Here is a 113501-nt window from a genome sequence, read left to right as displayed (position 1 = left end):
ACGCCGCCGAGCACCTCGAGATCCAGACCCGCGACGCCGCCGAAGTGGCGCACCGGATCCGTTCGGCGGGCGCGATTTTCGTCGGACCGTGGTCGCCGGTGAGCCTCGGCGACTACTGCGCGGGGTCCAACCACGTGCTGCCGACCGCGGGCTGCGCCCGGCACTCGAGCGGGCTGTCGGTGCAGACCTTCCTCAAGGGCATCCACGTCGTGGACTACACCGAGGCGGCGCTCAAGGACGTTTCCGGACACGTGATCACGCTGTCCAAGGCCGAGGACCTGCCCGCGCACGGCGAGGCGGTCCGACGGAGGTTCGAGCGATGATCGGCGACTCCGTGACCCTGGCCGACCTGCCGCTGCGCGAGAATCTGCGCGGCAAATCGCCCTACGGCGCACCGCAATTGGAAGTGCCGGTGCGGTTGAACACCAACGAGAACCCGCACCCGCCCACGCAGGCGTTGATCGACGACGTGGCCGAGTCGGTCCGGGTGGCCGCGGCGCAGTTGCACCGCTACCCGGACCGCGATGCGGTGGCGCTGCGCACCGATCTGGCGGCCTACCTCACCGCGGCGACCGGGGTCGAACTCGGGGCGCAGAACGTGTGGGCGGCCAACGGTTCCAACGAGATCCTGCAGCAGTTGCTGCAGGCGTTCGGCGGGCCGGGCCGCAGCGCGATCGGGTTCGTCCCGTCGTACTCGATGCACCCGATCATCGCCGACGGCACCCAGACCCGCTGGGTCACCGCGGCGCGCTCGGCGGACTTCGGCCTGGACACCGACGTCGCGGTCGCCGAGATCGAGCAGCACCGGCCCGATGTGGTGTTCGTGACGAGCCCGAACAACCCCTCGGGCCAGAGCGTTCCGCTCGACGACCTGCGTCGGCTGCTGGACGCCATGGACACCGGCGTGCTGATCCTCGACGAGGCCTACGGCGAGTTCTCCTCTCAGCCCAGCGCCGTCGCGTTGATCGACGAGTACCCCACCAAGCTGGTGGTCAGCCGCACCATGAGCAAGGCGTTCGCGTTCGCCGGCGGCCGGCTGGGCTACCTGATCTCCTCGCCCGCGGTCATCGACGCCATGCTGCTGGTCCGGCTGCCCTACCACCTCTCGGTGCTCACCCAGGAGGCCGCGCGGGCCGCGCTGCGGCACGCCGACGACACGCTGGGCAGCGTGGCGACCCTGATCGCCGAGCGCGACCGCGTGTCACAAGCGCTGCGGGACATGGGTTTCCGGGTGATCGACAGCGATGCGAACTTTGTGTTGTTCGGCGACTTCGCCGACGCGCCGGCCAGCTGGCAGCGCTACCTCGACGCGGGCGTGCTGATCCGGGACGTCGGGATCCCGGGCCACCTCCGGACCACCATCGGATTGGCCGCCGAGAACGACGCCTTTCTGGAGGCGAGCGCCCGTCTGGCCGCCACCGAACTAGAGCAGGAAAGCCGAGTAGGAGCACCGTGAACCGCCACGCGAAGGTCGAACGCAAGACCAGGGAATCCGACATCGTCGTCGAGATCGATCTCGACGGCACCGGAAAGGTGCACGTCGACACCGGAGTTCCGTTCTTCGACCACATGCTGACCGCGCTCGGCAGTCACGCCAGCTTCGATCTGACGGTGCGCGCCGAGGGCGACGTCGACATCGAGGCGCACCACACCGTCGAGGACACCGCCATCGTGCTGGGTACCGCCCTGGGACAGGCGTTGGGGGAGAAGAAGGGCATCCGTCGCTTCGGCGATGCGTTCATCCCGATGGACGAGACGTTGGCGCACGCCGCGGTGGACGTGTCGGGCCGCCCGTATTTCGTGCACACCGGGGAACCGGAGTACATGGTGGACTTCACCATCGCGGGTTCCTCGACGCCGTACCACACCGTGATCAACCGGCACGTCTTCGAGTCGCTGGCCTTCAACGCCCGGATCGCGCTGCACGTGCGCACGCTGTACGGCCGCGACCCGCACCACATCACCGAGGCCCAGTACAAGGCCGTGGCGCGGGCGCTGCGCCAGGCCGTCGAACCCGACCCCCGGGTCACCGGTGTGCCGTCCACCAAAGGCACCCTGTGAGTCCGACTTCGGCGAAGTCGGTCGTTGTCCTCGATTACGGGTCCGGCAACCTGCGCTCGGCGCAGCGCTCGCTGGAACGGGTCGGCGCGCGCGTCGAGGTGACCGCCGACGCGACCGCGGCCGCCAACGCCGACGGTCTGGTGGTGCCCGGGGTGGGCGCCTTCGAGTCGTGCATGACCGGCCTGCGTTCGATCGACGGCGAGAAGATCATCGCGGCGCGGGTGGCCGCCGGCCGCCCGGTGCTCGGGGTCTGCGTGGGCATGCAGATCCTGTTCGCCCGCGGTGTCGAGTTCGGCGTGGAGTCCACCGGCTGCGGTCAGTGGCCCGGGGCGGTCACCCGGCTCGACGCGCCGGTGATCCCGCACATGGGTTGGAATGTCGTGCAGGCCGCGCCGGGCAGCACGCTGTTTCGTGGACTCGATGCCGACACCCGGTTCTACTTCGTGCACTCCTATGCCGCCCAACGTTGGGAAGGCAGCCCCGAGGCGCTGCTGACCTGGGCCACGCACGAGGTGCCGTTTTTGGCCGCTGTCGAGGACGGCCCGTTGGCCGCCACACAATTTCATCCGGAGAAGAGCGGCGACGCCGGCGCGGAGCTGCTCGCGAATTGGGTTGAGGGACTGTGACTTCTAAACCGCCATTGATTCTGTTGCCCGCCGTCGACGTGGTCGAGGGCAAAGCCGTGCGCCTGGTGCAGGGCAAGGCCGGCAGCGAAACCGACTACGGCTCGGCGCTCGAGGCCGCCGAGACCTGGCAGCGCGACGGCGCCGAGTGGATCCACCTGGTGGACCTCGACGCGGCGTTCGGTCGCGGCTCCAACCGCGAACTGCTGGCCGAGGTCGTCGGCAAGCTCGATGTGGCCGTGGAACTGTCCGGCGGCATCCGCGACGACGAATCCCTGACCGCCGCGCTGGCGACCGGGTGCGCGCGGGTCAACCTCGGCACCGCGGCCCTGGAGAATCCGGCCTGGTGCGCGGCGGCCATCGCCGAACACGGTGACAAGGTGGCCGTGGGGCTTGACGTACAGATCCTGGGTGGCGATCATCGCCTGCGCGGTCGCGGCTGGGAGACCGACGGCGGCGATCTGTGGGAGGTGTTGGAACGCCTTGACGCCGAGGGCTGTTCGCGCTTCGTCGTCACCGACGTCACCAAGGACGGCATGCTGACCGGCCCCAACCTCGATTTGCTCGTCCAGGTCGCCCAGCGCACCGATGCCCCGGTCATCGCCTCCGGCGGGGTGTCCAGCCTCGACGATCTGCGGGCCATCGCCACGCTGACCGACCGCGGGGTCGAGGGCGCGATCGTGGGCAAGGCGCTGTACGCGGGGCGGTTCACGCTGCCGCAGGCGCTGGCCGCGGTCAGCGGCTGAGCCGCCGATGACGCCGCCACCCGACCTCGATCCCGCCAAGCTGGCGGATTGGCTGGCGGTGGCCGCCGAGATCCTCGACGGCGCCACCGAACAGTTCATCGCCGGACATCGCGCCGAGAGCGCGGTGATGAAGAAGGGCAACGACTTCGCCACCGAGGTCGACCTGGCCATCGAGCGCCGTGTGGTCGCCGAACTGCAGCGGTTGACCGGCATCGGGGTGCACGGCGAGGAGTTCGGCGGCGAACCGCTGGACTCCGAGCTGGTCTGGGTGCTCGATCCCATCGACGGCACGTTCAACTACGCGGCCGGTTCGCCGATGGCGGCGATCCTGCTGGGACTGTTGTACAACGGCCAACCGGTGCTGGGACTGACGTGGCTGCCGTTCGTCGGGCAGCGTTTCACCAGCCTGGTGGGCAGCCCGGTGCGCGCGGGCGGCGCAGAGCTCGAACCCCTGCGGCCGACCACCCTGGCGGACTCGATCGTCGGGATCGGCACCTACAACATCGATTCCCGCGGGCACTTCCCGGGCCGGTACCGCTCGGCGATCCTGGACAACCTCAGCCGGGTCTGCTCCCGGGTGCGTATGCACGGCGCCACGGGAATCGACCTGGCCTATGTGGCTGCTGGAATTCTGGGTGGGGCAATCAGTTTCGGACACCACGTGTGGGATCACGCGGCCGGCGTCGCGCTGATCCGGGCCGCCGGCGGGATCGTCACCGACCTCGACGGCCGGCCCTGGGTCCCCGAGTCCCGGTCGGCGCTGGCCGGCGCCCCGGGAGTACACGAGGAGATGTTGGAGATCGTGCGCACGGTCGGAGATCCGGAGGACTATCGGTGATGAGCGGCGATACGCGGCCCGACGTGGCGACCCGGGTGATCCCGTGCCTGGACGTGGATGCCGGCCGGGTGGTCAAGGGCGTCAACTTCGAGAACCTCCGCGATGCGGGCGATCCGGTGGAGTTGGCGGCACGCTATGACGCCGAGGGCGCCGACGAGCTGACCTTCCTCGACGTGACGGCGTCGTCGTCGGGGCGCGCCACCATGCTCGACGTGGTGCGCCGCACCGCCGAGCAGGTGTTCATCCCGCTGACGGTCGGCGGCGGCGTGCGTTCGGTCGAGGACGTCGACGTGCTGCTGCGCGCCGGGGCCGACAAGGCCTCGGTCAACACCGCGGCCATCGCGCGACCCGAACTGCTGGCAGAACTGGCGCGGCAGTTCGGCTCCCAGTGCATCGTCTTGTCGGTCGACGCCCGCAGTGTGCCCGAGGGCGCCGCGCCGACCCCGTCGGGATGGGAGGTCACCACCCACGGCGGGCGCAAGGGCACGGGCATCGACGCGATCGAATGGGCCACCCGCGGCGCCGAATTGGGGGTGGGGGAGATCCTGCTCAACTCGATGGACGCCGACGGCACCAAGGCCGGCTTCGATCTGGCGATGCTGCGGGCGGTGCGCGCCGCGGTGGGGGTGCCGGTGATCGCCAGCGGTGGCGCCGGTGCCGTCGAACACTTCGCACCCGCGGTGGCCGCAGGCGCCGACGCGGTGTTGGCGGCCAGTGTCTTCCACTTCGGCGAGCTGACCATCCGTCAGGTCAAGGACGCCATGGCGGCAGAGGGGATTTGCGTACGATGACGCTGGACCCGGCAATCGCGGCGCGCCTCAAGCGCAACGACGACGGTCTGTTCACCGCGGTGGTCCAGGAACGCGGTAGCGGCGACGTGCTGATGGTGGCCTGGATGGACGACGACGCCCTGGCCCGCACCCTGCAAACCCGTGAGGCCACCTACTATTCGCGCTCGCGCCAACAGCAGTGGATCAAGGGCGCGACGTCGGGGCACACCCAGCGGGTGCACTCCGTGCGGCTGGACTGCGACGGCGACGCCGTGCTGCTGGTGGTCGACCAGGTCGGCGGGGCATGTCACACCGGCGACCACAGCTGCTTCGACGCCGATCAGCTGCTCGGCCCCTGAGCCGTTGTCCTACAGGTCGATTCGGTTCGCCTTGGTGCGTGCCGACCAGCGGCCGTCCACATAGCCGACCTCGATCGGATGGTCGAACGCCGCGGTGACGTTGTCGGTGGTCACCGTCTGGCGCGCGGGGCCACTGGCCACGGTGCGCCCCTCGGCGATGAGCAGCGCGTGCGTGGTGGAGGTCGGCAGCTCCTCGAGGTGGTGGGTGACCAACACCGAGGCCATGTCGGGGTGCGTCTGATCGAGGGCGTCCACCGTCTCGAGCAACTGTTCGCGGGCCGCCACGTCGAGACCGGTGGTCGGCTCGTCGAGCAGCAGCAGCCGCGGGGAGGCGATCAGGGCCCGCGCGATCAGCGCCCGGCCGCGTTCGCCCTGCGACAGCGTGGGCCAGCTGCCGTCGGCCTTGGCGGACATGCCGACCGTCTCGATCATCGCGTCGGCACGCTGCACGTCCTCGGCGGTGGGTGACCAGTGCATCGGCAGGTCGATGGTCGCGGTGATGCCGGTGAGCACCACTTCGCGCACGGTCAGCGGGCTTTGGAGCCGGTGGCGCGGGTTGACGTGCCCGATCCAGTGCCGCAGCTTGGCCAGCTCGACCCGGCCGAGCTGTTGGCCGAGCACGTGCACGGCACCGGTGGTGGGGAAGGTGACGGCGGCGCAGAAACCCAGCAGCGTGCTCTTGCCGGCGCCATTGGGACCCAGCAGCGCCCAGTGCTCACCGGGCTGCACGGTCAGGGAAATGCCGTCGATGATCTGCTTGCCGTTGCGTCGGAAGGTGACGTCGGCAAGCTCGAGCACCGGCGTCATCCGCGCGCGGCCGGGCGTGCCCGCAACGTCTCGAGCGCCTTGTCGGCGTGGGTGTCCATGCTGAGTTCGCTGGCGATCACCTCGAGCACCCGCCGGTCGGTGTCGATGACAAAGGTGGTCCGCTTGACCGGCATGAATTTGCCGAGCAAACCACGCTTCACACCGAACGCCGCGGCCACCGCACCGTCGGAATCCGACAGCAGCGGATAGTCGAACTTCTCCTTGCCGGCGAACTGCGCCTGCTTGTCGACGCTGTCGGTGCTGATGCCCACCCGCTGGGCGCCCACCGCGGCGAATTCGGCCGCCAGATCCCGGAAGTGACAGGCCTCCTTGGTGCACCCCGGGGTCATGGCGGCGGGGTAGAAGAACAACACGACCGGGCCGTCGGCCAACAGTTCGCTGAGCCTGCGCTCGGCGCCGGTCTGATCGGGCAGTGCGAAGTCCTCGACGACATCACCGGGTTTCATGATCGTCACGCTACGCCGGAGGTCTCGGAAACGTCTGGGAGGATGTTCCCCGTGCACGCCGACGTCAACATCGCCGCCACCACCACCCGGGAGGATTTCCGGGTGCTCGCGGCCGAGCACCGCGTGGTTCCGGTGACCCGCAAGGTGCTCGCCGACAGCGAGACGCCGCTGTCGGCCTACCGCAAGCTCGCGGCCAACCGGCCCGGCACCTTCCTGCTGGAGTCCGCCGAGAACGGCCGATCCTGGTCGCGCTGGTCGTTCATCGGCGCCGGCGCGCCCTCGGCGCTGACCGTGCGCGACGGCGAGGCCGTGTGGCTGGGGGCCACCCCGCAGGACGCCCCCAGCGGCGGGGATCCGCTGCAGGCCCTGCAGGCCACCCTCGAGGTGCTGCGCACCGCGGCCATGCCGGACCTGCCGCCGCTGTCGGGCGGGATGGTCGGCTTCTTCGCCTACGACCTGGTGCGCCGGCTGGAACGGCTGCCCGAGACCACCGTCGACGACCTGGGCTTGCCCGATCTGGTGATGATGCTGGCCACCGACATCGCCGCGGTGGACCACCACGAGGGCACGATCACGCTGATCGCCAACGCGGTCAACTGGAACGGCACCGACGAGCGGGTGGACGAGGCCTACGACGACGCGGTGGCCCGCCTGGACGTGATGACCGAGGCGCTGGGTCAGCCGCTGCCCTCGACGGTGGCCGGCTTCAGCCGCCCGACACCGGCGCACCGTTCGCAACGGACGGTGGCCGAGTACAGCGCCATCGTCGACAAGCTCGTCGCCGACATCGAGGCCGGTGAGGCCTTCCAGGTGGTGCCGTCGCAACGCTTCGAGATGGACACCGCCGTCGACCCGATCGACGTGTACCGGATGCTGCGCGTGTCCAACCCGAGCCCTTACATGTACCTCGTGCACGTCCCGAACGAGACTGGCGGAACGGCCTTTTCGATCGTCGGGTCCAGCCCCGAGGCGCTGGTGACGGTGCAGGACGGGTGGGCCAAGACCCATCCCATCGCCGGGACCCGGTGGCGCGGCGCCACCGAGGAGGAAGACCAGCTGCTGGAGAAGGATCTGCTCGCCGACGAGAAGGAACGCGCCGAGCATCTGATGCTCGTCGACCTCGGCCGCAACGATCTGGGCCGGGTCTGCGTACCCGGCACGGTGCGCGTCGAGGACTACAGCCACATCGAGCGCTACAGCCACGTCATGCACCTGGTGTCCACGGTCACCGGTCTGCTGGCCGACGACCACACCGCCCTGGACGCGGTGACCGCGTGCTTCCCGGCCGGGACCCTGTCGGGGGCGCCCAAGGTGCGTGCCATGGAGCTCATCGAGGAGGTCGAGCTGACCCGGCGCGGCCTGTACGGCGGCGTCGTGGGTTACCTGGACTTCGCGGGCAACGCCGACTTCGCCATCGCCATCCGCACCGCGCTGATGCGCGACGGCACCGCCTACGTGCAGTCCGGCGGCGGAGTGGTCGCCGATTCCAACGGCCCCTACGAGTTCAACGAGGCCACCAACAAGGCCAAGGCGGTGCTGGCCGCGATCGCCGCGGCCGAGACCCTGGCGGCTCCGGGCGGCCATGACTGACACACCGCGTCGCGGGCTGACCCCGATCCGCATCGCCCAGCTACTGCTGCTGGTCGCGGCCGTCGTTCTGTACGTGGCCAGCCGACTGACCTGGGTGGAGGTGGAGTCCTTCGACGAGTTGGGCCCGCCGAAGACCATCGCACTGACCGGTTCGAGGTGGTCGACGGCGCTGGTGCCGGTCGCGCTGCTGCTGGGCGCGGCCGTGGTGGCGACGCTGGCCGTGCGCGGGTGGCCGCTGCGGGTGCTGGCGCTGCTGCTGGCGGTGGTCAGCGCCGCCCTCGGCTACCTGGCGATCAGTCAATGGGTGGTGCCCGATGTCGCCCTGCGGGCCACCGAACTCGCCGAGGTCCAGCTCATCACGTTGGTGGGCAGCGAGCGGCACTACGCCGGCGCGGTGCTCACGTTGTGCGCTGGTGTCGCGACACTGGTGGCCGCGGCCCTGCTGATGCGGGCGGCCGCCCGGGAGGGGGCCACCCAGGGGCGGTACACGACGCCGGGGGCGCGTCGCGCCGCGCTGCGCGAGCAGACGCAGACCCCCGCCGATGGGTCCTCACCAGTGCAGACTTCCGAACCGATGTCCGAGCGGACGATGTGGGACGCCCTGGATGAGGGGCAGGACCCCACCGACGGGGACACGGGGCCGGAACCGGGTCCGTCGTCGGAGGGTCGGTGAAACTCGCCGCTCGATGAACGGCTACCCTTTCGGCAATGCGGTGGGACGGTGCGAACCGTTCCGAACGCGGGGTTTGGGCTAGTGCAGGAAGGAACGACTGGCATGAGTGCGCCGAACGTCCTCGACTCCATCATCGACGGGGTTCGGGCTGATGTCGCCGCTCGAGAGGCCGTCGTCAGCCTGGAGCAGATCAAGGCCGCGGCCAACGCGGCCCCGCCACCCCTGGACGTGCTGGCGGCGCTGCGTGCCCCCGGCATCGGTGTGATCGCCGAGGTCAAGCGCGCCAGCCCGTCGCGGGGCGAGTTGGCCAACATTCCCGACCCGGCCGATTTGGCCCGCGCCTACGAGAGCGGCGGTGCGCGGATCGTCAGCGTGCTGACCGAGGAACGCAAGTTCCACGGGTCGCTCGCCGACCTCGACGCCGTGCGTGCCGCGGTGTCCATCCCGGTGCTGCGCAAGGACTTCATCGTGCGGCCCTACCAGATTCACGAGGCGCGGGCGCACGGCGCGGACATGCTGCTGCTGATCGTCGCGGCCCTCGAGCAACCGGCCCTGGTGTCGATGCTCGAGCGCACCGAATCGCTGGGGATGACCGCCCTGGTCGAGGTGCACACCGAGGAGGAGGCCGACCGCGCCCTGCAGGCCGGGGCCACCGTCATCGGCGTCAACGCACGCGACCTCAAGACGCTGAAGGTGGACCGCGACTGCTTCTCGCGGATCGCGCCCGGCCTGCCCAGCAATGTCATCCGGGTGGCCGAATCCGGGGTGCGCGACACGGCCGATCTGTTGGCCTACGCCGGTGCCGGCGCGGATGCCGTGCTGGTGGGGGAGGGCGTGGTGACCAGCGGTGACCCGCGCACCGCGGTGGCCGATCTGGTGACCGCCGGCGCGCACCCGTCCTGCCCCAAGCCGGCACGCTAGCACTCGATGTTCCCCGTGCGCGAAGGGTCTTGAGCCATGGCCGATTTCACACTTCCCGACCTTCCCCGCATGAGCGCCGCGGTCTCCGAGCACACCGCGCACGGCCCCGATGAGCGCGGCCACTTCGGCGTCTACGGTGGCCGTTATGTCGCCGAGGCGCTGATGGCGGTGATCGAAGAGGTCACCGCCGCCTACGACAAGGTGCGCATCGACCGGGAGTTCCTCGACGAACTCGACCGGTTGCAGACCCACTACACCGGCCGCCCCTCACCGCTCTACGAGGCGACGCGGCTCTCCGAGCACGCCGGCGGCGCGCGGCTGTTCCTCAAGCGCGAGGACCTCAACCACACCGGCTCGCACAAGATCAACAACGTCCTCGGCCAGGCCCTGCTGGCCCGGCACATGGGCAAGAAGCGGGTCATCGCCGAGACCGGCGCCGGCCAGCACGGGGTGGCGACGGCCACCGCGTGCGCACTGCTCGACCTCGAGTGCGTGATCTACATGGGGGCGGTCGACACCGCCCGGCAGGCCCTCAACGTCGCCCGGATGCGGCTGCTGGGCGCCGAGGTGATCTCGGTCGAATCGGGGTCCAAGACCCTCAAGGACGCCATCAACGACGCGTTCCGGGACTGGGTCACCAACGCCGACTCCACCTACTACTGCTTCGGCACCGCCGCGGGCCCCCACCCGTTCCCCGCGATGGTGCGCGACTTCCAGCGCATCATCGGACTCGAGGCGCGCCAACAGATCCAGGCCCAGGCCGGCCGGCTGCCCGATGCGGCCGTGGCCTGCGTGGGCGGCGGCTCGAACGCGATCGGACTCTTCCACGCGTTCCTCGACGATCCGGGCGTGCGCCTGGTGGGCTACGAGGCCGCCGGTGACGGCGTGGAGACCGGTCGTCACGCGGCGACGTTCACCGGCGGATCGCCGGGCGCGTTCCAGGGTTCGTACTCCTACCTACTGCAGGACGAGGACGGGCAGACCATCGAATCCCATTCCATCTCAGCGGGTTTGGACTACCCGGGGGTGGGCCCCGAGCATGCCCACCTGCGTGAGATCGGGCGGGCCGAGTATCGCCCGATCACCGACTCCGAGGCGATGGACGCCTTCCGGTTGCTGTGCCGCACCGAGGGAATCATCCCGGCGATCGAGTCCGCGCACGCTGTGGCGGGCGCGCTGAAACTGGGCGCCGAACTCGGCCCCGGCACCATCGTGGTGGTAAATCTGTCTGGCCGCGGCGACAAGGACGTCGCCACCGCAGCAAAGTGGTTCGATTTGCTGGACGAATCGGCGGTGCAGTCGTGAGCGCCGCGGGCCGGCTGGGGCCGCTGTTCGAGACCGCACGCAGCGAGCAGCGCGCGGCGCTGATCGGCTACCTGCCCGTCGGTTACCCCGACGTGCCCACCTCGATCGACGCGATGACCACCCTGATCGACGCGGGCTGCGACATCGTCGAGGTCGGCATTCCCTACTCCGACCCCGGGATGGACGGACCCACCATCGCCGCGGCCACCGAGGTCGCCCTGCGCAAGGGTGTGCGGGTGCGCGACAGCCTGCGTGCCGTCGAGGCGATCAGCAACGCCGGCGGGCATGCGGTGGTGATGGTGTACTGGAACCTGGTGCTGCGCTACGGAGTCGACGCTTTCGCCCGCGACCTCGCGGCCGCCGGTGGCCTCGGCCTGGTCACGCCGGATCTGATTCCGGACGAGGCCGACGACTGGTTCGCCGCCTCCGAAGCCCACGGCCTGGACCGCATCTTCCTGGTGGCGCCGTCGTCCACACCGGAACGGTTGGCGACCACCGTCGATGCCTGCCGCGGTTTCGTCTACGTCGCCTCGACGATGGGCGTGACCGGCGCGCGCGACGCGGTGTCCAACGCCGCCCCGGAGTTGGTGGCCCGGGTCCGCGGTGTCTCCGACATCCCGACCGGCGTCGGGCTGGGGGTGCGCTCCCGCGAGCAGGCCGCCGAGATCGGCGCCTACGCCGACGGGGTCATCGTCGGCTCGGCGCTGGTGTCGGCCTTGGGCGAGGATCTGAGCACAATGCGAACGCTCACCGAGGAATTGGTGGCGGGTGTACGACAGAAGGTGACTGGGGTTTCTGGGTGATCACCACAACGCTGGCCTATTTTCCGAGTCCCCCGCAGGGGGTGTGGTTCTTAGGTCCGTTCCCGATCCGGGCCTACGCGGTGTGCATCATCATCGGCATCGTCGCCGCATTGGTCATCGGGGACCGGCGCTGGGTGGCGCGCGGGGGCGAGCAGGGCGTCATCTACGACATCGCGTTGTGGGCGGTGCCGTTCGGGCTCATCGGTGGCCGGATCTATCACGTACTGACCGATTGGCAGACCTACTTCGGCAGCGGCGGCGCGGGTGCGCTGGCCGCCCTGCGGATCTGGGACGGCGGCCTGGGCATCTGGGGGGCCGTGGCGTTCGGCGGCCTGGGCGCCTGGATCGCCTGTCGTCGACGCGGAATTCCCTTGCCCGCCTTCGGCGACGCCATCGCCCCGGGAATCGTGCTGGCCCAGGCGATCGGGCGGCTGGGTAACTACTTCAACCAGGAACTCTACGGACGCGAGACCACCGTGCCCTGGGGCATGGAGGTGTTCTACCGCCGCGACCCGTCGGGCATCATCGACGTGCACTCGCTCAACGGCGTGTCCACCGGGCAGGTCGCCGCCGTCGTCCATCCGACGTTCCTCTACGAACTGCTGTGGAACCTGCTGGTTTTCGCGGCGCTGATCTATCTCGACCGTCGGTTCAAGATCGGCCACGGCCGGTTGTTCGCGCTGTATGTGGCGGGCTATTGCATCGGTCGGTTCTGCGTCGAACTGCTGCGCGACGACTACGCCACCGAGATCGCCGGCATCCGGATCAACTCGTTCACCGCGACATTCGTCTTCATCGGCGCCATCGTCTACTTCATCCTGGCCACCAAGGGCCGGGAGGATCCGGCGACCCTGCGCGGCAAGGACCGGGAAAGCCTCGCCGAGGAGATCGTCGAGGACCTGTCCGCCGTGGCGGCGACGTCCGGGGTGGTCGCCGCTGCCACCGTGGCCGGCCGCGAAGAGGACGAGGACACCGAGACGGCCAAACTCGACGACGACGAATTGGCCGCGATCATCGCCGAACTCGACACCGAGGCCGATACCGAAACCGGCGACGAAGCGGGTGAGGTGGTCGAGGACAGCGATGACACCGCTCCGGCAGTGGGCGAACTCGACACCGAAGCCGCAGAAGAAGCCGCCGAATCGGAGGACGAGTCTGACTCGAACGCCGAAGCCGACGAACAAGCAGACGAGGCCGCCGAGGACAGCGACGAGACCGCCCCGGCAGTCGGCGAACTCGACACCGAAGCCGCAGAAGAAGTCACCGACAGCGAGACCGAGGATGAACAGTCGGAAGCGCCCGCCGAACCTGCCGAGGCCAGTGCCGACGAGACCAGCGACGACGAGACCGACGCACCCGACGCCGTAGCCCCGGCAGACGAGGCCGCCGAGGACAGTGACGAAACCGCCCCGGCAGTCGGCGAACTCGACACCGAAGCGGCTGAAGAAGCCGCAGAAGAAGCCGCCGACAGCGAAACCGAGGATCAGCAGCCCGAATCCGCTGACGATTCTCGACGCGACACAGATACCGACACCGAACGTGCCGAGGTCGGCGACGACGAATCCCAGGCTTCGGACGCGGAGACGACCGAAGCCGCGGCCCAAGACGAACCCGATGCCGCTGACGTTGAGGAAGCCGCCGAATCGGAGGACGAGTCTGACTCGAACGCCGAAGCCGACGAACAAGCAGACGAGACCGCCGAGGACAGCGACGAAACCGCCCCGGCAGTCGGCGAACTCGACACCGAAGCCGCAGAAGAAGCCGCCGACGAAGTCACCGACAGCGAGACCGAGGACGAGGAGCCTGCGGAATCCGACGCAGAGGCGACCGAAGTCGCGGCCGACGACGAACCCGATGCCGCTGACGTTGAGGAAGCCGCCGAATCGGAGGACGAGTCTGACTCGAACGCCGAAGCCGGCGAACAAGCAGACGAGGCCGCCGAGGACAGCGACGAGACCGCCCCGGCAGTCGGCGAACTCGACACCGAGGCGGCCGAAGCAGCCGCGCAAGAGGCCAGTGACGGCGAGGCCGAGGAGGAGCAACCCGAATCCGCGGAAGGGGAATCTGAGGCCGCCGAGGAATCCGAACGCGGCACAGAACCAGACGCCGAAACGGCTGAGGCCAGCGCCGACGAGACCGAGGCACCCGACGCGGAGACAACTGACTCTGCGGCCGTGGACGAACTCGATTCCGAGGCTGCCGAAGAGAGTGCCGAACCGGCGGACGAAGCCCCCGAGGACGCCGCTGAGTCGCCTCCTGAGGCCACCGACGACGAATCCGCGACGGATGAGACCGACGAGGCCGAGGCGGAACCGGAGACCCCCGATGAGGGATCGGAGACCTCCGCGGAGTCCGAGGAACCACCTACCGACGAGAGCGCTTCGGAGCCGGCGCGCAAGCGTCGCTGGTGGCGCCGCCGCTGACCGTAGCCGGGTTCGGTCTGGCATCCTGAAGGCATGACTTCCACGCCCGGTCCTTCGGAAGGCGACGGCACCCCGCCGCAGCAACAGTCCTCCTACGAGTACCCGCCGCTGCACGGATTCGAGGATGTCTCCTCGCAGTCGCAGCAGTCGAGCTATCCGCCGCCGATGCCGCCGCAATACGGCGCGCAGCCGCAATACCCGCCGCCACCCGGGGGCTACTACGACCCCTCGGCCCCCTGGGGCCGCCACCCGGTGACCGGCGAACCGTTCTCCGACAAGTCCAAAGTCGTTGCGGGCCTTCTGCAACTCGTCGGCCTGGTCGGCATCTGCGGCATCGGCCGGTTCTATCTCGGCGACACCGGCCTGGGCATCACCCAGCTGATCGTCGGCATCGTCACCTGCGGCATCGGGGCGGTCATCTGGGGCATCATCGACGCCGTCCTGATCCTCACCGACCGCGTGCGCGACCCGCACGGTCGGCCGCTGCGCGATGGCACCTGACGGGTCTCAATCCACCCGCGTCGCCCGGTATTCGGCGTTGGGCGCCGGCGCCGCGGTGGCCGGCGGTCTGGCCTACGTCGGGCTCGTCGATCCGCATCGGCCGGGATCGGTGTTCCCGCCGTGTCCGTTCAAGATGATCACCGGCTGGGATTGCCCGGCCTGCGGCGGCCTTCGCATGACCCACGACCTGCTGCACGGCGACCTGGCGGGCGCCGTCGCCGACAACGTCTTCCTGCTGATCGGCCTACCGCTGCTGTTGGTGTGGGGGCTGTGGCGGTGGCGGACCGCCAAGCCGTTGTTCACCTGGTGGACCGGTGCGACCGTGCTGGTCGCGCTGGCCGCCTGGACGGTGGTCCGCAACCTGCCCGGTTTCCCGTTGGTGCCGACCGTCCTCGACACCTGATCCGGATTGCCGGCAGGTGGCTCAACAGCGAAATGTGGCCGCCGAAAACCGGCCGTCATCTGTATCGGTCGAGATGCCGTCTGACTGCGACTATGCTGGCTTCACGTGACCAGACGCGCCAAGATCGTATGCACCTTGGGACCAGCCACCGCGACCGACGACAAGACCCGAGCGCTTGTCGAGGCCGGTATGGATGTGGCCCGGCTGAACTTCAGCCACGGTGACTATCTCGACCACAAGGAAAACTACGAGCGGGTGCGGCAGGCGTCGGACGCCACCGGTCGCGCCGTGGGGATCCTCGCGGACCTGCAGGGCCCCAAGATCCGGCTGGGCCGCTTCGCCGAGGGGCCGGTCTACTGGGCCACCGGTGAGACCGTGCGCATCACCACCGAGGAGTGCACGGGCACCCATGAGCGCGTCTCCACCACCTACAAGCAGCTCGCCGCCGATGCGCAGCCGGGGGACCGGCTGCTCGTCGACGACGGCAAGGTGGGCCTGGTCGTCGAACACATCGACGGAAACGACGTCGTGTGCACCGTCACCGAGGGCGGACCGGTCAGCAACAACAAGGGGTTGTCGCTGCCGGGCATGAACGTCTCGGTGCCGGCGCTGACCGAGAAGGACATCGAGGACCTCGAGTTCGCCCTGCACCTGGGGGTCGACCTGATCGCGCTGTCCTTCGTCCGGTCGCCGGCCGACGTCGAGATCGTGCACGAGGTCATGGACCGGGTCGGTCGCCGGGTCCCGGTCATCGCGAAACTCGAAAAGCCCGAAGCCATCGACAATCTCGAGGCCATCGTGTTGGCCTTCGACGCGGTCATGGTGGCGCGTGGCGACCTCGGTGTCGAGCTCCCGCTCGAAGAGGTGCCGCTGGTGCAGAAGCGGGCCATCCAGATGGCCCGCGAGAACGCCAAGCCGGTGATCGTCGCCACCCAGATGCTCGAGTCGATGATCGAGAACTCCCGCCCCACCCGGGCGGAGGCCTCCGACGTCGCCAACGCGGTCCTCGACGGCGCCGACGCGGTGATGCTCTCCGGCGAGACGTCGGTGGGCAAGTACCCGCTGGAGGCGGTGCGGACGATGGCCCGCATCATCAGCGCGGTCGAGGAGAATTCCATTGCGGCACCGCCGTTGACGCACCTGCCGCGCACCAAGCGCGGGGTGATCTCGTATGCCGCCCGCGATATCGGCGAGCGCCTGGACGCCAAGGCGCTGGTGGCGTTCACCCAGTCCGGTGACACCGTCAAGCGGCTGGCCCGGCTGCACACCCACCTGCCGCTGTTGGCCTTCACCGCGTGGCCCGAGGTGCGCAGCCAGCTCGCATTGACCTGGGGCACCGAGACTTTCCTGGTCGACAAGATGGTCGCCACCGACGACATGATCCGCGAGGTGGACAGGTCGCTGCTCGAACTCGGCCGGTACAAGCGGGGTGACCTGGTGGTCATCGTCGCGGGTGCTCCGCCGGGCACAGTAGGCTCGACCAATCTGATCCACGTCCACCGCATCGGGGAGGACGACCACTAAGGCGGGAACGCCCGGCAGCCACCAGGAGGCTCGACGTCAGATGAGGACATCCGCCCACACTGATTTCGAGGAGTTGCTGGCGATACTCGACCTGCGCAAGGTCGACGGCGACGGCGGTACGGAGACCTTCTTCGGGGCACATCCGAGCAAGAACCCCATCCGCACGTTCGGGGGCCAGATGATGGCCCAGGCGTTCGTGGCCGGCAGCCGCACCGTCCCGGCGAATCTGCCGCCGAGTGCCCTCAACTTCCATTTCATCGCCGGCGGTGACCCGGCGCAGGATCTGGAGTTCACCGTCGTGCGGCTGCGCGACGAACGGCGCTTCGCCAACCGTCGCGTCGACGTCACCCAGAACGGTGTGCTGCTGGGCACCGCGCTCATCTCCTACCTGGCGGGGGGCCGCGGGCTGGAGCACAACATCAGCGCCCCCGAGGTGCCCGAGCCCGAGGGCCTGCCGAAGATCGATGAGCTGCTGGTCGGCTACGAGGAGACGGTGCCGCTGTTCGTGGAGGCGTCACGGCCCATCGAGTGGCGCTACACCAACGATCCGGCGTGGATCATGCGCGACAAGGGCGCCAAGCTCGACCACAACCGGGTGTGGATGACGACCGAGGGCCCCATGCCCGACGACCCGGTGCTGCACTGCGCCGCGATGGTGTACTCGTCGGACACCACCATCCTGGACTCGATCATCACCACGCACGGGTTGTCGTGGGGCCACGACCGCATCTTCGCCGTCTCCATCGACCACTCGGTGTGGTTCCACCGCCCGGTCCGGTTCGACGAGTGGGTGCTCTATTCGACGACGTCGCCAGTGGCCTCGGATTCAACAGGTCTGGGTACCGGGCACTTCTTCAACCGCGACGGTCAGATCGTGGCGACGGTCGTGCAAGAGGGGATCGTCAAGCACTTCCCGAGCCGCAAGTAGGGATTCTCACCCGCCCGGCAACGGGGTGGTCGTCATGCCGAACTTCTCCTCGAGCCTGCCGCGGAACTCGTCCTCGCACTGCGCCTGGGCCACCCGGTCGTTGCCGGCGTCCTGCATGCAGTCGAAATAGTCACGGCCACCCCAGTCCATGAACCAGCGGCCGAACACGACGGCGACCACGATCAGCACCAGACTCAGCAGCACGCCGAGGGCGCCCAGCACGATGCCGGCGACGGCCACCCCGCCGTTGTTCGCCTCGCCCCGCGAGACCCGGCCGCGCCCCATGAAGCCCAGCACGATGGCGGTGATGCCGAGGATGAGCCCGCCGATGATGGTGAGGGCCGCGGGCAGCGACAGCAGCGCCACCACCAGCGCGGCCACCCCGAGGCCGTTGCGCATCATCTGCGGCGGGGTGCCGTAGCCCGAGTACGGCTGCGGCGGGGGCGGCGGGTACGCGCCATAACCGCCGTAGCCGCCCGGCGGTGGGGGATACGACGGGGGTGTCGAGCTGGAACCGCTGGGGTTGTTCGGCTCGTCGGAGCTCCCGGTGGAACCCGGGGGCGGTGGCAGGGTCATTGAACGCGCTCCAGGTCAAGTGGCATGTGGACGACCGCCAGCCAGGGTACCCGCCGATGCCGACACCGCGCGGTGATGTAGACGCAGGACCGGGACCTGTTCGGTGAGGTCCGCCGGCAGGTGGTGGGTGGCCAGCACCACCGTGCGATCTGGGCCGAACAACCCGCCGCCGGGCGCCAGCAGGTCGCGCAACAACGCGTCGGAGGCCGCGGCGTCGAGGTGTTCGGTGGGTTCGTCGAGCAACAGGACCGGGGAGCGCGATAGCAGCACCCGGGCCAGCAGGAGGCGACGCCGCTGCCCCGCGGACACCGCGGCCGCGCCGCCGACCAGGATGGTGTCGAGTCCGTCGGGAAGTCCGTCGCGCCAGTGCCGCAGGCCCACCCGCGTCAACACGGCCTCGAGTTCGTCGTCGGTGCAGTCGCCGCGCACGACCAGCAGGTTGTCGCGCACGGTGGTGGCAAAGAGGTGCGCGTCCTCGGCGAAATAGGTGATCTTGCTGCGCAATTCGGCCTCGGCGAGCTGTGTGAGCGGATATCCGCCGAGGGTGACCGCGCCGTCGAGCGCCGGGATCAGCCCGGCCAGCGTCATCAGCACGGTGCTCTTTCCGCATCCGCTGGGCCCGGTGATGGCCAGGCGCGCACCCAGCGGTAGCTCGAGGTCGACCGGGACGGTGCGCGCCGCGGTGGGATGTCCCGCCACGGCGCGGGCCCGCACGACCAGATCGGTCGGTGCCGCCGAATGCGCCGGGGCCACGTCCGGTTCGTCGTCGACCAGGTCGAACAGCCGGCGGGCCGCGATGCGCGAGCGGGTCAGTTGCACCGCGGCGGCCGGCAACGCGGTGGTGGCCTCGAATGACGACAGCGGCAGCAGCATCAGGATGGCCAGCGTGGTCGGGGCCACCGAGGAGGCGATCCCGATCCCCACGACGACGGCACCCAGCACGCTGGCCCCGATCGCCGCGGTGGGCATCGCCGCGCCGAACGCCGCCGGGCGGGCGGCCTCATCCAGCGCGTCGCCCCAGTTGCGTTGGTGGTGTTCGGATTCGGCGATCACCGCGGGCAGCCGACCGCTGACCTTCAGCTCCGGGCCGTGATCCAGCGCCGTCATCGCGGCCACGTCGCGCTCGGCGTGGTGCAGGCGGGCGAGTTGCTCCTGGGCGGCCGCGCCGCGCGCGGACAGCCACGGCGCCACCACCCCGGCGAGCACCAGACAGGCGGCGAGGATGGCCGCGGCGGGCCAGGAGATGACCGCGATGACGCCGACGGCGGCGACCGACAGGATGACCGCGACGGCGATCGGCAGGACCGCGCGCACCAGCGCGTCGGAGAGTTCGTCGACGTCGTGGCCCACCCGGCTGACCAACTCGCCCTCGTGCAGGCGCGCGGTCAGCTCCGGGCGTCCGTGCGCCAGTCGGCGATAGATCTGCTCGCGCGCGGACCCGGCCGCCCGCAGGGCCGTGTCGTGGGAGGCCAACCGCTCGCAGTACTGCAGCACGCCGCGGGAGATGCCGAACGCGCGCACCGCCACCACCGCCACCGACAGATCGAGGATGGGCGGCATCTGCCACGCGCGGGTGATCAGCCACGCCGCCACCCCCGCTAGAGCCAGGGCGCTGCCCAGCGAGAGCACTCCACACACCACGGCCAGCGCGAGGCGGGGCAGCCGCGGCCGCAGCAGCACCAGGGCGCGGAACAACGGGTCACGCCGGAACATGGCTACCCACCTCGATGACGTGATCGGCGACGGCCAGCACCGGCCGGCGGTGTCCGACCAGCACCACCGTGTCGCCGCGATCCGCGCGGGCGCGCAGCGCCGCCAACACGCGGTCCTCGGTCGCCGGGTCGAGGTGCGCGGTGGGTTCGTCGAGCAGCAGCAGCGAGGCGTCCGACCCCAGGGCGCGGGCCAGGCCGAGACGCTGCCGCTGCCCCAGCGACAGCCCGAGCCCACCGCGGCCCACGACGGTGGCGTCGCCCTCGGGGAGCTCGTCGAGCACCGAGTCGAAACCCGCTGCGGCGCACGCGGTATCGGCGTCGGTGAGCGCTCCGAACAGGGCCAGGTTGGCCGCGACCGTGCCGGGCACCAGCACCGGGCGCTGCGGCAGCCAGACCAGTTGCGGCCACCACTGCCCGCGGTCCAGGTCCGCGATGTCGACGCCGTGGACGGTGACGCGGCCCGCCGTCGGCTCGGCCACCCCGGCGAGCACCTGCAGGGTGGTCGACTTGCCGGCGCCGTTGGGGCCGGTGAGCACGGTGATCCGGCCGGGTTCGATGCGCCCGGACAGCCCCGCCGGCCGGGGCCCGTCGCGCCCGGCGACGGTGAGGGACTCGAGGCGGATCGGCGCCCCGGCGGCGCGCACCGTGCGGGTTCCGGTGGCTTCCGGCGCAGCGGTGTCGATCAGCGCGAACGCCTTGCCGGCGGCGGTTTTCCCGTCCTCGGCGGCGTGGTAGGCCACCCCGACCCGGCGCAGCGGCCAGAACACGTCCGGGGCCAGCAGCAGCACGGTCAGGCCCGCGGCCAGTCCGACGTTGCCGTAGACCAACCGCAGACCGACGCTGACCGCGACCAGCGCCACCCCCAACGTGGCCAGCAGTTCCAGCACCAGGCTGGACATGAACGCGATGCGCAGCGTCGACATCGCCGAACGGCGGTGTGCGGCATTGAGTTCGGCGATGCGTTCACCCGGGCCCTCGGCGCGGCCCAGGGCGCGCAGCGTGGGGATCCCGGCGATCAGGTCCAACAGCCTGGCCTGCAACGTGGTCATGGCGGTCAGCGCGGCCGCCGAGCGGTCCGCGGTGACCAGACCGATGAGCACCATGAACAGCGGGATCAACGGCAGGGCGATCAGCACGATCGCGGCGGCCTGCAGGTCGTAGATCGCCATGGCCGCCAGGGCCGCCGGTGTCAGGAGCGCGGCGAGCAGCAGGGCGGGCAGGTAACCGGTGAAGTAGGGCCGCAGGTCGTCGAGTCCGCGCAGCACGACCACGGCGGCGTCGTCGCGGCGGGCGGCCAACTCGCGCGGGGATCCGGCGGTGACCGCGCGCAGCACCTGCCCGCTGAGGTCGGCGATCGCCGCGCTGGCCTCGCGCTGACTGATCCGGGCCTGCAGCCACTGCGCCGCGGTGCGCACGGTCCAGATCAGGGCCAGCCAGGCCAACGGCGGGAGCTGCTGCTCGAGGGTGCGACTGCCGGGGTCGGTGATGAGTTCGGCGACCAGGTGCGCGAGCACGATCGCCGAGGCGATGGCGCACGCGGCGGTGACCACACCGCAGCCCACGGTGCCGAGCAGGAATCGCCGCACCGACGCCGACGCCCGCACCAGGCGGGCCAATTCGGCCCGGCCGCGTCTGCCGGATTCCTCGGTACTCAGGACGTGCGCCCCGGTAGTCCGATGGAGGCGGGGATGCGCTCCGCCGAGATGCGTCTGCGGAAGACCCAGTACGTCCACGCCTGATAGCCGACCACCAGTGGCGCGAAAATGGCCGCGGCCCAGGTCATGACCTTCAGCGTGTACGGATTGGACGACGCGTTGTAGATGGTCAGGTTCCAGTCCGGATTCAGGGTGGACGGCAACAGGTTCGGATACAGGTCGATGAACAGCATGCCGACCACGCCGACGACCACCACAGTGGTCAGCGTGAACGCCCAGCCGTCGCGGGTGCCGGCCCGCAGCAAGGCGACGGCGCCCAGCAGCGCGAGCACCGCGATGCCGAACGCGACCCAGGAACCCGGCTTGCCATAGACCAGCTGCGTCCACAGTCCGAACAGCCCGGCGACGACCACCACGGGGGCCAACAGCCAGCGGCCGATGCGCAGCGCGTTGTCGCGGACCTCGCCCAGGGTTTTCAAGGCCAGGAAGGCCACGCCGTGCAGCAGGAAGATCCCGCAGGTGGCCAGCCCGCCCAGCAGCGTGTAGGGGTTGACGACGTCACTGAACGTCAGGCCGACCACCTGCTGGTCCTCGGCCACGGGCAGACCGCGCAGCATGATGGCGAAGGCCGTGCCCCACAGGATCGCCGGAATCCACGAGCCCACGGCGATGCCGATGTCGGCCCAGTGCCGCCATTTCGGGTCGTCGATCTTGCCGCGCCATTCGATCGCGACGACCCGCAGGATCATCGAGAACAGGATGATCAGCAGCGGGATGAACAGCCCGGAGAACACCGTGGCGTACCACCCGGGGAATGCGGCGAACATGGCGCCGCCCGCGGTGATCAGCCAGACCTCGTTGCCGTCCCAGACCGGTCCGATGGTGTTGAGCACGGCGCGACGATGATTGTCGTCGGCCTCCGGGCCACCCGACCGGCCGGCCATCTTGCCCAGCGGTGCCATCAGCATGCCGACGCCGAAGTCGAAGCCCTCCAGGACGAAGAACCCGAGGAAGAGCACCGCGACCAGAATGAACCAGAGTTCCTGTAAGCCCATCGTCGATCAGCTCCTTAATAGGCGAAGGACAGTGGAGCGACGTCGTCGTCGGCCGGCGGTTCGGGGGGCGCCGGTTCCGAGTCGTGCTCCTGCGGGCCCACGGCCACGTAGCGACGCAGCAGGTAGAACCAGATCACCGCGAGTACCGCGTAGGTCAGCGTCAGGGTGGTCAGCGAGATCCACACCATGCCCACCGAGTGGTTGGACACGCCGTCCTGCACGGTGAGTCGGATCAGTTGATCGCCGTCGGGGTTGGGCACCACCACCCAGGGTTGCCGACCCATCTCGGTGAAGATCCAGCCGGCGCTGTTGGCCAGGAACGGCGTCGGGATGGTCAGCAGCGCGAACCGGGAGAACCACCGCTGGTCCGGTATTCGCCCGCCGCGGGTCAGCCACAGTGCGGTCAGCGCGAAGAGCACGGGGACCAGCAGCAGCCCGATCATCGCCCGGAACGCCCAGTAGGTGACGAAGAGATTCGGGCGGTAGTTGCCCGGCCCGAATTTCTCCTCGGCCTGGGCCTGAAGATCCTCGACGCCCTCGAGGGTGACGCCGGAGACCCGGCCCTCGGCCAGCAGCGGCAGCACCCAGGGCACCTCGATGACGCGGACGATGCTGTCGCAGTTGTTGTGCGTGCCGACGGTCAGCACGGAGAACATCGGGTCGGTCTCGGTATGGCACAGCGACTCCGCCGACGCCATCTTCATGGGCTGCTGGTGGAACATCAGCTTGCCCTGGATGTCCCCGGTGAAGATCAGGGCGACGGCCGACACCAGCGCCACCCAGCAGCCGAGGACGGCCGCGGGCCGGTACATGCCGGCCGGCGCCGGCACCTTCTCGACGGCGGCGCCACCGTTGTCCGCCACGGCTCTTCGGCTCCGCACCATCCACCAGGCGCACACGGCGGCGACAAAGGTGCCGGCGGTCAGGAACGCACCGGCCACCGCGTGCAGGAACGCCCAGATGGCGGTGTTGTTGGTGAACAGTTCGAGGATGCTGTGCAATTCGGCGCGGCCGGTGTCCGGGTTGAAGGTGGCACCGACGGGATGCTGCATGAACGAGTTCGCGCTGATGATGAAGAACGCGGACATGTTGACCGCGATCGCGACGATCCAGATGCACGCCAGGTGCACGATCCGGGGGAGCCGGGTCCAGCCGAAGATCCACAGCCCGATGAAGGTGGATTCGAAGAAGAAGGCCGCCAGGCCCTCCATCGCCAGCGGGGCGCCGAAGACGTCACCGACGAACCGGGAGTACTCGCTCCAGTTCATGCCGAACTGGAATTCCTGCACGATGCCCGTGGCCACGCCGATGGCGAAGTTGATCAGGAACAGCTTGCCGAAGAACCGCGTCAGCCGATACCACTCCGAGCGTCCGGTGACGTGCCAGATGGTCTGCATCACGGCGATCAGGGGAGCCAGGCCGATCGTCAGGGGCACGAAGATGAAGTGGTAGACGGTCGTGATTCCGAACTGCCACCGCGAAACGTCCAAAGCATCCATGCGCACTACTCCCGGGGCTGCGAAGCGAGGTTCCTACTACGGACTGTAGTAGGCGTATTGGGTTACGGCCAGTGTGATTCCACCCGCACCCCTGACGGACCTACGAAGATGGACCTACGAAGACACCGCATTGGCGGCCTTCCGGATCCCCAACGCGGCGATCACCTCGAAGACGCCGAGCACGATCAGCCAGACGCCGACGACCAGCGTCAGCACACCGAGCGAACCGAACGGCGTCGCCAGCATCACCACACCGGCCAGCAGGCTCACCACACCGAAGAAGATCTCCCAGCCGCGGCCCGGCAGCGTGGGGTCGCTGATCGCCGAGACCGCGGTGGCCACACCGCGGAAGATGAAGCCGATGCCGATCCAGATCGCGAGCAACAGGATGGACTCCTGCAGGCTGCGGAAACACAGCACCGCCAACACCAGCGCGGCCGCGCCGCTGATGAACAACAGCACGCGGCCACCGGCCGAGACGTGCAAGGTGAAGGCGAAGACCACCTGCGCGATACCGCTCACGAGCAGATACACGCCGAAGATGATGGCGGCCACCAGGATTGTGGTGCCCGGCCAGGCGAGCACCAACACACCCAGGATGACCGCGGCGACCCCCGACAACAGGGTGGTCTTCCACAGGTGCGGCAACAACGCTGGGACGGTGGTGGATCCGGTGACGGTGCTGGATCCGGCCGTCGAACCCGGTCGAACTACGTCGGTTGAATCGCTGCTCTGTGCCATGGCCGAAGTGTGGCACACCGGCGGTTTTGTGGGTCGCATTTGCGAATCCGTCCACTGGGTGGTGAAGACACCCCTTAATGTTCGGGTTGGCCCGCCGACGCGCGCCAGGGCTTACCGTTGGGTACACCGTCGGGCGGCGACGGGTCGACGATCCGGATGGACGAGTAGGAGAAGGTGAAAACCGTGAGAACAGCACTACCGGCACATCCGCAACGGCCTCGCACGGGTGCGAGGTGGTGGCGTTGGACGACCATCCTCGTCGCCTCGGGCGCACTCGCGCTGTCCGGGTGTTCGAGCAGCACCGACTCCGCCTCGGAATCGCCCGAGTCCTCGCCCGTTTCGGCGAGCAAGGTCGAAGAGATCGCCGCCATGGTGCCCGAGGACATCAAGGCCTCCGGCAAGCTGATCATCGGCGTCAACATTCCATACGCGCCCAACGAGTTCAAAGACGCCGGCGGCGAGATCGTCGGGTTCGACGTCGACCTGATGAACGCGATCGCCGAGACCCTGGGGCTCACCCCGGAATACCGGGAATCCGACTTCGGCAAGATCATCCCGTCGATCCAGGGCGGCACCTACAACGTCGGCATGTCGTCGTTCACCGACACCAAGGAGCGCGAGCGCTCGGTGGACTTCGTCACCTACTTCTCGGCGGGCACGCTGTGGGCCCAGCGCCCCGGGGATTCCATCGATCCCGACAACGCCTGCGGCAAGAAGGTCGCGGTGCAGGCCACCACCCACCAGGAGACCGACGAACTGCCGACCAAGAACCAAGCGTGCCTCGACGCCGGCAAGCCCGCCATCGAGATCATGGCCTTCGACGGCCAGGATGCCGCCACCAACGCCGTCGTCCTCGGCCAGGCCGACGCGGTGTCCGCGGACTCACCGGTGGTGCTGTACGCCATCAAGCAGGCCGACGGCAAGCTCGAACAGATCGGTGAGGTCTTCAGCTCCGCGCCCTACGGCTGGCCCGTCGCCAAGGGGTCGGCGCTGGCCGCGGCACTGCAGAAGGCCCTCGAGCACCTGATCGAGACCGGTGACTACGAGACCATCGCCACCAACTGGGGCGTCGAGCAGGGAATGATCGACAAGCCCGTGATCAACGGCGCGGTCAACTAGTCGGTCCGGCGGATGAGTGACGACCGAGCGACGCCGGCGCCCATAGACGCTGTCCCGCTGCGCCACCCGTGGCGCTGGGTGACCGCGGCGGCGATCCTGGTGATCGTCGGATTGTTCCTGTGGGGCGCGGCCACCAACCCGGCCTACGGCTGGTCCACCTACCGCGAATACCTGTTCAACGAGCGCGTGCTGAAGGGCGTGTGGAACACCCTGCAGCTGACGGTGTATTCGATGGTGATCGCGATCATCCTCGGCGTGGTGCTGGCCGTCATGCGGCTGTCACCCAACCCGGTGTTCCGGTGGGTCGCGTGGGTGTACCTGTGGATCTTCCGCGGTACGCCGGTCTACGTGCAGCTGGTGTTCTGGGGACTGTTCCCGACGATCTACCAGAACATCCAGCTGGGCGTGCCGTTCGGGCCGTCGCTGTTGCACATCGATCTGCAGAACCTGTCGTTCCCGTTCCTGTTGGCGCTCATCGGCCTTGCCCTCAACGAGGCCGCCTACATGGCCGAGATCATCCGGGCGGGGATCAGCTCGGTCCCGGAGGGCCAGACCGAGGCGTCGATCGCGCTGGGCATGTCGTGGGCGATGACCATGCGCCGCACCGTGTTACCGCAGGCAATGCGCGTGATCATCCCGCCCACCGGCAACGAGGTCATCAGCATGCTGAAGACCACCTCGCTGGTGACGGCGGTGCCCTACACGATGGAGCTCTACGGCATCACCTCGCGGGAGATCGCCGCGCGCATCTTCGAACCCATCCCGCTGTTGTTGGTGGCCGCCACCTGGTACCTGGCCGCCACCAGCGTGCTGATGGTCGGCCAGTACTACCTCGAGCGGTACTTCTCCCGCGGGGCGTCGCGCAAGCTGACCGCCAAACAGCTCGAGGCGCTGGCCAAGGAACAGATCGGAGAGCCGCACCCATGACCGAATCCCCGATGGTCCGGGCAGAAGCCGTCTGCAAGGACTTCGGTGCGCTCAAGGTGCTCAAGGGGGTGACCCTGGAGGTGTCGAAGGGACAGGTGCTGGTCCTGGTCGGCCCGTCGGGCTCGGGCAAGTCCACCTTCCTGCGGTGCATCAACCACCTCGAGGAGGTCACCGCCGGGCGGCTGTTCGTCGACGGGCAGCTGGTCGGCTACCGGGAACGCGGCGGCAAGCTGCACGAGTTGCCGCCGCGCGAGGCGGCCAAGCAGCGCCGCGACGTCGGGATGGTGTTCCAGCACTTCAACCTGTTCCCGCACCGCACCGCCCTGCAGAACATCATCGAAGCGCCGATCCAGGTCAAGAAGGTCAAGAAGGACGTCGCGACCGCCCGGGCCAAGGATCTGCTCGATCAGGTGGGGTTGTCCGCCAAGGCCAACGCCTATCCGGCCCAGCTGTCCGGAGGCCAGCAGCAGCGGGTGGCCATCGCCCGGGCCCTGGCCATGAACCCCAAGCTGATGCTGTTCGACGAGCCCACCTCGGCGCTGGACCCGGAACTGGTCGGCGAGGTGCTCGCGGTGATGAAAAAGCTTGCGGCCGAGGGCATGACGATGGTGGTGGTCACCCACGAGATGGGCTTTGCCCGCGAGGTGGCCGATCAGCTGGTGTTCATGGACGGCGGCGTGATCGTCGAGCGCGGCGCCCCGCGCGAGGTACTGAGCAATCCGCAGCACGAACGCACCAAGGCATTCCTGTCGAAGGTGATGTAAATTCAGGCAACTTCGTCGGGGGGCGTTGGCGCCCAGGGATAAACGGTGGATACAACGTCTTCTGAGTGGTCTTCTGAGCGTGCTGAACAGTTCGGTCACTACGAGCTGCTGGACCTGCTGGGCCGCGGCGGCATGGGCGAGGTGTACCGCGCCCGTGACACCAAGACCGACCGCATCGTCGCGCTGAAGCTGCTGCCGCCGCACCTGGCCCGCGACGCCGTGTTCCAGCAGCGGTTCCGCCGCGAGGCGCACGCCGCCGCCGGGGTGAACGACCCGCACGTCGTGCCCATCCACGGCTACGGCGAGATCGGCGGGCGGCTGTACCTCGACATGCGGCTCATCGAGGGGATGACCCTGGCGGCGATTTTGAGCAAGCGCGCCGCCCCACTGGGCCCGGAGTTGGCGACGGTGGTCGTCGAGCAGGTGGGTTCGGCACTCGATGCCGCGCACGCCGCGGGCCTGGTGCACCGCGACGTCAAGCCGTCGAACATCCTGATCTCCGAGCGCGAGTTCGTCTACCTGATCGACTTCGGGTTGGCCCGGACCACCACCGAACCCGGCGTCACCACCGCCGGCAACACGCTGGGCACGCTGGCCTACATGGCCCCGGAGCGGTTCAACGGCGGGCCCAGCGATCCGCGGTCCGACGTCTACGCCCTGACGTGCGTGCTCTACGAATGCCTGACGGGCAATCGGCCGTACCCCAGCGACAGCCTGGAACAACAGATCGCCGGACACCTGGTGGCGCCCCCGCCGCGGCCCTCGGACGCCGATCCCGCGCTGGCCGCGTTCGACGAGGTGATCGCCACGGGCATGGCCAAGGACCCCGCCGGCCGCTACGACAGCGCCTCGACGCTGGGCGCCGCGGCCCGCCGCGCCGTCGAACGACCGAAGATCCGACCCGCCCGGCGCGCGGCGCGGCGCTCCGCCCACCGGGCCCGGCCACATCCGCTGTCCCGACGAAGGGTGCTGGGCGCCACCGCGATCGGGCTGCTGGTGGCCTCGGTGTGCACGTTCGGGGCGTGGCAACTGCGCGGGGCCTCCGACGAGCGAACCCGTGCCGCCACGATCGTCGAGAGCACCGCGCCCGCCCAGGGCGCCTTCGCCGACGGCGCCATCGCCTCGATCGCCGCGCAGGTGCCGGCCGACATCCGGGCCGCGGGCCGCCTGGTCATCGGCGTCAACGTGCCCTATGCGCCCAACGAATTCCGAGACTCCTACGGCCAACTGACGGGCTTCGACGTCGACCTGATGGACGCCGTGGCGCGCACGCTGGGCCTGACCCCCGACTACCGGGAGACGGGATTCGACGCCATCATCACCTCGGTGGTCGCCGGCAGCTTCGATGTCGGGATGTCCTCGGTCACCGACACCAGGGCCCGAGAACAGTTGGCGGACTTCGTGAACTACTTCAAGGCCGGCACGTTGTGGGCGCAGCGGCCCGGCGCCGGCATCGATCCGGACGACGCCTGCGGGCTGCGCGTCGGCGTGGCCTACGGGGTGATCCAGGAGACCGAGGAGATCCCGGCCAAGAGCCAAGCCTGTGAGGCCGCCGGCCGACCCCCGATCGACAAGGCGGTCTACACCCGCCAGGACGATCTGACCGCGGCACTGATCGCCGGGGACGTCGACGCGATGTCGGCGGATTCGCCGGTGACCGGGTTTGCGGTCAAGACCAGCGGGGGCGCGCTCGAGACCGCCGGGGAGGTGTTCGACGCGGGCCTCTACGGCTGGCCCGTGCCCAAGGACTCCGAGTTGGCCGAGGCGCTGCACGCGGCGCTCGAACACCTCATGAGCACCGGCGAGTACCGCACCATCGCCACCATGTGGGGCGTCGAACTCGGGATGATCGACCGACCGCGGATCAACGGCGCGACCCGGTGAACACGACCGTCCGGACGTCACCCGACCCGACGACGCCGCTGTGGCGCGCGGCCCAGGTGTTCCGGCTGCTGAGCTACCTGTATGCGGCGGGCTTCCAGATCGCGAGCGTCGACGACCTGGAGCGGCCCGCGCTGGGCTGGGTGCTGTTCGGCGTGCTCTCCGTCTGGACCCTGGCCTGCGCGGTGGCCTACCTGCACGGGTTCGGGCGCCGGCCGGCCTGGGTGGGCGCCGAGTTCGTGGTGGTGATCGGCATGATCTGGGCGACGCGCCTGGTGGCCTCCGAGGACTGGATCGCGGCCAACCAATCCTGGCCGACCACGCTGTGGGCCACCAACGCCCCGATCTCCGCGGCGATCCTGGCCGGCCCGATCGTCGGGATGGGCACCGGCGTTGCGGTGATGGCGGTCTACGCCGCGCTCAAGGGTTCGGTCAGCTTCGACTTCACCCGCAACGCGACCATCGTCATCGAACTCGCGGTGGGGTTGGCGGTCGGCATGGCCGCCCAGACCGCCCGGCGCGCGCACGCCGAACTGGAACGGGCCGTGCGCATGTCGGCCGTCGTGGCCGAGCGGGAACGACTGGCCCGCCAGGTGCACGACGGGGTCATCCAGGTACTCGCCCTGGTGGCCCGGCGCGGACACGAGATCGGCGGCCCGACCGCCGAGCTCGCCGCACTCGCCGGCGAGCAGGAGCGCGCCCTGCGCCGGCTGGTCAGCGTCGAGACCGTCCGCGACGGCGCCGACGCGGAGTTCGTGGACCTGCGGACCCCGCTGAACCGCCGGGCCGACGACCGGGTGGTGGTGAGCGTGCCGGGCACGCCCGTGTTGCTCGGTGCCGCCGTGGTGGCCGAACTCGACGCCGCCGTCGGCAACGTCCTGGACAACGTGCGCGCCCACGCCGGCCCCGCCGCGCGCGCATTCGTGTTGCTCGAGGATCTCGGTGACAGCGTCACCATCAGCGTCCGCGACGACGGGGTCGGGATGCCCCCGGAACGCCTGGCGCAGGCCCGATCCGAGGGCCGGATGGGGATCTCGCAGTCGATCGTCGGCCGGCTCGAAGCGCTGTCCGGGTCCGCCCGGTTGACGACCGCCCCCGGCGAGGGTGTCGAATGGGAACTCACCGTGCCCACCCACCGACCCGAGGCTGGACCGCAGCGTGGCTGACGAAGACCCGGCGACGATCACCGTGATGGTCGTCGACGACCACCCGATCTGGCGCGACGCCGTCGCCCGTGACCTCGCCGACGAAGGCTTCGCGGTGGTGGCCACCGCCGACGGGGTGGCCGCGGCGCGGCGTCGGGCCGCGGTCGTGCGTCCCGATGTGGTGCTGATGGACATGCAGTTGGCCGACGGCGACGGCGCCGCCGCGACGGTCGGGGTCCTGGAGGTGTCCCCGACGAGTCGGGTGCTGGTGCTGTCGGCCTCCGGCGAGCGCGACGACGTGTTGCAGGCGGTGAAGGCCGGCGCCACCGGCTATCTGGTGAAGAGCGCCTCGAAGGCCGAGCTGACCGAGGCCGTGGCCGAAACCGCGCAGGGCCGCGCCGTGTTCACCCCGGGACTGGCCGGCCTGGTGCTGGGGGAGTACCGCCGCATCGCCCGCGGCCCCGGCGCCACGCCGTCCGGTCCCACCCTGACCGAGCGGGAGACCGAGGTGCTGCGGTATGTCGCAAAGGGCTTGACCGCCAAGCAGATTGCCGCCAAGCTCTCGGTCAGCCACCGCACCGTGGAGAACCACGTGCAGGCGACCTTCCGCAAGCTGCAGGTGGCCAACCGCGTGGAGTTGACCCGCTACGCCATCGAGCACGGCCTCGACAAGAATCCCTGAAGTCGCGTAGTCCTACTCATGCCCGCCGCCCCCGGCGCGGCGACGATGGCTGGCATGACTGCACCGCATCAGGTTGCCCTCCAACGGCTGTCCGACGAGTTCGGCCAGCTGTCGCAGCAGATGGCCCGGGTCGCCGGCCAACTCAGCGAACTGCAACGGTCCCTGCCGCTGCCGGTCCCGCCACCGCTGGCACCCCCGGTACCCCCGGCGCCCCTGCCGCCCCCGCCCGTCCTCGCACCCGTGCCGGCACCGCCCCCTCCGGTCTATGTGCCGCCGCCCGCCCCGCCGCGGCCGCCGTTGGCCGCGCGCCTGGGCACCGCCGACGGGCAGGGCTGGATCGGCAAGCTGCTGGCGGTCGCCGGGGTCGCGGTCACGCTGATCGGCGTGGTGCTGCTGCTGGTCCTGGCGGCCCAGGCCGGGATCCTGCGCCCGGAGGTGCGCGTCGGTGCCGGCGCCGTCCTGGCCGCCGCCCTGGTGGCGTCCGGGGTCCGGCTGTACCGCCGCCCCGGCGGGCAGGTCGGCGCGATCGCATTGGCCGCCACCGGCATCGCCGCGGCCTACATGGACGTCGTCGCCGTCACCACCATTTACGGCTGGTTGCCCGGCGCCGGCGGACTGGTGCTCGCGGCGCTGATCGGGGGAGGCGGGCTGACGCTGGCCCGGCGTTGGGACTCGCAGCAGCTCGGGTTGCTGGTGCTGGTCCCGCTGACCATCCTGGCCCCGATCGTCGCCGACGGGATCACGCTGCTGCTGATCGGGTTCATGATCGCGTTGTCGGCGGCGGCGCTGCCGGTGCAACTCGGCAAGGACTGGGTGTGGATGCATGCGGCGCGCACCGCCGCGGTGACGCTGCCGCTGTTGGCCGCGTTGTTCATCGCCTCGGTCGCCGGCGAACTCGGCTCCGGCGACGACGTGTGGCTGTTGGGCGGGGCCTGCGCGATCGCGGCGCTGCTGGCCGTGCTCGGCGCGCTGCTGTTGCTGCCGCACGCGGGTAACCCGACGGCGACCGCGCTGCTGACCGTGGCCGGCGCGCTGCCGGCGTTGGCGGCGGCCGTCGCGGTGCCGCGCACCCTCGGGGCGCTGCTGGCCGGCGCGCTCGCCGCCGGCCTGCTGGTCCTCGTCGTGATGCCGCGCCGGCTGCCGGGCGTCGAGGGCGCGGTGGTCGCGATCTGGTCGGCCTTGTCGGCGGTCGCCGCCCTGATCGCCGTCACGGTGGCCTTCGCCGGTCACGTCGAGGGGCCGGTCCTGCTCGGGCTGGCGCTGATCGTGGGTCTCGCGGGTCGTCGCAGCCGCGTCGCCCGGTGGGTCGCGGCCGGTTTCGCCGTTCCGGGCGCCATGCTCTACGTCGCGTTCGCCCCGCCGGAGACCCTGCTGCGCGCGACCGAGCTGAACGCCGCCGTCGCGGTGTCGACGTTGATCTCCAGCGTGCTGGCCGTGGCCGTCGCCCTGGTGTTGGCGTGGACGTGGACCGGCAGCGGCCGGCTCGATGCGGACGAGGCCCGATTCACCTGGGCCGCCGCCGCGGTCATCGCGCTCTACTCGGTCACGATGTTCACCGTCACGGCCGGCGTGCTGGTGGCCGACGACGGCGGCTTCCTGGCCGGGCACATGGTCGCCACCATCTGCTGGATCGGCGCGGCGGCCGCGCTGTTCGGCCTGGCCCGCCGGCTGTCGGGCGGGGAGGCGCGGACCGCACCCCTGCTCGGCGGGTTGGCGCTGACGGCGGCCGCCACGGCCAAGCTGTTCCTGTTCGACCTCGGCACGCTCGACGGCATGTTCCGGGTGGCGGCGTTCATCGTCGTCGGCCTGGTCTTGTTGGCGATGGGCGCGAATTACGCGCGCAGTCTGGCCACGACCGACGAAAAGGCGACCAATTCGGGGGCAATAAAGGAAAGGCTCAATTAAACGAAGGGTTGCCTTACCTATCGTGATGAACGCTACAGGCCGTTTCGGAATTGTCCCGCGGGGTTATCCGTTGTAAATGATTGACGTGGTAAAACGAGTCCAGCCCAGGTGGAAGGCATAACGCGGGAAACCTGAATGCTTTCCCCTAGACTCCAAATATCACCCGAATGTACCCCGCAACGGAAAAAGGGAGAAATCGAAAAATGAGTGCGGTAGCAACCATTAACAACAAGCGGCGCGAAGCCAGCGAGATTGTCGGATTCGCCCCGTCCGAGAAGTTCATCGAGAACCTGCAGCGCGTGCTCGTCGACCTGATCGAACTGCAACTGCAGGGCAAGCAGGCGCACTGGAACGTCGTCGGCAGCAACTTCCGCGACCTTCACCTCCAGCTCGACGAACTCGTCGACTTCGCCCGGGCCGGCAGCGACACCGTCGCCGAGCGGATGCGGGCGCTGTGGGCGGTGCCGGACGGCCGCACCGACACCGTGGCCGCGACCACCTCCTTGCCGGAGTTCCCGCCGCATGAGCAGAACACCGCGGAAGTGGTGGACCTGATCACCACCTCGATCCAGGCCAGCGTGGACACCATGCGCGCCGTCCACGACGCCGTCGACGCCGAGGATCCCACCACCGCCGACATCCTGCACGGACAGATCGAGGGCCTCGAGAAGTTGGCCTGGCTGATCAAGTCGGAGAACCGGAAGGTCTAACCCGCCTAGACGATTCGACTGACGACTCGACTGACGATTCGACCCGCCCAGTCCCGGACTGGGCGGGTCGATCGCCGTCCGGGGCCGGTTCGCCGGGACGGCCCACCAGATACCAGGTGCGCATCGGACCCTTGCCCTTGATCTCGACCTCGCCGCGCTCCGCGAAGACGAATTCGTCGCGCAAGCACCGGTAGACCGCGTCGGGCACCTGGATGCGGCCCTCCTGGTCCGTGGACTCCATGCGGGAGGCCACGTTGACCGCGTCGCCCCACACGTCGTAGAAGAACCGGCGCTCGCCCACCACGCCGGCGACCACGGGCCCGCTGGCCATCCCGATCCGGATCGGCACCGGCCGGCCCGCGGGGTCGCGCAGGTCGGCGACCACGGCCGCCATGTCCAGGGCCAGATCCGCCAATGCGCGCAGGTGATCGGCGCGCGGTTCCGGCACCCCGCTGACCACCATGTAGGAATCCCCGGTGGTCTTGATCTTCTCCAGGCCGTGCCGGTCCACCAGCCGATCGAACTCCGTGTAGAGACCGTCGAGGAAGCGCACCAACTCGGTCGGCGCGGTCTCGCTGGCGCGACGGGTGAACCCGGCGATGTCGGCGAACAGGATCGACGCGTCGTCATAGGAGTCGGCGATCATGTCGTGGCCGGGGTCCTTGAGCCGCTCGGCGATGCTCGCCGGCAGGATGTTGGCCAGCAGCTTCTCGGAGCGTTCGTACTCCTGCTCCATCGCCGCCTCGGCGCGGCGGATCTCCCGCAGCGCGTACCAGACCGTGGCCACCGCCATCAGCGACGCCGACGCGACCGAGACGACGAAGCCCACCCGGATGCTCCAATCCGGTTGCACGCCAGTGTCATCGGGAATGTTCAGTTCCAACACGATGGCCAGGACGACCCCGAGCGCGGCCAGGGCGCCGGCCAGCACGATGCGCTCGATGCCGAGCACCAGCACCAGGATCGAGGCAGCCACCAGGAAGTAGAACTGCAGCCCCGATCCCGTCCCGATGGTCCAGGCCTGGACGAACACCGAGGTGTAGGCGACAACGATGAAACACAGCGCCGCCAGCAGGTCGGACACCTTCCCGAGCAGGGGGATGACCAGGAACAACACGGCCGAGACGATGTTGACGATCGCCACCTGCAGGGCGCCGAAACCACCGACCAGCCCCCAGGTCCCGAAGCCCGCGCTGACCAGGGCCGCGATCAGTGCGGCGACCTCGAGCACCCGGATCTGCCGCGAGGTCCGGGCCACGTAGTGCTCGTTGCGCACCGACAGACACGGGTTCTCCCGCGGCAACCGGCCGTGGACCAGTACCGACGCCGCCGAGGACCGCCGTATCGGCATCTTCGCAGCGTAGCCCCGCAGCGCCGACTCAGGAGGTCAGCAGCACAAATCGAACAGCGTGGTCGACCACCGCGTCCAGATCGGCGCCCAGCGCACCGGACAGCCACTGCTGCGCCAGCTCCGCCATGGCGCCGGTGAACATCGCGGCCGCCACCAGGGTCGCGGTGCTGTCGTCACCGGGGTGCGCGTGCTCGCGCTGGCTGCGCACCATCTGCTGCAGGGTCTCCTGGGCGATCTGGCGTCGCGCGGTGAGCACCGGGTTGGCCCGCGCCTCGGTGAACAGCACCCGACCGCGGCGCGGGTCGGCCGAGCTGAAGCCCAGCACGGCGCGGACGCCGGCGCGCATCCGGTCCACGTCGGTGCCCCCGACGGCGTCGATGACCGCCTGGATGGCCGCCTGCACCTCCGCGTTCATCTCGTCGGCGACCTTGTCGTAGACCGCGCCCAGCAGTTCATCGGTGTCGCCGAAGCTCTCGTAGAAGTACCTGGTGTTCAGCGCCGATTCGCGGCACACCGATCGCACGGACACCGCCCCCTCGCCGCCCTCGCCGAACAACGCGAACGCCGCGTTGATCAGTAGCGCACGGCGCTCGATGCGGCGGTCGGTCAGCGGGACACCCGCCCACCTGGTGGGGCTGGACACGGGGCCAGCCTAGTGCCAACCAACTCTGGACACACCCGTATCCAGATCGCTAGGGTGAGACGCATGCAACTCCCGCATCAGCTGCTGCAGTCCAAGATCGCCGGGTTCTACGACGACGAGATCCGGAGCCGCTACTTCCGCGGGCTGGACTTCGCCGGCCCGGAGGGGGATCCGGGCTGGTTCGGGCCCGGCAGCGCGGTCTGGCACGTCCACTCGCACATGCCGGCCCTGGTGTTCGGGTTGCAGTGCGCGGCCTACATCGAGCGCTTCGACCCCAGCATCTTCTGGATGGGCGTGCACCACTCGCGACTCGTCGACCGCCCGGAGGACGACCTGTTCGACCTCCGGATCAACCCCGAAGGGGCCGCGGTGCGACTGGCGCATTCGGTGTCCTTCTTCATCGGCACCGCGTACGGGTCGACGGAGACCGCCCAGCGGTTGGCCAACACCGTGCGGGCCATGCACCACACCGTCAAGGGGGTGCGTCCGGACGGGCTGCCGTATGACGCCGACGATCCCGAGTGGCTGCGCTGGAATTATGCGACCGTGGTGTGGGGGATCGCCACGGCGCACGAGTACTACCACCCGAACCCGTTGCGGGGCAAGAAGATCGACCGGTACTACCGCGAGTTCGTCAAGGTCGGTCACGCGCTCGGCGGCACCGACCTGCCCGAGACCAAGGCGCAGACCCTCGAGTGTCTGCACTCCTACCTGCCCAAGTTGGCCATCACCTACGGGACCGCCGCCGCGACCGGGCTGAACCTGGCCGACGCCAAATACCCCGGCCCACCCGGCGGCGAGTTCATCGACTGGGCGATCCGCGACACCCTGCCCAGCTGGGCCGCGGCCATGGTGATGTACAAGCGGCCCAACCCGATCGAGCGGGCGCTGCGCCAGGCGTCGGTGTGGAGCGTCATCAACGGTCTGCACCTGGCCATGGGACCGCTGCCCGAGTTCCGGCAGGCCCAGAAGCGCGTCGCCAACGGGGTTGTCGGCGAACCCACCTCGCCGGATTACGTACCCGGCTCCGACCCCGAACGCAGCCGGGCCACCATCGAGGAGCTCGCCGACCAGCTGGTGTGAGCCGGGCTCACCGCCGGACCGGGGTCCCGGTGATCACGGCGAGCAGGTTGTGCCAGGCGTCCGACGGTTCGTTGACGACGTCGCTGTGCGCGGCCGGCCCCGACATCACCGAGCCGTCCAGCCGGCGGCCGGTGCCCAGCCGCCACACCCCCGACATCTCGTCGGGATCGGCGCCGTGCGGCCCACCCGGCAGCCCCTGCACCCACGCGATCGGGTCGCCCGGCGCGGTCATCGAGTATCGCTGCACATCGGGATTGCGGTTGTTCCAGTCGGATTCGTCGAAGACCCCGACGCCGGCGCCGGCGGCCTCCACGTAGACGGTCCGATCCGCGGTGAGGCCCAACCGTTCCGCGGTGCCCAGGATCGAGCCGCCGTACGAGTGCCCGAGGTAGGTCACCGGCACGTGCCGCCCGGTGGCATCGACGGTGCGGTCGACGTCCTCGCTGAACGCCACCAACCGCGGCGCCATCGCTACGGCGTAGCTGGGGTCGGCGGCCTCGACCAGGCCGGTGACCGGGTCCGGACCGGTCGGAAACGGGCCGCCGAGATAGGTGATCATCGCGACCTCGCCGCGGCCGGCGGCGACGAAGCGCCGCGCGGTGCGGACGTTGGCCGCCGAGTCGAGCACCGTGGTGTTCATCCCGGGCACCAGCACCCCGAGGCTGCCCGCGGTGCGTAGGTCGCCGTGCAGTTCGATCAACGAGGACCGGGCCGGGTCGAACGCCAGGATCTGCCGGGGCCGCACCCGCGCGGAACGTCCCGTGGGATCGGTGACGTCCGCGAGCAGGCCCCGGTAGAACTCGATGCGGCGGTGGGCATCTCGGTCATGCGCGGCGATCGCGGCCGCCCGCCAGCCCGGGTCGAGGTAGGCCGCCGCGCGCACGCGGTCGCGCGCCCCCGGGGTGCCCCAGCCACCGATGCCGGCGCCCAGGCCGAAACCGCCCGCCAGCGCGGCACCGATCTTGTCGTTCTCGGGGCGGGCCAGGATGTCTTGTTGGGCGGCAATGGCTTCGGCGATGTTGATCCGGTTGGCGGCCACCCGGAGGTCCCAGGGCACGCCATCGGTGTTGCCGACCTGAAGCGGTGCGCCCGCGACCAGTCGCCGGCGCTGCTCGGTGCTCATCGCCGAGATCTGCTCGCCGATGCGGTCCTGGCTCATGGTCGGCCAGCCGGCGACCACCTCGGCGGCCGCGGGTGTCGTCGCGACCGGTCTCGCCGCGGGTGCCGCGGCGAGGGTCAGCGCGCGCTCGATCGCCCCCGCGACATCATGGTCGGCCGCCAGGACCTGGCGCAGCCCGTGGTACACCCGCGATGTCAGCTCACCGGAACGGTCGGGGGTCACGGTGCCGTCGTCGCCGATCAGGTTCCCGTCGGCGCGAACTGCGGCGAGCAGTCCGAGGAACTCCGCGTGCGCCGCGCCGAGCACCCGTCCGCCCCGGCGGGCCTGCACCGCGGCCGCCCCCATCCGCGCCGCCCAGTCCGAGGCCGCGGCCTCGAGGTGCTGGGCCTGCGCCCAACCGCGCTCGGCCGCCTCGCCGTGCCAGCTGTCGCGGTCCAGCCGATGCAGCGTGTCCGCGAGCGCGCGCCACCGCGCGGCCAGCGCGGCCCAGCCGTCGGCGGCGGCGAACAGCGCCTCGGGTCGCCACCGCTCGACCTGGCCGACTGTCGGCGCGGCGGTCATGGCCGCAGCCGCACCGCCGCGGCCGCGTCGGCATCGGTCATTCGGTCGGCCGCGGCCTCGGTGCGCTGCGCCCAGCGCACGGTGTCGGCGGCCAGGGCACGCGGGTCCGGCGGCACCGTCCGGGCCAGTGCCGAGCCGGGCAGTGCGGCACCCAGGTCGACATCCGAGAACGGGCGCAGCGCCTCGGCGAGGTCGAGGACGTCGCGGGCCGCGGTGCGGAGCCGGTCGGCATCGAGGGACAGTGCGGTGGGTTCCATCGGCGCATGCTGGCGCCGGTTGCGCCCCTGGTGTGCGCGGCGATCCACAGCGTCGACCGGTGCGCTGGTGGGGCTGTCAAGTCAGGTCCGGACGCTCTTGCGGCGATTCTTCCGCACCGTTGCGACCGCCCAACCCGTAAGCTCGACATCGTGCAGCGACGAATCATGGGCATCGAGACCGAATTCGGTGTCACCTGCACGTTCCACGGCCATCGGCGGCTGTCACCGGACGAGGTAGCCCGGTACCTGTTCCGCCGCGTGGTGTCGTGGGGCCGCAGCTCGAATGTTTTCCTGCGTAACGGTGCGCGCCTGTATCTGGACGTGGGCAGCCATCCGGAGTACGCCACCGCCGAGTGCGACAGCCTCATCCAGCTGGTCACCCACGACCGCGCGGGTGAGCGGGTGCTCGAGGACCTGCTGATCGACGCCGAACAGCGGTTGGCCGACGAGGGCATTGGCGGGGACATCTACCTGTTCAAGAACAACACCGACTCCGCCGGCAACTCCTACGGCTGCCACGAGAACTATCTGATCGTGCGGGCCGGCGAATTCTCCCGGATCTCGGATGTGCTGCTGCCCTTCCTGGTCACCCGGCAGCTGATCTGCGGGGCGGGCAAGGTGTTGCAGACGCCGAAGGCCGCGACCTTCTGCCTGTCGCAGCGCGCCGAGCACATCTGGGAGGGCGTGTCGAGCGCGACCACCCGCAGCCGCCCGATCATCAACACCCGCGACGAACCGCACGCCGACGCCGAGAAGTACCGGCGGCTGCACGTCATCGTCGGCGACTCCAACATGTGCGAGTCGACCACCATGCTGAAGGTGGGCACCGCCGCGTTGGTGCTGGAGATGATCGAAGCCGGCGTCCCGTTCCGGGATTTCTCCCTGGACAACCCGATTCGGGCCATCCGAGAGGTCAGCCACGACCTGACCGGACGGCGCCCGGTCCGGCTGGCCGGCGGCCGGCAGGCCAGCGCCCTGGACATTCAGCGCGAGTACTACGCCCGCGCGGTCGAGCACCTGCAGAACCGCGAACCCGACACCCAGCTGCAGCAGGTCGTCGACCTGTGGGGCCGCCAACTCGACGCGGTGGAGAGTCAGGACTTCGCCAAGGTCGACACCGAGATCGACTGGGTGATCAAGCGCAAGCTGTTCCAGCGCTATCAGGACCGCTACGACATGGAGCTCTCCGATCCCAAGATCGCGCAGCTGGACCTGGCCTACCACGACATCAAGCGCGGCCGCGGAGTCTTCGACCTGCTGCAGCGCAAGGGTCTGGCCGCCCGGATCACCACCGACGAGGAGATCGACGAGGCCGTCAACACCCCGCCGCAGACCACCCGCGCGAAGCTGCGCGGTGAGTTCATCGCCGCGGCGCAGGAGGCCGGCCGCGACTTCACCGTCGACTGGGTGCACCTCAAGCTCAACGATCAGGCGCAACGCACGGTGCTGTGCAAGGACCCGTTCCGCGCCGTCGACGAGCGGGTCAAGCGACTCATCGCGTCGATGTAGGGGCGTGGGCTGACAACGTGACGACCGCCAAAGTCGAACGGTTGATGAACCTCGTCATCGCCCTGCTGTCGACGCACGGGTACATCACCGCCGAACGAATCCGCAAGAGCGTCGCCGGGTACGGCGACAGCCCCAGCGACGACGCGTTCTCGCGCATGTTCGAACGCGACAAGAACGAACTGCGCGATCTGGGCATCCCGCTGGAGACGGGCCGGGTGTCCTCGCTGGACCCCACCGAGGGCTACCGCATCAACCGCGACGCCTACGCGTTGCCGGACATCGAACTGACCGCCGACGAGGCCGCCGTCGTCGCCGTGGCCACCCAGCTGTGGCAGTCCCCGGAGCTGGTCACCGCCACCCAGGGTGCGCTGCTCAAACTGCGGGCCGGCGGCGTGGACGTCGAACCGGAGGTGGGCGTCCCGCTGTCCGCCCCCGCCGGATTCCCCGGCCTGCGCGGCTCCGAGGGGGTGCTGCCGGTGCTGCTCTCGGCCATCAACGCCGGCAAGGTCGTCGAGTTCGACCACCGCTCATCGAGGACCGCGCCGTTCACCAAGCGCACCGTCGAACCGTGGGGCGTGATCACCCACCACCGACGCTGGTACCTGGTCGGGCACGACCGCGACCGCGACGACACCCGCACGTTCCGGCTGTCCCGGATGGGCACCGACGTCGCCGCCGTCGGCCCCGCCGGTGCGGTCCGACCGCCCGACGGCGTGGACCTGCGCGCGGTGGTGACCAAGGCCGTCGCCGAGGCCCCCGGCGGGGTGCAGGCCCGGGTCTGGGTGGCCGACGGCCGCGCCACCTCGCTGCGCCGGGCCGGCACCTCGACGGGACCGAGGACGTTGGGCGGCCGTGACGGCGAGGTCATCGAACTCGACACCGGCCCCTACAACGGACTGGTCCGCGAGATCGCGGGACACGGCGCCGACGCGGTGGTGTTGGAACCGGCGGCGCTGCGCGACGAGGTCCTGGCGCGGCTGCGCGCCGCCGCGGGGGAGGCCATCCGATGAGCAGTTCGGTGTCGGCGCGGCTGGTCCGGCTGCTCAACATGGTGCCGTATCTCAAGGCCAACCCGCGGATCACCTACGCGGAGGCCGCCGCCGATCTGGGGGTCACCCGCAAGCAACTCCAGCAGGACCTGGATCAGCTGTGGATGTGCGGACTGCCCGGCTATGGCCCCGGCGATCTGATCGACTTCGAGTTCTCCGGCGACACCATCAACGTGACGTTCTCCGCCGGCATGGACGAGCCGCTGCGGTTGACCTCCCCGGAGGCCACCGGTCTGCTGATGGCGCTGCGCGCGCTGGCCGACGTGCCCGGCGTGGTGGACCCCGAGGCCGCCCGCAGCGCGATCGCCAAGATCGAATCCGCGGCCGGGGCGGTGCACCCGACCGGTGCCGTCGCCGCCGAACCGGAGCGTGCCCCGGCCGAAAGTGAGGCGGCCGCGGCGGTCCGCGAGGCCGTGCGCAGCGGCCATGCCGTGCGCCTCGAGTACTACTCGGCCTCCCGCGACACGCTGTCCGAACGGATCGTGGACCCCATCCGCGTGGTCCTGGTGGGCGACCACAGCTATCTGGAGGCCTGGTCCCGCGAGGCCGAGGGAGTGCGACTGTTCCGGTTCGACCGGATCGTGGACGCCTCGGTGCTCGACGAGGCCTCCGCACCGCCGGAGCCGGCCCTGCAGGGCAGCACCGACACGTCGCTGTTCGACTCCGATCCCGCGCTGCCGGCCGCCACGCTGCGGATCTCCCCGGAGGCGGCGTGGACGCTGGAGTACTACCCGATGCGGGTGCTGCGCGAGCTGCCCGACGGGCATTTCGAGGCCGCGATGACGTACGCGTCCGACGAGTGGATGGCACGATTGGTGTTGGGTTTCGGCGCCGAAGTCACCGTCGTCGAGCCCGCCGAACTGGCCGAGCGGGTCCGTCGGGCCGCGCACGCCGCACTGGGCGCCTACGCCGAGGCGGGGTAGCATCAAGCCAACGTCTGGAGGTAACCAAAGTGGGTGCTCTTAGTCCGTGGCACTGGGCAATTCTCATTGTGGTGATCGTCTTGCTCTTCGGGGCCAAGCGGTTGCCGGACGCCGCGCGTTCCCTCGGCAAGTCGATGCGCATCTTCAAGGCCGAGGTCAAGGAACTGCAGACCGACAAGCCGGACCCGGCGCCGACCCAGGTGCAGTCCGAGCGGGTCGTCGATCCGGTGGCGAACCCGGACCCGAACCACACCGACGCCCGCCCGGCCTGACGGCCGCCGCGGTCCACCTGGTCCTAGGCCGCGTCACCCTCCGGTGGCGCGTGACTGAACTCATCCCGTGAAAACTCCCGGCGTCTTCAAACGGCTCGACCCGCGGCAGCGCCGCAGCAGAGTCAACCCCGACGGGACGATGTCGCTCGTCGACCACATCCGCGAACTGCGCACGCGGCTGCTGATCTCCATGGCGGCGATCGTGCTCACCACCGCCGTCGGCTTCCTCTGGTACAGCTACGGCGTCTTCGGGTTCGACAGCCTCGGGGAATGGTTGCGCGGGCCCTACTGTGCGTTGCCGGAGTCGGCGCGCGCCGAGATCAGCGCCGACGGCGGCTGCCGCCTGTTGGCCACCGGGCCGTTCGACCAGTTCATGCTGCGCCTCAAGGTGGCGTTGGCGGCGGGCATCGTCCTGGCCTGCCCGGTGTGGTTCTACCAACTGTGGGCGTTCATCACCCCGGGGCTGTACAAGAAGGAGCGCCGGTTCGCGGTCACCTTCGTGGTGACGGCGGCGGTGCTGTTCGTCGCCGGCGCGCTGCTGGCCTACCTGGTGCTGTCCAAGGCCCTGCACTTCCTGTTGACCGTCGGCAGCGACGTCCAGGTCACCGCGCTGTCCGGCGAGCAGTACTTCGGCTTCCTGATCAACCTGCTGCTGGTGTTCGGCGTCGGTTTCGAGTTCCCGCTGATCCTGATCATGCTCAACGCCGTCGGGGTGCTGCCGTACGCGAAGCTCAAGGAGTGGCGGCGCGGGCTGATCCTAGCCGTGTTCGTGTTCGCGGCGTTCGCGACACCGGGCAACGACCCGTTCTCCATGCTGGCGCTGGGCCTGGCGTTGACCCTGCTGATGGAGTTCGCCATCCAGATCGCCCGCCTCCACGACCGGCGCAAGGCCAAGCGTGAACGCGCCCGGGAGGCCGAACTCGACGACGACGAGGCGTCGGTGATCGAGCCGCCGACCCAGGTCGGCGCACCCACCAGCATTGCGCACGACGATGTCACCTGAGGGATCGCCTGAGGCCGGCGAACTCGACCGGTTCGCGACGCAGCTGCCGTTCACCCTGGACGACTTCCAGCGGCGCGGCTGTGAGGCCCTCGAGCGCGGCCACGGCGTGCTGGTGTGCGCGCCGACCGGCGCGGGCAAGACGGTGGTCGGGGAGTTCGCGGTGCACCTGGCCCTGGCCGCCGGGCGCAAGTGCTTCTACACCACGCCCATCAAGGCGCTGAGCAATCAGAAGCACACCGACCTGGTGCGCCGGTACGGACCCGAGCGGATCGGCTTGCTCACCGGTGATGTCTCGGTCAACGCCGACGCCCCGGTGGTGGTGATGACCACCGAGGTGTTGCGCAACATGCTGTACGCGAATTCCCCGGCGCTGCACGGGCTTTCCTACGTCGTCATGGACGAGGTGCACTTCCTGGCCGACCGGATGCGCGGGGCGGTGTGGGAGGAGGTCATCCTGCACCTGCCCGAGGAGGTCCGGCTGGCCAGCCTGTCCGCCACCGTGAGCAACGCCGAGGAATTCGGCGGCTGGATGCAGACCGTGCGCGGCGACACCACGGTGATCGTCGACGAGGAGCGCCCCGTCCCGCTGTGGCAGCACATGCTGGTGGGCCGGCGCCTGTTCGACCTGTTCGACTACGACGGGACCGCGCGCGGCAAGAAGCTGCTGGTCGATCCGGAACTGGTGCGCCACATCGCGCATCGGCGCGAGGCCGACCAGCTCAGCGACTGGCGGCCCCGCAGCCCCAAGGGCCGCGGCTCGCACCGGGGCCGGCCCGGGTTGTTCCGCCCGCCGTCGCGACCGGACGTGATCGCCACCCTGGACAGCGAGGGGCTGCTGCCCGCCATCACCTTCGTGTTCTCCCGGGTGGGCTGCGACGCCGCGGTCAAGCAGTGCCTGCGCTCGTCGATGCGGCTGACCACCGACTCCGAACGCGCCCGCATCGCCGAGATCATCGAGCGTCGGTGCGGTGACCTGCCGGATGCGGACCTGCCGGTGCTGGGCTACTACGAGTGGCGCGAGGGGTTGCTGCGCGGGCTGGCGGCCCACCACGCCGGGATGCTGCCGGTCTTCCGGCACACCGTCGAGGAACTGTTCGCCGCCGGCCTGGTGAAGGCCGTCTTCGCCACCGAGACACTGGCTTTGGGCATCAACATGCCGGCCCGCACCGTGGTCCTGGAGCGGCTGGTGAAGTTCAACGGTGAACAACACGCGCCGCTGACCCCCGGGGAGTACACGCAGCTGACCGGCCGCGCGGGGCGACGGGGGATCGACGTCGAGGGCCACGCGGTGGTGATCTGGAATCCGATGGAGAGCTCGGCCGAACCCGCCGAGGTCGCCGGCCTGGCCTCCACCCGGACCTTCCCGCTGAAGAGTTCGTTCGCGCCGTCCTACAACATGACGATCAACCTGGTCGGACAGATGGGGCCCGCGCAGGCCCGGGACCTGTTGGAACGCTCGTTCGCGCAGTATCAGGCGGATCGTTCGGTGGTGGGCCTGGTCCGCGGGGTCGAGCGCGGCGAGCGGCTGCTCGACGAGATCGCCGACGAGATCGGCGGCCGGGACAGCGCGCTGCTCGACTACGCGCGGCTGCGCGCCAAGATCTCCGAACGCGAACGGGCCCAAGCGCGTTCGTCGCGCCTGCAGCGGCGCCACGCCGCCACCGAGGCGTTGGCCGCCCTGCGGCGCGGCGACATCATCAACGTGTCCTCGGGTCGGCGCGGCGGGCTCGCCGTCGTGCTCGAGGCGGCCCGCGACGACGACGACCCGCGGCCCCTGGTGCTCAGCGAGCACCGCTGGGCGGGCCGGATCTCCTCGGCCGACTACTCCGGCGGCGCCGCTCCGCTGGGCACCATGTCGCTGCCCAAACGGGTCGAGCATCGTCAGCCCCGGGTGCGGCGCGATCTGGCCTCGGCGCTGCGGTCGGCGGCCGCCGGGCTCGACGTGCCCTCGCAGCGGCGCAAGCGCGGCGGTCAGGACCCCGACAACGATCCCGAGCTGATCGCGCTGCGCGAGGAGTTGCGCCGGCACCCGGCCCACAGCGCGCCCGACCGGGAGGAGAAGGTCCGCGCCGGCGAGCGGTACCTGCGCATCGAACGGGAGAACGACCTGCTGCGGCAGAAGATCGCCGCCGCCACCAACTCGCTGGCCCGCACGTTCGACCGCATCGTCGGGCTGCTGGTCGAGCGGGGGTTCATCGCCTCGGAAGCCGCCTCCGATCCCGGCCCGGACACCGGCAAGCGCGCGCTGCGGATCACCGACGACGGCCGGTTGCTGGCCCGCATCTACAGCGAGAGTGATCTGCTGGTGGCCGAGTGTCTGCGCACCGGGGTATGGAACAAGCTGGCCCCCGCCGAACTGGCGGCCGTCCTCTCGGCGGTGGTGTTCGAATCGCGCGGCAGCGACGGGCCGTCACCGCAGCTGTACGACGCGCCCACCGCCGGGCTGCGCCGGGCCCTGGTCGGCACGCGTCGGCTCTCGGGGGAGTTGCGGGCCGAGGAGAACCGCCACCGCATCGCGCCGTCGCGCGACATCGACGAGGGTTTCATCGCGACCATGTACCGGTGGGCCAGCACGGGCGACCTGACCGAGGCGCTCGCGGTGGCCGATACCAGCAGTTCGGCCACCCGACCGCAGCCGCTGTCGGCCGGCGATTTCGTGCGCTGGTGCCGACAGGTCCTCGACCTGCTCGATCAGGTCCGCATCGCGGCCCCGAACCCCGAATTGCGCGCCGTCGCCAAGCGGGCCATCGACGCCGTCCGCCGCGGCGTGGTGGCCGTCGACAACACCTGACGGAGCCGTCGCACCAGCGCAAAGCGGCCCTTCGACACGGTGCAAACGTTGCTCGCACCGTCGCCGGATGTGCGCTGTCAACCGGTAGGGTGAGGCAACCGCTACGGTTGATGCCGGCGCACGTGTTACCCAGTTTGCGAGGAGAGATGATGAGCGGACCGCAGGGACCGGACCCGACGCAGCCGTGGCAGGGTCAGGATCAACCCGCGGGCGAGTCCGCTGACCAGCCGAACCCGCAGCCCCAGGAATGGCAGCCGCCGCAGCAGCCCGAGGCCGGGTCCGAGGGTGCGCCGTCGGGCTGGCAGCCGCCCGCCTACACCCCGCCGCAGTACGGTCAGCCCCCGCAGTACGGCCAGCCGGGCGGGGCCCCCGGGTATCCGCCGCCCCCGCCGCCGCAGTACGGCCAGCCGGGCCAGTACGGACAACCGGGGCAACCCGGCCAGCCGCAATATGGCCAGCCGCAGTACGGCCAGCCGGGTCAGTACGGTCAGCCGCCGCAGTACGGCCAGCCGGGCCAATACGGTCAGCCGCAGTACGGGCAGCCGGGCCAGTACGGCCAGTACCCGCCGGGGCCCGGCGACGGTGCCAAGTCGAACACCGCGCTGATCGCGATCCTCGGTGGACTCGGTGCCATCGTGGTCATCGCGTTCCTGATCCTGGGCTTCTGGCTGCCGGGCTTCTTCGTGACCACCAAGCTCGACGTCAACAAGGCCCAGGAGGGCGTCCAGCAGATCCTGTCGGACGAGGCAAACGGCTACGGCGCCAAGAACGTTCAGGACGTCAAGTGCAACGGCGGCGAGAACCCCAAGGTGCAGAAGAACTCCACCTTCACCTGTGAGGTCAGCATCGACGGCACCAAACGTCAGGTGACGGTGACGTTCCAGGACGACGAGGGCACCTACGAGGTGGGGCGGCCGAAGTAGCCGCTCAGCCCGCCGGCGCGTCCGGCAACGAGTCCAGGGCCTTCTGCAGGCGACCGATCGACGATCCGACCCCGTAGGCCGCGGCCAGGTCCGCGACCCGCTGGGGGTCCTTGGCCGTCAACGGCAACGCATCGGTGGGTGCGGACAGTTCCACCGGCGCGTCCGTGGCCACCCGCACCACCGGTTCGGCCGCCTTCAGGTAGTCCCGGCCCGCCGCCAGCTTGGCCCGAATCCCCTTGGCAACAGTGGATTTCGGGTCCTCGGCGGCGGCGAGGATGCCGGCCAGCGAGCCGTGCCGGGCCAGCAGGGTGGCGGCGGTCTTCTCGCCGATACCCGCGACCCCGGGCAGGCCGTCGGAGGGATCCCCGCGCAGCAGCGCCAACTCGGCGTAGCCCGCGCCCGCCCGGTCCAGCGGCACCCCGAACTTCTCGGCCACCTCGACCGGCCCGAACAGCGGCGCCCGGGCCAGGCCGCGGCCCAGGTAGAGCACCCGCACCGGCACCGGGTCGTCGGCGACCACCTGGAGCAGGTCCCGGTCGCCGCTGACGACCACGACGGGGTCGCGGCGCTCCCGGGCCGCCAGCGTGCCCAGGACGTCATCGGCCTCGAAGCCGGCGGCGCCGCCGGTGACCAGCCCGAACGCGTCGAGCAGTTCGAAGATCATCTCGACCTGGGGCGTCAGCTCGTCGGGGACTTCCTCGATATCCGGTGCGGCGCCGGGGGTTTCGACCTCCACCCGGTGCGCCTTGTAGGACGGGACCAGGTCCACCCGCCACTGCGGGCGCCAATCCAGATCCAGGCACACCACCAGGCGGGTCGGGCGCTGCTGGGTGATCACCGTCGCGACGGCGTCGAAGAATCCGCGCACCGCGTTGACGGGGCGGCCGTCGGGCGACTTCAGCGAGGACGGCAGGCCGAAGAACGAGCGGAACCACATGCTGGCGCCGTCGAGCAGCACCACGCGGCCGGCGGAATCAGAGACCATGCTGGCGATCCTTCCCTAACGGGCCATCGTCGAGTCCGGGGCGCTCCAGTCGGTGGAGACGAAGCGGTGCGCGATCAGCCATTCGGTGCCGTCGGGCCCCTCGACGGGCACTAGGTCATCGCGGTAGCGGCCGTAGTGGTCCAACCCGATCTCGGTGAACACCGTGAAGTACGACGACACCCGCGCGGAACGCGGGGTGAGTTCGGTGAACCGGATGTTGGCCAGGTTGTGCCGGACGATGCGGCGCACGTCGGCGGCCGCCGGGGCGGTCTGGGCCACCGCGCCGAGTCGGTCGACGATGGCCGCGCGGCCGCGCAGCGGGGGCTCGCCGCGGATCTCGAGCACACCGTCCTCGCAGAACGTGGCCGCCAGATCGTCGACCCGGCCCGCGTCACCCGACCAGGTGTAGCGGGCCAGCGTGTCGCGGACATGTTCACGGGCGCTCAATTCCCAGGGTTGCACTCCGTGATCCTAAGGCCGCCGACGCCAACTAACCTGGAGGCCATGACTGCCAACCGGTTCGACACCAGTGTCTACGCGCATCGCCTGCGCGCCGCCGCGGAGGCGGCCTCGGCGGCGGGCCTGGCCGGGCTGATCATCACCCCCGGCTACGACCTGCGGTATCTGGTGGGTTCGCGCGCGCAGACCTTCGAGCGTCTCACCGCCCTGGTGGTGCCGGTGGGTCGCGAACCCACGCTGGTGATCCCGCGCCTGGAGTTGGCGTCGCTGAAGGAGTCCGCGGTGCACGAGCTCGGTCTGGCCGTCAAGGACTGGGTCGACGGGCAGGACCCCTACGACATGGTGGTCGACGCCCTCGGCGGTGATCCGGTGGCCACCGCGGTCACCGATTCGATGCCGGCGCTGCATCTGCTTCCGCTGACCGAGCGCCTCGACGATCTGCCGGTGCTGGCCACCGAGGTGCTGCGCACGCTGCGGATGATCAAGGACCCCGCCGAGATCGAGGCGCTGCGTAAGGCGGGCGCGGCGATCGACCGGGTGCACGCCCGGGTGCCGCACTTCTTGGTCCCCGGTCGGACCGAGGCCGAGGTGGCCGCCGATATCGAGAAAGCGATTGTCGCCGAGGGACATTCGGAGGCGGCCTTCATCATCGTCGGCTCGGGCCCGCACGGCGCCGACCCGCACCACGAACACTCCGACCGGGAGTTGCGCGCCGGTGACGTCGTCGTCGTCGACATCGGGGGCCCGTACGAGCCGGGCTACAACTCCGACTCCACCCGCACCTACAGCCTGGGCGAACCCAGCGCCGAAGTGGCCGAACAGTATTCGGTGCTGCAAACGGCGCAGCGGGTCGCGGTCGAGGCGGTGCGGCCCGGGGTGACCGCCGAGCAGGTCGACGCGGCCGCGCGGGACGTGCTGGTCGAGGCCGGGCTCGGCGAGTACTTCGTGCACCGCACCGGGCACGGGATCGGGCTGTCGGTCCACGAGGAGCCCTACATCGTGGCGGGCAACGACCTGCCGCTGCGGCCCGGCATGGCGTTCTCGGTGGAGCCCGGAATCTACTTCCCGGGCAAGTGGGGTGCGCGCATCGAGGACATCGTGGTGGTCACCGAGGACGGCGCGGAGGCGCTGAACCAGCGGCCGCACGAACTGATCGTGGTGCCGGTGTAGCCGACGGCTGGTTTCTACTCGCCGCGGTCGAGCAGTTGCGACGAGCCCAGCACCCGTTCGACGTTGACCTCGATGACGACCCGGGTGGGGTTGACCCGGGGGGTGCGGTAGCGCTGGGCGTAGCGCAACTCGGCGTCGCGGACGGCCTCGGGTTCGGTGTTGACCACCGCCGATCCCTCCAGCGACAGCCAGCGGGCCCCGTCGACCTGGCTGAGCACGGCGACGGCCCCGCGGTCGGCGTTGACGGCCTTCTGCGATCCGCCGTTGGTGATGACCCGGGCGATGTGGGTCTTGGGGTCGAAGGTGAAGCCCACGGCGACCACGTGCGGCGAGCCGTCGGCCCGCAGGGTGGTGAGCATGGCCAGGTGGCGTTCGGTGAGGAACGCCAACGCCTCGTTGGTCAGCCGGGTGGTTGCGTGCGCCATCACCGCCCAACCTAGCGCAGGAGATAATCCCAGCCATGAACGACACGGGTGCGGGTGTGGTCGTGATCTTCGGCGGGCGCAGCGAGATCGGCGCCGAGGTGGCGCTGCGCCTGGCCCGCGGGGCGACGGTGGTGCTGGCCGCGCGGGGCCGACACGGCCTGGACGAGCAGGTGGCGCGGCTGCGCGAGGCGGGCGCGGCCGCGGTGCACCCGGTCGACTTCGACGCCGATGATCTGGACTCGCACGCGGGGTTGCTCGATGCGGTGACCGCCGAGCACGGCCCCATCGGCACGGCCGTGCTCGCGTTCGGGGTGCTCGGCGACCAGGCGCGCGCCGAGAGCGACGCCCGGCACGCGGTGGCCGTGGTGCACACCGATTACGTGGCGCAGGTCAATCTGCTGACTCTGCTCGCCGCGCGGATGCGCGCGGTCGGGTCGGGCCGCCTCGTGGTGTTCTCGTCGGTGGCCGGCGCCCGGGTGCGCCGCGCCAACTACGTCTACGGGTCGGCGAAGGCCGGCCTCGACGGGTTCGCCAGTGGCCTGGCCGACGCGCTGCACGGCACGGGCGTGCACCTGCTGATCGTGCGGCCCGGTTTCGTGATCGGCCGGATGACCGAGGGCATGGACCCGGCCCCGATGTCGAGTACCCCGGCGCAGGTCGCCGACGCGACCGTGCGCGCGCTGGCCAAGGGCCGGGGATCGGTGTGGGTGCCGCGGGCCATCGGCGCGCTGGGCTTCGCGACGCGGTTCGTGCCGCGGCCGATCTGGCGGCGCATGCCCCGGTAGGTCAGGCCAGTAGGTCAGGCCGCGCCCCAGCCGCCCTGCACCATGGTCTGGAACTTCCAGCCGTCGGCGGTGCGGACCAACAGGTCGCCGTAGCGCACGGACTGGGTGACCCCGCCGGCGGTGATGGTCCCGTCGGTGAGGACGAACACCAGGTTCGCGTCGATGAAGTGCGGTGTGCGCACCGACTCCACGGCGATGTCGGCGGCCCCGCCGAGTTGTTCGGTCATCTGCGCGACGAACTGGGGCCGATCGCAGGACTGGGCGCGACCGTCGGTGACCTCGTTGAGGGGGAACAGCGCCTGGTCGGCCATGCCCTCGACGTCCTTGGCGACGGTGAGCGCGTCGTAGCGGGCGAACCACGCCAGGATCTCGTCCACCTCGGCGGGGGCGGGGCGGTATTCGGTGTCTGCGGGCATGGCGAGCCTTTCGTCCGGGCGGCGCGGCAAGTTACTCTGTACAGCGTACAGAGTATTGGGGAGGTCGGCCGTGGATCGCAGCAGCGCGGGGGATCCGGCGCGCACCCTGGAGTTGCTCTGGCGCGAACCGGGGGCCGAGGGTCCCGCCCGCGGCCCGAAGCAACGGAGCAGCGTGGCCGCCGTCGTCGCCGCCGCCGTCGACCTCGCCGACGCCGACGGGTTGGCCGCGCTGAGCATGCGCTCGGTGGCCACCGCGCTGGGGCTGTCCCCGATGGCCACCTACACCTACGTGCCCGGCAAGGCCGAACTGCTCGACCTCATGCTCGACGCCGTCTACCGGGCGATGCCGCGGGCCGACCTCGGCGAAATACCCTGGCGACAAAGGGTTTCCACCATCGCCCGGGAGAATTTCGAGCTGCTCGGCCGCCATCCCTGGGTGGCCTACCTGCCCACCACCCGCCCGCCGCTGGGGCCGGGCGCACTGGCCAAGTACGACCACGAACTGTCGGCCTTCGAGGGGCTGGGTCTCGACGATGTGGCGACCGACGCGGCGCTGACCTATGTCCTGGGGTTCGTCGATTCGGTGGCGCGCATCGGGATCGAGACCCGGCAGGCCCTGGCCGACAGCGGCCTCACCGACCGGCAGTGGTGGGACCGCACGGCGCCGCTACTGGCCCGGGTGGTCGACGCCGAGCGATTCCCGCGGGCGGTGCGGGTGGGTGCCGCGGCCGGCGCCGCGCACGACAGCGCCTACGACGCCGAGCACGCCTTCGAGTTCGGCCTGGCCCGGGTGCTCGACGGGCTGGCCGGGCTCATCACGACGCCGGATAGTTCCGCGGGGTGAAGACCCGGTCGCCGTGCCACTGGGTCTGCGACGATCCGATGATCAGCAGGCAGCGCATGTCGACCTCGGCGGGATCCAGGTCCCCCAGAGCGACGATGCGTACCTGCTCGTTCGGCCCGGACACATCGCGGCCGATCACCACCGGGGTGCCGGGATCGCGGTGTTCGAGCAGCAGGTCCCGCATCGCGGCCACCTGCCAGGTCCGCGTCCGCGAGGCCGGGTTGTAGATCGCCAGCACCAGGTCGGCCTGCGCCGCGGCGGTCAGCCGCCGCGCGATGATGTCCCACGGCTTGAGCCGGTCCGACAGCGAGATCACCGCGTAGTCGTGGCCCAGGGGAGCCCCGACCCGGCTGGCCACCGCCTGCGCGGCGGTCATCGCCGGGATCACCCGCACCGCGACGTCGGGCCATCGGGTCGCCTCCTCGAGCACCGCGGTGGCCATCGCGAATACCCCCGGGTCACCCGAGGACACCACGGCCACCGCGCGGCCCTGCTCGGCCAGGCTGCACGCCAGCCGCGCCCGCGCGGGTTCGTCGGTGTTGTCGCTGGGGTGCAGGCGCTGCCCGTTGTGGGTCGACACCCGGTCCAGGTAGGGGCCGTAGCCGATCAGATCGGTGGCCATCGCCAGCTCCCGGCGGGTCTGCGGGGTCATCCACTGCGCGTCGCCCGGCCCCAGCCCGACGACGGCGACCGATCCCGTCGTCGACGCGCGGCGGCGCCCGCCGGGCACCATCGTCAGCGAGAAGTACGGCACCTTGTCGGCGTCGACGTCGGCGGCGGGCACCACCCGCTGCCCGGCGGTGGAAGCCCGCTCGACGTAGAACGCGTCGTCGAGCAGTCCCGCGGCCGCCAGGGCCGCCCGCACCGACGGGAACGACCGGCCCAGCTTCATGATCACCGTGGCGTCGCTGTCGGCCAGCCGCCGCGTCAGTTCGGCGGTGGGCAGGGTCCCGGGCAGGATCGACAGCACCTCGTCACCCTGCACCAGCGGGGTCGCGATGGCGGCCGAGGCCGCGCTCACCGAGGTCACGCCCGGCACGATCACCGCGTCGAAGCGCTCGGTCAGCCGGGTGTGCATGTGCATGTAACTGCTGTAGAACAGCGGATCGCCCTCGGCCAACAGCGCGACGTCGCGCCCGGCCTCCAGATGCGCGGCGATGCGCGCGGCCGATTCCCGGTAGAAGTCCTCCATGGCGCCGGCGTAGCCGCCGGGGTGCTCGGTGGTCTCGGTGGTCACCGGGTACACCAGGTGTTCCTCGATCTGCCCCGCCCGCAGATACGGTTCGGCGATGCCGCGCGCGATGCTGCGCCCGTGGCGCGCGCTGTGATACGCGACGACGTCGGCTTCGCCGATCACCTTGGCGGCCTTGACCGTAACCAGTTCGGGGTCGCCGGGGCCCAGGCCCACGCCCCACAGGGTGCCGGTCATTCGCGCTCGCTCGCGATCGCGTTGACGGCCGCGGCGGCCATCGCGCTGCCGCCGCGCCGGCCGGTCACCACCAGGTACGACATGCCGCGCGGCCGCGCGATGAGTTCGTCCTTGGACTGCGCCGAGCCGACGAAGCCGACGGGCCCGCCCAGCACCGCGGCCGGGACCGGCGCGCCGTCGTCGATGAGTTCGAGCAGCCGGAACAGGGCGGTCGGCGCGTTGCCGATGGCCACGACCGCCCCGCCGAGGCGGTCGGCCCACAGTTCGACCCCGGCGGCCGAGCGGGTGTTGCCGGTCGCGGCGGCGCGCTCGGGGGCCCGCGGGTCGGCGACCAGCGAGACCACCTCGTTGGCGGCGGGCAGGCGCGCGGCGGTGATGCCGGCGGCCACCATCGACGAGTCGCACAACACGGGGGCGCCGGCGGCCAGGGCGGCGTGCGCGCGAGCGACGACGTCCGCGGTGAACGCGACGTGCTCGGCGACGTCCACCTGACCGCAGGTATGGATCAGCCGCACCACGACGCGGGAGACGTCCTCGGGGAATCGGGCCAGGTCGGCCTCGGCGCGAATGGTCGCAAACGATTGCCGATAGATCTCGGCGGCATCGCGGATGTAGTCGAGCACCCGATCACCCTACGGGTGGGGGTCGCGCACCCGGTATCCGTCCGGCGTGGCGATGAGCACCTCGGCGTCGGCGGGGCTGCCGCAGGCGCGATCGCAGCCGACGTAGTGCCGGTGGGCGGTGTGCCGGTGGGCGGTGCCGATCTCACCGGATTCCACGGCCCGCGCGGCGTCGGCGCGGACGTCGGCCGCCGAACGTGCACAGCCCGGGCTGCCCGTGCAGGCGCTCACCCACAGCCAGGGTGAGTTCTCGTCGAAGACCAGGCCCAGCGGGGCCAACACCCGCAGCGCGGCATCGGCCACGCCGTCGTCGAGGTCGAAGACCAGCACCGACCGCCACGGCGTCACCGTCAGCGGCGCCTCGATGGCCGCCAGGAACTCCGCGGTGCGCACCGGCAACACCCCCAGCGGGACACCCGCGCCCAGCGCGATGCGGCCGTCGCGCTGCTCGAACCACCCGACCGGTGGACGCGGCGCGGCGCCGGGCGGCGGTCCCAACCGGGCGCTGTCGACCACCACTGTGGGATCGGGCAATTCGGTGACCCGCCACGCGGTTCCGCGCCGCTCGACGAAGCGCCGGGCGGCCGCCAGCAGGGCATCGACGGCCCGGTCCTCGGCCACCAGCACGCCGGTGTCGCGCCCGCCGATCTGCAGCTCGGCCTCGGCGCCGGTCAGCCGGACACCGATATCGGTGCCCAGGGCGCTGATGTCGCCGCGGCCGTCGTCGAGCCCGAACCAGAATCGGCCGGGCAGCCCCGCCAGCACCGGGTCCGCCCGCAGTCGGGTGTCGAGGTCGATGACCATGGCCCGCACGTCGCCGCACCCGCCGACCCGGCCGGACAGCGGCGAGGCCACGATGTTGCGCACCCGCTCGTGGCTGGGGGTGGGCAGCAGCCCGGCCCCGGCGACCGCCTCGGCCACCGCCTCCGCATCCGACGCGCCCTCGATGCCGCGGATCTGGACGTTGCCGCGCCCGGTCAACTCCAGGGTGCCCGCGCCGTGATCGCGGGCGGTCACCGCCAGGGTCTGCAACTGCGCCGCGGTCAACAGGCCGCCGGGAAGCCGGATGCGGGCCAGCGCCCCGTCGGCGGCCTCGTGCAGGCTCAGCGCGCCGGGGCAGGCATCGTCGGGGCGGGTCCGGACCACCCGTCCACGGTACCGCCGACCGTGCGGTACGAATGGGGGGTGACCACCCCTTCCGCACCGACCGTGCTGCTGCTGTCGACCTCCGACACCGACCTGATCACCGCGCGCGCCAGCGGCGCCAACTTCCGGTGGGCCAACCCGTCGCGGCTGCTGGTCGACGATCTGCCCGAACTGCTGGCCGGTGTCGACGTCGTCGTGGTCCGCATCCTGGGCGGCTACCGGGCGTGGGAGGACGGCATCGACGCGGTGGTCGCCGGCGGCGTGCCCGCGGTGATCATCAGCGGCGAGCAGGCGCCGGACGCCGACCTGATGGAGCGCTCGACGGTGCCGGCCGGCATCGCCGTGCAGGCCCACGTCTACCTGGCCCAGGGCGGCGTCGAGAACCTCACCAACCTGCACGCGTTCCTGTCCGACACGGTGCTGATGACCGGCGTCGGGTTCGAGCCGCCGGTGTCGACGCCCACCTGGGGCGAATTGACCCGCACCGCAACGACTTCGGTGTCCGACGACGCCCCGACGGTCGCGGTGCTGTACTACCGGGCGCAGCAGTTGGCCGGTAACACCGCCTACGTCGAGGCGCTGTGCGCGGCCCTCGAGCACGCCGGCGCCCGGCCGCTGCCGCTGTACTGCGCATCGCTGCGCACCGCCGAACCCGAACTGCTCGACCGGCTGCGCACCGCGGACTCGATGATCGTCACCGTGCTCGCCGCCGGCGGCGCGCGCCCGGCCACCGCCTCGGCCGGCGGGGACGACGACAGCTGGAACGTCGAACACCTTGCCGCCCTGGACATCACGATCCTGCAGGGGCTCTGCCTGACCTCGCCGCGCGACCAGTGGGAGGCGAATGACGACGGCCTGAGCCCGTTGGACGTCGCCACCCAGGTCGCGGTCCCGGAGTTCGACGGGCGCATCGTGACGGTCCCGTTCTCGTTCAAGGAGATCGACGACGACGGGCTGATCTCCTATGTCGCCGACCCGGAACGCTGCGCCCGGGTCGCCGGCCTGGCCCTGCGGCAGGCCCGGCTGCGCCACATCCCGACCGCCGACAAGAAGGTGGCCCTGGTCTTTTCGGCCTACCCCACCAAGCACGCCCGGATCGGCAACGCCGTCGGCCTGGACACCCCGGCCAGCGCGGTGGAACTGCTGCGCGCGATGCGCACGGCCGGCTACCAGATCGGCGAGGTGCCCGGCGTCGACAGCGGCGACGGCGACGCACTGGTGCACGCGCTGATCGAGCGCGGCGGTCAGGACCCCGACTGGCTGACCGAGGGCCAACTGGAAGGCAACCCGATCCGGCTGCCGGCCCGCGAGTACCGGCAGTGGTTCGCCACGCTGCCCCAGGATTTCGCCGACGCCGTCGTCGAGCACTGGGGCCCGCCGCCCGGCGAGCTCTTCGTGGACCGCAGCCGCGATCCTGACGGCGAGATCGTCATCGCCGCAATGCAATCCGGTAACGTCGTGCTGCTGGTGCAGCCACCGCGCGGCTTCGGCGAGAACCCGGTGGCCATCTACCACGACCCAGACCTGCCGCCCAGCCACCACTACCTGGCGGCCTATCGGTGGATCGACACCGGCTTCGGCGCCGACGCCGTGGTGCACATCGGCAAGCACGGCAACCTGGAGTGGCTGCCCGGCAAGACGCTGGGCCTGTCGGCCTCCTGCGGGGCGGATGCGGCGCTGGGCGACCTGCCGCTGATCTACCCGTTCCTGGTCAACGACCCGGGGGAGGGCACCCAGGCCAAGCGCCGCGCCCACGCGGTGCTCGTCGACCACCTGATCCCGCCGATGGCGCGCGCCGAGACCTACGGCGACATCGCGCGGCTCGAGCAGCTGCTCGACGAGCACGCCAACGTCTCCGCGCTGGATCCGGGCAAGCTGCCGGCCATCCGCCAGCAGATCTGGACGTTGATGCGCGCGGCCAAGATGGACCACGACCTGGGCCTCGAGGACCGGCCCGACGAGGACTCCTTCGACGACATGCTGCTGCACGTCGACGGTTGGCTGTGCGAGATCAAGGACGTGCAGATCCGCGACGGGTTGCACATCCTCGGCCAACCGCCCACCGGCGAGGCCGAATTGGATCTGGTGCTGGCCATCCTGCGGGCCCGCCAACTGTTCGGCGGCGAACACTCCGTGCCGGGGCTGCGCCAGGCGCTCGGGCTGGCCGAGGACGGCAACGACGCCCGCGACTCCGTCGACGCCGCCGAGGACAAGGCCCGCGCGCTGGTGGCCGCCCTGCAGGACAGCGGCTGGGATCCCGCCGCGGTCGACGGGCTCACCGACGACGCCGAGGTGGCCGCGGTGCTGCGGTTCGCCGCCACCGAGGTGGTGCCGCGGCTGGCGGGCACCTCCGCCGAGATCGAGCAGGTGCTGCGCGCCCTCGAGGGCCGGTTCATCGCGGCGGGCCCGTCCGGCTCGCCGCTGCGCGGGCTGGTCAACGTGCTGCCGACGGGCCGCAACTTCTACTCGGTGGACCCCAAGGCCGTGCCGTCGCGGCTGGCCTGGGAAACCGGTGTGGCCATGGCGGATTCGCTGCTGGCCCGCTACCGCGAGGACTACGGCCGCTGGCCGGAGTCGGTGGGCCTGTCGGTGTGGGGCACCAGCGCCATGCGCACCTCCGGCGACGACATCGCCGAGGTGCTGGCGCTGCTGGGCGTGCGGCCGATCTGGGACGACGCCTCGCGGCGGGTGGTCGACCTCGAGGCCATCCCGATCGCCGAACTGGGCCGGCCCCGCATCGACGTCACGGTGCGCATCTCGGGGTTCTTCCGGGACGCCTTCCCGCACGTGGTCACCATGCTCGACGACGCGGTGCAACTGGTCGCCGGGCTCGACGAATCGGCCGAGGACAACTACGTGCGGGCGCACAGCCAGGCCGACCTGACCGAGCACGGCGACGCGCGCCGCTCCACCACCCGGATCTTCGGGTCCAAGCCGGGCACCTACGGCGCGGGCCTGTTGCAGCTCATCGACAGCCGGAACTGGCGCGACGACAACGATCTGGCGCAGGTGTACACGGCCTGGGGTGGCTTCGCCTACGGCCGCGACCTGGACGGCGCGCCGGCCGCCGACGAGATGACGCGTGCCTACCGGCGGATCGCGGTGGCCGCGAAGAACACCGACACCCGCGAGCACGACATCGCCGATTCCGACGACTACTTCCAGTACCACGGCGGCATGGTCGCCACGGTGCGCGCGCTCACCGGCAAGGATCCGGCCGCCTACATCGGCGACAACACCCGCCCGGACGCGGTGCGGACCCGCACGTTGAGCGAGGAGACCACCCGGGTGTTCCGGGCGCGGGTGGTCAACCCGCGGTGGATGGCGGCCATGCGCCGGCACGGCTACAAGGGCGCCTTCGAGATGGCCGCCACGGTGGACTACCTGTTCGGCTACGACGCGACCGCGCACGTGATGGCCGACTGGATGTACGAGCAGCTGACCCAGAGCTACGTGCTGGATCCGGAGAACCGCAAGTTCATGACCGAATCCAACCCGTGGGCCCTGCACGGCATGGCCGAGCGGCTGCTCGAGGCCGTGGACCGCGGCATGTGGGCCGAACCGGACGCGGCGACGCTGGCCGGCCTGCGGCAGGCGCTGCTGGAGGCCGAGGGGGACCTGGAGGGCTGACGGGCGGTGTCCGGTCGGCGGCGCCCTATAGATTCGGAGGAATGGCCCTCACCTTCGCCGATATCGCCGGCGCCGAGTACATCCTGTTGACGACGTTCACCAAGGACGGCCGGCCCAAGCCCACGGCCATCTGGGCCGCGCCCGACGGCGACGGCCTGATCGTCATCACGCAGGCCAAGTCCTGGAAGGTCAAGCGGATCCGCAACACCCCGCGGGTCACCCTCGCCAAATGCGACATGCGGGGCAACCCCAAGAGTGAGGCCGTGGAGGCGCAGGCCACGGTCAACGAGCACCGCACCGCCGACGCCTACCGCGCGATCGGGTCCCGCTACGGGCTGATGGGCAAGGCGTTCAACTTCTTCTCCAAGCTGCGCGGCGGGATGAAGAACAACGTCGCCCTCGAGATCCGACCGGTCTGAGCGATGGCGCCGACGTTCCGCGAGGTCGCAAAGTCCAAGTATCTGCTGCTGACCACGTTCACCAAGGACGGCCGACCCAAGCCGACGGCGGTCTGGGGAGTGCCCGAGGGCGACACGCTGGTGATCATCACCGACGCCGGGTCCTGGAAGACCAAGCGGATCAACAACACCCCGCGGGTGACCATCCAGAAGTGCGGCGCACTGGGCAGTCCCAAGGGCGCACCGGTGGAGGCGGTGGCGCGCAACCTGCCGGCATCGGAAACCCGGCGCGTCTACGACGCGGTGGTCCGGCGGTACTGGTGGCATGCCTGGTGGTTCGTGCCGCATTCGCTGGTCCGCGGCGGCATCGGCAAGGTGCACTCCGCGATCGAGGTCCAGGCCGCGTGAAAGCCCGGAACCTCACGCCGAGCCGAGACGTTGTCCCGTCATGGTGATGCGCATGTTCGTCCTGTACGTGGTCATCGAGATGGCGGTGATCATCGCGCTGACCGCGACCATCGGCTTCGGCTGGACCGTGCTGGCCGTGCTCGGCGCGTTCGTGCTGGGACTGGTGCTGGCCGGCTCGCAGGTGCGTCGGCAGCTGAGCCAGCTGCAACGCGGCCTCGCCAATCCCGGCGCCACCGACCCCGGCGCGCAGGTCACCGACAGCCTCCTGGTGGCCCTCGGCACGCTGCTGGTGTTCGTCCCCGGACTGGTCACCACCGCGGTCGGGCTGCTGATGCTGGCCCCGCCGACCCGCTCGGCCATGCGTCCGCTGGCCGCCGGCCTGGCCACCCGCGGGCTGTCCCGCCACGTGATGTTCGTCGGCGGGCGGCGCGACTACATCGACGGCGAGGTCGTCGACGTTCACGATCACGGCACCTCGCCGGTGCGGACACGCCCGGCGATCCTGCCCGAGCCCGAATAGCGGACTTCGCCCGGCCGCCGAGTACGTTCTCCAGCGTGACGACGCTTCTGACCGGTGGACGCATCTACAGCCCCACCCACCCCGACGCGACCGCCATGGCGGTGCGCGGCGACGTCATCGCCTGGATCGGCAGCGACCAGGTGGGACGCGATCAGTTCCCGGAGGCCCGGGTGGTCGACCTCGCCGGTGCCTTCGTCGCCCCGGCCTTCGTCGACAGCCACGTGCACGTGACCGCCACCGGGCTCACCCGGTTGGGCCTCGACCTGCGCGAGGCCACCTCCAAGGCGCACTGCCTGCGGCTGATCGCCGACCATGCCGCGGCCTGCGGGTCCCAGGACGTGGTCTGGGCCCACGGCTGGGACGACTCGGACTGGCCCGACGGCGCGCCGACCACCGCCGAACTCGACGCCGCGGTGCAGGCCCGCCCCGCGTATGTGGCCCGGGTCGACGTGCACTCGGCACTGGCCTCCACCGCGCTGCGCGTCCGCGCGCCCGAACTGGCCGCGGCCGCCGGATTCGACGCCGACGCAGCACTGACCGCCGAGGCCCATCACCGCGTGCGCGCCGCCGCCCGGACCCTGCTGCCGCCCGAGCAGCGCGCACAGGCCCGGCGCCTCGCGCTGGACGCGTTCGCCGCCGCCGGTGTCGTCGCGGTCCACGAATGCGCGGGCCCGGACATCGGCGGTCTCGACGACTGGCGGGAGGTGCGCGCCACCCGCCACGCGGTGGAGGTGACCGGCTACTGGGGCGAGGCGGTCCGCACCGCTGCGCAGGCCCGCGCGCTGATCGACGCCACCGGGGCCCGCGGCCTGGGCGGCGATCTGTTCGTCGACGGCGCCCTGGGGTCGCGCACCGCGTGGCTGCACGAGCCCTACGCCGACGCCCCGCACACCTGCGGCAACAGCTACCTGGACGACGACGCGCTGAGCGCCCACCTGTCGGCCTGCACCGAGGCCGGGATCACCGCGGGCTTCCACGTCATCGGCGATCGCGCCGTCGACGCGGCCGTCGCCGCGTTCGCCCGGGTGGTCGAGGTGCACGGCGTCGCCGCGGTCGCCCGCTGCGGCCATCGGCTCGAACACCTGGAGATGGTGACCGACGCGCAGGCCGCCCAGCTCGGCAGCTGGGGCGTCATCGGCAGCGTGCAACCCAATTTCGATGCCCTCTGGGGCGGTCCCGAGGGCATGTACGCGCGCCGGTTGGGCGGTGCGCGCGCCGAGCGGCTGAACCCGTTCGCGCTGTTAGCATCCCAAGGCGTGCCACTCGCTTTCGGCTCGGACGCGCCGGTCACGGACATCGACCCGTGGCACACCGTGCGCGCCGCGACGGCCCACCACACCGCGGGAAGTTCGATCTCGCCCCGGGCGGCATTCGCCGCCGCCACCCGCGGCGGCTGGCGCGCGGCCGGGATCCGCGACGGGGTCACCGGCACCCTGGTGCCCGGCGCACCGGCGTCCTACGCCCTCTGGCGGGTCGACGAGCTGGAGGTGGCCGCGCCGGCCGATGCGGTGCAGCGCTGGTCCACCGAACCGGGGTCCCGGGTGCCCGCGCTGCCGCGCTTGGGCCCCGACGACGCGTCGCCGCGCTGCCTGCAGACGGTCCACCGCGGCGCGGTGATCTACGGCGCCGACGATGGCTAGCGGCGAGCGTCGGGACCCGAAGCTGGCGGCGAGCCAGGCCGAGGTCACCGACATCATCCCGGCGGTCTCCGACGACGCGCCGATCAGCGACGCGTCCGCGGCGCCGGAGGACCCCGCACCCGAGGCGGCCCCGCCGCCGAGTCGGCTGACCCGCTTCGGCGGCTGGCTGCTCCCGCGCTGGCCCCGCATGCTCGCCGCGGTCGCCGCGGGTGCGCTGCTGAGCGCGAGCTTCGCGCCGCTGGCCTGGTGGTGGGCGGCCGTCGTCGGCTTCGTCGTGCTCGGCGTCGTGCTGACCAGACCGGCCACGACCGCCGCCGGCGGGTTCGGCTACGCCTACCTGACCGGGTTGGCCTTCTATCTGCCGCTGCTGCCGTGGATCAGCGGCCTGGTCGGCGCCGTGCCGTGGCTGGCGCTGGCCGCGGTGTGCGCGCTGTTCCCGGCGGTGTTCGGCCTGCTCGCCGTCGTGGTCCGCGGCCTGCCCGGCTGGCCGCTGTGGTTCGCCTTCGTCTGGGCGCTGGTGGAATGGTTCAAGGCCAGCTTCCCGTTCGGCGGATTCCCCTGGGGCATCATCGCTTTCGGGCAGACCACCGGACCGCTGCTGCCGCTGGCGCAGCTGGGCGGCGCACCGCTGGTCTCGGTGGCGGTGGCGCTGCTCGGGTTCGGTCTGGCGGCCCTGGGCCTGGCGTTCCTGGACTGGTGGCAACGCAAGGACGCCCGCGACGTGGCCCCGCCCGCGGTGGTGCTGCCCGGGGTGTGCGTGGCGGTCGTGCTGATGGTGACCGCGCTGGTCTCACCCGGGGTGCGGCAGTCCGGCGCCGGGTCCGGGGATGATCCCGGCGTGACGGTCGCCGCGGTGCAGGGCAATGTGCCGCGCCTGGGCCTGGAGTTCAACGCTCAGCGCCGCGCCGTGCTCGACAACCACGTCACCGAGACCCTGCGACTGGCCGAGGACGTGCGCACCGGGCGGGCCGCCGCGCCGCACTTCGTGATCTGGCCGGAGAACTCGTCTGACATCGACCCGCTGGCCAATGCCGATGCCGGCGAACAGATCGCCCGCGCCGCTCGAGCCATCGGGGTGCCGATCCTGGTCGGGGCCGTGGTGTCGCATCCGGACTGGTCCCGCGACAACCCGGCGGCCAGCAACACCGTCATCGTCTGGGATCCCGAGGACGGCCCGGGGGAGCGCCACGACAAGCGCATCGTGCAGCCGTTCGGGGAGTACCTGCCGTGGCGCGGGTTCTTCCGGCTGCTGTCGCCCTACGCCGAGCGCGCCGGCTACTTCGTCCCCGGCGACGGCGATGGTGTCGTGGACGCGGCCGGTGTGCCGGCCGGGGTGGCGACGTGCTGGGAGGTCATCTTCGACCACGCCGTGCGGGAATCGGTGCGCAGCGGCGCCCAGCTGCTCGCGGTGCCCACCAACAATGCCACCTTCGACGCGACCATGAGCGAGCAGCAACTGGCCTTCGCGCGCCTGCGCGCCGTGGAACACGACCGGTACACCGTCGTCGCGGGTACCACCGGCATCAGCGCCGTCATCGCGCCGGACGGCCGCGAACTGGCCCGTACGGAGTTCTTCCAGCCCGCCTATCTCGACGCCCAGGTGCGGCTGAAGACCAGTCAGACCCCGGCCACCACCTGGGGGCCGGTCATCCAGTTCGTCCTGGCCGGGCTGGGCGCCGCGGCAGTGTTTGCGGCTCTGATTCTGGCGATCAGGCAGAATGGTGGGCTGACGCGTCCGACTCGTCGGCGCCGAAATCGACCGCAGACCGACGAGAGCGCGGGCCGGACCGCCGCCGAGACCACCCCCGAGGAGCCACATGACCAGTGAGCGCCCCAGCCAGCGCGCTCTGGTGATCATCCCCACCTACAACGAGCTGGAGAACCTCCCGCTCATCGTGGGTCGGGTGCATGACGCATTGCCCGACATCCACGTCCTGATCGTGGACGACGGCAGCCCGGACGGCACCGGCAAGCTCGCCGACGAGCTCTCGCTGGCCGACCCGGACCGCATCCACGTGATGCACCGGACCACCAAGGACGGCCTCGGCGCCGCCTACCTGGCCGGCTTCGCCTGGGGCCTGAACCGGCAGTACTCGGTGCTGGTGGAGATGGATGCCGACGGCAGCCACGCCCCCGAACAGCTGCATCGGCTGCTCGACGCCGTCGATGCGGGCGCGGACGTGGCGATCGGCTCCCGCTACGTCGAGGGTGGCTCGGTACGCAACTGGCCCGTGCGGCGGCTACTGCTGTCCAAGACCGCGAACACCTATTCGCGGCTGCTGCTGGGCGTCGACATCCACGACATCACCGCCGGCTACCGCGCCTACCGGCGCGAGGTGCTGGAGAAGATCGACCTGAGCGCCGTGGACTCGAAGGGCTACTGCTTCCAGATCGACCTGACCTGGCGCGCCATCAACAACGGCTTCAAGGTCGTGGAGGTGCCGATCACCTTCACCGAACGTGAACTCGGCGTGTCGAAGATGAGCGGCTCAAACATCCGCGAAGCCATGATCAAGGTGGCCCAGTGGGGTATCGGGGGCCGCCTCGACCGGGCTCGCGGAGCTCAGTTCCAGTAAGCGCGGTCAGCGCTCGGTTCCAGTAGGCGCCTCAGCTGCCGCGGCGGCGGGTCTTGATGATGTCGAGGCGCTCCTTGAGCAGCTCCTCGAGCTCCTCGATGGAGCGACGCTCGAGCAGCATGTCCCAGTGCGTCCGCGGCGGCTTGACCTTCTTGGCCTCCGGCGCCTCGCCCTCGAGCAGCGTGCCTTCCAGGCCGTTCTTGCACAGCCAGGTGCCGGGGATCTCGGCGTCGTCGGCGAACGGAACGTCGAATTCCTCACCGTTGTCGGTGCGGTACCGCGCGATCTGACGCGGCGCCAGGTCGTGGTTGCGATCGGTCTCGTAGCTCACGGCCCCGAGCCGACTGCCCCTCAATACACGATCAGCCATCGTCATCACTCCCTATCAGCACAAAGTTCACCGGTATCAACGTCGCGGACGCCGACGAAGTTCCCCGGCGAGCGTCGACGCGACGAGTCCAACCGTCAAGGATACCGGGAAACCTATGCGCCGGAGTCTAGAGTCGGGTCCCGTGGCACGTCGCAACCGTCCGCAACCCTGTCGGTGGTGCGGCAGAGAGGTCGCCGAGACCCCCATGGGCCGGCGCCGGCAGTACTGCCGGCAGTCGTGTCGGCAGCGGGCCTACGAGCAGCGCGCACAGGTCAAGGGCACGGCGCTGCCCGCCGACGCCGTCGTGCTGTCCGCCGAGGAGGCGGCCGCGCTCTCCGATCGGGTCTTTCAGGTCCGCTGCGCCGCCGAGGACGTGGCCACGGCCATCGATGAGGGCGCCGACAGCACCGAACTCAAGGAACTCTGCGCGGCGCTGCTCGATGCCGCCAAGGCCGCCGACGGCTGGCGCTGAGCACTACTCGCAGGGCTACTCGCAGGCGTACCGGACGCCGACGAACTCGGGCGGCTCGACCTCGCGCAGGCACCCGAACGGTTGGACCCCGGCGTCGCTGAGCGCGACCGCCGTGCGGTGGGCGAAGTTCACGCAGAACAGGCCGTCGGGATCCGAGCGGCACTGATAGTCGCCGAACCGCAGCGTGCTGCCGTAGGGGAGTTCGGCACCGGTGCCCGCGCTGAACTGACCGGGATCGGCGCGCACCGCACCCACCTGGACGGCCGCGCCGTCGAACTCGACCCACCCGCCGATCCACTCGCCGTAGGCCTCGGCGGGCCGCGGTGGCGGATCCGTCAGGGACACCAGGCAGGCCAGCGCACCGTCGGACTTCTCGTCGGTCATGCACTGGGTCTTGCCCGAGGGCGTGACGAAGGCGACCTGGTCGCCCAGCTCGGTGGTGACGCCGTCGCGGGTGGCGCGGTCGAAGTCCGACACGTCGCCGGCCGCGCCCGCCTCGACCCACCGCGTCACCCCCGGCATCGCGGCACCGGGGGTGGGAGCGGCCGTCGGAACGGCGGAGGTGGGGGTGGTCGTCGCAGGTGAGGACGGCGCAGCCGAGGTCGACCGCGACGGGATCGGCGTCAGGCTCGACGGCGCCGACGCGTCGTCGCCGGCGCTCGAACAACCCGCCAGCAGCAGCAATGCGGCGGCCAGCACAGGAATCCGCATGCCCGCCACGTTAGCGGCATCGGCACGCCGGGCCGCGCAGGCGCCAGTACGACCGGGCGTTTCGACTACCGTCAAGTCATGCACGATCGCATCGTCCGCGTGTCGACCGAAGCCGGTCTGGTCGAAGGCTTCACCCGCGACGGCGTCCATCGCTGGCGCGCCATTCCCTATGCCGAACCGCCCGTCGGGGCGCTGCGGTACCGCGCACCCCGGCCGGCGCGCCCGTGGCGGGGTGTCCGGCACTGCCACGCCTTCGCCAACTGCGCACCGCAGCAGCGCAGGTACACCATGACCGGCCCCGGCCGCTATCAGCCGATGAGCGAGGACTGTCTGACCCTCAACGTGGTCGCCCCGGAGCGCCCGGCCGAGGGGCCGCTGCCGGTCATGGTGTTCATCCACGGCGGCGCCTACACGCTCGGTAGTTCGGCGACCCCCATCTACGACGGGGCAGCGCTGGCGCGCAAGGGGTGCGTCTACGTCTCGGTGAACTATCGGTTGGGGGCGCTGGGCTGCCTGGACCTGTCCGCGTTGTCGACCGACGAGTATCCGATCGACTCGAACTTGTTCCTGCGCGACCTGGTGTTGGCGCTGCAGTGGGTCCGCGACAACGTCGCGGCCTTCGGCGGGGACCCGGACAACGTCACGATCTTCGGGGAGAGCGCCGGCGCGCAGGCCGTGCTCACCCTGCTGGCCGCGCCGACCGCGAAAGGGCTGTTCGCCCAGGCGATCTCGGAGAGCCCGGCCGCGGGGATGACCAGCTCACCGGAGATCGCCGCGCAGTATGCGCAGCGTTTCGTCGGGCTGATCGGCGCGCGCCCGAGCGACGCGGCCCACGCACTGATGCATGCCGCGCCCCGCGATCTGGTCAACGCCCTGGACCGGCTGATCGCCGACACCTCCGACGAGGTGCTCGGCGCGTTCCCGGCCGGCCCGACCTACGGCGACGACCTGCTGCCGGTCGAGCCGATGGAGGCCATGCGCACCCGGCGCGCCGCCGCGGTCCCGCTGATCGTCGGGACCAACGCCGACGAGGGAAAGCTGTTCACCCGCTTCCTGAAGCTGCTGCCCACCACCGAGCACGCCGTGGAGGCGGTCCTGGGCGGCGCGGGGTCGGCCACCCGGGACCGGATCATCGACGCCTACCCGGACTACCCGGCCCGCAACGCCTGTGTGCGCATCGGCGGCGACTTCGCGTTCGGCGCCGCGGCCTGGCAGGTCGCCGAGGCGCGCGCGGAAACGGCCCCGACCTACGTGTACCGCTACGACTACGCGCCGCGCCCGCTGCACTGGTCGGGCCTGGGCGCCACCCATGCCACCGAACTGTTCGCGGTGTTCGACATCTACCGGACCCGGGTGGGCGCGGCGTTGACGCTGGCCGGGGACCGCAGCGCCGCCCGGCGGGTCAGCCGCGACGTGCAGTCCCGCTGGCGTTTGTTCGCCCGGACCGGCACCCCCGGCGAGGGTTGGCCCGCCTACACGCTCACCGAGCGGCCGGTGATGGTGTTCGACCGGCGCTCGCGGCTGGAATACGATCCGCATCCCGAACGGCGCAGCGCCTGGAACGGTTTCACGCTGGCGAACTGATTGCGCCAATCACGCCCCCGGCGCGGATTCTTCGACCGAGGATGGGGGCATGGACGACACCGCCGCGCACCGCACCGGCCGCCATCCGCTGGATCCGCTCTCGGCCGACGAGTTCCGCGCGGTCGCCGAGATCCTGCGCGGCCGCGGGGTCGACGCGGGCTGGCGGATCACCAGCATCGAGATGCTCGAGCCGGGCAAGGCCGAACTCGCCGCCTTCGAGGACGGCGGGCCCCGGCCGGCGCGCCGGGCCGTGGCGCTCTGCCTCGACCGTGCCGCGAACGCCACCTACAAATCCGCGGTCTCGCTGAGCGACAACCGAATCGAGTCCTTCGAGCATATTCCGGGCGTGCAGGCCAACTTCACCGTCGACGAGTTCGCCGAATGCGACCGGATGCTGCGCGAACATCCCGACGTCATCGCGGCCCTGGCCCGGCGCGGGATCACCGACATGGATCTGGTGTTCATGGACACCTGGACCTACGGGGCGGCGGTCGCGCCCCCGGAATACCGCGACCGCCGGTTGGGCTGGTCGGACACCTGGGTCCGCAAGGAGCCCGGCGCCAACCCGTATGCGAGTGCCGTCAGCGGCTTTCACTGCGTGATCGACCTCAACGCAATGGAACTGCTGCGTATCGAGGACACCGGGCCGTTCGCCGAGGGGACGCCGCTGCCGCAGAGCATGGGGGAGTACATCCCGGCGCGGATCCCGGAACTGCTGCGCGACCGGTGGCAGCGCGAGCCGCTCAAACCCCTCGAGATCACCCAACCCGAGGGCCCGTCGTTCACCCTGGAGGGCAACCTGCTGCGCTGGCAGAACTGGAGCCTTCGGGTGGGGTTCAACCATCGTGAGGGCATGACGCTGCACCAGGTCCGCTACCGCGACGGCGACCGCGAACGCCCTGTCGCCCACCGGATGTCGTTCGCCGAGATGATGGTTCCCTACCGGGACCCCAGCGACGATCACTACCGCCGCACGGCCTTCGACATCGGCGAGTGGGGACTGGGCTTCATGACCACGTCGCTGACGCTGGGCTGCGACTGCCTCGGTGAGATCCGTTACCTGGACGCCACATTGCACGACAGCAGGGGCGAGCCGTACACCATCGCCAACGCGGTGTGCATCCACGAGGAGGACAACGCGGTGCTGTGGAAGCACGTCGACCACGACACCGGCGCCGAGGTCCGCCGGATGCGTCGGCTCACGGTGTCCTGCCATGTCACGGTGGCCAACTACGAGTACCTGGTGTACTGGCGCTTCCACCAGGACGGCAACATCGAATGCGAGATCCGGGCCACCGGGATCATGGTCACCACGCCGCTGCCGCCGGGCCGCGACGGCCACCCCAACGGCACCGTGGTCGACGAGCGCACCTACGCGCCGTTCCATCAACACTTCCTGGTGGCCCGTCTCGACCTGGACGTCGACGGCACCGACAACACCGTCTTCATGACCGAGACCGTGACCGAACCGATGGGACCGGACAACCCGTACGGCCTGGCGCTGGTGCAGCGCAACGTGCCGCTGCGCACCGAGTCCGAGGGCATGCAGGACATGAACTTCGCCACCCAGCGGGCCTGGAAGGTGGTGAACACCAACGTGGTCAACGGCCTTGGCGGCCACCCGTCCTACAAGCTGGTCCCCGGCGGCGCCCTGCCGGCGATGTTCGATCCGCAGTCGCCGGTGTTCGCCCGCGCGACGATGATCGGCCACACCCTGTGGGTCACGCCGAATCACCCCGACGAGCGCTGGCCGGCAGGCGAATTCGTCAACCAGTCGAGCACCGATACCGGGCTGGGCGCCTGGACGCGGGCCAATCGGTCCATCGACAACACCGACGTGGTGCTGTGGTACGTGTTCGGAATCCACCACATCACCCGGCCCGAGGAGTGGCCCATCATGTCGGTGGACGTCGTCTCGTTCTGGCTCAAGCCGTCGGGTTTCTTCGACCGCAATCCGGCCCTCGATGTCGCGGCCACCCCGGCCGCCTGTCATGGCGCCGGACCCCGGCACTGACCGCTTGACACCTGTCATAGGTTGAGGGCGTGCAGAACCATGTCAACGATGCCGTGCTCGAGCGCCCTTCCGACCTGACCGCCCCGTGGCTGACCGAGGTGCTCGGCGCCGGCACCGTGGAGTCCTGGACCACCGAGCGGATCGGCACCGGGCAGATGAGCGAGTGCTACCGCGTGACGCTGGACTACGCCGACGGATCCACCGGGCCGGCCTCGGTGGTCCTCAAGGTCGCCGCCAGCGAGCCCACCAGTCGCGAGACCGGCCACAGCCTCGGACTCTACGAACGCGAGGTCCGGTTCTACACCGATATCGCACCGCGCCTGCACGGCCCCATCGCGCAGTGCTATCACGCGGCCTTCGACCCCGAGACGGGCATCTTCGATCTGGTGCTCGACGACGCCGCCCCGGCCGAACCGGGCAACGAGATCCTCGGCGCGACGGTGGAACAGGCGCTGCTGGCGGTCACCGAACTCGGCCGCATCCACGGCTCGCTGCGCGGCGACGACAAGATCGCCGGCGCGGACTGGCTCAACCGCGAGGCCCCGGTCAATCAGGCTCTGCTCAGCGCGCTGTATGCGGCCTTCACCGACCGCTACGCCACGCAGATGAGCGACGAGCAGCGCATGGTGTGCGACCGCCTGGTGGCCGGTTTCGACGAGTACATGGTGGGCGAGGCCGACGGCCCGCAGGGCCTGGTGCACGGCGACTATCGACTGGACAACATGCTGTTCGGCACGGAGGGAGCCAAGCGCGCACTGACGGCCGTGGACTGGCAGACCGTGACCTGGGGACCGGCGTTCACCGACCTGGCCTATTTCCTGGGCTGCGCCCTGCCGACGGAACTGCGCCGGGAGCACTTCGAGAAATTCATCAGCGCCTACCTCGACGGCCTGGGACCGGAGTCGGGTCTGGTCGAGGTCGACGTGCGCGAGGGCGTGCGCCGGCAGAGCTTCTTCGGGGTGATGATGGCGATCGTGTCCTCCATGCTGGTGGGACAGACCGAGCGCGGCGATCAGATGTTCATGACCATGCTCGGGCGGCACTGCGCGCAGGTGCTCGACACCGACGCGCTGGCCATCCTGCCGGCGCCGGCTGCCCCGGAACCGCTGCGCCCCAACGAGTCCGACGAGTTCGCCCACGAACGCACCGACGAGGCGCTGTGGAACGAGAGTTGGTACTTCGACTTCGTCGACCCGGCCGCGGACCTGGGCGGCTGGCTGCGGCTGGGCCTGTACCCGAACGAGGACCACGCCTGGGTCAACGCGATGCTGTGCGGCCCGGACCTGCCGACCATCGCGCTGAACGATTTTCGCGCCGAGGTCCCGGCCAACCCGTTCGCGGTGCGGACCGCGAACAGCACGCTGACCCAGGAGGTGCTCGAACCGCTGCGCTCCTACCGCGTCACCGCCACCGGACGCGGCCAGGCCTTCGAGGATCCGGCGGCGCTGCTGCGCGGCGAAAGCGGTCGCGACGTGGACGTGTCGATGGATCTGGTGTGGACCACCACCGGAACCCCGTACCAGTACCGCATCACCCCGCGTTACGAGATCCCCTGCGCGGTCAGCGGAACCGTCACCGTGGGGGAGCGGACCTACACCATCGCCGACGTTCCCGGCCAGCGGGACCATTCCTGGGGCGTGCGGGACTGGTGGAGCATGGAGTGGGTGTGGAGTGCGCTGCACCTGGACGACGGCACCCACCTGCACGGCGTGGACATCCGCATCGACGGGATGCCGCCGATCGGCATCGGGTACGTGCAGCGGGGCGACGAGCTCACCGAGCTGGATTCGGTACGCGCCGAGGAAGTGTTCGCGCCCAACGACTTACCGGTCTCGACCGCGCTGACGCTGCAGCCCGGCGATGTGGTGGCCACCGCGGAGGTGGTGGCGCACGCCCCGGTTCGCCTCGAGGCACTCGACGGCCGGGTCAGTCACTTCCCGCGGGCATGGGCGAAGATCACCACCGCCGACGGGCGCACGGGCGTGGGCTGGTTGGAGTGGAATCGCAACCGCTGAATCAGCCCAGTTCGACCAGCGCATCCAACAGGTTGGCGTGTACTTCGCCGACGATGTTCGCCTCGGCCACGCGCTCATGCTGTCATAATCCCGCTCCGCGCGAACGACGTTGCGTGTTCGGGTGACCATGCTTGCAATAGACCGACCGTGCGATGACACTGAGTGGGTCCCACCCGCGCGCGGTTGGCCTAGGAGGCAACACATATGGGCTCTCCGATCGTTGTCATGGGGGTTTCCGGTTCCGGAAAGTCGGTGGTGGGGGCCGCGCTGGCACAACGTTTGCGGGTCCCGTTCGGCGATGCCGACGACTTCCATCCCGAAGCGAACATCGCCAAGATGTCGGCCGGGCACCCGCTCGACGACGACGACCGCTACCCGTGGCTCGAGCGGATCGGTCAGTGGCTCGCCGACCACGGCGACGGCGGTGTCGTCGGATGTTCGGCGCTCAAACGCAAGTACCGCGACCAACTGCGCAGCCACCACCCCGAGACAGTGTTCCTGCACCTGACCGGCAGCATCGAGTTGATCGGCCGCCGCCAGGCGAGCCGGCCCGGGCATTTCATGCCGGCCTCGCTGCTGCAGTCCCAGTTCGACACCCTCGAGAATCTCGGCGACGACGAGCAGGGTATCGAGATCGACGTCGACCAGAGTATCGATTCGATTGTCGATGAATACATTTCGAGGACCGGACAGGGGACGCCATGACCTCGACGCTGAGCGTGCTGGCCCAGGACAAGCCCGAACTGGTCGAACCCGTCGCCTCCGGCGGTCAGCTGATCCTGGCGTTCCTGGCCGGCATCGCCGTCATCGTCGTCCTCATCACCGTCGTCAAGCTGCACCCGTTCCTGTCGTTGATCTTCGGCGGGCTGACGGTCGGCCTGGTCGCGGGCGAGGGCCTGGACACGGTGCTCGCGTCCTTCTCCGACGGGTTCGGCTCCACGGCGGCCGGGGTGGGCATCCTGATCGCCCTGGGCGCGATGTTCGCCAAACTGCTCGCCGACTCCGGCGGCGCCGACGAGATCGTCGACACCATCATCGGTGCGGCCTCGCCCCGGATGTTGCCGTGGGCAATGGCGCTGGTGGGCGCGATCATCGGCCTGCCGATGTTCTTCGAGATCGGCCTGGTGCTGCTGATGCCGGTGATCTACCTGGTGGCCCGGCGCTCGGGGCTGTCGCTGATCACCGTCGGCGTGCCCGCGCTGGCGGGTCTGTCGGCCATGCACGGGTTCGTGCCGCCCCATCCCGGACCGTTGACCGCCGTCGGCCTGCTCAACGCGGACCTCGGCATCACGCTCGGACTCGGGATCCTGGTGGCGATCCCGACGATCGTGGTGGCCGGCCCCTTGTTCGGCAAGCTGGCCGGCCGCTGGGTGATGATCGAGGCGCCGGACACCTTCGACGCCGACGAGTTCGGCGACGACCCGGACCGGCGCCGCCCCTCGTTCGGGATCACGTTGTTCTCGGTGCTGTTGCCCGTCGTGCTGATGATGGGCAAGGCGCTGGCCGAGATCTTCATCGCCGACGAATCCGATCTGGTGCGCCAGACCCTGTCCAGCCTCGGTACGCCCACCATCGCCCTGCTGCTGGCGGTGATCGTCGGGATGTTCACCCTCGGCCGCGGCGGCGGAATGACGCGCGAGCAGGTCACCAAGGCCGTCGAGGCCGGCTTGCCGGGTGTTGCGGGGATCATCCTGATCGTCTCCGCCGGCGGCGGTTTCAAGCAGGTGCTCGTCGACAGCGGCATCGGCACGCTGCTGGCGCGGTGGGCCGAGAGCGCGAACATCTCGGTCCTGGTGCTGGCCTGGGTGCTGGCCGTGCTGATCCGCCTGGCCACCGGTTCGGCGACCGTCGCCACCATCACGGCGTCGTCGTTGATGCTGGGCCTGACCGAGGGCATGAGCACCGGTCAGGTGTCGCTGGTCGTGCTGGCCGTCGGCGCCGGTTCGCTGTTCTTCTCCCACGTCAACGACGCCGGGTTCTGGTTGGTCAAGGAGTACTTCCGGATGTCGGTCGGTCAGACCATCAAGACCTGGTCGATCATGGAGACCGTGCTATCGGTGTCGGGCCTGCTGGTGGTGCTGGCCCTGGACCTGTTCATCTGACCCGCGCCGAGATCCGAACCGAATCAGCTCTGCACCACCTGGGTGCCGCCGGCCAACTCGTCGTGCTTGCCCTGCTTGGTGGGGCTGCCGCTGATGGTCACCGCGATGACGATGTAGGCGATCGGCGCCAGGATCCATCCCAAGCACGGCACCAGTTGCAGCAGGGTGAAGATGTTGCGCACCGCGGCCTGGCGGGCGTCGGGCTTGGGCGCGCCGCCGACACCGCGCACGCTCAGTCCGAGCAGCTTCTTGCCCGGCGTCCAGCCCTTGTTCGTCTCGAACAGCACGAAGTAGACGAACATCAGTAGCCCGGAGAACAGGCCCGTCACCATGATTCCGGTGTTCACGCCCGCGATCTGGCCGTCGCCGAGACCGCCGAAGAGCCAGCCCAGCAGGCCGGCGGCGATGCTGACGATGATGCCGTCGATGACGCGCGCGAGGAATCGCATGCCCAGACCGCCGGGCTTGCCGGGCGCCGGGGGATAGCCGCCGTACTGCGGCGGCGGATATCCACCCGGCTGGCCGTAGGGCGGTGGGGGCGGCGGATACCCGCCGGGCGGCCCGTAATGGGGCGGATTGTTCGGATCGAAGTCACCGGTAGACATGGCCGCCAATCTACCGTCGCGGCCCTGCGCCGGTGGCGAACCGAACAGGTCGACGATCAGCCTCGGCGACGGGCGCGGGCGCGTTTGCGCGCCTCGGCGGCGGCCTCCTCGCCCTGCTGCCGGGCCGCGTGGGCCAGTTCCCCGCCGCGGTCGCGGGCCGTCTCGGCCAACTCGCCGCCGCGCTCGCGGGCCACGTGGGCGAGTTCGCCGCCGCGCTCGCGGGCGACGTGGGCCAGTTCGCCGCCGCGCTCGCGGGCCACGTGCGCCAGTTCGCCGGCCAACTCGGCGCCGCGCTCGCGGGCGGTCTCGAGCAGCGGCGCGGATCGTTCGGCCGCCACGCTGGCGAGTTCCTTGCCGCGTTCGGCGCCGACGTGCAGACCCTCGCTGAGTCGATGTCCGACGCGTTCGCCGAACTCACTGTCGAGCAACGAGTTCGAGCCCCCGGAGCCGGGCAGCGCCGAGCTGACGGTGTCGGTGAGCTTGGCGGCGGCGCGGCGACCGCGCCAGCCCAGCGAGGGCTTGCCCGCGGTATCGGCCGAGGCGATCATCAGACCGCCCAGCAGGCTCACGTCGGTGAGGAAGTCGCGGCGCTTGCGGGCCTTGACCTCCGGGTCGGTCTCCTGCCAGAACATATGCGCACCAAGGTTTCCCGGGATCACGGTCGCGGCCAACACGGCCGAGGCCAGCCGCGGGACCTTGCCGGTGGCCAGCAGCACGCCGCCGCCGATCTGGACCGCGGCATTGATCCGGGCCACGGTCTCGGCGTTCTGCGGAACGTTCGACGAGACCGGTTCGGGCAGTTTCTGCAGCCCTTCGAGGGTGGGTTGCGCCGCATCGGCGGCGGGTTTGGGGCTGCGAAGCGCGTCCACCCCCTGGCCGATGAATGCGGTAGCCAACAGCGGACGAGCGATTCTGCGTAGCAACATGCCGGGGGTGTTCCCCGCCGCGGTACCGGACAAACCTGGCCGGTCAGGACAGCAGCAACCGCGCGGAGCGCTCCAGCACATCGGCGATCTGCTGGTAGGACGCGTGGCCGATGCCGGCGCGCACCAGGGCCCCGGCGTACAGCAGTTCCAGGGAGTCGACCAGTTCCGGATCGGCGTCGGGCCCCAGTGCCGCGGTCAGCCGGCGGTTGATCTCGGCGCCGATCCGCAGGCGGAGATGTTCGACGTCGGGATCCTTGCCCAGCAGCGCACTGGTGACCGCCCCGGCCAGTTCGGGCTCGTTGGCCAGCAACAGTGCGATGTGGCGCAGGACCGCCACCACCCGGTCCGTGGCATCCGGTGCGTCGTTGGACGGTGCCGGGGTGGTCGCCAGCCGGCGCCAGAACACCTCGGCGACCAGATGTTCCTTGGAGGAGAAGTAGGTGTAGGCCGTCGCCGCGCCCACCCCGGCTTCGGCGGCGACCATCCGGATGGTCAGCCCGGCGAATCCCTCGCGGCTCAGCACCTCGACCGCGGACCGTCCCAGCCGGTCGACGGTATCGGCCTGTTTGGCCGTAAGACGACGACGCGTCGCCTCCCGAGTTACCGGTTCGGACACATGTCCGGACGCTACTACAACCCGATGGGGCGGGCAACAATGCGCGCTGGCCACAGCCATTCCCGACGCGATAGGTTGCCTATATGACCGACACCGCCGCCACCGCCGGCGCGCAAACACCCGAGACCACCCGACGTCTGTTCGAACTGGCCGACCGCGTGATCGGGTTCATGCCCGCCGACGAGGGCCGGGCCCTCTACGAGGCCGCCCGCACCTACCTCGACGGCGGCGCCGGGGTCGAGATCGGTACCTACTGCGGCAAATCCACCGTGTTGCTCGGGGCGGCCGCCGCCGAGACCGGCGGTGTGCTGTTCACCGTCGACCACCATCACGGTTCGGAGGAACATCAGGTCGGTTGGGAGTACCACGACGCCACCATGGTGGACCCGAAGACCGGGTTGTTCGACACGCTGCCGACCTTCCGCCACACCCTCGACGAGGCCGCACTGGCCGACAATGTGGTTGCGGTGGTGGGGAAGTCGGCCGTGGTCGCGCGGCACTGGAACACGCCGCTGCGGTTGCTGTTCATCGACGGCGGGCACACCGAGGAGGCCGCGCACCGCGACTTCGACGGCTGGGCCAAGTGGGTGCAGCGCGACGGGGCGCTGGTCATCCACGACGTGTTCCCGAATCCCGCCGACGGCGGACAGGCACCCTTCCAGATCTACCGGCGCGCGCTGGAAAGCGGTCAGTTCCAGGAAGTCTCGGCCACCGGAACGCTGCGGGTCCTGCAGCGCAGCGCGGGTTCGGCCGGCGAGAAGGTCTGACGAGCCTCAGCGTTCGGCGCTGACGCACCGGCAGTCGAACTCGCCCTCGAGGCCGCGGGGCAGCGCGGCGTCCCGGAAGATCGCGGCGCCGGCCGTCGCGCCCGAGAGCGCATCGGCGGCCAGCACCACCGCCGCCCCGGTCCAGGTGGTGCGCTCCACCGGCCAGCGCTTGCCATCGGCGTACACCAGACCGGTCCAGTAGGACCCGTCGCGCTCGCGCAGGTGTTGCATGTTCGCGAACTGTTCGAGGGCGCGGTCCCGATCGCCGAGGACATCCAATGCCAGGACCAGCTCGCAGGTTTCGGCGCCGGTGACCCACGGCCGGTCGCTGACGCACCGGATGCCCAGCCCTTCGACCACGAACTCGTCCCAGCGCGCCGCGATGCGGTCCTCGGCCTGCTGACCGCGCATCGCGCCGCCGAGGATCGGGTAGTACCAGTCCATCGAGTGGCGCGGTTTCTCGGTGAAGGCGTCGGGGTGGTCGGCGATGGCGTGACCCAACCGCCCCAGCGCCAACTCCCACGCCGGCTGGGCCTGGCCCAGGTGGTTGGCCAGCGCGACCGCACAGCGGATGCTGTGATAGATGCTCGCCGAACCGGTCAGCAGCGCCTCCGGCAACGGCCCGGAAGGCGACTGCGCCCAGCAGATCTCGCCGCCGGCGCGCTGCAGGCCCAGGACGAAGTCGATGGCCCGGGCCACCGTCGGCCACATCGTCTCGGCGAACGCGTCGTCGCCGGTGACCAGCACGTGATGCCACACCCCGGTGGCGATGTAGGCGCAGAAGTTGCTGTCGCTGTTGGCGTCCTCGATCACCCCGGCGCGGAACTGGATGGGCCAGGACCCGTCGGCCCGCTGCTCACGGCGGCACCAGTCGTAGGCCCGGCGCGCCGGTTCGAACAGGCCCGCGGTGCTCAGCGCCATCGCGCACTCGACGTGGTCCCACGGGTCGGTGTGCCCGGTCGGCGACCACGGGATCGCACCCGTGGGCTCCTGGGTGGCCGCGATCGAGGTCGCGGTGGCCAGGCACTGCTCGGCGCTCAGTACTCCCGGGACCTCGGGCAACTCAGACCAGGGCAACGTCCACCGCCGGCTTGTCGAAGTACAGCGCCACGCTCTTGCCGATCAGCGGGTTCAACGCGGCCTCGGCGACCCGGGTCAACAGCGGCCGCTGCATCATGTCCCACACCAGCAGCCGGTGATAGGCGCTGACCGCCGGATGCTCGGACTCCTCCACGCCCACAGCGCATTTGAGCCACCAGAACGGCGAGTGCAGGCTGTGCGCGTGATGGGTGTGGGTGAACTTCAGGCCCCGCGCGGCGATCTTGTCGCGCAACTCATCGGCCTTGTAGATGCGGATGTGGCCGCCCTCGTTGGCGTGGTACTCGTCCGACAGCGCCCAGCAGATGCGTTCCGGCAGCCAGCGCGGCACCGTCACGGCCAGCTTGCCGCCCTTCTTCAGGACCCGCACCAATTCCGCGATCGCGGCGTCGTCCTCGGGGACGTGCTCGAGGATCTCCGAGGCGATCACGCAGTCGAAGGTGCCGTCCGCATAGGGCAATTCGAGCGCGTTGCCCACGACCGCCTCGGCGCGCGCCGACGGCGGCACCTCACCGGCCTCGGCCATGGCCTCGAACATGGTGGCCACCTCGGCCATGTCGGTGGCGCTCTGATCGAACGCGACCACCTCGGCGCCGCGGCGGTAGGCCTCGTAGCTGTGCCGTCCGGCGCCGGCACCGACGTCGATCACCTTGACGCCGGGTCCCACCCCGAGCCGGTCGAAGTCGACCGTCAGCATGCGCGGCGCCGTTCGATCGCGCGCTCGTAGACCGCGACGGTCTGGGCCGCCACCGACTCCCAGCTGTAGACGTCGAGCGCGCGTTGCCGTCCCGCGATGCCGATCTCGTAACGCCGTTCCGGGGAGTCCAGCAGGCGGCCCAGCGTGGCGGTGAGTTCCTCGACGTCGCCGGGGGTGACCAACTCGGCGCATGCGCCCTGGGTGCCGAGCACCTCCGGTAGCGCCCCGGCGCGGCTGGCGACGATCGGGGTCCCGCTGGCCATCGCCTCCACCGCCGGCAACGAGAAACCTTCGTAAAGCGAGGGGATGCAGGCGATCTCGGCCGAGGCCAGGAGGCCGGCCAGCTCCTCGTCGGACACCCCGCTGGAGATGTGCACGATGTCGGCGATGCCGAGTTCCGCGATCTGTTTCTGGGTGGGGCCGTTGCTCTCCAGCTTGGCCACCAGCTGCAGTTCCACGTCGCGTTCGGTACGCAGCTTGGCCACCGCCTGCAACAGGTTCGAAACGCCCTTGAGCGGCACGTCGGCGCTGGCGATGGCGATGATCCGGCCCGGCACCCGCGGTTCCAGGGTGGGTGCGAACACCTCGGTGTCCACGCCCAGCGGCACCACCCGCAACTGCTCGGGGCGCACGCCGAAGTCCTCGGCGATGTCGGCGGCCGAGGTGCTCGAGACGGTCAGCAGGTCGGGGATCTGCTTGGCCACCCGCTTCTGCATCTCGGCAAAGCCGTACCAGCGGTGCACCAGCGGTTTGCGCCACCACCGCGCGGCAGCCAGATCCAACACGCGGTCCCGGGTGATCGGGTGGTGCACGGTGGCCACCACCGGCAGGCCGGACTCGGCGATCTTCAGCAGACCGGTGCCCAGGCTCTGGTTGTCGTGAACGATGTCGAACCGGTTCTCGGGGTCCCGCTGCCGCTCGGCCAGCAACCGGGCCGCCCGCAGGCCGAAGGTGCGCGGTTCGGGGAAACCCGCCGTCCACATGGTCGCCAGCTCGAGCAGGTCGATGCTGGTGCGCAGTTCGCTGGGCCGGGGGACCCGGAACGGGTCGGGTTCGCGGTACAGATCCAGGCTGGGCACTTTGCGCAGCGTGACGCGCGGATCCAGGCCGTCGGGATAGGGCTGCCCGGAGAACACCTCGACGTGGTGGCCCAGTTCGACCAGACCGCGGCTGAGGTGGCGCACATAGACCCCTTGCCCGCCGCAGTGGGTCTTACTGCGATACGACAGCAACGCGATACGCATGCTCAAGCCACCCCACTGTTCTGTCTGGACATGTGTCCAGACCTTAATTCGCCTGGCTAGCGAGTGCAACGCGCACCCGTCTGACCAGGCCAGAGACCGTAACGCGGGACCCGTTCCGCTGCGCCGGGCGAGCCGTTACGGTGGTGTCATGCGCGCGTTGATCGTCGTCGACGTCCAGAACGACTTCTGCGAGGGCGGATCGCTGGCCGTCACCGGGGGCGCCGCGGTGGCCCGCGCGCTCACCTCCCGACTGGCCGGCGAACACGGCTACGACCACATCGTGGCGACGATGGATTTCCACATCGACCCCGGATCGCACTTCTCCGAGACCCCCGACTACCGCGAGTCCTGGCCACCGCACTGCGTGGCGGACTCGCCGGGCGCCGAGTTCCACCCGGACCTCGAGACGGCGGCCATCGAGGCGGTGTTCCGCAAGGGCGCCTACTCGGCGGCCTACAGCGGCTTCGAGGGGACCGACGCTCACGGCACGACCTTGGCCGACTGGCTGCGGCAGCGCGGCGTCGAGGCCGTCGACGTGGTCGGCATCGCGACCGACTACTGCGTGCGCGCCACCGCGACCGATGCCGCCGCGGCCGGTTTCGACACCCGGGTCCTGCTGGACCTGACGGCGGGGGTGGCCGCCGATTCCACCGCGTCCGCGGTGTCGGATCTGCGCCAGGCGAACATCGAAATCATCACGGACTCCACGGATCTCAGCATTCGATGACCCTCGACGAAGCGCAGTTGCTGGCCGCTGTCGAGCGCTCCCCGGAAGCTGCCGGCCGCCACGATCGGCAGGCCTGGGTCGGGTTGTTCACCGGTGACGGCCGGGTCGAGGACCCCGTCGGGTCGGCGCCCCACGTCGGCCACGCGGCACTCGGCCGGTTCTTCGACACGTTCATCGCCGGGCGCGACATCGTGTTCCACCGCGACCTCGACATCGTGTGCGACCGCACCGTGATCCGGGACATGACGCTGGCCATCGCGATGGGTCCGCAGGTGCGGATGGCGGTGCCCGCGGTGCTGCGCTACGACCTGCGCGAGGACGATGACGAGCTCAAAATCGCTTCGCTGCAGGCGCATTGGGAGCTGCCGCCGATGCTGCTGCAGTTCCTCGGCAACGGCCTGGCGGCGCTGCCGGCCGGATTCGCCCTGAACCGGGCGCTGCTGACCAACCTGGGTGTCGGCGGGCTGCTGGGATTCCTGCGGGGCCTGCGGCGGCCCGGTCCGCGGCAACGGGAGGCCCTCGTGGAGGCGCTGACCGCGCTGTCGGTCGGCGACGAACTCGGCATCCGGCGCAGCCTGGGCACCGCGCGGTTGTCGGTCGACCTCGACGAACTGCGGACCCGCTGCTACGGCGCCAGCTGGGCCAAGGTGATCGCGGCCGGCCAGTCGGTCACCGCGACGGTGCACGCCGCCGACCGCCGGATGGTGGTCATCGCCGACTTCGCCGGCCGCGCCGCCATCGAACGGCTCCAGGTCTTCGGTTGATGCATCAGACGGGGCGCTTGCGCCGGTAGAGGGTGCCCAGGGCCAGCAGCGCCAGGCTGACCACCAGGATCACCGTGGCGAGCACATCGATCTGCGGCGGCACCGCGGCCTTGGTGGCGGCGTTGACGTAGAGCGGATAGGTGACCGTCGAGCCGCTGACGAAGTAGGTGATGATGAAGTCGTCGAGCGACAACGCGAAGGACAGCATCGCCGCGGCGACAATGCCCGGGACGATCAGCGGCAGAGTCACTTTGGCGAAGGTGCGGACCGGTCCGGCGCCCAGGTCCAGCGAGGCATCCTCCAGGGTCCAGTCGAATCCGCGGACCCGGGCGCGCACCGTCAGCGCGATGAAGCTGATCTGGAAGGCGACGTGGGCGATGACGATGGTGGTGAACCCGCTGGCCCAGCCGAGGTCGAGGAACAGCGTCAGCAGCGAGGCGCCGAGCACCACCTCCGGCGCGGTCAGCGGCAGCACCAGGAACGCCTCGACGCCCTTGCTGCCGCGGAACCGCTGACGCACCAAGGCAACTGCCAGCAGGGTGCCGAGCACCAGGGCGATCGCGGTGGAGACGGCGGCCACCAACAGGCTCATCTGCAGCGCCTCGGTCAGCGCCGGGTACTTGAACGGATCGGCCCAGTTCTCCAGCGTGAAGCCCTGCCAGGTGTAGTTGAACTTGCCGACGGGTTTGTTGAAGGAGAACAGCACGATCACGAAGATCGGCAGGAAGATGTAGAGCATCACCAGCGCGGCGATGGCGCGCAGCACGAAGTCGCCGACCTTGCCGCTGCTGAGGCGCCGCCGCGACCGGATCCGCGCGCGCGATTCCGAAGGCCCGGTATCGGGCCCGGTGCTCGCGACCGTGCTGCTCATACCAGGTCCTCCGTGCCCAGGGCCTTCGTGTAGGACAGCACGCCGGCCAGGATCAACGCCATCAGCATGAAGCTCAGGGCCGCGGCCGCCGGATAGTCCTTGACCACCAGGAACTGCTTCTGGATGACGTTGCCGATCATCGTGGTCTGGGTGCTGCCGAGATAATCGGCGTTGATGAAGTCGCCCACCGCCGGGATGAACACCAGCATGCTGCCGGCGATCACCCCGGGCATCGACAGCGGCAGGATCACCTTGCGGAAGGCCCGGAAACTCGACGAGTACAGGTCGCGGGACGCCTCGAGCAGCCGCGCATCGATCTTCTCCAGGCTCACATACAACGGCAGGATCATGAAGATCACCCAGTTGTAGATCAGGCCGCCGATCACCGCCCAACTGGTCGACAGCAGCCGTCCCTCGTCGGGCAGCAGGCCGATCGACCCCAGCGCGCTGACCACCACGCCGTCGTCGGCCAGGATGGTTTTCCAGGCCAGCGTCCGGATCAGGAAGGTGACGAAGAACGGCAGGATCACCAGCCCCAGCAGCAGGCTCTTGAACCGGCCCGACTTGAACGCGATCACGTACGCCAGCGGGTACGAGATCAGCAGGCACACCACGGTTGCCGTCAGCGCGTACCCCAGCGACCGGACGATCTGCTCCTGATATGTGGTGAACGCCTCGGCGTAATTGCCGAAGTCCCACGCGAAGGTCAGCGTCGGCAGGTACACCGAGCCGCCCGAGGTCGACAGCGACGTCCGGAACAGCGACCAGAACGGGATGACGAAGAAGATCGCCAGGTAGGCCAGAGCCGGCAGGATCATCAGGTACGGCGCGATCCTGCTGCGCTGCCGACCGCTGGCGGCGACCCCGGCCATCTAGGGCCTCACCCTCATGGCGTCAGCCGCCGGTGATCGTGGCGTAGGCGGCGTTGAACTCCTGCGTCTGCTCGTCGCTGAGGGCCGGCCAGGCGTGCAGCTTGGCCAGGACGTCCGAGGGCGGGTTCACCAACGGGTTGCCCGCGATGGCCGGGTCGATCTTGGCCAGCTCGTCGGTCATGTCGGACAGCACCGGGACAAACTGGGTGGCGGCAACAAGTTTCGCGTAGTTCGGCCGGTCGTAGACGTAGTCGATCCACGCCTCGGCGCCCTTCTGGTTCTGCGTGGTGTAGGGGATCACCTGATTGTCGATGAACCAGGTGCCACCCGAATCGGGGACCACGAACTCCAGGTCGGGGTTGTCGGCCTGCAGCTGCACCACGTCACCGGAGTAGGCCTGGGCGATCACGACATTGCCCGCCGCCAGGTCGTCGCCGTAGTCGTTGCCGGTGAACCGGCGGATCTGGCCGCTGTCCTTGTGTTCGCGGATCAGGTCGACGGCCTTCTGGATGGACTCGATGCTCGGATCGTCCAGCGAGCTGCCTTGGGCGAGCATCACCAGGCCGAGGCCGTCCTGCATGTCCGAGAGCAGGCTGACCTGTCCGCGGAAGGCGGGATCCCACAGGTCGTCCAGCGAGGTGATGGGGCGGCCGGTCGCGGCCTTGTTGTAGGCGATGCCCACCATGCCGGACATGTACGGGGCCAAGAACTTCCGGCCCGGGTCGATGGCGGCGTCCACCAGATCGGTGCGCAGATTCTTCTTGTTCGGGACGCGTTCCTCGCTGATCTCGTTGAGCCAACCCAGGTTCATCAGTCGCGCGGCCATGAACTCGCTGGGGATCACCAGGTCGGCGCCGATGTCCTGCTTGCGCGACAGCGGCTCCTTGAACTTGGCGAACCACTCCTCGTTGTCGTTGAAGTCTTCCTTGTAGTCGACGGTCAGCCCGCTTGCGGTCTGGAACGCGGCGACGAACCCGTCGGCCATGTAATAGGGCCAGTTGGAGATGCGCAGCGTGCCGGTGGCCGGCGAGCCGTCGTCCGGCGCGGCGGTGTCGGTGCTGCCCGACCCGCTGTCGGAGCCGCACGCGGTCAGGAACGACGGGCCGAGCACCAGCGCCGCGGCGGCCGCGGCGCCGCCGCCGAGGAAGCGCCGCCGCGAGGCCCGGTTGGTCGCGAGGTGGGCCGGCCGGCGCGGGTCGATGTCATGAGGAGTGGGCATGGCCGCGAACGCCTTTCGTCGGGAAACGGGGGTCAGGAGTCACCGAGCATCTCCTCGAGATCCTCGGTGGTCGGGATGTCGGCGGCCGGCAGCACCAGCGACGCCTCGGGGGACCACGCGACGTAGACCTGATCGCCGGGCCGCAGCATCGGCAGCTGCTGTTCGGCGCCGACATGGGCGACGATGGGGGAGCCGTCCGCGGCGGCCAGCGATAACCGCAGCACCGGCCCCTGGAAGGTGAGGTCGGTGACCGTGGCCGGCACCGAAACCACCTCGGCGGTGGGCGGTTCCATCGACACCCGCACGCGCTCCGGTCGCACCATCAGCGTCGCGTGCCCGCCGCTTTCGATGGTGGTGTCACCCGGGGTGGCGGCCAGCGTGGTGCCCAGCACGTCGACCTCGACGAAGTCGCGGTTGACCCGACCGGTCTGCCGGCCGTGCCACAGGTTGGCCTGCCCGATGAAACCGGCGACGAACACCGTGGCGGGCCGGTCGTAGATCTCGGTGGGGCTGCCGATCTGCTCGACGCGCCCGGCGTTCATCACCGCGATCCGGTCGCTCATCGTCAGCGCCTCCTCCTGGTCGTGCGTCACGTAGACGAACGTGATGCCCAGTTCGCGCTGGATCCGTTTGAGTTCGAACTGCATGACGTGGCGCAGTTTGAGGTCGAGCGCGCCGAGCGGCTCGTCGAGCAGCAGGGCGCTCGGGTAGTTGACCAGCGCGCGGGCCAGCGCGACCCGCTGCTGCTGGCCGCCGGAGAGCTGGGCCGGTTTGCGTTGGGCGAAGTCGGTCAGCCGGACCACCTCGAGCAGGTCGTCGACCCGGCGCCGGACCTCTTCCTTCCCCTTGCCCTTCCCTTTGCGTTTGTCCAGCTTCTGGCTGCGCGGCCCGTAGGCGACGTTGTCCCACACCGTCATGTGCGGGAACAGCGCGTAGTGCTGGAAGACGGTGTTGACGTTGCGCTTGTGCGGCGGCATCCGGGAGACGTCGCGCCCCTCGAGCCGGATGGCCCCCGTGGTGGGCGTCTCGAAGCCGGCGATCATCCGCAGGGTGGTGGTCTTTCCGCAGCCGGACGGCCCGAGCATCGAGAAGAACTCGCCGGCCCCGATCGCGAAGTCGGCGTCGTCGACGGCCACGTAGTCGTCGAACCGCTTGACCACATGATCGATCTCGATCACCGGGCCGGCCGCGGCGCGCGCGCCGCGTTCGGCCTGCTGTTCGGTGGGTTCGGTGCCGGTCTTCGTCAGGGCAGCGCTCCTGTCTTCCGGGTCGGTCAGCCCGCCTGCGGCCGGTGGCGTCGACGTGTTGCTTAACCTTCACCCATCGGCAGGGTCCTCGCAACCGATTCCGTCACGATTTCTCATCTTTTCGATGGAATCTGTTGCTTCCCGCTCCAGCGGCGGCCGAACTCAGATCTGAGCGGTCCACCGCGCCGCACCGGAACCGACTCGACTACTGTTGGCTCCTCGGTGAGCACAGAGCAGCTATCGACATCCAGTCCGCAGACCTTCTGGGATTTGGTCTGCGCGGCGGCCGACCGGTTTCCCGATCGCCCGGTGGCCGGCGACGATCACGGCCGCAGCCTCGACGCGGCGGGACTGCGCGATGCCGCGCTGTCGACCGCGGCGGCGTTCGCGGCCCACGGGATCGGCCCCGGCACCGTGGTGTCCTGGCAGCTGCCCACCTCGCTGGAGACCATGGTGGTGATGGCGGCGCTGGCCCGGCTCGGGGCGGTGCAGAATCCCGTCCTGCCGATCTGGCGTGAGAGCGAACTGCGATTCGCCACAACGCAGTTGGGCACCGAGGCGCTGATCGTTCCGGGGCGGTGGCGCGGGGTCGACCACCGCGAGTTGGCGCGCACCGCCGTGGCCGACTCCGGGGTGCCGATCATCGTCGTCGACCACGAAGCGGTGCCGCGTCCCGGGGCCCTGCGCCTGCCCCGCGGCGAGAAGGGGGCGCCGTCGGTCGCGCCGCCCGGCGACGCCGACGAACCACGTTGGGTGTACTACTCGTCGGGGACCACCGCCGCCCCGAAGGGCATCCGGCACAGCGACCGCACCGTGATCGCCGGATCGTCGGGCGTGGTCGCGATGGTCGGCGCCGGCCGCACCGACAGGTACCCGATCGCGTTCCCCATCTCCCACATCGGCGGGGCCGCGATGCTGGCGGCCGCGCTGCTGACCGGGCTGCGACTGGTGCTGTTCGAGCACTTCGACCCGCAGTCGAGCCCCGACGCGATCGCCCGGCACCGGCCCACCCTGCTGGGCACGGCGACGCCGTTCTTCGTCGCGTATCTGGCCGCCCAGCGCCGGCACGGCGAACCCCCGCTGTTCCCCGACCTGCGCGGCTGCATCGGAGGCGGGGCACCCATCACCGCCGAACTCGGGGCGCAGGTGCGAAACACGTTGGGCGTGCCGGGAATCGCGAACTCGTGGGGACTCACCGAGTTTCCGGTGGCCACTTCGCCGGCATTGGATGCCCCCGCGGCCGTGCTGGACCACACGGTGGGCCCGCCGGTCCCGGGTGTGGCCGTGCGGGTGGTCGACGAGGACGGCCGCGAACTCGGCGTCGGGGCCGAGGGCGAGCTTCGACTCAAGGGGCCGCAGTGTTTCCTGGGCTACGTCGATGCCGGTTTGAACGACGACGCGTTCGACGCCGACGGGTGGTTCCGCAGCGGCGACATGGGGCGCGTCGACGCCGCGGGCAACGTCACGGTGACCGGCCGGATCAAGGACGCCATCATCCGCAACGCCGAGAACATCTCCGCACTCGAGATCGAGGGGGTGCTGGCCGACCATCCCGGCGTCGTGGACGTCGCGGTGATCGGGGTGCCCGACGCGCGCACCGGCGAACGGGTGTGCGCGGTCATCGTCGCCGCCCCCGGCGCCGCGATCTCGCTGGGCAGCCTCGCCGCGCACTGCGAGAACCGCGGCCTGGCCCGGTTCAAGACCCCCGAGCGGGTCGAGTTCGTCGACGTCCTGCCCCGCAATCTCACCGGCAAGGTCCTCAAGACGGAGCTGCGCCGGCGGTTCGGTTGAGCCCGGACGGTGTCGGCGCCGCCGTATGCGAGGATGCCCGGGTGACCGTTCGCCCAGCCCACTTCGCCGATTCACCGGACGGTTTCCTACCGTCGCCCTACGCCCGGAGCCGCTGGGGCGAGGATCAACTGAACGGCCCGGCCGTCGTGGGGCTCGCCGCGCACTGCCTCGAGCGCGACTACGGTTCGGCCGACTTCCAGCCGGCACGGCTGACGGTGGACCTGTTCAAGGCCGCCCGCGGCGTGCCGACCACGGTGCGGGCGCGGCTGATCCGCGACGGCCGCCGGATCCGCAACGCCGAATGCGATGTGCTGCAGGGCGACGTCGTGGTGGCCCGCGCCGGCCTGGTGTTCTATCGCCGCTCGTCGGCGCCCGAGGGCGAGCAGTGGTCCCCGCCCGTCGAATTCACCTTCCCCGACTCGTTGCCCACCGGCGACGAGCACACCCTGCCCTACACCGGCAGCGACGCGGTGGGCTGGACGCAGAAGATCGGCGACCACCAGAACACCTCGCGCACCCGGTTCGTCGATCGGGGAATCGATGTGGTTGCCGGACAACCCAATACGCCCTTCGTGCGGGCGTCGGTGGTCGGCGAGGCCACCAGCCTGGTGACCCATCTCGGCACGCGCGGAGTCGGCTACATCAACGGCGACCTGACGGTAGGTCTGACCCGGTTGCCGGTCGGGGAGTGGATCGGTGTGCAGGCCGAGTCACACTGGGCCGCCGACGGCGTCACGGTGGGCACGGCCACCCTGTTCGACGGCACCGGGCCGTTCGGGTCGGGAATGGTGACCGCGCTGGCCAATCCGTCGGCCGCGCTCGATTTCAGCACCCACTCGCAACCGAACCCGCCGGCCTAACCCCACTCGTGCTGCATGGCCCGTGAGTCCACCTGGGCCGCCACCGATTCGGTGCGCTTGGTCCGGGTGCGGGTCAGTGCGATGAGCAGGGTCGCCAGCGCGGCGGTGCCGGCCCCGGCGAAGAAGATGACGACGAAGGTGGCCTCGCTGGGCAGTCCGGTCCGGGCGCTCACGTGGCCCAGCAGCACCGCCACCACGGCCGCGGCGATCGAACTGCCGACGGTGCGGGCAATGGCGTTGATACCGGTGGCGATGCCGGTCTCACCGGGCCCGGCCTCGCTGACCACCAGCGCCGGCAGCGCCCCGTAGGCCAGGCTGATGTAGGCGTTGGTCAGCGCCCCGGCGACAATCACCTGCCAGGTCGCCGAGTGCGCCAGCGCCAGCATCACGAAGCCGGCCACGCCGGTGAGCGCGCCGGTCATCAGCACCGGTCGCGGCCCGTACCGGTCGATGATCCAGCCGCTGCTGGTCGCGGTCACGAACCCGGTCAGCGCCCCCGGCAGCAGGAACACCACGCTGGACTGCAGGACCGTCGCCGAGAAGCCGTAGCCGGTGACCTCGCGCGGCATCTGGACGAACAACGTCAGGCCGAGGAAGCCGAAGTACAGCCCCATGCCGACGAAGACGGTGGCGACGTTGGTCAGCAGCATCGCCGGCCGGGTCAGCATGGCGATGGAGACCAACGGATGCGTGCGCCGTCGTTCCCAGCGCCACCAGCCCGCCAGCACCAGCAGACCTGAGGCCAGGCACCCCCACGTCGCCGGCGTCCGCCAGCCCCACGTGCTGCCCTGGGTGATGGCCAACAGCACCGCGGTCAGGCCCACGGCCAGACCGAGCGCACCCACCCAGTCGATGCCGCCGTCGCCGTCGCCGGCCCGCGTCGGGACCACCCAGACCACCAGCGCCATCACCAGGACCGTGAACGCCGTCGTGAGCCAGAAGACGCGGTGGTAGCCGGCCGAGCCGCTCATCAGCAGGCCGGTGACCACCAGGCCGACCCCGCCGCCGAACCCGAGCATCCCGGAGAGCACCGCCAGGGCCCGGACCACCTGCCGCGGCTGCAACTCGGCGCGCAGGATGGCCACACAGATCGGGTACAGCGCGAATGACGCGCCCTGCAGCACCCGGGCCAGGATCAGCAACGGCAGCGAGCTGGTCACCGCGGCGAGCAGCGAGCCCGCCAGCACCACGACGAGCACGCCCAGCAGCACGTGTTTCTTGTTGTAGAGATCCGCGAGCCGCCCGATCAGCGGTGTCGCGGCCGCCGCCGCGAGCAGGTTCGCCGTCACCGCCCAGCTGACGGCCACCGCGGACACGTCGAGCTGTTCGGCCATCACGCCGAGCACCGGGACCACCGCGGTCTGCAGCAGCGCGACGGTCAGCGCGACCACGCTGAGCGAGAGAACCAGGACGCCGGTTCGCTGGCGTTCTCGGGTCCTGGGCACGACCTCGATTATGGCCACGGGGCGCCGAAGCCACGGACACGGGTACCCATGGGTACCGAACCCGCGCTGGGCTGACCTGCGGGCTCGACTACCTGGCGGGTAATTGCGGGGTGAGCCGTCCCGGCGCACCGTAGAAATCATGGTGAATGTCACAGCGAACGGGGGCTGCGGACCGCCGATTCCCGCCTGGTTGACCTTCGTGCTGAAGGCCGATCGGGCCGGTTCGTCCTGGTACATCGGCACCGGCTTCTTCTTCGCGCCGCTGTTGGTGGTGCTCTCGCCCTCGCCGATGCTGACGGCGGTGGCCTGGGTAGTGATCGCCCTGGTGGGTTTGTGGTTAGGTTTGCTCGGGATCGCGATGGCCACGGGTCTGGCCCTCGTCCTGCGTTCCGGAGGTGAGATTCCCGAGGACTACTGGCGCAGCATCCTCGACTATCCCGGCGGAAGGGCCAGCACCGATGAAAGTGGCGATCCTCGACGACTATCAGGGCGTGGCCCTGCAACTGGCCGATTGGTCGCCGGTGGCCGACCGGGCTGAGATCACCGTGTTCACCGATCATCTGGCCGATCCCGACGACGTCGTGGCCCGGCTGGCGCCCTTCGACGTGGTCTTCGTGATGCGGGAGCGCACGCCGCTGCCGCGCGAGGTGCTCGAGCGCCTGCCCCGGCTGCGGATGATCGCCTCGAACGGCAAGGTCAACGCGGCGATCGACATGGCCGCCGCGCAACAACAGGGCATCGAGGTCAGCGGCAGCGGCGGTACCGCGGCTGGCACCGTCGAGATGACCTGGGCGCTCATCCTTTCGGCCGCCCGCGCGCTGCCGACCGAGAACGCCTCGCTGCGCTCCGGTGGCTGGCAGACCGGGGTAGGCACCGAGTTGGCGGGCCGGACGCTGGGTGTGCTGGGACTGGGCCGGATCGGCAGCCGGGTCGCCCGCGTCGGCGCGGCGTTCGGTATGGACGTGATCGCCTGGAGCCAGAACCTCACCCCCGCGGCGGCCGAGGCCGCCGGTGCGCGCTGGGTGGACCGCGACACGCTGCTGGACACGGCCGATGTGCTGAGCATCCACCTGCGGCTCAGCGACCGCACCCGCGGGCTCATCGGGGCCGACGCACTGGCCCGGATGAAGCCGACGGCGCTGCTGATCAACACCTCTCGGGGCCCCATCGTCGACGAGGCCGCGCTGGTGTCGGCGTTGCGCGCGGATCGCCTCGGCGGCGCCGGCCTGGATGTGTTCGACACCGAACCCCTGCCGGCGCAGCATCCGCTGCGCAGCCTCGACAACGTGGTCGCGACCCCGCACATCGGCTACGTCACCGACCGGCAATACCGGAGGTTCTTCGCCGACGCGGTGGCGGCCATCAGCGACTGGTTGGACCGAAACTCAGGTGCCGCCAGGTAGTTTCGCGCGCAGCCAGTCCGGCCGGCACGGTCGCGGCGGGTTCAACCCTCTGCCACCTCTCGGTCGCGGGCGGCGTCGGCCAGCAACCGGGCGGTCCGGGAGTCCGCGGGCAGGAACGCCTCGATGCTCAGTTCGGCGACCGTCAGATCCAGGGCCGTGCCGAACGTGCTGACCATACTCAGCAACGACAGGGCCTCGCCGCCGGTGGTGACCAGCCGCAGCGGTACAGCGACGCCGCCGAGTTCGTCGGCCTCGCCCGAGCCGCCCGGATAGGCGTCGAGTTCGGCCAGCAGGCTGCGCAACTCGGCGCGGTCGCCGGCCAGGCTCTCGCGGCGCAGCCGTTCGAGCAGATGGTGCCGCCACTGCGCGAGGTTCTCGATCCGCGGGGCCAGCCCGTTGGGGTGCAGCGCGATGCGCAGCGCGTTGGGGACCTCGAGGAGCTCGGGGGACACGCCGTCGAGCAGCACCGCGGTGGCGGCGTTGGCGCGCACGATATTCCACTCGCGATCGACCACCAGGCACGGATGCGGCTCGTGGGCGTCGAGCACCCGCTCGACGCCGGTGCGCACCGCCGCCAGCTCCGGGTCCTCCCACGACCGCTCGGAGTACTCCGGCGCGAGGCCGGCCGCGAGCAACAGCTGATTCTGCTCGCGCGGCGGGACGCCCAGCGCGGTGGCCAGCCGCAGCACCATCGCGCGGCTCGGCGCCGAACGCCCGGTCTCGATGAAGCTGACATGGCGCGAGGACACGTCGGCGCCCAGGGCCAGCTCGAGCTGGCTGAGCCGACGGCGCCGACGCCACTGGCGCATCAGTGCGCCGAACGGGGGAGCCGAGGCCTGCGTGGAGGTGTGCGCGGTGCTCACCGCCTCAGTCTGGGCGACGACGGTGCCGTCGGCACGCATTCGGCGCGTGCTGTGCGGTGGCCGCGGACGGACGTGAGACCGTTACAGGACTATGAACACGCACGATTACGTCACCTATGAACAGTGGGGGCGTGAATTCTTCGAGGTCGCCGTGACGGAGGAGCGTGTCGCGGCCGCCTTCGGGGCCATCGCCGGCGACCAGTTCGAGATGGGTCCGCTGGCGCAGGGGCCGGGCCGCATCGCGCGGGTCAGCGCCAAGGTGAAGATCCGCGAACCGCAGGCCACCCGGGTGCTCGGCGACACCATCACCTTCGACATCCGGATTCCGCTGGAGATCGACCTGGTCGTCGACCTGCGCCTGGACAAGCCGCGGTTCAAGGTGGACGGCGAGGTCGCGTTGCGCGCGACCGCCCGGGCCGCCAAACCGCTGTTGCTAATCATCGACGTGGCCAAGCCGCGGCCGTCCAACATCAGCGTGCACGTGTCGTCGGACTCGATCCGGGGCGAGATCGTGCGGATCATCGGCGGCGTGGACGCGGAGATCCGGCGGTTCATCGCCCAGCACGTGGCCGATCAGATCGACGCGCCCGAATCGCAGCAGGCGCAGATCATCGACGTCGCCGAGCGTCTCGACGCGGCCTGGACCGGCGTCTAGCGCTGCTTGGCCAGGTCGCGGCTGATGACCAGGCGCTGAATCTGGTTGGTGCCCTCGAAGATCTGCGTGATCTTGGCCTCCCGCATGTAGCGCTCCACCCGGTAGTCCCGGGTGTATCCGACGCCGCCGAGCACTTGGACCGCGTCCGTGGTGACCTTCATCGCGGCATCGGTGGCGACCAGTTTGGCCACCGAGGCGTTGCGCGAGTACGGCAGCCCGGCGTCGCGGCGGCGCGCCGCGTCCAGGTAGGTGGCGCGGGCTGAGTCGACCGCCGCGGCCATGTCGGCCAGCAGGAAGCCCAGCCCCTGATGGTCGATGATCTTGCGCCCGAAGGTGCTTCGCTCCTGGCTGTAGGCAACGGCGTCGTCGAGGGCGGCCTGGGCCAGACCCACGGCCACCGCGGCGATGCCCAGGCGGCCCGAATCCAGTGCGCTGAAGGCGATCTGCAGACCTTGGCCCTCCTCGCCGATGCGCCGCTCGGCGGGGATCAGGGCGTTGTCGTAGTGCGCGGCCGTGGTCGGCACCGCGTGCAGGCCCATCTTCTCCTCGGGCTTACCGAAGGTGAGCCCGGGCGTGCCGGCCGGCACCAGGAAACACGAGATCCCTTGCGAGCCGGTGCCGGTGCGGGCGAACAGGTTGTAGAAGTCCGCGATCCCGCCGTGGGTGATCCACGCCTTCTCGCCGGTGATCCGGTATCCGTCGTCGGCGGCCACCGCCTTGCAGGTCAGCGCGCCCGCATCCGAGCCCGCCTGCGGTTCGGACAGGCTGTAGGCCCCGATGGTGGTGCCGCCCAACATCTCCGGCAGCCACTGCGACTTCTGCTGCTCGGTGCCGAAGGCCATCAAAGGGTGACACGACAGGCTGTGTACGCTGACGGCGACGGCCACGGCGGCCCAACGCGCCGCGAGTTCCTCCAACACCTGCAGGTAGACCTCGTAGGGTTGTCCGCCGCCGCCCCATTCCTCGGGGTAGGGGAGGCTCAGCAGCCCGGCCTCGCCGAGGGTGGCGAACAGACCGTCAGGGTAGGTCTCGTCGCGTTCGCACTCGTCGACGCGGGGCGCCAGCGCCTTGTCGGCGATGTCGCGGGCGAGCGCGATCAGGTCGCGCGCTTCGTCATTGGGCAGGAGTCGGTCGACGGGCACGCGTCCTCTTTCCTCTCGTCGGAGCTGGCTACCACCGGGCAGCAGTACTGTGCGGCGACTTCCAGTATCAATCGAACAGTACTACAGAACTCCCTCCAGTACTATCGATGCGTGCAGAGCAGCCCCGCCACCGACTTCGGCACCGCCCGCCGGACCCAACTCTTCGACCAGCTACTGACGTTGTTCCTGGCCGAGGGATTCGCGCAGCTGACGCTCGACGACATCGCCGCCCGGCTGCGCTGCTCGAAGTCGACTCTCTACACCTTGGCCGGGAGCAAGGATGACCTGGTGGTCGCGGCCACCGTGCACTTCTTCCGCGGCGCCACCGCGCACGTCGAGAGCCGGGTGGGCGCGGTCGACGGCGCCCGCGCGCGCATCACCGCCTACCTGACCGCAGTGGGTCAGGCCCTCGACGCCGCCTCGGCACGGTTCATGGCCGACCTCGGGGCGTTCCCGCCGGCGCGCGAGGTCTACGAGACGAACACCGCCATCGCTGCGCAGCGGGTCCAGGACCTGATCGCCGAGGGCGTGGCGGCCGGGGAGTTCCGCGACGTGCACGCCGCCTTCGCCGGGGAACTCGCCGCGACGATGATGGTCGGCATCCAACAGGGTCGGGTCCGGGCGGCCACCGGACTCGACGACGCCGCGGCCTACCGCGAGTTGGCCGCGATCCTCACCGGCGGCATCGACGCCTGACCGTCGCCGTGTCCGTATGACATTTCGGCCCGCAGGTGTAACGTCAGCAGCGCTATGGACCCCACCCAGATCCGCTTCGCCATCACCCATCCCATGCACACGCATCCGTACCATCCGGATGTCGTGTCAGGCACCGGGATCGCCCGGATCGCCGCCGCCGCCGAGAAGGCGGGCATCCACGGCTTCGGGTTCACCGACCACCCGGCGCCCTCGCAACGCTGGCTCGAACACGGCGGGCACGACGCGCTGGACCCGTTCGTGGCCATGAGTTTCGCCGCGGCCCACACCACGACGCTGCGGCTGATCCCCAACATCGTGGTACTGCCGTACCGGAATCCCTTCGTCGTGGCCAAGGCCGCGGCCACGCTGGACCTGTTGTCCGACGGCCGGTTCACCCTCGCCGTCGGGGTGGGGTACATGCGCAAGGAATTCGACGCACTCGGGGTGGACTACGAACAGCGCGCCGAATTGTTCGAGGAGGCGCTGCAGGCCATCCGGGCCGTGTGGACCACCGACGACCTGACCTTCGAGGGCAAGCACTTCGCGGCCCGCGGCATCACCGCGCACCCCCGTCCGGCCGCCACGCCGCACCCGCCGATCTGGATCGCCGGCAACACCGGTTCGGCGCGCCGGCGGGTGGCCCAGTACGGCGACGGCTGGTGTCCGTTCCCGGCGCCGGCGGGTCTGGCGCGCACCGCCAAGACCGCCCCCATCGATTCGATCGAGCGGCTGCGCACCCTGATCACCGATCTGCATGCCCAACTCGAGGCGGCCGGACGCGACCCGGCGTCGGTCGACGTGGCGTTCTCGCCGTTCTACGCCACCAGCCCCGGCGACGACGCGTTCAACGCCGACGAGTTCCTTAGCGGCCTGGAACAGCTCGCGGCCGCCGGCGTCACCTGGGTCAACATCAACATCCCCGGCGACGGGGTCGGCCAGGCCCTGGACGCACTGGATCGCTTCCGCGCCACGGTGATCGAGGCGCTCTAGAACTGGGGGAGCCGCACCACCTGGACGAAGAACTCGTCGATCTGGCGGACCGCGCTCATGAACTGATCGAGGTCTACCGGTTTGGTCACATACGCGTTGGCGTGCAGCTTGTAACTGCGCAGGATGTCCTCCTCGGCCGAGGAGGTGGTCAGCACCACGACCGGGATATGGCACAGGTCCGGATCGGACTTGATGGTCTCCAGCAGTTGGCGGCCGTCGTACTTGGGCAGGTTCAGGTCGAGCAGGATCAGGTCCGGCTGCGGCGCGTCGGTGTAGCTGCCGCGCCGGTACAGGAAGTCCAGGCCCTCCTCGCCGTCGCGCGCGACGTGCAAGGTGTTGTTGATCTTGTTGTGCTCGAATGCTTCTCGGGTGATCAGCTCGTCACCCGGGTCATCCTCGACCAACAAGACGTCGATCGGACCTTCGCCGTTCGTCATGGGCGAGTTCCTTCCTGTTCTACCGCCACACCGTCGTCCACGGTCAGCGGCAAGGTGAAGCAGAACCTGGTCCCGTCGGTGTAGGACGGGTCGATCCAGATGGTGCCGCCGTGATACTCCACGATCTTCTTGCAGAGCGCCAGTCCGATTCCGGTCCCAGAGTAAACGTCACGTCCATGTAAGCGTTGAAAGATCACAAAGACCTTCTCGGCGAACTCCTCGGGGATCCCAATGCCGTTGTCCGCGACGCGGATCAACCAGCCCTCACCGAAGCTCTCCGGGGCCGGTCCGCACTCGACGACGACCCGCGGCGGCACCTCGGGTCGGCGGAACTTCATCGCGTTGCCGATGAGGTTCTGGAACAGCATGGTCAACAGCGTCGGGTCGCCTGTCACGGTCGGCAGGGGCTGCTCGGGGCGGACGATCTGGACCCCCGATTCCTCGACGGCCTCCGACAGGTTGTCCAGCGCATCGTCGAACGCCGCGGTCAGTTCGACCTCGGCCAGCTTGGTGTTGAGTCGGCCCACCCGGGAGAACGTCAGCAGATCATTGATCAGGATCTGCATTCGCTTGGCGCCATCGACGGCGAACTTGATGTACTCGTGGCCCCGGGCGTCGAGTTGATCGCCGTAACGCTTCTCGAGCAGCTGGCAGAACGACGCGATCTTGCGCAGCGGCTCCTGCAGGTCGTGCGAGGCCACGTAGGCGAACTGCTCGAGCTCGGCATTGGACCGGCGCAGTTCCACGGCCTGCTCGTCGAGCGCCTCGGCCTGCTGGGCCAGCACCGCGCGACCGGTGTGGGACACCTCGAGTTCGTCGACGATCCGTTGGCGCATGTCCTCGACGTCAGCGGCGATGGCGCGGATGTCCTTGGGCCCCCGCGGGTTGATGCGCTCCCCGAAGTTGCCTTCCGTGATCCGCCGGCATGCCGCCGCCAGTGCTTCCAGGGGCCGGGTGACCGCTCGGCGCACCATGGTCGCCAGCAGCAACGCGGTGACGAGAATCGCCAGCAGCATCGTGATCAGGACGCCGTTGCGCCAGGCCTGCGCGCGACTCATGTCGGTGATGCCGGCGGTGCGGGCCTCGAAGAGGTGTTCGCTCTGGGTGTCGAAAAGCGCGCGCAGTTGGTCGAATTGGGCCTTGCCCTCTTCGGCGGCGGCGGTGTCGAAGTCCGGCCGCGATCCGGGCTCCACGCCGGCGATCTGCGGCTCGGCGTAGGTCGCGCGCCAGGTGGCCGCAGTTTCCTGGATCGCCTCGAGGTCGGCGATCAGCTGCGGCCGGTCCCCGACCCGGTGCCGGATCTCGGCGGCCGCGCGGGTCTCGGCGGCCTGCCCCTCGAAGTAGGGCTCCAGGAACTGCGTGTCGGCGGCGATCAGGTAGCCGCGCACGGCGGATTCCTGGTCACCCAGCGCCGCCTGCAACTGATAGGCCGCCACCCGCGCCGGTTGGATCTCCTCGGTGAGTTCGCGCGAGACCCGGTCGGTGCGGTTCAACAGCAAGGTGGTGGCCACCCCGCAGATCAACACCACCACTCCCGTCAGCGACAGGACCAGCACCAGCCAGCCCTGCACCGTGAATTGCCAACGGCGGGGGGAAGTCACCACGGATGGCGCTCCACCCGTACCACCGCGATGTCGTCGGTGATGCCACCGTGGTCCAGCGCGCGGCTTTCCGCGCCGTCGATGAGGGCGTCGACGAACTCCGCGCCCGGCAGGTGCGCCACCGAGCGCGCCAGTTCGAGCAGGCCGTCCTCACCGAGCCGGGCCGAACCGCGACCGGAGTGCCCCTCGAACAGCCCATCGGTGAGCATCACCATGCCCGCGCCGGGAGGCAGTTCCACCTGGTCGGCCGGCCAGTCACCGCTGTGCACCCCGAGCGCGGGCGCACCCGGCGGCATCACCCACTCGACGGTGCCCTCGTGATGCAGCAGCATGCCGGGATGACCCGCGCGGACCGCGTTGATCAGCGGGCCGGCCGGCGGGATCGCGAGGCTCATCACCGTCGCGAAGATGCCGGTACCGGCGCGCTCGGCCTGCAGGATCCGGTTGAGCTCGCGCATCCGGTCGGTACCGCGCAGACCCGCGAAGGTCAGGGCGCGCCAGGCGATGCGCAGCGCGACGCCGAGCGCGGCCTCGTCGGGGCCGTGGCCGGCGACGTCGCCGACGACCACGTGCACCGTGCCGTCCGCGGTCTGCACGAAGTCGTAGAAGTCGCCGCCGACCAGTGCGTTCTCCCGGCTGGGCCGATACCGGGCCACGATGTCGACATTGGAATCCTCGCGCAGCAGCGGCGAGGGCAGCAGGCCCCGCTCGAGGCGAGCGTTCTCCCGCTCCCGCAGTTCGCTGGCGTGCAACTCCACGGCGGTCCATTCCGCGCGCTTGCGTTCCACGGCGTACAGCACGGCCCGGCGCAGCATCTCCGGCTCCACCCGGCCCTTGACCAGGTAGTCCTGCGCTCCGGAGGCCACCGCGGAGACCCCGAAATGCTCGTCGGCCAGCCCGGTGAGCACCACGATGGGCAGGGTCGGGTCCAGCGCCGTCATCCGCTCGAGCGCGGTGTTGCCCAGGGTGTCAGGGAGGTTCATGTCCAGCAGCACGCAATCGGGGCGACCGGTCGCGAGCCGGCGTTCCGCCTCGGCCATCGACGGGACCCAGATGACGGTGGCCTCGGTCAACGCATCGGCGACGAGTTCCTCGACCAGCACGGCGTCGCCGGGGTCGTCCTCGACCAAGAGCAGTGACAACCGATGATGGCGTGTGTCATCGACGGGTGCCGGAGCAAACCCTGCGTCATCCCCTCGGCGCATCGACCGTCCATGTGTGAGTTGTGATGGTCTGACGATACCGGCTCACGAGGGTCCAGCGGGCGATCGGGCACACAGTGCGAACCGCACTCCCACCTGCTATGGGTCCCGCCGGGCGCGCTAGAAGATCAGGCCGGATGCCTTGGTGGTGGCCGCCTCGAACCGCGCCTGCACGTGCGCCCAATTCACGACGTTCCAGAACGCCTGGACGTAGTCGGCCTTCACGTTCTTGTACTGCAGGTTGTAGGCGTGTTCCCACCTGTCCACCTGCAGCAGCGGGATGATGCCCAGCGGGGGTCGAATATAGTCCGCTCACCTGTTCACATGTTCAGGTGTTCATCTGGTAGCGTCGCGGGCACGGGTCGGTCGTGGCGTTGCCGATGCAGCAGATCGTTTACCGTCTTGCCATCAAGGGGGTAGTTGGCGTCACGGCCGCCTGTTCACGCAGCCTCACTAGGCTGCGGGCCATGCCGCGCAGTCCGTTCTCTGTTTTCGCGGTGCTGTACACCGTGGCGTTGGTGTTGGAACTCGGCGACAACTGGACCGATCCCTGGTTCACCGGCTGCTTCGTGGCGGCAGCCGCGGTGGCCGTCGTCACCGGGATGACGCGGCTGAAGTTCCTGACGCTGCTCATCGGCTCGACGGCCTATTTCCTGCTGTTCCGGTTCCCGGAGGTGGCCAATCACGTCAACCTGATGCTGTGCCTGAACGTCGCGATGATCGCGGTGCTGGGCACCTCGCTGGTGCGGCGCCGCGGCACCGGAACCGACGCCGAGACGGACACCGAGAACGATTACGCGGCGATCGGCCCCATCCTGCGGATCGGCCTGATCCTGGTGTACGTCCTGGCCGGCTTCCACAAGCTCAACACCGACTACCTGGATCCCGAGGCCTCGTGCGCGACGAGCATTCTCGGGTCGGTGATCGGGACGATGGGGATGCCAGTACTCGGGGTGCCGATCGTCATCCCGGTGGCGCTGTGCGCGGCGCTGTTCGGCTATCGCCTGGCCCGCCGCGGCCGGTTCGCGCGCGCGGGAAACAGCTGGTTCACCGCCACCGTGGTGGGCCTGGGGATCGCCGGGATCGCCGCGGTGGCAGTGGTTCTGCTGAGCTGGCGACTCGGGCCGGTGGGCGCGGTGATCAGTGCCTTCGCGGCGGTCACCGTGATCGGCTGGGAACTTGTCGGCGGCCTGCTGCTCACGGTGCCCCGACTCCAGGCGGCGATCGTGGCGATCTCGCTGGCCATGCACGCCACCCTGGCACTGGTGGGATTCGTCGACTTCGGGGCGCTGGCGGTGGCGCTGCTGTTCAGCTTCGTCCCGCCCGCCTACCTGAGGGTGCTGATCGACGGCGGCGCAGTCGAGATCGGTCGGCGCACCGGGCACCGCGTGGGTCTCTACGCTGGGTTCGGTTTCGGCATCGCGCTGCTGTGCGGCATCGACGCGCTGCTGCGCCGGCTCCCGGAGATCGCCGTGGTCAGCGGACTGCTGTTCAACCTTGCCGTGCTGATCCTCATTTGGCCGGTGCTGGCCGCGGTGTGCGGTCCGGCGCCGCGACCGGTCTGGGGCGGCGTCCGGATCCTCGAGCGGCGCACCCCGGCGCCGCTCTATCTGGTGCCGGTGCTGCTGGTCCTGTTGGGCATGACGTCCTATCTCGGGCTGCGGACGGCCGGGAACTTCTCCATGTTCAGCAACCTGCGGACCGAGGCCGGCGCCTCCAATCATCTGCTGCTGTCCGGCAATCCGCTCAAACTCTGGGACTATCAGGACGACGTGGTGTGGATCCTCGACATCGATGACCGGCACGGCCGGATCATCCACCACTACGACGAGCCGCCGCAGGGGCACGCGCTGCCCGTCGTCGAGTTCCGCAAGTGGATCCACGACTGGACCCGGGCCGGGCACCGGGTCCCGATGACCTATGGCTATCGCGGCGAGGTGCACACCACCGCCGACATCGTGACCGATCCCCGCTGGCGCACCGAGGAGCGCACCCCGGCCATGGTCCTGCAGGATTTCCGCATCATCCAGCCCGGCCAACCCAATTGGTGCCGCTGGTAATCCGCTTGACCGCGGACGCAGGCGTTGGCCATCCTGGCGGCGATGCTCACCGCCGGTGGTGGCCCGGGCCCCGACCGTGCTGCCGCCGGCGTTCGTGGCCTCGCCCGAGCGGCAGGCCGCCCAGCAGCGTTCGGAACTCGCGGTGGCGGGCTGGCTGGCCGACCGGGACCATCCCGTGGTCGCGCCCAGCCCGCTGGTGCCGCGCAAACCCGTTCGGCACGAGGGTTTTTCGATGACGTTCTGGCAGTACGTCGAGGAGGTGCCGCGGACCCTTCTACAACCTCTTGACGTCCTCCCCGTGGCTGAAGCCGGGGGATTCCAACCGGTTCATGCTGCGGGTGCAGCAGTGGTGGGTTGGAGCAGTAATTCCTCGCGGTTTCCTGCTGGTTCCTGCTTCGGTGACCGCGCTCGGCCCGCGGGCCTCGGTTGGTCTTCACAGGCGGTGACCGCAAGCCCTGCGGCCAGAATGTTCTTCGCTGCGTTTACATCCGCGTGCTCACAATGCGTGCAGCGGGTGCACCGGAATACCGCTTGGCTCTCACGGGATCTCGGGTCCACATGCCCACACGCTGAGCAGCGTTGCGATGTGTAGGCCGCCGGCACCTTTTCCACGGCGGTCCCGGTGTAGCGGGCCGCCGAGGACAATGCCAACGCGAACTGATGCCACCCTTTGGACAAGATGGCGCGGTTGAGCCCGGACTTGGCTGCCACGTTGCGCCCGGGCGATTCGATCGTTCCTTTCGCCGATTTCGTCATCTGCTTGGTCTTGAGATCTTCGAGCACCACCACCGCGTTGGCGACCGCGAGCCGGTGCGCGACCTGAGCGGCGAAGTCCAGGCGCCGCCGCCGCTCCCGGGCCCGCACCGCCGCCAACGCGGCGCGAGTCTTGTCCCGATTGGTCGAGCGTTTCGCACACCGCGACAACTTGCGCTGCAACGCTATCCCCCGGCGACGCTCCCCAGGGGCCACAAACTGACTGTCGATCAGCTCCCCGTCGCTGGTCGCGATCGCCACCGCGACACCGCGGTCCACCCCCACCGCGCTACCCGGCGACACATGGGCCTCGGGGGTCTGGCGGCCGTCGTCGACCAGCACCGACAGGAACCAATGCCGGCCCTCTCGGGACAGGGTGGCCGAACGGAGCGTCTCGCCGTCGAGGCTGCGGCCCGCGCGGAACTTCACCCAGCCCAGCTTGGGCAACTTGATCCGGCCGTGGCGACGGTTGAGCTTCTCCACGGCCATCTTGTTGCCCTCGGGGAACCGGAACGACGGCGACCACCGACGCCCTGATCGCCACCGCACCCTGAAGGTGCCACGCTCACGACACGCCCGATCCAAGTCCATCAAGGTCTGCTGCAAACAATGCCCCGGAACAGCTTTCAACCACGAATGCTCAGTCTTCGCTTCGGCCAACTCCTTGGCCTGAGACTGATAGTTCATCCACGCCCCACGACGGCGATACTCACGACGCTGCTCGAGCCCGGTGTTCCAGACCGCCCGGCACGCCGCCCCGATCCGCTCAGCGTATTCGACTTGTTCGTCGGTGAACTCGACCCGAAACCGCCGCCCCGTCAACATCGTTCAACGAACCTTCTGCCACTCGACATAGCCATTGATCACCGACAACGACGCCCCGCCCACGGTGGCCACGAAATACGAGTTCGTCCACGCCGAACTTCCCTCCGACCCCCGATCACCTTCCGGCGTTACTTCGGACACCACACCACGCGATACGCACGCTCGAACGCGCTATTCACGTTCGACCGAAACGTAACACCCATCGCCGACAACATCAGACAGACTGCGCCTACCTAACACAGCAACACACCAGAACACAGACACCAATGACCACCCCAACCCCACACCTGACACGCTCACCCCCAGGCGCTGAAGCCCACAGTCCGCCGCGCTACGTTTCCCATCATCGGCACCGCGGACGGCGATCTGTGGTCCGACTTCGAGATGGTGACTTCGGGGGCCGTGGAATCCGATCTGGCAATGGCCGGCCCGGACGGGATCGAGGCCTACAACCAGACCGCGGTCGAACTGGGGCTGCGCCGCCTCGACGACCAGGTGTTGCGGGTGACCGAGGCCGCGGGCCGGTTGGCCGCCGTGGCGGCCCTGGCGATGGCACCCCAATTGCCGATGCTGCTCGACGCGCTCGCCCCGGTGGTCGACCAGTGGCGCGCGGCGCCGGGCTGAGCCCCGCCGATCAGGTTGTGCCCGGGCCCGCGGCGTCGCTCACGGTCTCGGGAGTGTCCAGGGTGACCCGGCCGAGGCGCCCCAGCAGCAAGAACAGCGCACCGCCGACGAAGGCGGCGACCCCGGCGAAGATCAGGAACCCGTTGAAACTCTGGCTGCTTTGCAGGGTGCGGCTCAGGATCACCGCACCCAGCGCCGAGGACACCCCGATGGCCGCCGAGAGGATGCTGAGCACGGTGCTGTAGATCTTCAGCGAGAAGCGCCGGGCCACCAGGTAGGCGATGACGTCACCCTCGGCGCCCCAGGCCGCACCCAGGCAGCACACCGCCAGCACCAGCGCGGTGAAGGTGTCCCAGGAGGTCGCGATGATCAGGCAACCGACGCCGGGCAGCGCCATCGCCACCGCGGCCACCAAATGCGGCGGCAGCCGGTCCAGGGCCACCCCGCAGACGAAGCGCCCGACGATCACGGCGCCGGCGAAGATCGACACCAGCAGGGCCACGGCCTCCCCGGACCCCACCGAGTCGCCGAGCACGACGCCGAGCTGGGTGGTGGTGATCGTGTGGTAGAGGTTGCACAGCAGCACCCCGCCCAACAGGATCCAGAAGACCGCGCTGCGGGCGATCACCCGGTAGTCCTGACCGGTGTGGGCGGCGCGTCGGTCCCGTCGCACGGCCGGGTCCTCGGCGGGCAGCAGCAACAGCGCCGCGGCCCCGACGACGGCGATGGTCCCGGCGATGAGCAGGCATCCCGCGCGCCAGCCGTGGTCGCGATTGACCGCGTCGACCACCGGCGCCCCCAGGGCGCCGAGCAGCGGCGGGCCCGAGATCGCGATCGCCAGCGCCAGCCCGCGCATCTTGTCGAAACAGGTCGCGACGATGCGGCTGTAGATGGCCGGAGTGGTCGCCACGCCCAGCGCGATCATCGCGACCGTGATCGCGAAGTACTGCCAGATGGGTCCGGACATCACCGCGTAGGCAGCCCAGCCCGCGGGTAACCCGATGACGCCGACGATCGCGATGCGGCGCACGCCGAACAGGTCGGTCAGCCGGCCGTACACCGGTAGGAACACGAACGTCAGCAGCGCGATGACCCCGGTCAGGGCGAACTCCGAACGGCTCCACCCGAATTCCGCGAGGAACTGCGGGGCCATCACCGCGTTCGTGTACGCGGTCAGGCTCAGCCCGGCACTGAGGCCGGCCGTGGCCGCCGCCAGTGGCCGCCAGTTGGTTCGCAGCTCGCCCAGGTAGCTCATCGCGCTCCTATGCCGTCGAGTTCGGCCGCAGAGCCGGCCGCAGCCGCTCGTCGGCAATGTCGTTGCCCTGCAGCAGATCCTCGATGAGGCCGCGACCGTGCCGGATCAGCCCGTCGGCGTCCACGCCGTGGGCGTCGGACACCGCGGTCTGCTCGAGCCCGCCGGTTGCGCGCCGCAGGACGGTGACGGCGCCCGCGGGATTCCCGCGCTGGATGTGGGTGATGCCGACGGCGAACTGCGCCAGCGCCTGCCACATCCGCCGCTCGGCCTCGGGCGCGTTCTTCCAGGCCGCCTCGAGGACCTCGTGGGCGTTGAACGCCAGCCCGCGGTCCAGCAGGTCCTGGGCGTAGGTCAGCGTCTCGGCGGGCGGCAGGATCAGATCGTCCGGTATCCGCGGAACGCCCTCGGCGCCGTAGGGCAGCGGGCGGCCGAGTTCGTCGCGCGGCCGCAGATTGCGCGCCTTGCCGAGTTCGTCGCGATCACGATCCGCCATCCGCCCATCCTGACATCACCGCCGAGGGCGGGGTTACCCGCGCCGAACCGGCGCGCCTACTGTAGCGCTTACGGTACCCTGACGCGGGTTGCGGGCGGACCGACGACAGGGGTCGACGAGTATGCGCAGAGCTTTGGTCATGGGCGCGAGCGGCAACGTGGGCGCCTGCGTCACCCGCCATCTGGTCGCCCGTGGCGACGACGTGCGCGTGCTGCTGCGGAAATCCAGTTCCACCAAGGGCATCGATGGTCTCGACGTGGAGACCCGCTACGGCGACATCTTCGACGCCGAGGCGGTCACGGCGGCGATGCGGGACCGCGACGTCGTTTATTACTGCGTGGTCGACGTGCGCGCCGAACTGCGCGACCCGCGCCCGCTGTTCCGTACCAATGTCGAGGGCCTGCGCCGCGTGCTGGACATCGCGTCCCAGGCGAACCTGCAGCGCTTCGTCTTCCTCAGCACCATCGGCGCCATCGCGGTGGGCCGCAACGGCGAGACCGTCGACGAGGACACCCCGTTCAACTGGGCCGACCAGGGCGGCTCCTACATCGAATCGCGCCGGCAGGCCGAACAACTCGTGCTATCCCAGGCGAGAGAGCGCGGACTGCCGGCGGTCATCCTCAATGTGTCCAACCCGTACGGGCCACCGGATTGGCAACCGCGCCAGGGCCTTTTCGTCAAGCTGGCGGCCCTGGGCAAGATGCCGTTTTACATCCGCGGTGTGGGATCCGAGGTGGTCGGCATCGACGACGCGGCCGAGGCGATGCTGCTGGCCGCCGACCGCGGGCGGGTGGGGGAGCGCTACATCGTCTCGGAGCGCTACATGACCCAGCGTGAAATGCTCACCATCGCAGCCGAAGCCGTCGGCGCCACGCCGCCCCGGTTCGGCATCCCGATGGCCCCCGTGCGCGTCCTGGGACGGGTCGTGGAGACCTTCGGGAGGCTCACCGGTCGCGAGGTCCCGATCACCAGTACCAGCATCCGACTCATGCGACTGACCTCACCGGCCGACCACGGCAAGGCCACCCGGGAACTGGGGTGGCGGCCCACGCCCACCGAACAGTCCATCCGGCGCGCCGCCGAGTTCCACGTCGCGCGCAGCGGTCGGTGAGTGAAACCGCCGTCAGCTCAGCGGGAATCGCAACTCCGCCACGGCGGTACCGGTCCAGATCGACGACGTGACCTCGTCGCTGCGGACTGCGATGGCCTGCCCGCCCTTGTCCAGCACGGTCACGGCGATCCGGGACAGCAGGTCATAGCCGTCGGGGGTGTAGCTCACCTCGCCCGTGGTGTCGTCGAGGAGTCCGAGGACGTCGACGGTGAAGTCGTACACCAGCGTCGAGACCGCGCCGGAGGCCGCCGCGCGGGCGATGTCGCCGATGTCGGTGGCCACCAACCCGCGGCTCACCGTGTCCGCGATCTCCCCGAGTCGGGTATTGACGAACTCGCTGTTGAGCTTCGGCAACGATCCCCGGATCGCGGTGTCGATCTGGTCGGGCCGGAGATCGTCGGGCGCGCCGGGCACGGCGACCAGACGGTGCTTGCCGTCGATGTTGCGATAGAAGTCGAGCAGCGGGTCGGTGGCGAACAGGTAGAGCGGCAGTTTGCGGTCCGGATCGACCTGTCCGAGTTCGGATTCCACCGCGTCGGCGACGCGTTTGGCATAGGTCTGCAGCAGCGTCTTCTTGCCCTCGTCGCCGACCAGCCGGCCGACCTGCTGGCGGCCCCGGATGGTGGTGCGGTTGGTGGCCTCGGCGGCGTCGGCGGCGTACTCCTCGCTCAGCGGCAGTTCCGCGGCCCGGCTCGACGGGGTCGCGTGCCACAGATTCCAGCCGTCGGCCGACAGCGTCAGCGCGTAGGCCTCCTGCGGCGTGGTCACCGCCCGCACCAATTGCCCGATGTCGAAGTACTGGCCGACCTGCAGCTGGGTCTCGAGGGCGTTGGGCAGCACGTACACCTGGTGCTGGTCCTCGGCGATGAAGATCGCCAGCGAGCGGGAAAGGCTGCGCCACAGCTCCGAATCCGCGATCTCGGCCCAGCGCTCCCGCAACTGATCCTCCACTGCATGCTTGGCGCCGGACTCCCGCACGGTCCGCAGCGCTCGGTCGACGGCGCTCTTGGCCGTCACCAACGCGTTCTCTCGATGATCGGGTCCGGGCGCCGTCTGGGCGTAGACCGTGATCGCATTCTGATGTTGGCGGCCGAGTTCGATCAGATCGGCGACGCTGGGCAATTGATAACGAAGCACAGTCACTCCTTCTCCGGTTTCCCGTCTCCACTCCCACCATAGGCACTTTTGGAGATGGCCACTTTTGAACCATCCACCGACCGGGTAGCTCCGAATACGTACCGAGGGGAGTAGTTCACCGGCGGGGGCCGGACAACGACAGGAGCAGCAGGTTATGCGGATCAAGACCCTTGGCGCGACCGCGGCGGCGGTGGGAGCGACGGCGATCGTGGGCGGCGCGGCCACCAGTCGCGACGTGAACTCCCCGTGGTACGCGCGGCTGCGTAAGCCGAGCTATCAGCCGCCCCCGAAGGTGTTCCCCATCGTCTGGCCGCTCCTCTACACCGACCTCGCGCTGGTCTCCACCGACACCATCGACCACCTGGCCGACACCGGCGAAGAACAGGCCGCACGCTCGTACAGTGCCGCGCTGGGACTCAATCTGGTGCTCAACGCGGGCTGGTCCTGGGTGTTCTTCAACCGGCACCGCCCCGGGTTGGCGGCGTTGACCGCCGGGGCGCTGACCGCCAGCAGCCTCGACCTGACGCGGCGCGCGGTGCAGACCCGTGGCGTGCGCGGGGGGCCGCTGGCGGCGTATCCGGCGTGGTGCGCGTTCGCCACCGTGCTGTCCACCCACATCTGGTGGCTCAACTGCCGGAGGTGAGCGGCTATCCCGTCCCGAACTCCACGACGGCGGTCAGCTTGGTGCCGTTGCGGGCGGTGGCGACACCGGCAGCGGTGAACGCACAGTTGACGATCAGTGCGCGGTGCGGCGGGCTGTTCATCCACCAGTCGAGAGCCGAGGCCGAGTTGGCGGCCGCCCCGGTGCCCCAGAAAACGATCTCGCCGGTGGATCCCGGTGCGGTGTAGCCTGCGGCGGTGATCCGGGCGCGCGGCGAAGAACCGTCCGAACCGGCGTGACCGCCCACCCCCGTCGCCAACATGTCGTTGGCGTGTCGCTGCGCCGCGGCGCTCAACCGCGGATCGGCAACGATCGGCGGGCACCCCGGGCGCAACCCGTTGACGCCCTGCAGCAGCGCCTCATCGGCATGGGCGGGGGAGCCGGCCAGGGCGCCGACGACGAGGAAAACGGCGGGGCACATCGAGGAGACGGCGACGATCCTGCGCTTCGTTCTCATGTCTGCCCTCGGAACTGGGCTCACCCGGACGGTGTCGACAATGCTACCGACTCGGGCCCGCGTGAAGGTCCGGAATCGGGCGACCGGTCAGCGGTCAGCGACTCGGGCTACTTCTTGGGGTAGGTGAAGAACCCCCGACCGGACTTTCGGCCGAGTTCGCCGGCCTCCACCTTGCGCATCAGCAGCGCTGGGGGAGCGTAGAGCCGCTCTTTGGTTTCGGCATACATCGACTCCGCGACCGCCATCGTGGTGTCGAGTCCGATCAGGTCCGTCAATGCCAGCGGACCCATCGGGTGGCCGCAGCCACCGACCATTCCCTGGTCGATGTCCTCAACGCTCGCCAGACCCGCCTCAGCCATGCGAATCGCCGACAACAGATAGGGGATCAGCAGTGCGTTGACGACAAAACCTGCCCGGTCCTTTGCCCTGATCGTGGTCTTGCCGAGCTGGTCGGCAGCGAATTCACGTGCTCGTCTCAGTGTTTCGTCCGAGGTGACCTCGCACGCGATGATCTCCACCAACGGCATCACCGGCGCCGGGTTGAAGAAATGTAGGCCAACAACGCGTTCGGGTCGCTCCGTGGCTGCAGCCACCTGCATGATCGGAATGGACGATGTATTGGTTGCGAGGAGCGCATCGGGTCGGGCGATCTTGCCGAGCTGCCCGAAGATCTCGGTCTTCACCGGCAAGCTCTCGATCACCGCCTCCACCACCAGATCCCGATCCGCCATCTCGGCCATGCTGTCGGTGAAGCGGATGCGTCCCCGGATCTCGTCGCACTCGGTCTGGCTGAGCTTCGCCTTGCGTACCGCAGTACCCAGGGACACCTCCAGCTTGCGCTCGGCCGCCTGGACCAACTCTTGATTGACTTCGCGGAGCACAACATTGCAGCCACTGCGAGCAGCTACTTCCGCGATGCCACATCCCATGATGCCGCCACCGATGACTCCTACGGCCGTTTCCAAGGTTCGCTCCCTTCAAGGACGCATCCATCCGACACCTTCGCCGGGTGCGCCGCGCGTTCTGGCGATGCTAGCTTAGCCGCCTGATCAGCTAGTATCCCGTCGCAGGAGGTCCTGCTTCGATGCCGAGCAGCCGTGGCTTCCGGGCATCGGATTCGTCGGGAGCGGCGGTGTCGAAGGTGAAGGCCGTGCTCATGACCTCATCGGCCCCGGTCCTTGCGATGAGTTCCTCGAGGCGCTCGCCGCCCTGATCCTCGGTGCCGATGATTACTGTCTTGGCGTGCTCGCCGACGATGCGCCGGCGGCGCATGGGTCAGCGCGTAGCCGCGGCCGGTCTCGAGGCTCATCGCCAGGTGGAGTTCGGCACGGTTGGTGCGGGGCGAAAGTCGTTGCGGTACCGCCCAAACGGTTCGTCGCGGGTCCTGACCGGCTATCAGCACTACGGGCGTCCGCATACCATCACACCCTTATTGGTAACGATTGTCATTAACTGCTCCATACGCTACCGTGTTGCCGTCCTCTTGTCGAAAACGATTTTCATTAGCGGCAACGCACGAAAGGGAGCTGATGGCCAAGAGCACCGACATCCGTCCGGTGGTGCGGCTGAAATCCACTGCGGGAACCGGATACACCTACGTCACCCGTAAGAACCGGCGCAATGACCCGGACCGGCTCGTGCTGCGCAAGTACGACCCGGTCGTCCGTAAGCACGTCGACTTTCGCGAGGAGCGCTGATGGCCAAGGTATCCAAGATCGTCGCCAATCAGCGGCGGCGGCAGCTGGTCGAGCGGTATGCCGAGCGCCGTGCCGAACTGAAAGATATCATCCGAAAGCCCTCCAGCACAACGGAACAACGCGCCGCGGCGCAGGCCGCGCTGCAGCGGCTGCCGCGCGATGCCAGTCCGGTTCGGCTTCGCAACCGCGATTCGGTGGACGGCCGTCCGCGCGGTCATCTGCGCAAGTTCGGGCTGTCGCGGGTACGGGTACGCGAAATGGCGCACCGCGGCGAGCTACCCGGTCTGCGGAAAGCGAGTTGGTGATGGCGGGCAGCCCGGCCAAGAAGCGGCGCCCAGCGCCGGTGGAGGTCAAACGGCCCAAGGTGAACAAGTTCAAGGCGTTGAACATCACCGAGGTCGACTACAAGGATGTCGCCATCCTGCGTACCTTCATCTCCGACCGCGGCAAGATCAGGTCGCGGCGGGTCACGGGCCTCACCCCGCAGCAGCAGCGTCAGGTCGCGATGGCCATCAAGAACGCACGGGAGATGGCGCTGCTGCCGTACGCGAGTTCGTAGTCCGCCGTTCTCCGAGATGAAGTCCGACAGCGGCCGCGGTGGGTCAACTCGACCGTCACGATGCCGTGTACCGGCAACCACGTTAGCCGTGAATCGAACGGCCGACACAACTAGGGTGGAGTAATGGTATTGCATGCGTTTCTTGCCAAGGCGGCGTCCACCGTCGTCACCGGCGCCGTGGGTGCCGCGGCTTATCAAGGGGTCAAGAAAGTGGTCGTCAAGGCCCCGGTCAGAGAGGCGTCGGTGACGGCGACGGCGTGGGCGCTGCGCGGGGTGCGCAAGGCCGAAGAAGGCGCGGAATCGGCGCGGTTGAAGGTCGCCGACGTGATGGCCGAGGCGCGGGAGCGCATCGGTGAGGAGGTCCCGCCGCCCGCCGTAATCGACCACGCCCACGATCACTGACTCAATGGTGGCCCTCACCGTACTGTCGGACGCCGCGGGCCGAATCCGTCTGGAAGCACCGTGGTTTCGTAACGACTCGCCGCGCGCAGTAGCCATCGAGGACGCCGTGGAACTGGTGCCCGGGGTGCGGGCGGTGCAGGCCTATCCGCGGACGGCGTCCATCGTCGTCTGGTATTCGCCCAAACGCTGCGACAAGGACGCCGTGCTCGCCGCGATCGAGACGGCCGCGGAGGTTGCCCGTGAGCTAGTGCTGGCCCGGGCCCCGCGCTCGGCCGACGTGACCAATGCCGACGTGCTGCGCATGGCGGTCGGCGGCACCGCGCTGGTGCTGCTGGGCCTGCGCCGCTACGCTTTCCGGCGGCCACCCCTGCTGGGGCCGACCAGCCGGCTGGCGGCCACCGGCGTCACCATCTTCACCGGGTATCCCTTCCTGCGCGGCGCGCTGCGCACCCTGCGCGGTAACCGGTCTGCAGGCACCGATGTGCTGGTCAGTGCGGCCACCATCGCCAGCCTGGTGCTGCGCGAGAACGTCGTCGCGTTGACGGTGCTGTGGCTGTTGAACATCGGCGAGTACCTGCAGGATCTGACGCTACGCCGGACCCGCCGCGCGATCGCGAAGCTGCTGCAGGGCAATCAGGACACCGCGTGGGTGCGGTTGCCCGACGGTGCCGAGGTGGAGATCGCCACCGCCGAGCTCCGGATCGGTGACGAGGTGGTGATCCATGACCAGGTCGCGCTGCCCGTGGACGGCGTGGTGGTCGACGGTGAGGCCATCATCGACCAGTCGGCGATCACCGGGGAGAATCTGCCGGTTGCCGTGGCGGCCGAGGCCCGCGTCTTCGCCGGATCAGTGGTGGTGCGCGGGCGGCTGGTGGTGCGGGCCGAGGCCGTCGGCAACGAAACCACCATCGGCCGGATCATCTCCCGGGTCGAGGAGGCTCAGCAGCACCGGGCCCCGATCCAGACGGTCGGTGAGAACTTCTCGCGGCGCTTCGTCCCGTCCTCGTTCCTGTTGTCGGCGGCTACATTGCTCGTCACCCGCGACGTGCGCCGAGCGATGACCATGTTGCTGGTGGCCTGCCCGTGTGCGGTGGGCCTTTCCACCCCGACTGCGATCAGCGCGGCCATCGGCAACGGCGCACGCCGCGGCATCCTGATCAAGGGTGGTTCGCATCTGGAAGAAGCGGGCCGGGTCGACGCGGTGGTGTTCGACAAGACCGGGACGCTGACCGTGGGTCGTCCGGTGGTCACCAACCTGGTTGCCTTCCACAAGGATTGGGACCCCGAACAGGTGCTCGCCTATGCGGCCAGCTCGGAGATCCACTCCCGGCATCCGCTCGCCGAAGCCGTGATCCGGTCGACCCAGGAACGGCACATCGAGATCCCGCCGCACGAGGAGTGTGAGGTACTCGTCGGGCTCGGCATGCGGACCTGGGCCGATGGCCGCACCCTGTTGCTGGGCAGCCCGTCGCTGCTGAAACAGGAAAAGGTGCGGGTCACCAAGAAAGCCGCCGAGTGGGTGGAAAAGCTTCGCAAGCAGTCCGAGACGCCGCTGCTGTTGGCGGTCGACGGCAAGTTGGTGGGGCTGATCAGCCTGCGTGACGAGATTCGTCCCGAAGCCGCCGATGTGCTGGACCGGTTGCGCGCCAACGGTGTTCGCCGCATCGTGATGTTGACCGGCGATCACCCCGACGCCGCGGCGGTGGTGGCCGAACAACTCGGGATCACCGAATGGCAGGCCGAGGTGCTGCCGGACGACAAGCTGGCGGCGGTGCGACGGCTGCGCGGTGAGGGCCATACCGTGGCGATGGTCGGGGATGGTGTCAACGATGCGCCCGCGCTGGTCGAGGCCGATATCGGCATCGCAATGGGGCTGGGCGGCACCGACGTCGCGGTGGAGACCGCCGACGTCGCGCTCGCCTCGGACGATCTGCACCGACTGCTGGATGTGCGCGATCTCGGTGGCCGCGCGGTCGGGGTGATCCAGCAGAACTACGCGATGTCGATAGCGGTCAACGCGCTGGGATTGCTGATCGGTGCGGCCGGGGCACTGTCGCCGGTGCTGGCCGCGGTGCTGCACAACGCCTCCTCGGTCGCGGTGGTCGCCAATAGTTCGCGCCTGATCCGCTATGAGCTGGAGCCCGCCGCCGACCGCCGTCCTGGCTGACCCACCGACTCATCCGCGGCGCCCGGGCGTGCCGCGCCCTCGACGATCGGCGCCGGCTGATGTCCTCGGTGTCCGACGACTACGGCCAGGTGGAGGGCGCACGATACCGTCTCCGAAGGCCGTGGTCTGCAATCGCGGGGTGAGAACCGAGGGTCATGATTGCGGGCAATCACCGATCCGTCGGCGTTCATTGCCTCAGCCGAGTTCGACGAACTGGTCGGCGGCCTCGATCAGTACCGAATCGT

Annotated in this window: 114 protein-coding genes and 2 pseudogenes (2 of these 116 cut by a window edge); 69 read left to right on the top strand and 47 right to left on the bottom strand. The window is 69.9% G+C overall.

Features of this window, described 5'->3' with window-relative positions:
• The 8 genes in view from hisD to hisI are tightly spaced (at most 7 nt apart) and all read left to right on the top strand, a layout consistent with a single transcriptional unit that may run on beyond the window.
• Positions 1-323 carry the 3' end of a histidinol dehydrogenase gene (hisD, locus tag EL338_RS12670; protein WP_126334074.1) on the top strand. The gene continues 1018 nt to the left of window position 1, outside the view, so the window shows 323 of its 1341 coding nt (coding positions 1019-1341); its start codon lies off the left edge, out of view; its stop codon occupies positions 321-323.
• A complete protein-coding gene (locus tag EL338_RS12665; protein ID WP_126334073.1) occupies positions 320-1456 on the top strand; it encodes a histidinol-phosphate transaminase in 1137 nt (378 codons plus the stop codon). Before hisD ends, EL338_RS12665 begins: the two co-directional genes overlap by 4 nt.
• Positions 1453-2061: an imidazoleglycerol-phosphate dehydratase HisB gene (hisB, locus tag EL338_RS12660; protein WP_126334072.1), complete on the top strand. Its 609-nt coding sequence runs from the start codon at positions 1453-1455 to the stop codon at positions 2059-2061. The genes EL338_RS12665 and hisB overlap by 4 nt, the downstream gene beginning before the upstream one ends.
• Complete coding sequence (gene hisH / locus EL338_RS12655) at positions 2058-2687, top strand: imidazole glycerol phosphate synthase subunit HisH (protein ID WP_126334071.1); 630 nt, start codon at positions 2058-2060, stop codon at positions 2685-2687. Before hisB ends, hisH begins: the two co-directional genes overlap by 4 nt.
• Positions 2684-3430, top strand: a complete 747-nt coding sequence (priA, locus tag EL338_RS12650; RefSeq protein WP_126334070.1) for a bifunctional 1-(5-phosphoribosyl)-5-((5-phosphoribosylamino)methylideneamino)imidazole-4-carboxamide isomerase/phosphoribosylanthranilate isomerase PriA — start codon at positions 2684-2686, stop codon at positions 3428-3430. The genes hisH and priA overlap by 4 nt, the downstream gene beginning before the upstream one ends.
• 7 nt (positions 3431-3437) lie before the next feature.
• Positions 3438-4268 (top strand): inositol monophosphatase family protein, encoded by an 831-nt coding sequence (locus tag EL338_RS12645; protein ID WP_126334069.1) that lies wholly within the window; start codon positions 3438-3440, stop codon positions 4266-4268.
• Complete coding sequence (gene hisF, locus EL338_RS12640) at positions 4268-5059, top strand: imidazole glycerol phosphate synthase subunit HisF (RefSeq protein WP_126334068.1); 792 nt, start codon at positions 4268-4270, stop codon at positions 5057-5059. Before EL338_RS12645 ends, hisF begins: the two co-directional genes overlap by 1 nt.
• Positions 5056-5397, top strand: a complete 342-nt coding sequence (gene hisI / locus EL338_RS12635; RefSeq protein WP_126334067.1) for a phosphoribosyl-AMP cyclohydrolase — start codon at positions 5056-5058, stop codon at positions 5395-5397. The genes hisF and hisI overlap by 4 nt, the downstream gene beginning before the upstream one ends.
• 9 nt (positions 5398-5406) lie before the next feature.
• Here hisI and EL338_RS12630 read toward each other — a convergent pair whose 3' ends face one another.
• Together EL338_RS12630 and EL338_RS12625 are read right to left on the bottom strand one after the other, a co-directional pair.
• Positions 5407-6204: an ABC transporter ATP-binding protein gene (locus tag EL338_RS12630; protein ID WP_126334066.1), complete on the bottom strand. Its 798-nt coding sequence runs from the start codon at positions 6202-6204 to the stop codon at positions 5407-5409.
• A complete protein-coding gene (locus tag EL338_RS12625; protein WP_126334065.1) occupies positions 6201-6671 on the bottom strand; it encodes a peroxiredoxin in 471 nt (156 codons plus the stop codon). Before EL338_RS12625 ends, EL338_RS12630 begins: the two co-directional genes overlap by 4 nt.
• Positions 6672-6713: 42 nt before the next feature.
• On the opposite strand from EL338_RS12625, the gene EL338_RS12620 reads away from it, so the two are divergent.
• The 10 genes from EL338_RS12620 to EL338_RS12575 all read left to right on the top strand — a co-directional run bounded on the left by EL338_RS12620 (position 6714) and on the right by EL338_RS12575 (position 17742).
• Entirely contained in the window at positions 6714-8261 is a 1548-nt protein-coding gene (locus EL338_RS12620; RefSeq protein ID WP_126334064.1) for an anthranilate synthase component I, read from the top strand.
• The gene (locus EL338_RS12615) at positions 8254-8934 is read left to right on the top strand and encodes a TIGR02234 family membrane protein (RefSeq protein WP_126334063.1); all 681 of its coding nucleotides are present in this window, start codon (positions 8254-8256) and stop codon (positions 8932-8934) included. The genes EL338_RS12620 and EL338_RS12615 overlap by 8 nt, the downstream gene beginning before the upstream one ends.
• Positions 8935-9036: 102 nt before the next feature.
• Positions 9037-9855 (top strand): indole-3-glycerol phosphate synthase TrpC, encoded by an 819-nt coding sequence (gene trpC, locus EL338_RS12610; RefSeq protein ID WP_126334062.1) that lies wholly within the window; start codon positions 9037-9039, stop codon positions 9853-9855.
• A gap of 36 nt (positions 9856-9891) precedes the next feature.
• On the top strand, positions 9892-11160 hold the full coding sequence (gene trpB / locus EL338_RS12605) for a tryptophan synthase subunit beta (RefSeq protein ID WP_126334061.1): 1269 nt from the start codon (positions 9892-9894) through the stop codon (positions 11158-11160).
• Complete coding sequence (gene trpA / locus EL338_RS12600) at positions 11157-11963, top strand: tryptophan synthase subunit alpha (protein ID WP_126334060.1); 807 nt, start codon at positions 11157-11159, stop codon at positions 11961-11963. The genes trpB and trpA overlap by 4 nt, the downstream gene beginning before the upstream one ends.
• Positions 11960-14386 carry a prolipoprotein diacylglyceryl transferase gene (locus tag EL338_RS12595; protein WP_163792142.1) on the top strand — a complete coding sequence of 809 codons (2427 nt, stop codon included), beginning with the start codon at positions 11960-11962 and terminating at the stop codon, positions 14384-14386. Before trpA ends, EL338_RS12595 begins: the two co-directional genes overlap by 4 nt.
• Before the next feature lie 165 nt (positions 14387-14551).
• Complete coding sequence (locus EL338_RS12590) at positions 14552-14887, top strand: TM2 domain-containing protein (protein WP_126336835.1); 336 nt, start codon at positions 14552-14554, stop codon at positions 14885-14887.
• Positions 14877-15290, top strand: coding sequence for a DUF2752 domain-containing protein (locus EL338_RS12585; RefSeq protein ID WP_126334058.1), 414 nt, complete (start codon positions 14877-14879; stop codon positions 15288-15290). The genes EL338_RS12590 and EL338_RS12585 overlap by 11 nt, the downstream gene beginning before the upstream one ends.
• Positions 15291-15395: 105 nt before the next feature.
• Positions 15396-16814, top strand: a complete 1419-nt coding sequence (pyk, locus tag EL338_RS12580) for a pyruvate kinase (RefSeq protein ID WP_126334057.1) — start codon at positions 15396-15398, stop codon at positions 16812-16814.
• Between the two features lie 40 nt (positions 16815-16854).
• On the top strand, positions 16855-17742 hold the full coding sequence (locus EL338_RS12575; protein WP_126334056.1) for an acyl-CoA thioesterase II: 888 nt from the start codon (positions 16855-16857) through the stop codon (positions 17740-17742).
• Between the two features lie 6 nt (positions 17743-17748).
• Here EL338_RS12575 and EL338_RS12570 read toward each other — a convergent pair whose 3' ends face one another.
• The 6 genes from EL338_RS12570 to EL338_RS12545 form a co-directional block, all read right to left on the bottom strand.
• The gene (locus EL338_RS12570; protein ID WP_126334055.1) at positions 17749-18318 is read right to left on the bottom strand and encodes a DUF4190 domain-containing protein; all 570 of its coding nucleotides are present in this window, start codon (positions 18316-18318) and stop codon (positions 17749-17751) included.
• A gap of 15 nt (positions 18319-18333) precedes the next feature.
• Positions 18334-20031: a thiol reductant ABC exporter subunit CydC gene (gene cydC / locus EL338_RS12565; protein ID WP_126334054.1), complete on the bottom strand. Its 1698-nt coding sequence runs from the start codon at positions 20029-20031 to the stop codon at positions 18334-18336.
• Positions 20018-21592: a thiol reductant ABC exporter subunit CydD gene (gene cydD / locus EL338_RS12560; protein ID WP_235666515.1), complete on the bottom strand. Its 1575-nt coding sequence runs from the start codon at positions 21590-21592 to the stop codon at positions 20018-20020. Before cydD ends, cydC begins: the two co-directional genes overlap by 14 nt.
• 89 nt (positions 21593-21681) lie before the next feature.
• Entirely contained in the window at positions 21682-22740 is a 1059-nt protein-coding gene (gene cydB / locus EL338_RS12555) for a cytochrome d ubiquinol oxidase subunit II (protein ID WP_126334053.1), read from the bottom strand.
• A gap of 14 nt (positions 22741-22754) precedes the next feature.
• On the bottom strand, positions 22755-24239 hold the full coding sequence (locus EL338_RS12550) for a cytochrome ubiquinol oxidase subunit I (RefSeq protein WP_126334052.1): 1485 nt from the start codon (positions 24237-24239) through the stop codon (positions 22755-22757).
• Between the two features lie 114 nt (positions 24240-24353).
• The gene (locus EL338_RS12545; protein ID WP_372943627.1) at positions 24354-24998 is read right to left on the bottom strand and encodes an HdeD family acid-resistance protein; all 645 of its coding nucleotides are present in this window, start codon (positions 24996-24998) and stop codon (positions 24354-24356) included.
• A gap of 234 nt (positions 24999-25232) precedes the next feature.
• On the opposite strand from EL338_RS12545, the gene EL338_RS12540 reads away from it, so the two are divergent.
• From EL338_RS12540 to EL338_RS12505, 8 genes are all read left to right on the top strand, one after another.
• Complete coding sequence (locus EL338_RS12540; RefSeq protein WP_126336832.1) at positions 25233-26099, top strand: ABC transporter substrate-binding protein; 867 nt, start codon at positions 25233-25235, stop codon at positions 26097-26099.
• A 12-nt stretch (positions 26100-26111) separates the two neighbouring features.
• Positions 26112-27026 carry an amino acid ABC transporter permease gene (locus EL338_RS12535; protein ID WP_126334051.1) on the top strand — a complete coding sequence of 305 codons (915 nt, stop codon included), beginning with the start codon at positions 26112-26114 and terminating at the stop codon, positions 27024-27026.
• A gap of 11 nt (positions 27027-27037) precedes the next feature.
• Positions 27038-27790 carry an amino acid ABC transporter ATP-binding protein gene (locus tag EL338_RS12530; RefSeq protein ID WP_126336831.1) on the top strand — a complete coding sequence of 251 codons (753 nt, stop codon included), beginning with the start codon at positions 27038-27040 and terminating at the stop codon, positions 27788-27790.
• Positions 27791-27922: 132 nt separating this feature from the next.
• The gene (gene stpK7 / locus EL338_RS12525) at positions 27923-29674 is read left to right on the top strand and encodes a serine/threonine protein kinase StpK7 (protein ID WP_126336830.1); all 1752 of its coding nucleotides are present in this window, start codon (positions 27923-27925) and stop codon (positions 29672-29674) included.
• The gene (macS, locus tag EL338_RS12520; protein ID WP_126334050.1) at positions 29671-30837 is read left to right on the top strand and encodes a MacS family sensor histidine kinase; all 1167 of its coding nucleotides are present in this window, start codon (positions 29671-29673) and stop codon (positions 30835-30837) included. The genes stpK7 and macS overlap by 4 nt, the downstream gene beginning before the upstream one ends.
• Before the next feature lie 25 nt (positions 30838-30862).
• On the top strand, positions 30863-31498 hold the full coding sequence (locus tag EL338_RS12515; protein ID WP_126336829.1) for a response regulator: 636 nt from the start codon (positions 30863-30865) through the stop codon (positions 31496-31498).
• Positions 31499-31552: 54 nt separating this feature from the next.
• On the top strand, positions 31553-33403 hold the full coding sequence (locus EL338_RS12510; protein WP_126334049.1) for a DUF2339 domain-containing protein: 1851 nt from the start codon (positions 31553-31555) through the stop codon (positions 33401-33403).
• Positions 33404-33606: 203 nt separating this feature from the next.
• Positions 33607-34113 (top strand): Dps family protein, encoded by a 507-nt coding sequence (locus tag EL338_RS12505; RefSeq protein ID WP_126334048.1) that lies wholly within the window; start codon positions 33607-33609, stop codon positions 34111-34113.
• Here EL338_RS12505 and EL338_RS12500 read toward each other — a convergent pair.
• Positions 34088-35464, bottom strand: a complete 1377-nt coding sequence (locus EL338_RS12500; RefSeq protein WP_126334047.1) for an adenylate/guanylate cyclase domain-containing protein — start codon at positions 35462-35464, stop codon at positions 34088-34090. The genes EL338_RS12505 and EL338_RS12500 overlap by 26 nt on opposite strands.
• Before the next feature lie 28 nt (positions 35465-35492).
• A complete protein-coding gene (locus tag EL338_RS12495) occupies positions 35493-36107 on the bottom strand; it encodes a TetR/AcrR family transcriptional regulator (protein ID WP_126334046.1) in 615 nt (204 codons plus the stop codon).
• 63 nt (positions 36108-36170) lie between these two features.
• Here EL338_RS12495 and EL338_RS12490 point away from each other — a divergent pair, with 63 nt between their 5' ends.
• Positions 36171-37190, top strand: coding sequence for an oxygenase MpaB family protein (locus EL338_RS12490; RefSeq protein ID WP_126334045.1), 1020 nt, complete (start codon positions 36171-36173; stop codon positions 37188-37190).
• A 7-nt stretch (positions 37191-37197) separates the two neighbouring features.
• Here EL338_RS12490 and EL338_RS12485 read toward each other — a convergent pair whose 3' ends face one another.
• Together EL338_RS12485 and EL338_RS12480 are read right to left on the bottom strand one after the other, a co-directional pair.
• Positions 37198-38871 (bottom strand): alpha/beta hydrolase, encoded by a 1674-nt coding sequence (locus EL338_RS12485; RefSeq protein WP_126334044.1) that lies wholly within the window; start codon positions 38869-38871, stop codon positions 37198-37200.
• On the bottom strand, positions 38868-39128 hold the full coding sequence (locus tag EL338_RS12480) for a hypothetical protein (RefSeq protein ID WP_126334043.1): 261 nt from the start codon (positions 39126-39128) through the stop codon (positions 38868-38870). The genes EL338_RS12485 and EL338_RS12480 overlap by 4 nt, the downstream gene beginning before the upstream one ends.
• A 150-nt stretch (positions 39129-39278) precedes the next feature.
• Here EL338_RS12480 and pafA point away from each other — a divergent pair, with 150 nt between their 5' ends.
• From pafA to EL338_RS12445, 7 genes are all read left to right on the top strand, one after another.
• Positions 39279-40637: a Pup--protein ligase gene (pafA, locus tag EL338_RS12475; protein WP_126334042.1), complete on the top strand. Its 1359-nt coding sequence runs from the start codon at positions 39279-39281 to the stop codon at positions 40635-40637.
• 17 nt (positions 40638-40654) lie between these two features.
• Positions 40655-41647 carry a helix-turn-helix transcriptional regulator gene (locus EL338_RS12470; protein WP_126334041.1) on the top strand — a complete coding sequence of 331 codons (993 nt, stop codon included), beginning with the start codon at positions 40655-40657 and terminating at the stop codon, positions 41645-41647.
• On the top strand, positions 41644-42609 hold the full coding sequence (locus tag EL338_RS12465; protein ID WP_126334040.1) for a helix-turn-helix transcriptional regulator: 966 nt from the start codon (positions 41644-41646) through the stop codon (positions 42607-42609). Before EL338_RS12470 ends, EL338_RS12465 begins: the two co-directional genes overlap by 4 nt.
• Positions 42610-42638: 29 nt before the next feature.
• On the top strand, positions 42639-42881 hold the full coding sequence (tatA, locus tag EL338_RS12460) for a Sec-independent protein translocase subunit TatA (protein ID WP_126334039.1): 243 nt from the start codon (positions 42639-42641) through the stop codon (positions 42879-42881).
• A gap of 67 nt (positions 42882-42948) precedes the next feature.
• Positions 42949-43884, top strand: a complete 936-nt coding sequence (tatC, locus tag EL338_RS12455; RefSeq protein WP_126334038.1) for a twin-arginine translocase subunit TatC — start codon at positions 42949-42951, stop codon at positions 43882-43884.
• Positions 43874-46675, top strand: coding sequence for a DEAD/DEAH box helicase (locus EL338_RS12450; protein WP_126334037.1), 2802 nt, complete (start codon positions 43874-43876; stop codon positions 46673-46675). Before tatC ends, EL338_RS12450 begins: the two co-directional genes overlap by 11 nt.
• A 149-nt stretch (positions 46676-46824) precedes the next feature.
• Positions 46825-47598, top strand: coding sequence for a DUF4333 domain-containing protein (locus tag EL338_RS12445; protein ID WP_126334036.1), 774 nt, complete (start codon positions 46825-46827; stop codon positions 47596-47598).
• Positions 47599-47602: 4 nt separating this feature from the next.
• Here EL338_RS12445 and EL338_RS12440 read toward each other — a convergent pair whose 3' ends face one another.
• Both EL338_RS12440 and EL338_RS12435 read right to left on the bottom strand, forming a co-directional pair.
• On the bottom strand, positions 47603-48583 hold the full coding sequence (locus EL338_RS12440) for a 5'-3' exonuclease (protein ID WP_126334035.1): 981 nt from the start codon (positions 48581-48583) through the stop codon (positions 47603-47605).
• A 15-nt stretch (positions 48584-48598) separates the two neighbouring features.
• Positions 48599-49045 (bottom strand): nuclear transport factor 2 family protein, encoded by a 447-nt coding sequence (locus EL338_RS12435; protein WP_126334034.1) that lies wholly within the window; start codon positions 49043-49045, stop codon positions 48599-48601.
• Between the two features lie 42 nt (positions 49046-49087).
• Between EL338_RS12435 and EL338_RS12430 the strand changes: the two genes are divergently transcribed.
• Positions 49088-50212, top strand: a complete 1125-nt coding sequence (locus tag EL338_RS12430; RefSeq protein WP_126334033.1) for a M24 family metallopeptidase — start codon at positions 49088-49090, stop codon at positions 50210-50212.
• Positions 50213-50226: 14 nt separating this feature from the next.
• Here the strand turns inward: EL338_RS12430 and EL338_RS12425 are convergent, their stop codons facing one another.
• Positions 50227-50637 carry a F420-dependent biliverdin reductase gene (locus tag EL338_RS12425; RefSeq protein ID WP_126334032.1) on the bottom strand — a complete coding sequence of 137 codons (411 nt, stop codon included), beginning with the start codon at positions 50635-50637 and terminating at the stop codon, positions 50227-50229.
• Between the two features lie 35 nt (positions 50638-50672).
• Between EL338_RS12425 and dprE2 the strand changes: the two genes are divergently transcribed.
• A complete protein-coding gene (gene dprE2, locus EL338_RS12420; RefSeq protein ID WP_126334031.1) occupies positions 50673-51422 on the top strand; it encodes a decaprenylphospho-beta-D-erythro-pentofuranosid-2-ulose 2-reductase in 750 nt (249 codons plus the stop codon).
• Positions 51423-51436: 14 nt separating this feature from the next.
• Here dprE2 and EL338_RS12415 read toward each other — a convergent pair whose 3' ends face one another.
• Positions 51437-51838 carry a nuclear transport factor 2 family protein gene (locus tag EL338_RS12415; RefSeq protein WP_126334030.1) on the bottom strand — a complete coding sequence of 134 codons (402 nt, stop codon included), beginning with the start codon at positions 51836-51838 and terminating at the stop codon, positions 51437-51439.
• 70 nt (positions 51839-51908) lie between these two features.
• Between EL338_RS12415 and EL338_RS12410 the strand changes: the two genes are divergently transcribed.
• Positions 51909-52682, top strand: a complete 774-nt coding sequence (locus EL338_RS12410; protein ID WP_235666456.1) for a TetR/AcrR family transcriptional regulator C-terminal domain-containing protein — start codon at positions 51909-51911, stop codon at positions 52680-52682.
• On the opposite strand, the gene EL338_RS12405 is transcribed toward EL338_RS12410, so the two are convergent.
• The 3 genes from EL338_RS12405 to cobG are packed head-to-tail and all read right to left on the bottom strand — an operon-like array spanning position 52654 to position 55877.
• Positions 52654-54111 carry a precorrin-2 C(20)-methyltransferase gene (locus tag EL338_RS12405; protein WP_126334028.1) on the bottom strand — a complete coding sequence of 486 codons (1458 nt, stop codon included), beginning with the start codon at positions 54109-54111 and terminating at the stop codon, positions 52654-52656. The genes EL338_RS12410 and EL338_RS12405 overlap by 29 nt on opposite strands.
• Positions 54108-54734 carry a precorrin-8X methylmutase gene (locus EL338_RS12400; protein ID WP_126334027.1) on the bottom strand — a complete coding sequence of 209 codons (627 nt, stop codon included), beginning with the start codon at positions 54732-54734 and terminating at the stop codon, positions 54108-54110. Before EL338_RS12400 ends, EL338_RS12405 begins: the two co-directional genes overlap by 4 nt.
• A gap of 9 nt (positions 54735-54743) precedes the next feature.
• Positions 54744-55877: a precorrin-3B synthase gene (cobG, locus tag EL338_RS12395; RefSeq protein WP_126334026.1), complete on the bottom strand. Its 1134-nt coding sequence runs from the start codon at positions 55875-55877 to the stop codon at positions 54744-54746.
• A gap of 39 nt (positions 55878-55916) precedes the next feature.
• Here cobG and cobN point away from each other — a divergent pair, with 39 nt between their 5' ends.
• From cobN to EL338_RS12360, 7 genes are all read left to right on the top strand, one after another.
• Positions 55917-59507: a cobaltochelatase subunit CobN gene (cobN, locus tag EL338_RS12390; RefSeq protein ID WP_126334025.1), complete on the top strand. Its 3591-nt coding sequence runs from the start codon at positions 55917-55919 to the stop codon at positions 59505-59507.
• Positions 59508-59548: 41 nt separating this feature from the next.
• Positions 59549-59926, top strand: coding sequence for a PPOX class F420-dependent oxidoreductase (locus tag EL338_RS12385; RefSeq protein ID WP_126334024.1), 378 nt, complete (start codon positions 59549-59551; stop codon positions 59924-59926).
• 3 nt (positions 59927-59929) lie between these two features.
• Positions 59930-60313, top strand: coding sequence for a PPOX class F420-dependent oxidoreductase (locus EL338_RS12380; RefSeq protein WP_126334023.1), 384 nt, complete (start codon positions 59930-59932; stop codon positions 60311-60313).
• 40 nt (positions 60314-60353) lie between these two features.
• Positions 60354-60833: an FxsA family protein gene (locus tag EL338_RS12375; protein ID WP_126334022.1), complete on the top strand. Its 480-nt coding sequence runs from the start codon at positions 60354-60356 to the stop codon at positions 60831-60833.
• 95 nt (positions 60834-60928) lie between these two features.
• Positions 60929-62473 (top strand): amidohydrolase, encoded by a 1545-nt coding sequence (locus EL338_RS12370; RefSeq protein ID WP_126336828.1) that lies wholly within the window; start codon positions 60929-60931, stop codon positions 62471-62473.
• On the top strand, positions 62466-64301 hold the full coding sequence (gene lnt / locus EL338_RS12365) for an apolipoprotein N-acyltransferase (protein ID WP_126334021.1): 1836 nt from the start codon (positions 62466-62468) through the stop codon (positions 64299-64301). Before EL338_RS12370 ends, lnt begins: the two co-directional genes overlap by 8 nt.
• Complete coding sequence (locus EL338_RS12360) at positions 64291-65049, top strand: polyprenol monophosphomannose synthase (RefSeq protein WP_126334020.1); 759 nt, start codon at positions 64291-64293, stop codon at positions 65047-65049. Before lnt ends, EL338_RS12360 begins: the two co-directional genes overlap by 11 nt.
• Positions 65050-65080: 31 nt before the next feature.
• Here EL338_RS12360 and EL338_RS12355 read toward each other — a convergent pair whose 3' ends face one another.
• Positions 65081-65419 carry an RNA polymerase-binding protein RbpA gene (locus tag EL338_RS12355; protein WP_126334019.1) on the bottom strand — a complete coding sequence of 113 codons (339 nt, stop codon included), beginning with the start codon at positions 65417-65419 and terminating at the stop codon, positions 65081-65083.
• Between the two features lie 142 nt (positions 65420-65561).
• Here EL338_RS12355 and EL338_RS12350 point away from each other — a divergent pair, with 142 nt between their 5' ends.
• Positions 65562-65891 carry a hypothetical protein gene (locus EL338_RS12350; protein ID WP_179967199.1) on the top strand — a complete coding sequence of 110 codons (330 nt, stop codon included), beginning with the start codon at positions 65562-65564 and terminating at the stop codon, positions 65889-65891.
• A gap of 15 nt (positions 65892-65906) precedes the next feature.
• Here EL338_RS12350 and EL338_RS12345 read toward each other — a convergent pair whose 3' ends face one another.
• Positions 65907-66602: a hypothetical protein gene (locus EL338_RS12345; protein ID WP_126334017.1), complete on the bottom strand. Its 696-nt coding sequence runs from the start codon at positions 66600-66602 to the stop codon at positions 65907-65909.
• 78 nt (positions 66603-66680) lie between these two features.
• On the opposite strand from EL338_RS12345, the gene EL338_RS12340 reads away from it, so the two are divergent.
• From EL338_RS12340 to EL338_RS12320, 5 genes are all read left to right on the top strand, one after another.
• Positions 66681-68186 (top strand): carboxylesterase/lipase family protein, encoded by a 1506-nt coding sequence (locus EL338_RS12340; RefSeq protein ID WP_126334016.1) that lies wholly within the window; start codon positions 66681-66683, stop codon positions 68184-68186.
• A 49-nt stretch (positions 68187-68235) separates the two neighbouring features.
• Complete coding sequence (locus EL338_RS12335; RefSeq protein WP_126334015.1) at positions 68236-70200, top strand: primary-amine oxidase; 1965 nt, start codon at positions 68236-68238, stop codon at positions 70198-70200.
• A gap of 29 nt (positions 70201-70229) precedes the next feature.
• Positions 70230-72215: a DUF7064 domain-containing protein gene (locus tag EL338_RS12330; RefSeq protein ID WP_126334014.1), complete on the top strand. Its 1986-nt coding sequence runs from the start codon at positions 70230-70232 to the stop codon at positions 72213-72215.
• A 204-nt stretch (positions 72216-72419) separates the two neighbouring features.
• Positions 72420-72920, top strand: a complete 501-nt coding sequence (locus EL338_RS12325) for a gluconokinase (RefSeq protein WP_126334013.1) — start codon at positions 72420-72422, stop codon at positions 72918-72920.
• Positions 72917-74317, top strand: a complete 1401-nt coding sequence (locus EL338_RS12320) for a GntP family permease (RefSeq protein WP_126334012.1) — start codon at positions 72917-72919, stop codon at positions 74315-74317. The genes EL338_RS12325 and EL338_RS12320 overlap by 4 nt, the downstream gene beginning before the upstream one ends.
• Positions 74318-74340: 23 nt before the next feature.
• Here the strand turns inward: EL338_RS12320 and EL338_RS12315 are convergent, their stop codons facing one another.
• Genes EL338_RS12315 through EL338_RS12305 form a run of 3 tightly spaced genes read right to left on the bottom strand, consistent with a single transcriptional unit; the run spans position 74341 to position 76464 of the window.
• Positions 74341-74922 (bottom strand): RDD family protein, encoded by a 582-nt coding sequence (locus EL338_RS12315; protein WP_126334011.1) that lies wholly within the window; start codon positions 74920-74922, stop codon positions 74341-74343.
• 56 nt (positions 74923-74978) lie between these two features.
• On the bottom strand, positions 74979-75848 hold the full coding sequence (locus EL338_RS12310) for a DoxX family protein (RefSeq protein WP_126334010.1): 870 nt from the start codon (positions 75846-75848) through the stop codon (positions 74979-74981).
• 43 nt (positions 75849-75891) lie between these two features.
• On the bottom strand, positions 75892-76464 hold the full coding sequence (locus EL338_RS12305; RefSeq protein ID WP_126334009.1) for a TetR/AcrR family transcriptional regulator: 573 nt from the start codon (positions 76462-76464) through the stop codon (positions 75892-75894).
• Between the two features lie 83 nt (positions 76465-76547).
• On the opposite strand from EL338_RS12305, the gene EL338_RS12300 reads away from it, so the two are divergent.
• Positions 76548-77231: a class I SAM-dependent methyltransferase gene (locus EL338_RS12300; protein WP_126334008.1), complete on the top strand. Its 684-nt coding sequence runs from the start codon at positions 76548-76550 to the stop codon at positions 77229-77231.
• 6 nt (positions 77232-77237) lie between these two features.
• Here the strand turns inward: EL338_RS12300 and mmpH are convergent, their stop codons facing one another.
• Genes mmpH through manT form a run of 3 tightly spaced genes read right to left on the bottom strand, consistent with a single transcriptional unit; the run spans position 77238 to position 80270 of the window.
• On the bottom strand, positions 77238-78308 hold the full coding sequence (mmpH, locus tag EL338_RS12295) for an MMP endo-(1,4)-3-O-methyl-alpha-D-mannosidase (RefSeq protein WP_126334007.1): 1071 nt from the start codon (positions 78306-78308) through the stop codon (positions 77238-77240).
• On the bottom strand, positions 78295-79026 hold the full coding sequence (locus EL338_RS12290; protein WP_126334006.1) for a class I SAM-dependent methyltransferase: 732 nt from the start codon (positions 79024-79026) through the stop codon (positions 78295-78297). Before EL338_RS12290 ends, mmpH begins: the two co-directional genes overlap by 14 nt.
• Positions 79020-80270, bottom strand: a complete 1251-nt coding sequence (manT, locus tag EL338_RS12285) for an MMP alpha-(1->4)-mannosyltransferase (protein ID WP_126334005.1) — start codon at positions 80268-80270, stop codon at positions 79020-79022. Before manT ends, EL338_RS12290 begins: the two co-directional genes overlap by 7 nt.
• Positions 80271-80418: 148 nt before the next feature.
• Here manT and EL338_RS12280 point away from each other — a divergent pair, with 148 nt between their 5' ends.
• Positions 80419-80997 (top strand): isochorismatase family protein, encoded by a 579-nt coding sequence (locus EL338_RS12280; protein WP_126334004.1) that lies wholly within the window; start codon positions 80419-80421, stop codon positions 80995-80997.
• Entirely contained in the window at positions 80994-81761 is a 768-nt protein-coding gene (locus EL338_RS12275; RefSeq protein ID WP_126334003.1) for a ketosteroid isomerase family protein, read from the top strand. The genes EL338_RS12280 and EL338_RS12275 overlap by 4 nt, the downstream gene beginning before the upstream one ends.
• Positions 81762-81765: 4 nt before the next feature.
• Here the strand turns inward: EL338_RS12275 and EL338_RS12270 are convergent, their stop codons facing one another.
• From EL338_RS12270 to EL338_RS12255, 4 genes are read right to left on the bottom strand one after another with little or no spacing between them, the layout of a single operon-like run.
• Positions 81766-82632 carry an ABC transporter permease gene (locus EL338_RS12270; protein ID WP_126334002.1) on the bottom strand — a complete coding sequence of 289 codons (867 nt, stop codon included), beginning with the start codon at positions 82630-82632 and terminating at the stop codon, positions 81766-81768.
• The gene (locus EL338_RS12265) at positions 82629-83504 is read right to left on the bottom strand and encodes an ABC transporter permease (RefSeq protein ID WP_126334001.1); all 876 of its coding nucleotides are present in this window, start codon (positions 83502-83504) and stop codon (positions 82629-82631) included. The genes EL338_RS12270 and EL338_RS12265 overlap by 4 nt, the downstream gene beginning before the upstream one ends.
• A 22-nt stretch (positions 83505-83526) precedes the next feature.
• The gene (locus EL338_RS12260; RefSeq protein WP_126334000.1) at positions 83527-84723 is read right to left on the bottom strand and encodes a polyamine ABC transporter substrate-binding protein; all 1197 of its coding nucleotides are present in this window, start codon (positions 84721-84723) and stop codon (positions 83527-83529) included.
• Between the two features lie 32 nt (positions 84724-84755).
• Positions 84756-85901: an ABC transporter ATP-binding protein gene (locus EL338_RS12255; protein ID WP_126333999.1), complete on the bottom strand. Its 1146-nt coding sequence runs from the start codon at positions 85899-85901 to the stop codon at positions 84756-84758.
• A gap of 291 nt (positions 85902-86192) precedes the next feature.
• Between EL338_RS12255 and EL338_RS12250 the strand changes: the two genes are divergently transcribed.
• The gene (locus EL338_RS12250; RefSeq protein ID WP_126333998.1) at positions 86193-87761 is read left to right on the top strand and encodes a class I adenylate-forming enzyme family protein; all 1569 of its coding nucleotides are present in this window, start codon (positions 86193-86195) and stop codon (positions 87759-87761) included.
• Between the two features lie 41 nt (positions 87762-87802).
• On the top strand, positions 87803-88621 hold the full coding sequence (locus EL338_RS12245) for an acyl-CoA thioesterase domain-containing protein (protein WP_126333997.1): 819 nt from the start codon (positions 87803-87805) through the stop codon (positions 88619-88621).
• Here EL338_RS12245 and EL338_RS12240 read toward each other — a convergent pair.
• On the bottom strand, positions 88618-90066 hold the full coding sequence (locus EL338_RS12240) for an MFS transporter (RefSeq protein WP_235666455.1): 1449 nt from the start codon (positions 90064-90066) through the stop codon (positions 88618-88620). The genes EL338_RS12245 and EL338_RS12240 overlap by 4 nt on opposite strands.
• Positions 90067-90205: 139 nt before the next feature.
• Here EL338_RS12240 and EL338_RS12235 point away from each other — a divergent pair, with 139 nt between their 5' ends.
• Positions 90206-90604 carry a hypothetical protein gene (locus EL338_RS12235; RefSeq protein WP_235666454.1) on the top strand — a complete coding sequence of 133 codons (399 nt, stop codon included), beginning with the start codon at positions 90206-90208 and terminating at the stop codon, positions 90602-90604.
• Entirely contained in the window at positions 90525-91469 is a 945-nt protein-coding gene (locus EL338_RS12230) for a D-2-hydroxyacid dehydrogenase family protein (protein ID WP_126333995.1), read from the top strand. Before EL338_RS12235 ends, EL338_RS12230 begins: the two co-directional genes overlap by 80 nt.
• Positions 91470-91510: 41 nt before the next feature.
• On the opposite strand, the gene EL338_RS12225 is transcribed toward EL338_RS12230, so the two are convergent.
• Positions 91511-92278, bottom strand: a complete 768-nt coding sequence (locus tag EL338_RS12225) for a helix-turn-helix domain-containing protein (protein WP_235666511.1) — start codon at positions 92276-92278, stop codon at positions 91511-91513.
• Between the two features lie 145 nt (positions 92279-92423).
• On the opposite strand from EL338_RS12225, the gene EL338_RS12220 reads away from it, so the two are divergent.
• Entirely contained in the window at positions 92424-92987 is a 564-nt protein-coding gene (locus EL338_RS12220) for a hypothetical protein (RefSeq protein WP_126333993.1), read from the top strand.
• Here EL338_RS12220 and EL338_RS12215 read toward each other — a convergent pair.
• Positions 92984-94129, bottom strand: a complete 1146-nt coding sequence (locus EL338_RS12215) for an acyl-CoA dehydrogenase family protein (RefSeq protein ID WP_126333992.1) — start codon at positions 94127-94129, stop codon at positions 92984-92986. The genes EL338_RS12220 and EL338_RS12215 overlap by 4 nt on opposite strands.
• A 111-nt stretch (positions 94130-94240) precedes the next feature.
• On the opposite strand from EL338_RS12215, the gene EL338_RS12210 reads away from it, so the two are divergent.
• Positions 94241-94825, top strand: a complete 585-nt coding sequence (locus tag EL338_RS12210; protein ID WP_126333991.1) for a TetR/AcrR family transcriptional regulator — start codon at positions 94241-94243, stop codon at positions 94823-94825.
• A 69-nt stretch (positions 94826-94894) separates the two neighbouring features.
• The gene (locus tag EL338_RS12205) at positions 94895-95815 is read left to right on the top strand and encodes an LLM class F420-dependent oxidoreductase (protein ID WP_126336827.1); all 921 of its coding nucleotides are present in this window, start codon (positions 94895-94897) and stop codon (positions 95813-95815) included.
• Here EL338_RS12205 and EL338_RS12200 read toward each other — a convergent pair.
• From EL338_RS12200 to EL338_RS12185, 4 genes and pseudogenes are all read right to left on the bottom strand, one after another.
• Positions 95812-96252: a response regulator gene (locus EL338_RS12200; protein WP_126333990.1), complete on the bottom strand. Its 441-nt coding sequence runs from the start codon at positions 96250-96252 to the stop codon at positions 95812-95814. The two genes, EL338_RS12205 and EL338_RS12200, sit on opposite strands and share 4 nt — an antisense overlap.
• Positions 96249-97853, bottom strand: coding sequence for a sensor histidine kinase (locus tag EL338_RS12195; RefSeq protein ID WP_126336826.1), 1605 nt, complete (start codon positions 97851-97853; stop codon positions 96249-96251). Before EL338_RS12195 ends, EL338_RS12200 begins: the two co-directional genes overlap by 4 nt.
• Positions 97850-98989 carry a PP2C family protein-serine/threonine phosphatase gene (locus tag EL338_RS12190; protein WP_372939337.1) on the bottom strand — a complete coding sequence of 380 codons (1140 nt, stop codon included), beginning with the start codon at positions 98987-98989 and terminating at the stop codon, positions 97850-97852. The genes EL338_RS12195 and EL338_RS12190 overlap by 4 nt, the downstream gene beginning before the upstream one ends.
• A gap of 186 nt (positions 98990-99175) precedes the next feature.
• Positions 99176-99349: pseudogene (locus tag EL338_RS12185) on the bottom strand (Fe-Mn family superoxide dismutase); the annotation flags it as partial.
• Between the two features lie 173 nt (positions 99350-99522).
• Here EL338_RS12185 and EL338_RS12180 point away from each other — a divergent pair.
• Positions 99523-101115, top strand: a complete 1593-nt coding sequence (locus EL338_RS12180; RefSeq protein WP_126333988.1) for a phosphatidylglycerol lysyltransferase domain-containing protein — start codon at positions 99523-99525, stop codon at positions 101113-101115.
• Positions 101116-101442: 327 nt separating this feature from the next.
• Here the strand turns inward: EL338_RS12180 and EL338_RS12170 are convergent, their stop codons facing one another.
• Complete coding sequence (locus EL338_RS12170; protein WP_126333987.1) at positions 101443-102693, bottom strand: RNA-guided endonuclease InsQ/TnpB family protein; 1251 nt, start codon at positions 102691-102693, stop codon at positions 101443-101445.
• Between the two features lie 3 nt (positions 102694-102696).
• Positions 102697-102896 (bottom strand): annotated as a pseudogene (locus tag EL338_RS12165) (hypothetical protein).
• A gap of 199 nt (positions 102897-103095) precedes the next feature.
• Here EL338_RS12165 and EL338_RS12160 point away from each other — a divergent pair.
• Positions 103096-103317 carry a hypothetical protein gene (locus tag EL338_RS12160; RefSeq protein WP_197721928.1) on the top strand — a complete coding sequence of 74 codons (222 nt, stop codon included), beginning with the start codon at positions 103096-103098 and terminating at the stop codon, positions 103315-103317.
• Between the two features lie 10 nt (positions 103318-103327).
• Here the strand turns inward: EL338_RS12160 and EL338_RS12155 are convergent, their stop codons facing one another.
• Both EL338_RS12155 and EL338_RS12150 read right to left on the bottom strand, forming a co-directional pair.
• Positions 103328-104572, bottom strand: coding sequence for an MFS transporter (locus EL338_RS12155; RefSeq protein WP_126333986.1), 1245 nt, complete (start codon positions 104570-104572; stop codon positions 103328-103330).
• A 7-nt stretch (positions 104573-104579) separates the two neighbouring features.
• Positions 104580-105065 (bottom strand): DUF309 domain-containing protein, encoded by a 486-nt coding sequence (locus EL338_RS12150; RefSeq protein WP_126333985.1) that lies wholly within the window; start codon positions 105063-105065, stop codon positions 104580-104582.
• A gap of 139 nt (positions 105066-105204) precedes the next feature.
• Between EL338_RS12150 and EL338_RS12145 the strand changes: the two genes are divergently transcribed.
• Positions 105205-106176 (top strand): NAD-dependent epimerase/dehydratase family protein, encoded by a 972-nt coding sequence (locus EL338_RS12145; RefSeq protein WP_235666452.1) that lies wholly within the window; start codon positions 105205-105207, stop codon positions 106174-106176.
• A 12-nt stretch (positions 106177-106188) separates the two neighbouring features.
• On the opposite strand, the gene EL338_RS12140 is transcribed toward EL338_RS12145, so the two are convergent.
• Entirely contained in the window at positions 106189-107313 is a 1125-nt protein-coding gene (locus EL338_RS12140; RefSeq protein WP_126333983.1) for a baeRF11 domain-containing protein, read from the bottom strand.
• Between the two features lie 154 nt (positions 107314-107467).
• Between EL338_RS12140 and EL338_RS12135 the strand changes: the two genes are divergently transcribed.
• On the top strand, positions 107468-107956 hold the full coding sequence (locus EL338_RS12135; protein ID WP_126333982.1) for a TspO/MBR family protein: 489 nt from the start codon (positions 107468-107470) through the stop codon (positions 107954-107956).
• 4 nt (positions 107957-107960) lie between these two features.
• On the opposite strand, the gene EL338_RS12130 is transcribed toward EL338_RS12135, so the two are convergent.
• The 3 genes from EL338_RS12130 to EL338_RS12120 form a co-directional block, all read right to left on the bottom strand.
• Entirely contained in the window at positions 107961-108431 is a 471-nt protein-coding gene (locus EL338_RS12130) for a CAP domain-containing protein (RefSeq protein WP_126333981.1), read from the bottom strand.
• A 107-nt stretch (positions 108432-108538) separates the two neighbouring features.
• Entirely contained in the window at positions 108539-109396 is an 858-nt protein-coding gene (locus EL338_RS12125) for a 3-hydroxybutyryl-CoA dehydrogenase (protein ID WP_126333980.1), read from the bottom strand.
• Between the two features lie 88 nt (positions 109397-109484).
• A complete protein-coding gene (locus EL338_RS12120; protein ID WP_126333979.1) occupies positions 109485-109703 on the bottom strand; it encodes a hypothetical protein in 219 nt (72 codons plus the stop codon).
• A 254-nt stretch (positions 109704-109957) separates the two neighbouring features.
• On the opposite strand from EL338_RS12120, the gene rpmG reads away from it, so the two are divergent.
• From rpmG to EL338_RS12095, 5 genes are all read left to right on the top strand, one after another.
• Complete coding sequence (gene rpmG / locus EL338_RS12115; protein ID WP_179967272.1) at positions 109958-110128, top strand: 50S ribosomal protein L33; 171 nt, start codon at positions 109958-109960, stop codon at positions 110126-110128.
• The gene (rpsN, locus tag EL338_RS12110; RefSeq protein ID WP_126333977.1) at positions 110128-110433 is read left to right on the top strand and encodes a 30S ribosomal protein S14; all 306 of its coding nucleotides are present in this window, start codon (positions 110128-110130) and stop codon (positions 110431-110433) included. Before rpmG ends, rpsN begins: the two co-directional genes overlap by 1 nt.
• Positions 110433-110687 (top strand): 30S ribosomal protein S18, encoded by a 255-nt coding sequence (gene rpsR, locus EL338_RS12105; protein WP_126333976.1) that lies wholly within the window; start codon positions 110433-110435, stop codon positions 110685-110687. The genes rpsN and rpsR overlap by 1 nt, the downstream gene beginning before the upstream one ends.
• Before the next feature lie 123 nt (positions 110688-110810).
• Positions 110811-111089 carry a DUF1490 family protein gene (locus tag EL338_RS12100; RefSeq protein ID WP_126333975.1) on the top strand — a complete coding sequence of 93 codons (279 nt, stop codon included), beginning with the start codon at positions 110811-110813 and terminating at the stop codon, positions 111087-111089.
• A gap of 4 nt (positions 111090-111093) precedes the next feature.
• Positions 111094-113256, top strand: coding sequence for a heavy metal translocating P-type ATPase (locus EL338_RS12095; RefSeq protein ID WP_126333974.1), 2163 nt, complete (start codon positions 111094-111096; stop codon positions 113254-113256).
• A gap of 195 nt (positions 113257-113451) precedes the next feature.
• Here the strand turns inward: EL338_RS12095 and aztA are convergent, their stop codons facing one another.
• Positions 113452-113501, bottom strand: partial view of a zinc ABC transporter ATP-binding protein AztA gene (aztA, locus tag EL338_RS12090; RefSeq protein WP_126333973.1) — the final stretch only. 595 nt of this gene lie beyond the right edge of the window; only the last 50 of its 645 coding nucleotides appear in the window; its start codon lies off the right edge, out of view; it ends in the stop codon at positions 113452-113454.

This window comes from Mycolicibacterium chitae (assembly GCF_900637205.1).
Lineage (GTDB): Bacteria > Actinomycetota > Actinomycetes > Mycobacteriales > Mycobacteriaceae > Mycobacterium > Mycobacterium chitae.
The sequence above is the reverse complement of the archived record's forward strand: the minus strand, read 5'-3'. Positions and strand labels throughout refer to the sequence as shown.

Excerpts from the sequence above, each read along its gene's own strand:
- EL338_RS12665 (WP_126334073.1), top strand. The coding sequence starts at position 320 with ATGATCGGCGACTCCGTGACCCTGGCCGACCTGCCGCTGCGCGAGAAT.
- EL338_RS12645 (WP_126334069.1), top strand. The coding sequence starts at position 3,438 with ATGACGCCGCCACCCGACCTCGATCCCGCCAAGCTGGCGGATTGGCTG.
- hisF (WP_126334068.1), top strand. The coding sequence starts at position 4,268 with ATGAGCGGCGATACGCGGCCCGACGTGGCGACCCGGGTGATCCCGTGC.
- hisI (WP_126334067.1), top strand. The coding sequence starts at position 5,056 with ATGACGCTGGACCCGGCAATCGCGGCGCGCCTCAAGCGCAACGACGAC.
- EL338_RS12630 (WP_126334066.1), bottom strand. The coding sequence starts at position 6,204 with ATGACGCCGGTGCTCGAGCTTGCCGACGTCACCTTCCGACGCAACGGC.
- EL338_RS12625 (WP_126334065.1), bottom strand. The coding sequence starts at position 6,671 with ATGAAACCCGGTGATGTCGTCGAGGACTTCGCACTGCCCGATCAGACC.
- EL338_RS12620 (WP_126334064.1), top strand. The coding sequence starts at position 6,714 with ATGTTCCCCGTGCACGCCGACGTCAACATCGCCGCCACCACCACCCGG.
- EL338_RS12615 (WP_126334063.1), top strand. The coding sequence starts at position 8,254 with ATGACTGACACACCGCGTCGCGGGCTGACCCCGATCCGCATCGCCCAG.
- trpC (WP_126334062.1), top strand. The coding sequence starts at position 9,037 with ATGAGTGCGCCGAACGTCCTCGACTCCATCATCGACGGGGTTCGGGCT.
- trpB (WP_126334061.1), top strand. The coding sequence starts at position 9,892 with ATGGCCGATTTCACACTTCCCGACCTTCCCCGCATGAGCGCCGCGGTC.
- EL338_RS12590 (WP_126336835.1), top strand. The coding sequence starts at position 14,552 with ATGCCGCCGCAATACGGCGCGCAGCCGCAATACCCGCCGCCACCCGGG.
- EL338_RS12585 (WP_126334058.1), top strand. The coding sequence starts at position 14,877 with ATGGCACCTGACGGGTCTCAATCCACCCGCGTCGCCCGGTATTCGGCG.
- EL338_RS12575 (WP_126334056.1), top strand. The coding sequence starts at position 16,855 with ATGAGGACATCCGCCCACACTGATTTCGAGGAGTTGCTGGCGATACTC.
- EL338_RS12570 (WP_126334055.1), bottom strand. The coding sequence starts at position 18,318 with ATGACCCTGCCACCGCCCCCGGGTTCCACCGGGAGCTCCGACGAGCCG.
- cydC (WP_126334054.1), bottom strand. The coding sequence starts at position 20,031 with ATGTTCCGGCGTGACCCGTTGTTCCGCGCCCTGGTGCTGCTGCGGCCG.
- cydB (WP_126334053.1), bottom strand. The coding sequence starts at position 22,740 with ATGGGCTTACAGGAACTCTGGTTCATTCTGGTCGCGGTGCTCTTCCTC.
- EL338_RS12550 (WP_126334052.1), bottom strand. The coding sequence starts at position 24,239 with ATGGATGCTTTGGACGTTTCGCGGTGGCAGTTCGGAATCACGACCGTC.
- EL338_RS12535 (WP_126334051.1), top strand. The coding sequence starts at position 26,112 with ATGAGTGACGACCGAGCGACGCCGGCGCCCATAGACGCTGTCCCGCTG.
- EL338_RS12530 (WP_126336831.1), top strand. The coding sequence starts at position 27,038 with ATGGTCCGGGCAGAAGCCGTCTGCAAGGACTTCGGTGCGCTCAAGGTG.
- stpK7 (WP_126336830.1), top strand. The coding sequence starts at position 27,923 with ATGGGCGAGGTGTACCGCGCCCGTGACACCAAGACCGACCGCATCGTC.
- EL338_RS12515 (WP_126336829.1), top strand. The coding sequence starts at position 30,863 with ATGGTCGTCGACGACCACCCGATCTGGCGCGACGCCGTCGCCCGTGAC.
- EL338_RS12510 (WP_126334049.1), top strand. The coding sequence starts at position 31,553 with ATGACTGCACCGCATCAGGTTGCCCTCCAACGGCTGTCCGACGAGTTC.
- EL338_RS12505 (WP_126334048.1), top strand. The coding sequence starts at position 33,607 with ATGAGTGCGGTAGCAACCATTAACAACAAGCGGCGCGAAGCCAGCGAG.
- EL338_RS12500 (WP_126334047.1), bottom strand. The coding sequence starts at position 35,464 with ATGCCGATACGGCGGTCCTCGGCGGCGTCGGTACTGGTCCACGGCCGG.
- EL338_RS12490 (WP_126334045.1), top strand. The coding sequence starts at position 36,171 with ATGCAACTCCCGCATCAGCTGCTGCAGTCCAAGATCGCCGGGTTCTAC.
- EL338_RS12485 (WP_126334044.1), bottom strand. The coding sequence starts at position 38,871 with ATGACCGCCGCGCCGACAGTCGGCCAGGTCGAGCGGTGGCGACCCGAG.
- EL338_RS12480 (WP_126334043.1), bottom strand. The coding sequence starts at position 39,128 with ATGGAACCCACCGCACTGTCCCTCGATGCCGACCGGCTCCGCACCGCG.
- EL338_RS12465 (WP_126334040.1), top strand. The coding sequence starts at position 41,644 with ATGAGCAGTTCGGTGTCGGCGCGGCTGGTCCGGCTGCTCAACATGGTG.
- EL338_RS12450 (WP_126334037.1), top strand. The coding sequence starts at position 43,874 with ATGTCACCTGAGGGATCGCCTGAGGCCGGCGAACTCGACCGGTTCGCG.
- EL338_RS12445 (WP_126334036.1), top strand. The coding sequence starts at position 46,825 with ATGAGCGGACCGCAGGGACCGGACCCGACGCAGCCGTGGCAGGGTCAG.
- EL338_RS12440 (WP_126334035.1), bottom strand. The coding sequence starts at position 48,583 with ATGGTCTCTGATTCCGCCGGCCGCGTGGTGCTGCTCGACGGCGCCAGC.
- EL338_RS12430 (WP_126334033.1), top strand. The coding sequence starts at position 49,088 with ATGACTGCCAACCGGTTCGACACCAGTGTCTACGCGCATCGCCTGCGC.
- EL338_RS12425 (WP_126334032.1), bottom strand. The coding sequence starts at position 50,637 with ATGGCGCACGCAACCACCCGGCTGACCAACGAGGCGTTGGCGTTCCTC.
- dprE2 (WP_126334031.1), top strand. The coding sequence starts at position 50,673 with ATGAACGACACGGGTGCGGGTGTGGTCGTGATCTTCGGCGGGCGCAGC.
- EL338_RS12415 (WP_126334030.1), bottom strand. The coding sequence starts at position 51,838 with ATGCCCGCAGACACCGAATACCGCCCCGCCCCCGCCGAGGTGGACGAG.
- EL338_RS12405 (WP_126334028.1), bottom strand. The coding sequence starts at position 54,111 with ATGACCGGCACCCTGTGGGGCGTGGGCCTGGGCCCCGGCGACCCCGAA.
- EL338_RS12385 (WP_126334024.1), top strand. The coding sequence starts at position 59,549 with ATGGCCCTCACCTTCGCCGATATCGCCGGCGCCGAGTACATCCTGTTG.
- EL338_RS12380 (WP_126334023.1), top strand. The coding sequence starts at position 59,930 with ATGGCGCCGACGTTCCGCGAGGTCGCAAAGTCCAAGTATCTGCTGCTG.
- EL338_RS12375 (WP_126334022.1), top strand. The coding sequence starts at position 60,354 with ATGGTGATGCGCATGTTCGTCCTGTACGTGGTCATCGAGATGGCGGTG.
- EL338_RS12370 (WP_126336828.1), top strand. The coding sequence starts at position 60,929 with ATGGCGGTGCGCGGCGACGTCATCGCCTGGATCGGCAGCGACCAGGTG.
- lnt (WP_126334021.1), top strand. The coding sequence starts at position 62,466 with ATGGCTAGCGGCGAGCGTCGGGACCCGAAGCTGGCGGCGAGCCAGGCC.
- EL338_RS12360 (WP_126334020.1), top strand. The coding sequence starts at position 64,291 with ATGACCAGTGAGCGCCCCAGCCAGCGCGCTCTGGTGATCATCCCCACC.
- EL338_RS12355 (WP_126334019.1), bottom strand. The coding sequence starts at position 65,419 with ATGGCTGATCGTGTATTGAGGGGCAGTCGGCTCGGGGCCGTGAGCTAC.
- EL338_RS12345 (WP_126334017.1), bottom strand. The coding sequence starts at position 66,602 with ATGCGGATTCCTGTGCTGGCCGCCGCATTGCTGCTGCTGGCGGGTTGT.
- EL338_RS12340 (WP_126334016.1), top strand. The coding sequence starts at position 66,681 with ATGCACGATCGCATCGTCCGCGTGTCGACCGAAGCCGGTCTGGTCGAA.
- EL338_RS12335 (WP_126334015.1), top strand. The coding sequence starts at position 68,236 with ATGGACGACACCGCCGCGCACCGCACCGGCCGCCATCCGCTGGATCCG.
- EL338_RS12325 (WP_126334013.1), top strand. The coding sequence starts at position 72,420 with ATGGGCTCTCCGATCGTTGTCATGGGGGTTTCCGGTTCCGGAAAGTCG.
- EL338_RS12320 (WP_126334012.1), top strand. The coding sequence starts at position 72,917 with ATGACCTCGACGCTGAGCGTGCTGGCCCAGGACAAGCCCGAACTGGTC.
- EL338_RS12315 (WP_126334011.1), bottom strand. The coding sequence starts at position 74,922 with ATGTCTACCGGTGACTTCGATCCGAACAATCCGCCCCATTACGGGCCG.
- EL338_RS12310 (WP_126334010.1), bottom strand. The coding sequence starts at position 75,848 with ATGTTGCTACGCAGAATCGCTCGTCCGCTGTTGGCTACCGCATTCATC.
- EL338_RS12300 (WP_126334008.1), top strand. The coding sequence starts at position 76,548 with ATGACCGACACCGCCGCCACCGCCGGCGCGCAAACACCCGAGACCACC.
- EL338_RS12290 (WP_126334006.1), bottom strand. The coding sequence starts at position 79,026 with ATGCTGACGGTCGACTTCGACCGGCTCGGGGTGGGACCCGGCGTCAAG.
- manT (WP_126334005.1), bottom strand. The coding sequence starts at position 80,270 with ATGCGTATCGCGTTGCTGTCGTATCGCAGTAAGACCCACTGCGGCGGG.
- EL338_RS12280 (WP_126334004.1), top strand. The coding sequence starts at position 80,419 with ATGCGCGCGTTGATCGTCGTCGACGTCCAGAACGACTTCTGCGAGGGC.
- EL338_RS12275 (WP_126334003.1), top strand. The coding sequence starts at position 80,994 with ATGACCCTCGACGAAGCGCAGTTGCTGGCCGCTGTCGAGCGCTCCCCG.
- EL338_RS12270 (WP_126334002.1), bottom strand. The coding sequence starts at position 82,632 with ATGAGCAGCACGGTCGCGAGCACCGGGCCCGATACCGGGCCTTCGGAA.
- EL338_RS12265 (WP_126334001.1), bottom strand. The coding sequence starts at position 83,504 with ATGGCCGGGGTCGCCGCCAGCGGTCGGCAGCGCAGCAGGATCGCGCCG.
- EL338_RS12260 (WP_126334000.1), bottom strand. The coding sequence starts at position 84,723 with ATGCCCACTCCTCATGACATCGACCCGCGCCGGCCGGCCCACCTCGCG.
- EL338_RS12235 (WP_235666454.1), top strand. The coding sequence starts at position 90,206 with ATGGTGAATGTCACAGCGAACGGGGGCTGCGGACCGCCGATTCCCGCC.
- EL338_RS12230 (WP_126333995.1), top strand. The coding sequence starts at position 90,525 with ATGAAAGTGGCGATCCTCGACGACTATCAGGGCGTGGCCCTGCAACTG.
- EL338_RS12225 (WP_235666511.1), bottom strand. The coding sequence starts at position 92,278 with ATGCGCCAGTGGCGTCGGCGCCGTCGGCTCAGCCAGCTCGAGCTGGCC.
- EL338_RS12220 (WP_126333993.1), top strand. The coding sequence starts at position 92,424 with ATGAACACGCACGATTACGTCACCTATGAACAGTGGGGGCGTGAATTC.
- EL338_RS12200 (WP_126333990.1), bottom strand. The coding sequence starts at position 96,252 with ATGACGAACGGCGAAGGTCCGATCGACGTCTTGTTGGTCGAGGATGAC.
- EL338_RS12180 (WP_126333988.1), top strand. The coding sequence starts at position 99,523 with ATGCCGCGCAGTCCGTTCTCTGTTTTCGCGGTGCTGTACACCGTGGCG.
- EL338_RS12170 (WP_126333987.1), bottom strand. The coding sequence starts at position 102,693 with ATGTTGACGGGGCGGCGGTTTCGGGTCGAGTTCACCGACGAACAAGTC.
- EL338_RS12155 (WP_126333986.1), bottom strand. The coding sequence starts at position 104,572 with ATGAGCTACCTGGGCGAGCTGCGAACCAACTGGCGGCCACTGGCGGCG.
- EL338_RS12150 (WP_126333985.1), bottom strand. The coding sequence starts at position 105,065 with ATGGCGGATCGTGATCGCGACGAACTCGGCAAGGCGCGCAATCTGCGG.
- EL338_RS12145 (WP_235666452.1), top strand. The coding sequence starts at position 105,205 with ATGGGCGCGAGCGGCAACGTGGGCGCCTGCGTCACCCGCCATCTGGTC.
- EL338_RS12135 (WP_126333982.1), top strand. The coding sequence starts at position 107,468 with ATGCGGATCAAGACCCTTGGCGCGACCGCGGCGGCGGTGGGAGCGACG.
- EL338_RS12130 (WP_126333981.1), bottom strand. The coding sequence starts at position 108,431 with ATGAGAACGAAGCGCAGGATCGTCGCCGTCTCCTCGATGTGCCCCGCC.
- EL338_RS12120 (WP_126333979.1), bottom strand. The coding sequence starts at position 109,703 with ATGCGCCGCCGGCGCATCGTCGGCGAGCACGCCAAGACAGTAATCATC.
- rpsN (WP_126333977.1), top strand. The coding sequence starts at position 110,128 with ATGGCCAAGGTATCCAAGATCGTCGCCAATCAGCGGCGGCGGCAGCTG.
- rpsR (WP_126333976.1), top strand. The coding sequence starts at position 110,433 with ATGGCGGGCAGCCCGGCCAAGAAGCGGCGCCCAGCGCCGGTGGAGGTC.
- EL338_RS12100 (WP_126333975.1), top strand. The coding sequence starts at position 110,811 with ATGGTATTGCATGCGTTTCTTGCCAAGGCGGCGTCCACCGTCGTCACC.
- EL338_RS12095 (WP_126333974.1), top strand. The coding sequence starts at position 111,094 with ATGGTGGCCCTCACCGTACTGTCGGACGCCGCGGGCCGAATCCGTCTG.